This window comes from Luteibacter jiangsuensis, from assembly GCF_011742555.1.
Lineage (GTDB): Bacteria > Pseudomonadota > Gammaproteobacteria > Xanthomonadales > Rhodanobacteraceae > Luteibacter > Luteibacter jiangsuensis.
In genome coordinates this window covers 113334-228676 of record NZ_JAAQQR010000004.1, presented here as the reverse complement: position 1 = coordinate 228676, position 115343 = coordinate 113334, and the positions used below count along the sequence as shown (strand labels likewise).

At 66.1% G+C, this 115343-nt stretch carries 104 protein-coding genes and 1 pseudogene (2 of these 105 cut by a window edge); 85 read left to right on the top strand and 20 right to left on the bottom strand.

Translation table 11 applies throughout. The annotated features are described in order from the left end of the window. The 5 genes from rpoC to tuf form a co-directional block, all read left to right on the top strand. Window positions 1-3326 carry the 3' portion of a DNA-directed RNA polymerase subunit beta' gene (gene rpoC, locus HBF26_RS10925; protein ID WP_167125934.1) on the top strand. Its footprint begins 886 nt before the window's first position, so 3326 of the gene's 4212 nt are visible here — the last part of the coding sequence; its start codon lies beyond the left edge, outside the window; its stop codon occupies window positions 3324-3326. A gap of 173 nt (window positions 3327-3499) precedes the next feature. Continuing rightward, entirely contained in the window at window positions 3500-3874 is a 375-nt protein-coding gene (gene rpsL, locus HBF26_RS10920; RefSeq protein ID WP_036115505.1) for a 30S ribosomal protein S12, read from the top strand. A gap of 16 nt (window positions 3875-3890) precedes the next feature. Then, window positions 3891-4358 (top strand): 30S ribosomal protein S7, encoded by a 468-nt coding sequence (gene rpsG / locus HBF26_RS10915; protein ID WP_036115503.1) that lies wholly within the window; start codon window positions 3891-3893, stop codon window positions 4356-4358. A gap of 26 nt (window positions 4359-4384) precedes the next feature. Then, window positions 4385-6514 (top strand): elongation factor G, encoded by a 2130-nt coding sequence (gene fusA / locus HBF26_RS10910; RefSeq protein ID WP_167125931.1) that lies wholly within the window; start codon window positions 4385-4387, stop codon window positions 6512-6514. 48 nt (window positions 6515-6562) lie between these two features. Then, window positions 6563-7753 carry an elongation factor Tu gene (gene tuf, locus HBF26_RS10905; RefSeq protein WP_167125928.1) on the top strand — a complete coding sequence of 397 codons (1191 nt, stop codon included), beginning with the start codon at window positions 6563-6565 and terminating at the stop codon, window positions 7751-7753. Window positions 7754-7849: 96 nt separating this feature from the next. Here tuf and HBF26_RS10900 read toward each other — a convergent pair whose 3' ends face one another. Both HBF26_RS10900 and HBF26_RS10895 read right to left on the bottom strand, forming a co-directional pair. Beyond that, on the bottom strand, window positions 7850-8944 hold the full coding sequence (locus tag HBF26_RS10900; protein WP_167125925.1) for a DUF6351 family protein: 1095 nt from the start codon (window positions 8942-8944) through the stop codon (window positions 7850-7852). Between the two features lie 87 nt (window positions 8945-9031). Further along, window positions 9032-10255, bottom strand: a complete 1224-nt coding sequence (locus tag HBF26_RS10895) for a M56 family metallopeptidase (protein WP_425482994.1) — start codon at window positions 10253-10255, stop codon at window positions 9032-9034. Between the two features lie 866 nt (window positions 10256-11121). Between HBF26_RS10895 and rpsJ the strand changes: the two genes are divergently transcribed. The 29 genes from rpsJ to HBF26_RS10750 all read left to right on the top strand — a co-directional run bounded on the left by rpsJ (window position 11122) and on the right by HBF26_RS10750 (window position 26912). Beyond that, entirely contained in the window at window positions 11122-11433 is a 312-nt protein-coding gene (gene rpsJ, locus HBF26_RS10890) for a 30S ribosomal protein S10 (RefSeq protein WP_014402136.1), read from the top strand. A gap of 20 nt (window positions 11434-11453) precedes the next feature. Then, window positions 11454-12095 carry a 50S ribosomal protein L3 gene (gene rplC / locus HBF26_RS10885; RefSeq protein WP_072322771.1) on the top strand — a complete coding sequence of 214 codons (642 nt, stop codon included), beginning with the start codon at window positions 11454-11456 and terminating at the stop codon, window positions 12093-12095. Between the two features lie 11 nt (window positions 12096-12106). Next, the gene (gene rplD / locus HBF26_RS10880) at window positions 12107-12709 is read left to right on the top strand and encodes a 50S ribosomal protein L4 (protein ID WP_167125919.1); all 603 of its coding nucleotides are present in this window, start codon (window positions 12107-12109) and stop codon (window positions 12707-12709) included. Beyond that, complete coding sequence (gene rplW, locus HBF26_RS10875; protein WP_167125916.1) at window positions 12706-12999, top strand: 50S ribosomal protein L23; 294 nt, start codon at window positions 12706-12708, stop codon at window positions 12997-12999. The genes rplD and rplW overlap by 4 nt, the downstream gene beginning before the upstream one ends. A gap of 18 nt (window positions 13000-13017) precedes the next feature. Continuing rightward, a complete protein-coding gene (gene rplB / locus HBF26_RS10870) occupies window positions 13018-13839 on the top strand; it encodes a 50S ribosomal protein L2 (RefSeq protein ID WP_166699378.1) in 822 nt (273 codons plus the stop codon). A gap of 12 nt (window positions 13840-13851) precedes the next feature. Further along, complete coding sequence (gene rpsS, locus HBF26_RS10865) at window positions 13852-14124, top strand: 30S ribosomal protein S19 (RefSeq protein ID WP_029213892.1); 273 nt, start codon at window positions 13852-13854, stop codon at window positions 14122-14124. After that, on the top strand, window positions 14124-14459 hold the full coding sequence (gene rplV, locus HBF26_RS10860; protein ID WP_029213891.1) for a 50S ribosomal protein L22: 336 nt from the start codon (window positions 14124-14126) through the stop codon (window positions 14457-14459). The genes rpsS and rplV overlap by 1 nt, the downstream gene beginning before the upstream one ends. A 15-nt stretch (window positions 14460-14474) precedes the next feature. Continuing rightward, window positions 14475-15209 (top strand): 30S ribosomal protein S3, encoded by a 735-nt coding sequence (gene rpsC, locus HBF26_RS10855; RefSeq protein ID WP_166699377.1) that lies wholly within the window; start codon window positions 14475-14477, stop codon window positions 15207-15209. 11 nt (window positions 15210-15220) lie between these two features. Continuing rightward, on the top strand, window positions 15221-15634 hold the full coding sequence (rplP, locus tag HBF26_RS10850; RefSeq protein ID WP_167022096.1) for a 50S ribosomal protein L16: 414 nt from the start codon (window positions 15221-15223) through the stop codon (window positions 15632-15634). Then, complete coding sequence (gene rpmC / locus HBF26_RS10845; RefSeq protein ID WP_167022098.1) at window positions 15634-15819, top strand: 50S ribosomal protein L29; 186 nt, start codon at window positions 15634-15636, stop codon at window positions 15817-15819. The genes rplP and rpmC overlap by 1 nt, the downstream gene beginning before the upstream one ends. A gap of 12 nt (window positions 15820-15831) precedes the next feature. Continuing rightward, window positions 15832-16092: a 30S ribosomal protein S17 gene (gene rpsQ / locus HBF26_RS10840; RefSeq protein ID WP_166699374.1), complete on the top strand. Its 261-nt coding sequence runs from the start codon at window positions 15832-15834 to the stop codon at window positions 16090-16092. Window positions 16093-16103: 11 nt separating this feature from the next. After that, the gene (rplN, locus tag HBF26_RS10835) at window positions 16104-16472 is read left to right on the top strand and encodes a 50S ribosomal protein L14 (RefSeq protein ID WP_072322777.1); all 369 of its coding nucleotides are present in this window, start codon (window positions 16104-16106) and stop codon (window positions 16470-16472) included. A gap of 14 nt (window positions 16473-16486) precedes the next feature. Then, window positions 16487-16798 (top strand): 50S ribosomal protein L24, encoded by a 312-nt coding sequence (gene rplX, locus HBF26_RS10830; RefSeq protein WP_072322778.1) that lies wholly within the window; start codon window positions 16487-16489, stop codon window positions 16796-16798. Between the two features lie 12 nt (window positions 16799-16810). After that, window positions 16811-17350: a 50S ribosomal protein L5 gene (rplE, locus tag HBF26_RS10825; protein ID WP_167022100.1), complete on the top strand. Its 540-nt coding sequence runs from the start codon at window positions 16811-16813 to the stop codon at window positions 17348-17350. Between the two features lie 10 nt (window positions 17351-17360). After that, complete coding sequence (gene rpsN, locus HBF26_RS10820) at window positions 17361-17666, top strand: 30S ribosomal protein S14 (RefSeq protein WP_167125913.1); 306 nt, start codon at window positions 17361-17363, stop codon at window positions 17664-17666. Between the two features lie 127 nt (window positions 17667-17793). Next, complete coding sequence (gene rpsH, locus HBF26_RS10815) at window positions 17794-18189, top strand: 30S ribosomal protein S8 (protein ID WP_167125910.1); 396 nt, start codon at window positions 17794-17796, stop codon at window positions 18187-18189. Window positions 18190-18200: 11 nt separating this feature from the next. Then, window positions 18201-18728 carry a 50S ribosomal protein L6 gene (rplF, locus tag HBF26_RS10810; protein ID WP_167125907.1) on the top strand — a complete coding sequence of 176 codons (528 nt, stop codon included), beginning with the start codon at window positions 18201-18203 and terminating at the stop codon, window positions 18726-18728. A 30-nt stretch (window positions 18729-18758) separates the two neighbouring features. Then, on the top strand, window positions 18759-19109 hold the full coding sequence (gene rplR / locus HBF26_RS10805; protein WP_167125904.1) for a 50S ribosomal protein L18: 351 nt from the start codon (window positions 18759-18761) through the stop codon (window positions 19107-19109). A gap of 121 nt (window positions 19110-19230) precedes the next feature. Beyond that, entirely contained in the window at window positions 19231-19740 is a 510-nt protein-coding gene (gene rpsE / locus HBF26_RS10800; protein WP_072322784.1) for a 30S ribosomal protein S5, read from the top strand. Next, a complete protein-coding gene (rpmD, locus tag HBF26_RS10795; protein ID WP_166699368.1) occupies window positions 19733-19936 on the top strand; it encodes a 50S ribosomal protein L30 in 204 nt (67 codons plus the stop codon). The genes rpsE and rpmD overlap by 8 nt, the downstream gene beginning before the upstream one ends. Window positions 19937-19941: 5 nt before the next feature. Further along, a complete protein-coding gene (gene rplO / locus HBF26_RS10790; protein ID WP_166699367.1) occupies window positions 19942-20373 on the top strand; it encodes a 50S ribosomal protein L15 in 432 nt (143 codons plus the stop codon). 4 nt (window positions 20374-20377) lie between these two features. Then, window positions 20378-21700 carry a preprotein translocase subunit SecY gene (gene secY / locus HBF26_RS10785; RefSeq protein ID WP_167022113.1) on the top strand — a complete coding sequence of 441 codons (1323 nt, stop codon included), beginning with the start codon at window positions 20378-20380 and terminating at the stop codon, window positions 21698-21700. 125 nt (window positions 21701-21825) lie between these two features. Next, a complete protein-coding gene (gene rpsM / locus HBF26_RS10780; protein ID WP_166699365.1) occupies window positions 21826-22182 on the top strand; it encodes a 30S ribosomal protein S13 in 357 nt (118 codons plus the stop codon). A gap of 12 nt (window positions 22183-22194) precedes the next feature. Beyond that, window positions 22195-22581, top strand: a complete 387-nt coding sequence (gene rpsK / locus HBF26_RS10775; protein ID WP_007513384.1) for a 30S ribosomal protein S11 — start codon at window positions 22195-22197, stop codon at window positions 22579-22581. An 11-nt stretch (window positions 22582-22592) separates the two neighbouring features. Then, window positions 22593-23219, top strand: coding sequence for a 30S ribosomal protein S4 (rpsD, locus tag HBF26_RS10770; protein ID WP_029213873.1), 627 nt, complete (start codon window positions 22593-22595; stop codon window positions 23217-23219). A gap of 16 nt (window positions 23220-23235) precedes the next feature. Beyond that, on the top strand, window positions 23236-24234 hold the full coding sequence (locus HBF26_RS10765) for a DNA-directed RNA polymerase subunit alpha (protein ID WP_167022115.1): 999 nt from the start codon (window positions 23236-23238) through the stop codon (window positions 24232-24234). Between the two features lie 210 nt (window positions 24235-24444). After that, on the top strand, window positions 24445-24828 hold the full coding sequence (gene rplQ, locus HBF26_RS10760; protein WP_167125901.1) for a 50S ribosomal protein L17: 384 nt from the start codon (window positions 24445-24447) through the stop codon (window positions 24826-24828). A gap of 167 nt (window positions 24829-24995) precedes the next feature. Beyond that, window positions 24996-25496 (top strand): disulfide bond formation protein B, encoded by a 501-nt coding sequence (locus HBF26_RS10755; protein ID WP_167125898.1) that lies wholly within the window; start codon window positions 24996-24998, stop codon window positions 25494-25496. A gap of 42 nt (window positions 25497-25538) precedes the next feature. Beyond that, window positions 25539-26912 carry a class II 3-deoxy-7-phosphoheptulonate synthase gene (locus HBF26_RS10750; protein WP_167125895.1) on the top strand — a complete coding sequence of 458 codons (1374 nt, stop codon included), beginning with the start codon at window positions 25539-25541 and terminating at the stop codon, window positions 26910-26912. Window positions 26913-26986: 74 nt separating this feature from the next. Here the strand turns inward: HBF26_RS10750 and queG are convergent, their stop codons facing one another. After that, a complete protein-coding gene (gene queG / locus HBF26_RS10745) occupies window positions 26987-28057 on the bottom strand; it encodes a tRNA epoxyqueuosine(34) reductase QueG (RefSeq protein ID WP_167125892.1) in 1071 nt (356 codons plus the stop codon). Between the two features lie 34 nt (window positions 28058-28091). Between queG and HBF26_RS10740 the strand changes: the two genes are divergently transcribed. From HBF26_RS10740 to HBF26_RS10720, 5 genes are all read left to right on the top strand, one after another. Then, the gene (locus HBF26_RS10740) at window positions 28092-29564 is read left to right on the top strand and encodes an NAD(P)H-hydrate dehydratase (RefSeq protein WP_167126529.1); all 1473 of its coding nucleotides are present in this window, start codon (window positions 28092-28094) and stop codon (window positions 29562-29564) included. Beyond that, complete coding sequence (gene tsaE, locus HBF26_RS10735; protein ID WP_167125888.1) at window positions 29561-30013, top strand: tRNA (adenosine(37)-N6)-threonylcarbamoyltransferase complex ATPase subunit type 1 TsaE; 453 nt, start codon at window positions 29561-29563, stop codon at window positions 30011-30013. The genes HBF26_RS10740 and tsaE overlap by 4 nt, the downstream gene beginning before the upstream one ends. 162 nt (window positions 30014-30175) lie before the next feature. Further along, a complete protein-coding gene (locus HBF26_RS10730; protein WP_167125885.1) occupies window positions 30176-31765 on the top strand; it encodes an N-acetylmuramoyl-L-alanine amidase in 1590 nt (529 codons plus the stop codon). Between the two features lie 71 nt (window positions 31766-31836). Further along, window positions 31837-33675 carry a DNA mismatch repair endonuclease MutL gene (gene mutL, locus HBF26_RS10725; RefSeq protein WP_167125882.1) on the top strand — a complete coding sequence of 613 codons (1839 nt, stop codon included), beginning with the start codon at window positions 31837-31839 and terminating at the stop codon, window positions 33673-33675. 111 nt (window positions 33676-33786) lie between these two features. Further along, on the top strand, window positions 33787-34611 hold the full coding sequence (locus HBF26_RS10720; protein WP_240151298.1) for a DUF1684 domain-containing protein: 825 nt from the start codon (window positions 33787-33789) through the stop codon (window positions 34609-34611). A gap of 291 nt (window positions 34612-34902) precedes the next feature. On the opposite strand, the gene HBF26_RS10715 is transcribed toward HBF26_RS10720, so the two are convergent. Then, window positions 34903-35685 (bottom strand): enoyl-CoA hydratase/isomerase family protein, encoded by a 783-nt coding sequence (locus HBF26_RS10715; RefSeq protein ID WP_167125877.1) that lies wholly within the window; start codon window positions 35683-35685, stop codon window positions 34903-34905. A gap of 163 nt (window positions 35686-35848) precedes the next feature. Here HBF26_RS10715 and bamJ point away from each other — a divergent pair, with 163 nt between their 5' ends. From bamJ to HBF26_RS10695, 3 genes and pseudogenes are all read left to right on the top strand, one after another. After that, on the top strand, window positions 35849-36565 hold the full coding sequence (gene bamJ, locus HBF26_RS10710) for a BamJ family beta-barrel-assembly machinery protein (protein WP_167125874.1): 717 nt from the start codon (window positions 35849-35851) through the stop codon (window positions 36563-36565). Between the two features lie 119 nt (window positions 36566-36684). Further along, a pseudogene (locus HBF26_RS10700) lies at window positions 36685-37484 on the top strand (CoA pyrophosphatase). Continuing rightward, window positions 37478-38347 (top strand): sulfurtransferase, encoded by an 870-nt coding sequence (locus tag HBF26_RS10695; protein WP_167125866.1) that lies wholly within the window; start codon window positions 37478-37480, stop codon window positions 38345-38347. Before HBF26_RS10700 ends, HBF26_RS10695 begins: the two are co-directional and overlap by 7 nt. Before the next feature lie 118 nt (window positions 38348-38465). On the opposite strand, the gene HBF26_RS10690 is transcribed toward HBF26_RS10695, so the two are convergent. Then, window positions 38466-39497: an oxidoreductase gene (locus HBF26_RS10690; RefSeq protein ID WP_167125863.1), complete on the bottom strand. Its 1032-nt coding sequence runs from the start codon at window positions 39495-39497 to the stop codon at window positions 38466-38468. A gap of 95 nt (window positions 39498-39592) precedes the next feature. On the opposite strand from HBF26_RS10690, the gene HBF26_RS10685 reads away from it, so the two are divergent. Further along, entirely contained in the window at window positions 39593-41152 is a 1560-nt protein-coding gene (locus tag HBF26_RS10685; protein WP_167125860.1) for a POT-type proton-dependent oligopeptide transporter, read from the top strand. 57 nt (window positions 41153-41209) lie between these two features. Continuing rightward, on the top strand, window positions 41210-42016 hold the full coding sequence (locus HBF26_RS10680; protein ID WP_167125857.1) for an SDR family oxidoreductase: 807 nt from the start codon (window positions 41210-41212) through the stop codon (window positions 42014-42016). Window positions 42017-42145: 129 nt separating this feature from the next. Here HBF26_RS10680 and HBF26_RS10675 read toward each other — a convergent pair whose 3' ends face one another. The 5 genes from HBF26_RS10675 to HBF26_RS10655 form a co-directional block, all read right to left on the bottom strand. Then, window positions 42146-43459, bottom strand: a complete 1314-nt coding sequence (locus tag HBF26_RS10675; RefSeq protein WP_167125854.1) for a PQQ-dependent sugar dehydrogenase — start codon at window positions 43457-43459, stop codon at window positions 42146-42148. Beyond that, complete coding sequence (locus HBF26_RS10670; RefSeq protein ID WP_167125852.1) at window positions 43452-43889, bottom strand: DUF2231 domain-containing protein; 438 nt, start codon at window positions 43887-43889, stop codon at window positions 43452-43454. The genes HBF26_RS10675 and HBF26_RS10670 overlap by 8 nt, the downstream gene beginning before the upstream one ends. 80 nt (window positions 43890-43969) lie before the next feature. Beyond that, window positions 43970-44767, bottom strand: coding sequence for a metallophosphoesterase family protein (locus HBF26_RS10665; RefSeq protein ID WP_167125849.1), 798 nt, complete (start codon window positions 44765-44767; stop codon window positions 43970-43972). Continuing rightward, window positions 44764-45720, bottom strand: coding sequence for a diacylglycerol/lipid kinase family protein (locus HBF26_RS10660; RefSeq protein WP_167125847.1), 957 nt, complete (start codon window positions 45718-45720; stop codon window positions 44764-44766). Before HBF26_RS10660 ends, HBF26_RS10665 begins: the two co-directional genes overlap by 4 nt. A 40-nt stretch (window positions 45721-45760) precedes the next feature. Next, window positions 45761-46540 (bottom strand): phosphatase PAP2 family protein, encoded by a 780-nt coding sequence (locus HBF26_RS10655; RefSeq protein ID WP_167125844.1) that lies wholly within the window; start codon window positions 46538-46540, stop codon window positions 45761-45763. Between the two features lie 78 nt (window positions 46541-46618). Here HBF26_RS10655 and HBF26_RS10650 point away from each other — a divergent pair, with 78 nt between their 5' ends. From HBF26_RS10650 to prpC, 10 genes are all read left to right on the top strand, one after another. Beyond that, window positions 46619-48205 (top strand): alpha/beta hydrolase, encoded by a 1587-nt coding sequence (locus tag HBF26_RS10650; RefSeq protein WP_167125841.1) that lies wholly within the window; start codon window positions 46619-46621, stop codon window positions 48203-48205. A gap of 84 nt (window positions 48206-48289) precedes the next feature. Then, window positions 48290-50197, top strand: a complete 1908-nt coding sequence (prpE, locus tag HBF26_RS10645) for a propionate--CoA ligase (RefSeq protein ID WP_167125839.1) — start codon at window positions 48290-48292, stop codon at window positions 50195-50197. Between the two features lie 119 nt (window positions 50198-50316). Beyond that, entirely contained in the window at window positions 50317-52488 is a 2172-nt protein-coding gene (locus tag HBF26_RS10640) for a TonB-dependent siderophore receptor (RefSeq protein ID WP_167125836.1), read from the top strand. Between the two features lie 141 nt (window positions 52489-52629). Beyond that, complete coding sequence (locus HBF26_RS10635; protein ID WP_167125833.1) at window positions 52630-52851, top strand: hypothetical protein; 222 nt, start codon at window positions 52630-52632, stop codon at window positions 52849-52851. Between the two features lie 192 nt (window positions 52852-53043). After that, a complete protein-coding gene (locus HBF26_RS10630; RefSeq protein WP_167125830.1) occupies window positions 53044-55851 on the top strand; it encodes a TonB-dependent receptor in 2808 nt (935 codons plus the stop codon). Window positions 55852-55865: 14 nt separating this feature from the next. Continuing rightward, the gene (locus tag HBF26_RS10625; protein ID WP_167125827.1) at window positions 55866-57233 is read left to right on the top strand and encodes an APC family permease; all 1368 of its coding nucleotides are present in this window, start codon (window positions 55866-55868) and stop codon (window positions 57231-57233) included. Next, on the top strand, window positions 57215-58159 hold the full coding sequence (locus HBF26_RS10620) for a carbohydrate kinase family protein (protein ID WP_338039666.1): 945 nt from the start codon (window positions 57215-57217) through the stop codon (window positions 58157-58159). Before HBF26_RS10625 ends, HBF26_RS10620 begins: the two co-directional genes overlap by 19 nt. After that, complete coding sequence (locus HBF26_RS10615; RefSeq protein ID WP_167125824.1) at window positions 58137-59546, top strand: family 4 glycosyl hydrolase; 1410 nt, start codon at window positions 58137-58139, stop codon at window positions 59544-59546. Before HBF26_RS10620 ends, HBF26_RS10615 begins: the two co-directional genes overlap by 23 nt. A 103-nt stretch (window positions 59547-59649) precedes the next feature. Next, window positions 59650-60537 (top strand): methylisocitrate lyase, encoded by an 888-nt coding sequence (prpB, locus tag HBF26_RS10610; RefSeq protein WP_167125821.1) that lies wholly within the window; start codon window positions 59650-59652, stop codon window positions 60535-60537. 11 nt (window positions 60538-60548) lie between these two features. Further along, window positions 60549-61703 carry a bifunctional 2-methylcitrate synthase/citrate synthase gene (gene prpC / locus HBF26_RS10605; RefSeq protein WP_167125818.1) on the top strand — a complete coding sequence of 385 codons (1155 nt, stop codon included), beginning with the start codon at window positions 60549-60551 and terminating at the stop codon, window positions 61701-61703. A gap of 238 nt (window positions 61704-61941) precedes the next feature. On the opposite strand, the gene HBF26_RS10600 is transcribed toward prpC, so the two are convergent. Next, complete coding sequence (locus HBF26_RS10600; protein ID WP_167125815.1) at window positions 61942-63960, bottom strand: FAD-dependent oxidoreductase; 2019 nt, start codon at window positions 63958-63960, stop codon at window positions 61942-61944. A gap of 300 nt (window positions 63961-64260) precedes the next feature. On the opposite strand from HBF26_RS10600, the gene HBF26_RS10595 reads away from it, so the two are divergent. From HBF26_RS10595 to HBF26_RS10570, 6 genes are all read left to right on the top strand, one after another. After that, window positions 64261-65169, top strand: coding sequence for a hypothetical protein (locus tag HBF26_RS10595; RefSeq protein WP_167125812.1), 909 nt, complete (start codon window positions 64261-64263; stop codon window positions 65167-65169). 89 nt (window positions 65170-65258) lie between these two features. Continuing rightward, window positions 65259-65624: a hypothetical protein gene (locus HBF26_RS19560; RefSeq protein WP_167125809.1), complete on the top strand. Its 366-nt coding sequence runs from the start codon at window positions 65259-65261 to the stop codon at window positions 65622-65624. Continuing rightward, complete coding sequence (locus HBF26_RS10585) at window positions 65621-66310, top strand: C39 family peptidase (protein WP_338039665.1); 690 nt, start codon at window positions 65621-65623, stop codon at window positions 66308-66310. The genes HBF26_RS19560 and HBF26_RS10585 overlap by 4 nt, the downstream gene beginning before the upstream one ends. Beyond that, window positions 66307-66933, top strand: a complete 627-nt coding sequence (locus tag HBF26_RS10580) for a hypothetical protein (RefSeq protein WP_167125806.1) — start codon at window positions 66307-66309, stop codon at window positions 66931-66933. Before HBF26_RS10585 ends, HBF26_RS10580 begins: the two co-directional genes overlap by 4 nt. Before the next feature lie 3 nt (window positions 66934-66936). Next, the gene (locus HBF26_RS10575; protein ID WP_205287622.1) at window positions 66937-68328 is read left to right on the top strand and encodes an acetate kinase; all 1392 of its coding nucleotides are present in this window, start codon (window positions 66937-66939) and stop codon (window positions 68326-68328) included. A 143-nt stretch (window positions 68329-68471) separates the two neighbouring features. Beyond that, window positions 68472-69326 carry an outer membrane protein gene (locus tag HBF26_RS10570; protein WP_167125803.1) on the top strand — a complete coding sequence of 285 codons (855 nt, stop codon included), beginning with the start codon at window positions 68472-68474 and terminating at the stop codon, window positions 69324-69326. Between the two features lie 155 nt (window positions 69327-69481). Here the strand turns inward: HBF26_RS10570 and HBF26_RS10565 are convergent, their stop codons facing one another. After that, the gene (locus HBF26_RS10565) at window positions 69482-70162 is read right to left on the bottom strand and encodes a TerC family protein (protein WP_167125800.1); all 681 of its coding nucleotides are present in this window, start codon (window positions 70160-70162) and stop codon (window positions 69482-69484) included. Between the two features lie 284 nt (window positions 70163-70446). On the opposite strand from HBF26_RS10565, the gene HBF26_RS10560 reads away from it, so the two are divergent. From HBF26_RS10560 to HBF26_RS10535, 6 genes are all read left to right on the top strand, one after another. Further along, a complete protein-coding gene (locus tag HBF26_RS10560) occupies window positions 70447-71898 on the top strand; it encodes a bifunctional 2-methylcitrate dehydratase/aconitate hydratase (RefSeq protein WP_167125798.1) in 1452 nt (483 codons plus the stop codon). A gap of 196 nt (window positions 71899-72094) precedes the next feature. After that, window positions 72095-73192 (top strand): OmpA family protein, encoded by a 1098-nt coding sequence (locus HBF26_RS10555; RefSeq protein WP_167022194.1) that lies wholly within the window; start codon window positions 72095-72097, stop codon window positions 73190-73192. A 1024-nt stretch (window positions 73193-74216) separates the two neighbouring features. After that, window positions 74217-74660, top strand: a complete 444-nt coding sequence (locus HBF26_RS10550) for a DUF3574 domain-containing protein (RefSeq protein WP_167125796.1) — start codon at window positions 74217-74219, stop codon at window positions 74658-74660. Beyond that, window positions 74660-76264, top strand: a complete 1605-nt coding sequence (locus HBF26_RS10545; RefSeq protein ID WP_167125794.1) for a SulP family inorganic anion transporter — start codon at window positions 74660-74662, stop codon at window positions 76262-76264. The genes HBF26_RS10550 and HBF26_RS10545 overlap by 1 nt, the downstream gene beginning before the upstream one ends. Before the next feature lie 55 nt (window positions 76265-76319). After that, a complete protein-coding gene (locus HBF26_RS10540; protein WP_167126516.1) occupies window positions 76320-76970 on the top strand; it encodes a rhomboid family intramembrane serine protease in 651 nt (216 codons plus the stop codon). 191 nt (window positions 76971-77161) lie between these two features. Beyond that, window positions 77162-81469: a dermonecrotic toxin domain-containing protein gene (locus HBF26_RS10535; RefSeq protein ID WP_167125792.1), complete on the top strand. Its 4308-nt coding sequence runs from the start codon at window positions 77162-77164 to the stop codon at window positions 81467-81469. 16 nt (window positions 81470-81485) lie between these two features. On the opposite strand, the gene rapA is transcribed toward HBF26_RS10535, so the two are convergent. The 5 genes from rapA to HBF26_RS10510 form a co-directional block, all read right to left on the bottom strand. Continuing rightward, the gene (rapA, locus tag HBF26_RS10530) at window positions 81486-84317 is read right to left on the bottom strand and encodes an RNA polymerase-associated protein RapA (RefSeq protein WP_167125790.1); all 2832 of its coding nucleotides are present in this window, start codon (window positions 84315-84317) and stop codon (window positions 81486-81488) included. A gap of 64 nt (window positions 84318-84381) precedes the next feature. Then, the gene (locus HBF26_RS10525; RefSeq protein WP_167125788.1) at window positions 84382-85062 is read right to left on the bottom strand and encodes a Fe2+-dependent dioxygenase; all 681 of its coding nucleotides are present in this window, start codon (window positions 85060-85062) and stop codon (window positions 84382-84384) included. An 18-nt stretch (window positions 85063-85080) separates the two neighbouring features. Further along, window positions 85081-87399 (bottom strand): catecholate siderophore receptor Fiu, encoded by a 2319-nt coding sequence (locus tag HBF26_RS10520; protein ID WP_167125786.1) that lies wholly within the window; start codon window positions 87397-87399, stop codon window positions 85081-85083. A 202-nt stretch (window positions 87400-87601) separates the two neighbouring features. Then, complete coding sequence (locus HBF26_RS10515; RefSeq protein WP_167125784.1) at window positions 87602-89173, bottom strand: ArnT family glycosyltransferase; 1572 nt, start codon at window positions 89171-89173, stop codon at window positions 87602-87604. Window positions 89174-89337: 164 nt separating this feature from the next. Next, complete coding sequence (locus HBF26_RS10510; protein WP_167125782.1) at window positions 89338-91479, bottom strand: M13 family metallopeptidase; 2142 nt, start codon at window positions 91477-91479, stop codon at window positions 89338-89340. 237 nt (window positions 91480-91716) lie between these two features. Here HBF26_RS10510 and HBF26_RS10505 point away from each other — a divergent pair, with 237 nt between their 5' ends. Both HBF26_RS10505 and HBF26_RS10500 read left to right on the top strand, forming a co-directional pair. After that, the gene (locus HBF26_RS10505) at window positions 91717-93417 is read left to right on the top strand and encodes a phospholipase C (protein ID WP_167125780.1); all 1701 of its coding nucleotides are present in this window, start codon (window positions 91717-91719) and stop codon (window positions 93415-93417) included. Continuing rightward, the gene (locus HBF26_RS10500; protein ID WP_167125775.1) at window positions 93410-95029 is read left to right on the top strand and encodes a multicopper oxidase family protein; all 1620 of its coding nucleotides are present in this window, start codon (window positions 93410-93412) and stop codon (window positions 95027-95029) included. Before HBF26_RS10505 ends, HBF26_RS10500 begins: the two co-directional genes overlap by 8 nt. Here the strand turns inward: HBF26_RS10500 and HBF26_RS10495 are convergent. After that, entirely contained in the window at window positions 95026-96837 is a 1812-nt protein-coding gene (locus HBF26_RS10495) for a M14 family metallopeptidase (RefSeq protein ID WP_167125772.1), read from the bottom strand. The two genes, HBF26_RS10500 and HBF26_RS10495, sit on opposite strands and share 4 nt — an antisense overlap. 152 nt (window positions 96838-96989) lie before the next feature. Here HBF26_RS10495 and HBF26_RS10490 point away from each other — a divergent pair, with 152 nt between their 5' ends. From HBF26_RS10490 to HBF26_RS10480, 3 genes are all read left to right on the top strand, one after another. Next, window positions 96990-97655, top strand: a complete 666-nt coding sequence (locus HBF26_RS10490) for a response regulator (RefSeq protein ID WP_167125770.1) — start codon at window positions 96990-96992, stop codon at window positions 97653-97655. Continuing rightward, window positions 97652-99040: a sensor histidine kinase gene (locus tag HBF26_RS10485; RefSeq protein WP_167125768.1), complete on the top strand. Its 1389-nt coding sequence runs from the start codon at window positions 97652-97654 to the stop codon at window positions 99038-99040. Before HBF26_RS10490 ends, HBF26_RS10485 begins: the two co-directional genes overlap by 4 nt. 81 nt (window positions 99041-99121) lie before the next feature. After that, window positions 99122-99643 (top strand): Dps family protein, encoded by a 522-nt coding sequence (locus tag HBF26_RS10480; protein ID WP_167022210.1) that lies wholly within the window; start codon window positions 99122-99124, stop codon window positions 99641-99643. A gap of 3 nt (window positions 99644-99646) precedes the next feature. Here the strand turns inward: HBF26_RS10480 and HBF26_RS10475 are convergent, their stop codons facing one another. Beyond that, complete coding sequence (locus HBF26_RS10475) at window positions 99647-101527, bottom strand: M61 family metallopeptidase (protein WP_167125766.1); 1881 nt, start codon at window positions 101525-101527, stop codon at window positions 99647-99649. A 143-nt stretch (window positions 101528-101670) separates the two neighbouring features. Between HBF26_RS10475 and HBF26_RS10470 the strand changes: the two genes are divergently transcribed. Beyond that, window positions 101671-102120 (top strand): DUF4442 domain-containing protein, encoded by a 450-nt coding sequence (locus tag HBF26_RS10470; protein WP_167125764.1) that lies wholly within the window; start codon window positions 101671-101673, stop codon window positions 102118-102120. A gap of 81 nt (window positions 102121-102201) precedes the next feature. On the opposite strand, the gene trxA is transcribed toward HBF26_RS10470, so the two are convergent. Next, window positions 102202-103077 carry a thioredoxin gene (gene trxA / locus HBF26_RS10465; protein ID WP_167125762.1) on the bottom strand — a complete coding sequence of 292 codons (876 nt, stop codon included), beginning with the start codon at window positions 103075-103077 and terminating at the stop codon, window positions 102202-102204. A 169-nt stretch (window positions 103078-103246) separates the two neighbouring features. On the opposite strand from trxA, the gene HBF26_RS10460 reads away from it, so the two are divergent. From HBF26_RS10460 to HBF26_RS10400, 13 genes are all read left to right on the top strand, one after another. Continuing rightward, entirely contained in the window at window positions 103247-103858 is a 612-nt protein-coding gene (locus tag HBF26_RS10460; protein ID WP_167125760.1) for a paraquat-inducible protein A, read from the top strand. Next, entirely contained in the window at window positions 103855-104475 is a 621-nt protein-coding gene (locus HBF26_RS10455; RefSeq protein ID WP_167125759.1) for a paraquat-inducible protein A, read from the top strand. Before HBF26_RS10460 ends, HBF26_RS10455 begins: the two co-directional genes overlap by 4 nt. After that, window positions 104472-106148 carry a PqiB family protein gene (locus tag HBF26_RS10450; RefSeq protein ID WP_167125757.1) on the top strand — a complete coding sequence of 559 codons (1677 nt, stop codon included), beginning with the start codon at window positions 104472-104474 and terminating at the stop codon, window positions 106146-106148. Before HBF26_RS10455 ends, HBF26_RS10450 begins: the two co-directional genes overlap by 4 nt. Continuing rightward, on the top strand, window positions 106145-106744 hold the full coding sequence (locus HBF26_RS10445; protein ID WP_167125755.1) for a PqiC family protein: 600 nt from the start codon (window positions 106145-106147) through the stop codon (window positions 106742-106744). Before HBF26_RS10450 ends, HBF26_RS10445 begins: the two co-directional genes overlap by 4 nt. Window positions 106745-106963: 219 nt before the next feature. Continuing rightward, the gene (gene leuS / locus HBF26_RS10440) at window positions 106964-109705 is read left to right on the top strand and encodes a leucine--tRNA ligase (RefSeq protein ID WP_167125753.1); all 2742 of its coding nucleotides are present in this window, start codon (window positions 106964-106966) and stop codon (window positions 109703-109705) included. Window positions 109706-109707: 2 nt separating this feature from the next. Continuing rightward, a complete protein-coding gene (locus HBF26_RS10435; protein ID WP_167125751.1) occupies window positions 109708-110259 on the top strand; it encodes an LPS-assembly lipoprotein LptE in 552 nt (183 codons plus the stop codon). Between the two features lie 28 nt (window positions 110260-110287). Continuing rightward, window positions 110288-111283, top strand: coding sequence for a DNA polymerase III subunit delta (holA, locus tag HBF26_RS10430; protein WP_193569879.1), 996 nt, complete (start codon window positions 110288-110290; stop codon window positions 111281-111283). Window positions 111284-111288: 5 nt separating this feature from the next. Then, entirely contained in the window at window positions 111289-111930 is a 642-nt protein-coding gene (gene nadD / locus HBF26_RS10425) for a nicotinate-nucleotide adenylyltransferase (RefSeq protein WP_167126513.1), read from the top strand. 235 nt (window positions 111931-112165) lie between these two features. Beyond that, window positions 112166-112552 carry a ribosome silencing factor gene (gene rsfS / locus HBF26_RS10420; protein ID WP_167125747.1) on the top strand — a complete coding sequence of 129 codons (387 nt, stop codon included), beginning with the start codon at window positions 112166-112168 and terminating at the stop codon, window positions 112550-112552. A gap of 7 nt (window positions 112553-112559) precedes the next feature. Beyond that, window positions 112560-113030, top strand: a complete 471-nt coding sequence (rlmH, locus tag HBF26_RS10415; protein ID WP_167125745.1) for a 23S rRNA (pseudouridine(1915)-N(3))-methyltransferase RlmH — start codon at window positions 112560-112562, stop codon at window positions 113028-113030. A 21-nt stretch (window positions 113031-113051) separates the two neighbouring features. After that, a complete protein-coding gene (locus HBF26_RS10410) occupies window positions 113052-113609 on the top strand; it encodes a Maf family nucleotide pyrophosphatase (protein WP_167125743.1) in 558 nt (185 codons plus the stop codon). 55 nt (window positions 113610-113664) lie between these two features. After that, window positions 113665-115152 (top strand): ribonuclease G, encoded by a 1488-nt coding sequence (gene rng, locus HBF26_RS10405; RefSeq protein WP_167126510.1) that lies wholly within the window; start codon window positions 113665-113667, stop codon window positions 115150-115152. Between the two features lie 12 nt (window positions 115153-115164). Beyond that, window positions 115165-115343: the beginning of a YhdP family protein gene (locus HBF26_RS10400; protein ID WP_167125741.1), read on the top strand. The gene runs 3703 nt beyond the window's last position; the window shows 179 of its 3882 coding nt (coding positions 1-179); it begins with the start codon at window positions 115165-115167; its stop codon lies beyond the right edge, outside the window.

Genomic DNA, 115343 nt, shown 5'->3' with positions numbered 1-115343 from the left:
AGCGCATGCTGCAGGAGTCGGTCGACGCGCTGCTCGACAACGGCCGTCGCGGCCGTGCCATCACCGGCACGAACAAGCGCGCGCTGAAGTCGCTCGCGGACATGATCAAGGGCAAGCAGGGCCGCTTCCGCCAGAACCTGCTCGGCAAGCGCGTCGACTACTCAGGCCGTTCGGTCATCGTGGTCGGCCCGACGCTGCGCCTGCACCAGTGCGGCCTGCCGAAGAAGATGGCGCTCGAGCTGTTCAAGCCCTTCATCTTCGCCAAGCTGCAGGCCCGTGGCGAAGCCACGACCATCAAGGCCGCGAAGAAGCTCGTCGAGCGCGAGGAAGCGCAGGTCTGGGACATCCTCGAGGACGTGATCCGCGAGCACCCGGTCATGCTCAACCGTGCGCCGACGCTGCACCGTCTGGGCATCCAGGCTTTCGAGCCGGTGCTGATCGAAGGCAAGGCGATCCAGCTGCATCCGCTCGTGTGTACGGCGTTCAACGCCGACTTCGACGGTGACCAGATGGCCGTGCACGTGCCGCTGTCGATCGAGGCGCAGCTCGAAGCCCGCGCCCTGATGATGTCGTCGAACAACATCCTGTCGCCGGCGAACGGCGAGCCGATCATCGTGCCGTCGCAGGACGTCGTGCTCGGTCTGTACTACATGACCCGCGAGCTGATCAACGCGAAGGGCGCCGGCATGGTGTTCGCGAACATCGGCGAAGTGCGTCGTGCGTACGACAACCGTGCCGTCGAACTGCACGCCAAGGTGAAGGTGCGCGTGCGCAGCGTGGAGATGGTGGACGGCGAGCGCGTGGAGCGCCAGCCGCTCGTCGACACCACGGTGGGTCGCGCCCTGCTGGCCGAGATCATTCCGGAAGGCCTGCCGTTCGCGCTGGTCAACACGGAACTGACCAAGAAGAACATCTCGCGCCTGATCAACCAGAGCTATCGTCTGCTCGGCCTGAAGGAATCGGTCGTGTTCGCCGACAAGCTGATGTACACCGGCTTCCGTTTCGCGACGCGCGCCGGTATCTCCATCGGCATCGACGACATGAAGATCCCGGCGGAGAAGAAGGGCATCCTGGAAGAGGCCGAGAAGGAAGTCGTCGAGATCCAGGAGCAGTACCAGTCGGGTCTGGTCACCGCCGGCGAGCGCTACAACAAGGTGGTCGACATCTGGTCGCGCACCAACGAACTGGTCGCGAAGGCGATGATCGACGGCATCGGTACCGAAAAGGTCACCGACGCCGACGGCAACGTGGTCAACCAGAAGTCGATGAACTCGCTGTACATCATGGCCGACTCCGGCGCCCGCGGTAGCGCGGCCCAGATTCGCCAGTTGGCGGGTATGCGCGGCCTGATGGCCCGTCCGGACGGCTCGATCATCGAGACGCCCATCAAGGCGAACTTCCGCGAAGGCCTGAACGTCCTGCAGTACTTCAACTCCACCCACGGTGCCCGTAAGGGTCTGGCGGATACGGCGCTGAAGACGGCGAACTCCGGCTACCTGACCCGTCGTCTCGTCGACGTGGCGCAGGACGTCGTCATCACCGAGCACGATTGCGGCACGGAAGACGGCGTGCTGATGTCTCCGATCGTGGAAGGCGGCGACGTGGTCGAGCCGCTGCGCGAGCGTGTGCTCGGTCGCGTGGTGGTGGAAGACGTCTACGCCCCGGGCGACGACGACCAGCCGATCGTCACGCGCGACACGCTGCTCGACGAATACCTGGTCGACAAGCTCGACAAGGCCGGCGTGCAGCTGATCAAGGTGCGTTCGCCGATCACCTGCCGTGCCAGCCACGGTGTGTGCGCCCTCTGCTACGGCCGCGATCTGGCCCGTGGCCACCTCGTCAACATGGGCGAGGCCGTGGGCGTGGTGGCGGCTCAGTCGATCGGCGAGCCGGGTACCCAGCTGACGATGCGTACGTTCCACATCGGCGGCGCGGCATCCCGTGCGGCCGCCGTGGACAACGTCACGGTTCGTACCACCGGTGCGCTGAAGTTCAACAACCTGAAGTCGGTCGAGCACGCGCAGGGTCACCTGGTGGCGGTCTCGCGTTCGGGTGAAGTGAGCGTCATCGACGCCAACGGTCGCGAGCGCGAGCGTTACAAGGTGCCTTACGGTGCGACCATCACGGTGAAGGACGGCGACCCGGTGAAGGCCGGCCAGACCGTCGCGAACTGGGATCCGCATACCCACCCGATCGTTACCGAAGTGGCGGGCGTGGTGCGCTTCATCGACTTCATCGATGGCGTGACCGTGCAGTCGCAGACGGACGAGCTCACCGGCCTCGAGTCGGCGGTGGTCACCGATCCGAAGCGTCGCGGCACCCAGGCCAAGGACCTGCGCCCGATCGTCCGCCTGGAAGACAGCAAGGGCCGTGAGCTCAAGCTGCCGGGTACCGACATCGCGGCCCAGTACTTCCTTCCGGCCGGCGCCATCGTGTCGATCCAGAACGGGGCCGAAGTGGGCGTGGGCGACGTGGTTGCCCGTATCCCGCAGGAAACCTCGAAGACCCGCGACATCACCGGTGGTCTGCCGCGCGTGGCCGACCTGTTCGAAGCCCGCAAGCCGAAGGAACCGGCGATCCTCGCGGAGCGTTCGGGCATCGTCAGCTTCGGCAAGGACACCAAGGGCAAGCAGCGCCTGATCATCAAGGACGCGGACGGCAACGAGCACGAGGAGCTGATTCCGAAGTGGCGTCAGGTCATCGTGTTCGAGGGCGAGCACGTGGAGAAGGGCGAAACCGTCGTCGACGGCGAGCCGAATCCGCACGACATCCTGCGCCTGCTGGGTGTCGAGCCGCTGGCCTCGTACCTGGTGAAGGAAATCCAGGACGTGTACCGCCTGCAGGGCGTGAAGATCAACGACAAGCACATCGAGGCGATCATTCGCCAGATGCTTCGCAAGGTCGAGATCACCGAGCCCGGCGACAGCACCTACCTCCGGGGCGAGCAGGTCGAGCGCGTCCGGATCAACGAGGAGAACGATCGCGCCGAGGCCCGGGGCGAGCGTCGCGCCGAGTTCGAGTCGGTCCTGCTGGGCATCACCAAGGCGTCGCTGGCCACGGAGTCGTTCATCTCGGCGGCCTCGTTCCAGGAGACCACCCGCGTCCTTACCGAGGCGGCGGTCAGGGGCACCCGCGACACGTTGCGGGGCCTGAAGGAAAATGTTATTGTTGGGCGGCTAATCCCTGCGGGTACGGGCCTGGCATACCACGCTTCGCGTCGTAGCCAGGGCGGCCTGACGGCCTCGGAGCTCGAAACCCTCTCGGGTTCGGCGCCGGCCGTCACGTTCGAAGAGGCTCCCGCCGGGTCCAACGATAGCGCCGAGTAAGGCCCGTACGCGGGTTTTGCTCGTACATACGAAATGAGGCGCAGGGAAGCGCCTCGTGTTCGGATTCAGGGACGATGGGCGCAGCCCGCTTTCGCGGGCCACGCACGTCAACAACGCTTCTCTGGCGGGCCGATCTATCGGTCTGCCTTTATGTTTCTCAGGAATAGCTTCGCATGACGACAGTCAACCAGTTGGTGCGCAAATCCCGCAGCCCGAAGGCGTACAAGAGCGCCTCGCCGGCCCTGCAGAGCAGCCCGCAGCGCCGCGGGGTGTGCACGCGCGTTTATACGACCACCCCGAAGAAGCCGAACTCGGCCCTGCGTAAGGTTGCCAAGGTGCGCCTGACCAACGGTTTCGAAGTCATCAGCTACATCGGTGGCGAAGGTCACAATCTTCAGGAGCACTCGGTGGTCCTGATCCGCGGCGGTCGCGTCAAGGATCTCCCGGGTGTGCGTTACCACACGGTTCGCGGCAGTCTCGACTGCGCCGGCGTGACCAAGCGTCGCAAGTCGCGCTCGAAGTACGGCGCCAAGCGCCCGAAGAGCTGAGTAAAGGACAAGAATTATGTCGCGTAAAGGTTCCCATCCCGCCCGTGTCGTCCTCCCGGACCCGAAGCACGGAAGCCAGCTGATCGCCCGCTTCATCAACATGGTGATGAAGTCCGGCAAGAAGTCCGTCGCCGAGTCGATCGTCTACGGCGCCCTGCAGCACATCGGCGAAAAGCACGCCGAGCCGGTGCAGCTCGTCGAGAAGGCTCTGGGCAATATCGCTCCGGCCGTCGAGGTGAAGTCCCGCCGCGTCGGCGGTGCCACGTACCAGGTGCCGGTCGAAGTTCGTCCGGGTCGCCGCATGGCCCTCGCCATGCGCTGGGTGATCGACGCAGCGCGCAAGCGCGGCGAGACGTCCATGCCGCGCAAGCTGGCCGCCGAACTCCTGGAAGCCTCGGAATCCCGTGGCGGCGCCGTCAAGAAGCGCGAAGAAACGCACCGCATGGCAGAGGCCAACAAGGCCTTCTCGCATTACCGCTGGTAAAAACAGCTTCAGATTGAGGAAAGACCGTGGCACGCACCACTCCCATCGAGCGCTACCGCAACTTCGGCATCATGGCTCACATCGATGCCGGCAAGACCACGACCACGGAGCGCATCCTGTTCTACACCGGCGTCAGTCATAAGATTGGCGAGGTGCACGACGGTGCGGCGACGATGGACTGGATGGAGCAGGAGCAGGAGCGCGGCATCACCATCACTTCCGCCGCCACCACGGCGTTCTGGAAGGGCATGGACCGTTCGCTGCCCGAGCACCGCTTCAACATCATCGACACTCCGGGACACGTCGACTTCACCATCGAAGTGGAGCGCTCGCTCCGCGTGCTCGACGGTGCGGTGTTCGTGCTCTGCGCCGTGGGTGGCGTGCAGCCGCAGTCGGAAACCGTGTGGCGTCAGGCCAACCGGTACAAGGTTCCGCGTCTCGCGTTCGTCAACAAGATGGACCGCACCGGCGCGAACTTCTACAAGGTCGTCGACCAGCTGAAGGCCCGCCTCGCCGCCAACCCGGTGCCGATGCAGGTGCCGATCGGCGCCGAAGACAACTTCGAAGGCGTCGTCGACCTCCTCAAGATGAAGGCCATCAAGTGGGACATGGAGTCCCAGGGCATGAAGTTCGAATACGTCGACATCCCGGCCGACCTCCAGGCGAAGGCCGAGGAAGGTCGCACGGCCATGATCGAAGCCGCGGCGGAAGCCACGGAAGAGATGATGGACAAGTACCTGGGCGGCGAAGAGCTGACCGAAGCCGAGATCATCGAAGGCCTGCGCCTGCGCACGCTGAAGAGCGAGATCATTCCGGTCTACTGCGGCACCGCGTTCAAGAACAAGGGCGTGCAGGCCATGCTCGACGCGGTCGTGAACCTGCTCCCGTCGCCGATCGACCGTCCGCCGGTCGAGGGCGTGAACGAAGACGAGCAGCCGGATACCCGTCCGGCCAAGGACGACGCTCCGTTCTCGGCGCTTGCGTTCAAGATCATGACCGACCCCTTCGTCGGCGCGCTGACGTTCTTCCGTGTCTACTCGGGCACGCTGAACGCCGGTGACCAGGTGTACAACCCGGTCAAGTCGAAGAAGGAGCGCATCGGCCGCATCCTGCAGATGCACGCCAACGAGCGTCACGAGCTGAAGGAAGTCCGCGCCGGCGATATCGCCGCGGCGGTCGGCCTGAAGGACGTCACGACCGGTGACACGCTGTGCGCGCAGGACCACATCATCACCCTCGAGCGCATGTCGTTCCCCGAGCCGGTGATCTCGATGGCGGTCGAGCCGAAGACCAAGTCGGACCAGGAAAAGATGGGTATCGCCCTTGGCCGTCTGGCCGCGGAAGATCCGTCGTTCCGCGTTCGCACGGACGAAGAGTCGGGCCAGACGATCATCTCGGGCATGGGCGAGCTTCACCTGGACATCCTGGTGGACCGCATGAAGCGCGAGTTCAACGTCGAGGCCAACGTGGGCAAGCCGCAGGTGGCTTACCGCGAAACGATTCAGGCCTCGGACGTCAAGTCGGACTACAAGCACGCCAAGCAGTCGGGCGGTAAGGGTCAGTACGGTCACGTCGTGATCGAAATGTCCCCGATCTCCGACGCCGATCGTGCCGACGAGAAGGTGGCCGCCCAGATCAAGGACGACTTCCTCTTCATCAACGACATCACGGGCGGCGTGATTCCGAAGGAATTCATCCCGTCGGTCGAAAAGGGCCTGCGCGAGACGATCACCGCCGGTCCGCTGGCCGGGTTCCCGGTCGTGGGCGTGAAGGTCAAGCTCGTGTTCGGTTCGTACCACGACGTCGACTCGTCGGAAATGGCGTTCAAGCTGGCCGCCTCGATGGCGTTCAAGCAGGGCTTCGCGAAGGCGAACCCGGTGCTGCTCGAGCCGATCATGAAGGTCGAGGTCGTCACGCCGGAAGACTACGTCGGCGACGTCATGGGCGACATCAGCCGTCGTCGCGGCATGCTCACCGGCCAGGAAGAAACGCCGTCGGGCAAGACCGTCAACGCGATGATTCCGCTGGGCGAAATGTTCGGTTACGCGACCTCGCTGCGCTCGCAGACCCAGGGCCGCGCCACGTTCACGATGGAATTCGACCATTACGAGCCGGCACCGAAGAACATCGCCGACGAGGTCATGAAGAAGTCCTGATAAGGGCTTCTTCTTCAACACATAACGTTCTTTTAGAGGTTTAGAGTCATGGCAAAGGGTAAGTTCGAGCGTAACAAGCCGCACGTCAACGTCGGCACCATCGGTCACGTCGATCACGGCAAGACCACGCTGACGGCCGCGCTGACGAAGGTCGGTGCCGAGCGCTTCGGTGGCGAATTCAAGGACTACGGTTCGATCGACGCGGCGCCGGAAGAAAAGGCGCGCGGCATCACGATCTCCACGGCCCACGTGGAATACGAATCGGCCACCCGCCACTACGCCCACGTCGACTGCCCGGGGCACGCCGACTACGTCAAGAACATGATCACCGGTGCCGCTCAGATGGACGGCGCGATCCTGGTGTGCTCGGCCGCTGACGGTCCGATGCCGCAGACCCGCGAGCACATCCTGCTCTCGCGTCAGGTCGGCGTGCCGTACATCGTGGTGTTCCTGAACAAGGCCGACATGGTCGACGACGCCGAGCTCATGGAGCTCGTCGAGATGGAAGTCCGCGAACTGCTGTCGAAGTACGATTTCCCGGGCGACGACACCCCGATCATCAAGGGTTCGGCCCGTCTGGCGCTGGAAGGCGACCAGTCGGAGATCGGCGTGCCGGCGATCATCAACCTCGTCGACGCTCTGGACACCTACATCCCGACGCCGGAACGCGACGTGGACAAGACCTTCCTGATGCCGGTGGAAGACGTGTTCTCCATCTCGGGTCGCGGCACTGTGGTCACGGGCCGTATCGAGCGCGGCATCATCAAGGTCGGTGACGAAATCGAAGTTGTCGGCATCCGCGACACCCAGAAGACCACGGTCACGGGCGTCGAGATGTTCCGCAAGCTGCTCGACCAGGGTCAGGCGGGCGACAACGCCGGTCTGCTGCTGCGCGGTCTGAAGCGCGACGACGTCCAGCGCGGCCAGGTGCTGGCCAAGCCGGGTTCGATCAAGCCGCACACCCAGTTCGAAGCCGAGGTGTACGTGCTGTCGAAGGACGAGGGCGGCCGTCACACCCCGTTCTTCAACAACTACCGTCCGCAGTTCTACTTCCGCACCACGGACGTCACCGGCGCCGTGAAGCTGCCGGAAGGCGTCGAGATGGTGATGCCGGGCGACAACGTGAAGATGTCGGTCACGCTGATCCACCCGATCGCCATGGACGACGGCCTGCGCTTCGCCATCCGCGAAGGCGGCCGCACCGTCGGCGCCGGCGTGGTGTCGAAGGTCATCGCATAAGTAACATCTCCCTTCGGGGGAATGAAAAGGCGAGGGCGCAAGCCCTCGCCTTTTTTTATGGTTCGTTGCGGAAGTCCTTGCACTGGGCTTTGGTGCTTAGTGCTTGCCGTGCACAACTGCCTGGCGCACCAAGGTATCGAACGCCTCCGCCGTCTGCTCGTCGGTGAAGTTGCAATGGCCATCGCCGACAGGGGCGAGCACGGTAAGCCACTTCGCCGCGCCCGCCGCCCTGACCTGAGCCGGGTAGACCCCATGGAATCGCGTCGGGATGGTGGGATCGAATGCGTTCCACTGCATCACGAGCGGGATCTCGATGCGCCCCGTCAGGGTGACGTTGTTCCTGGTGTACTCCGCGGCTTTCGGCGTAGCGTCGTAGCGGCGCACACGGCGATTGAACGTCACGTCATCGCCGAACCCCTTGTAGACCTCCTTACGATTGTCGACGGGCATCCCGCCCGCGCGCGTTTCGATTTCGCGAAATGCCATGTAATACAGGGCCAATGTCGGCAGCGTTTCCGCTTTCTCCTCGAGGCGCCCAGCCAGCAGGGCGGCCTCCTTCGGATGCGCTTCCACGGCTTTGGCGATGGCGTCGGGCGAAATCGCCGGCGGGGAATCGGGTGCCGCCACATCGGGAATGACACCTGGTATCAAGGCGTCGAACGCCACGAGGGGCGTCACGACGCCACGAGCGAGGAAGTCCGGTGTGGACACCGTCAGCCCGCAGGTGATCATCGCGCCGCTGTATGCATGGGGATAGCGTTCGATGCTGGCGGCGGCGCTCAATCCGCCCATCGAAAAGCCATAGATGTAGGTGTGCGGAGGTTGCCCGTATGTGCGGACGAAGTGCTGGCGGAGCCGCTCGGTGTCGGCGATGGCGTCGCTTACCGCCCAGCCTTGGGACGCGTACTGGCTCTGGGCGACCGCGAACCCTTTCTTGAGGAACACGGGAGTCGGATCGGCGGGCGTCATCGGCGTGGTGATGGGCGCACCCACAGGCTGGTAGCCATGCATCAGCATGACGAGATCGCCGTTCCAGTGGGCAGGGACGTCGATGCGATAGAGGGCATCCTGCAACTTCCCGGTATAGGCTCCGGGCTCCGGTTTCGCGGCATGGGCGGGCCAGGCGGTGGTGCTGGCCACGGCCGCGGCGAGGCAGAGTCCGGCAACGTGGCGCAATGCTCTGAACGTCATTTCACTACTCCGGTGGTCGAAAGGGCGCAGCGCTCCCGCACGGCCATGGCGTGGCCGCCGGCGGGCGCAACGCGGTGTGGTGGAGGATCAGCTATCGGGTGGGGAGGCCAAGGGCGAGTATCGAACGGCGCTCGCCAGGGTGCCGTCTTCGTCAACGACCAACATGATCGTCTCGTCGCCGTTCTGGCGGTGCACGAGGTAGGTATCCGAACCGAATTCGTTGACGCCGGTGAACGTGTAAGACCGCACCGGGCCGATCCGGGTCAGATACCGTTCGCGTGCCGCCTTTTGCTCCCGGCGTTCACGAGCGAGTTCCGGACTCATCCCGGCACCGCTATCGGGATCGTCGAGAAGCAGGCGCAGCGCTTTCTCGCTGCCGGCAAACGGCTTCTGCGCCTTGATGCGTGTGGCGAGTGCATCGTTGACCCGCAGGGCGGTCACGTCATCGATACGGGGCCGATCGAGTACGACACGTCCGGTCTGGGTGGCGATCAGTCGCGCCGCGCGTCCCGATGCGTCCACCATAAAGCGTACGGCCAATGCATCGTTTCCTCGCACCGCGAACTGGTCGTCGCGGACGTGCACGAGTTGGAAGGGTTTGGGTGCGGCCATCTGCCCGGTGATGTGGACCGAAAGGCTGCCGTCGGCCTGCGTCACGTGGACGAGCGACATCGGGCTGATCTGGTAGAAGCCGGTATAGCGATCGAGCACTCCCTGGTCTGGCGCCGCCATGGATAGCGCGTGCAGGGGGAGGGCATCCGGCGGCGTCACCTGTGCCGCGAAGACCGCCATCCCGAGCGAAAGACATAGCAACGCCGCGGTGGATCCCCGCACCCATTTACCCGGCCTGCGCAGCATTTGGCGAATGCGCAGCTCGAGGAACGAGACCGAGTCGCTCATCGCGGGGAGCCATGGGAGGCGCTTCGATTTCTGCTGGCCCACGTGGAGCAGTGTTTCGCAGTACGCGGAAACGTCGCATCCGCTCCGAATGACCCGCGCGTCGCAATCCATCTCGATGGCGCGACGCAGTCGGCTGAACTGCCACCACAGCGCTCCGTTCCACGGCATGAGGGTCAGTACGACCAGGGCGACGGCGATGACGAGAGGGTCCCGGGCTTCCAGGTGCGAGCGTTCGTGGGCCAGTGCGTGGCTCTGTTGCGCAGGGCTCATCCCGAGCAACCACTCGGGCAAGACGATGTGCGGACGAAGGAACCCGATGACCGCCGGTCCCGTATCGCTCGCGACCCATACGCGCTCGCCGTGTACCGTCGTGCTGCGCCAGCCGCGCCGGCGTCGCGACGTGACGAGCATGCCCATGGAGAGCGTCGTCAGCATAAGTGTCGATGCCGCTATCCACAGGCCCGCAGCGGCGCCGTCGGTATTGACGGATAGTCCGTACACCGGCACGTCGTCGAGGTGGATTTGCGTAAGCGGGGTACGGATCGACGTTGCCTCGCGCAGCACCAGCGACGGCCCCGGTCCGGTCCGCGCGAGACCGCCGGGGAGCTGTATCGATGCGCCGGCCATGAGGACCGGTAGCGCCAACGAGCCGAGCATGGACACGAGCCATGCCCATCTCGTTCGTGCGCCGCGGCCCTTGGCAGCCCGTTCGGCCATGAACGCCGCGGCAGCCAGCGCAAGCGCCACCAGCAGGGCGTAGAGCATCCAGGCAATCACGCGACGTCCGCTTTTCGATCGATCTGTGAGATTCCCATGTCCGGCCCCTGCAACTAAGGGCATAGTAGTTACCCGCCTGGCGGGGATAAGTCAACTATGTAAATAGTAGATGCATCTGTTTGCCCGGAGCCTTCCATTCTCCCGCCGTCGCCGCTATACTCCGCTGGCTAAGACTCCCGGGTGCCGCGAAAAACGCCCCGGACCACGCGAAATGAGGCGCAAGGAATGTGCTTCGAGTTCGCAGGCAAGGATGCCGAATAGGGTACCGACGGGCCACGGGGCGCAAGCTCTGTTGACCCATGTTGTTGCGTATTCTATACTTTTCTGTCTAGGCAGGCCGTCTTGCGGCCTGCCTGACTTTTTCGGGTCGTTCCGGGCGGTGTCTTGCCGTTCCAGGGCGGCCCGTTGCAGTACCCGTAGTTAGCAATCTGGGTTGTGCGGAGTGGCGAGAAGCCCCTCCGAATCACAAGAACGTTCTTTCGATAACAGGACACGGTTTTATGGCGAACCAAAAGATTCGCATCCGGCTCAAGGCGTTCGATCATCGTCTGATCGACCGTTCGGCCAGCGAAATCGTCGAGACGGCCAAGCGCACCGGCGCCACGGTTCTCGGCCCGATCCCGCTGCCGACCAAGATCGAGCGCTACACCATTCTGGTGTCGCCGCACGTCGACAAAGATGCCCGCGACCAGTACGAGACCCGTACCCACAAGCGCGTTCTGGACATCGTCGACCCCAACGACAAGACCGTGGACGCGCTCATGAAGCTCGATCTCGCCGCCGGCGTCGACGTGCAGATCAAGCTCGGTTGAGCGGACTAAAGGATACGAAGATGAGTATCGGACTGGTTGGCCGCAAGTGCGGCATGAGCCGGCTCTTCACCGAAGACGGCCGCTCGATTCCGGTGACGCTGATTGAAGCGACCCCGAATCGCGTGACGCAGGTGAAGACCGAAGAAAACGACGGCTACAGCGCGGTGCAGGTCACGGCCGGCGCGAAGCGCGCCTCGCTGCTGACGGCCCCCGCGAAGGGCCACTACGCGAAGGCCAAGGTTGAGCCGGGTCGCGGTCTGTGGGAATTCCGCCTCAACGCGGACGACGCAGGCAAGTACGAAGTTGGCGCCGAGATCACCGCCGAAGCCGTGTTCACCGTCGGTCAGACGGTCGACGTCGCTGGCGTGTCGAAGGGCAAGGGCTTCCAGGGCACCATCAAGCGTCACCATTTCAAGATGGGCGACGCCACGCACGGTAACTCGCTGTCGCATCGCGCCCCTGGCTCGATCGGCCAGCGCCAGACGCCGGGCCGCGTGTTCCCTGGCAAGAAGATGGCGGGCCACATGGGTGCGGTCAATCGCACCGTGCAGGGCCTGGAAGTGGTCAAGGTCGACGCCGAGCGTCATCTGATCGCGGTCAAGGGCGCAGTCCCTGGCGCGACCGGTGGCGACGTCGTGATCCGTCCGACGACCAAGGGTTGAGGAGAGACGCCATGGAACTTAACGTTATTGGCGCCAAGTCGCTCACCGTGTCGGACGACGTGTTCGGCGGCGAGTACAAGAAGGCCCTCGTGCACCAGGTTGTCACCGCCTACCAGGCGGGCGGCCGTGCAGGCACCAAGGCGCAGCTGTCGCGCGGTGAACTGTCGGGTACCACGAAGAAGTTCAAGAAGCAGAAGGGCGGCGGCGCCCGTCACGGCGACTACCGTGCCCCGATCTTCGTGGGCGGTGGTGTGACGTTCGCAGCCAAGCCGCGCAGCTTCGAGCAGAAGGTCAACCGCAAGGCTTACCGCGTTGCGATCCGCTCGATCATCGCCGAGCTGAACCGTCAGGACCGCCTGAAGGTCGTCTCCGAGCTGTCGATCGACAAGCCCAGCACCAAGGGCATGATCGCCAAGCTGGCCGAGCTCGAAGTCAAGGGTCGTGTGCTGCTGGTGTCGGAAGACGCCACCGAGGCGCTCTACCTGTCCGCACGCAACATTCCGTACATCCACGTCGTCGACGTGCTGGCCCTGAATCCGGTCAGCCTGGTCGGCAGCGACTACGTCGTCATGACGGTGGACGCGGTCAAGAAGGTCGAGGAGTGGCTCGCATGAGCACCGAACGCACGCTCAACACGCTTCGCGCGCCGCACATCTCCGAGAAGTCGGCTCGCCTTGCTGAGAACAACCAGTACGTTTTCGTCGTGGCGCCCGAGGCGACCAAGGCCGATGTCCGCGCTGCGGTGGAACACCTCTTCGACGTCAAGGTCGTGGACGTGAACCTCGTGAACACGAAGGGCAAGGTCAAGTCGTTCCGCTTCCGCACTGGCAGCCGCCAGGGCAAGCGTAAGGCCTACGTGCGCCTCGCCGACGGTCACACGATCGACGTGTCGGCCAAGGCCTGAGCCAGGAGTTGAATTGAGATGGCACTGATCACTCACAAGCCGACCTCCCCGGGCCGCCGCGACGCAGTCAGCGTGCGGACCGAAGGTCTGCACAAGGGCGCACCGTACGCGCCCCTGACCGAATCGCAGGCGAAGACCGGCGGCCGTAACCACTTCGGTCGCATCACCACGCGTCATCGCGGCGGCGGTCACAAGCAGGCTTACCGCATCATCGATTTCAAGCGTGACAAGGAAGGCATCGCCGCCGTTGTCGAGCGTCTGGAATACGATCCGAACCGCACCGCGCACATCGCGCTGCTGTGCTACGCCGACGGCGAGCGCCGCTACATCATCGCGCCGAAGGGCGTGGCGGTGGGCGACCGTCTCGTGTCGGGTTCCGACTCCCCGATCAAGCCGGGCAACTGCCTGCCGCTTCGTTCGATCCCGGTCGGTTCCACCATTCACTGCATCGAGATGAAGCCGGGCAAGGGTGCGCAGATCGCGCGTTCCGCCGGTGCCTCGGTCCAGCTGGTGGCGCGCGAGCAGGGCTACGCCACGCTCCGTCTCCGCTCCGGCGAAATGCGCCGCGTGCCGGTCGAGTGCCGCGCCACCATCGGTGAAGTGGGCAACTCCGAGCACAGCCTGCGCAAGCTCGGCAAGGCCGGCGCCAAGCGTTGGAAGGGCATTCGCCCGACCGTCCGCGGCGTGGTCATGAACCCGGTCGACCATCCGCACGGCGGTGGTGAAGGCCGTACCTCCGGCGGCCGTCACCCGGTCAGCCCGTGGGGCACGCCGACCAAGGGTTACAAGACGCGCAACAACAAGCGCACCCAGCAGTTCATCGTGCGTCGTCGCAAGTAATAGGAAACGATCATGCCGCGCTCTCTAAAGAAAGGTCCGTTCGTTGACCTGCACCTCGTAAAGAAGGTGGAAGCCGCCGTTTCCGCCAACAACAAGCGTCCGATCAAGACCTGGTCGCGTCGCTCGATGATCCTGCCGGAGATGGTCGGTCTGACCATCGCCATCCACAACGGCCGCCAGCACGTGCCTGTGTTGATCAACGAGAACATGGTCGGGCACAAGCTCGGCGAGTTCGCGGTGACCCGCACGTACAAGGGCCACGCCGGCGACAAGAAGGGCAAGTGATGAGCACTGAAGCCAAAGCGATCCTGCGCAGCGCCCGCATCTCGGCGCAGAAGGCACGCCTGGTGGCTGACCTGGTCCGCGGCATGCCCGTGGGCCGAGCCAGCGACGTGCTCGCCTTTACCAACAAGAAGGCCGCCCACCTTGTTCGCAAGGTGCTGCTCTCCGCCGTCGCCAATGCCGAGAACAACCTCGGTGCCGACGTCGACGAGCTCAAGGTGGCCCGCATCTTCGTCGACGAAGGTCCGGCGATGAAGCGCATGTACGCCCGCGCCAAAGGTCGCGGTTCGCGCATCCTGAAGCGCACCAGCCACATCACTGTGGTTGTCGGCAACTGACTGGGGTAAGAAACGATGGGTCATAAAGTTCATCCCACCGGTATCCGCCTCGGCATTGCCAAGGACTGGAACTCGAAGTGGTACGCCAACAAGGGTGAGTACGCCCAGTACCTCGCTGCCGACCTCAAGGTCCGCGAGATGCTGCGCAAGAAGCTCGCCGCCGCCGGTATCTCGAAGATCCAGATCGAGCGCCCGGCCAAGACCGCCCGCGTCACGATTCACACCGCCCGTCCGGGCGTGGTGATCGGCAAGAAGGGTGAGGACATCGAGAAGCTGCGCAAGGAAGTCACCGACATGATGGGCGTTCCGACGCACATCAACGTCAGCGAAGTCCGCAAGCCGGAGCTCGACGCCCAGCTCGTCGCCGAATCGATCGCCCAGCAGCTCGAGCGTCGCATCATGTTCCGCCGCGCCATGAAGCGCTCGGTCGGTAACGCAATGCGCCTCGGTGCCCTCGGCATCAAGATCAACGTCTCCGGCCGTCTGAACGGTGCCGAGATCGCGCGCTCCGAGTGGGCTCGCGAAGGTCGCGTTCCGCTGCACACCCTGCGTGCGGACATCGACTACGGCACCGCCGAGGCCAAGACCCAGTACGGCATCATCGGTGTCAAGGTGTGGGTCTACAAGGGCGAGATCTTCGATCTGGCGGCCGCCACGGCCGAGTCGAAGGAAGAACAGCAGCCTCAGCAGTCGTCGCGTCGCGAAGGTGGTGAAAACCGCCGTGAGCGCGGCGAGCGCTCTGCCAAGTAAGGAGCGTTGCCATGTTGCAACCGAAGCGTACCAAGTTCCGCAAGATGCATAAGGGCCGCAACGACGGCCTGGCATTCAACTCCAATCTCGTGAGCTTTGGCGAGTACGGCCTCAAGGCGACGACGCACGGTCAGCTGACCGCGCGTCAGATCGAAGCGGCCCGTCGTTGCATCACGCGCTACGTGAAGCGTGGCGGCAAGCTCTGGATCCGCGTGTTCCCGGACAAGCCGATCACCCGCAAGCCCATCGAGGTCCGCATGGGTGCCGGTAAGGGTGGCGTGGAGTTCTGGGTGGCTCTGATCCAGCCGGGCCGCATGCTTTATGAAATCGAAGGCGTCGACGAAGCGACCGCACGCGAGGCCATGCGCCTGGCCGCGGCCAAGCTCTCGGTCCAGACCCAGTTCGTGTCCAGGGCGGTGATGTAATGGCCATCAAAGAAATCAAAGACAAGTCGGCGGAAGAGCTGAATCAGCATCTGCTGGACCTTCGCAAGGAGCAGTTCAATCTGCGCATGCAGAAGGGCTCCGGCCAGCTCACCCAGCCGCACCAGCTGCGCCGCGTTCGGCGCGACATCGCCCGCACGAAGTTCGTGCTCGGCGCGAAGAAGTAAGGGACGGCTGATATGAGCGATAACCAGAAAACGGCGCGTACCCTCGAAGGCCGCGTCATCAGCAACAAGATGGCCAACACGGTCACGGTGCTGATCGAGCGTCAGGTGCAGCACCCGCTGCTCGGCAAGATCATCCGCCGCTCCACGAAGCTCCACGCGCACGACGAAACCGGTGCGAACGAGGGCGACGTGGTCCGCATCGCGGAGTGCCGCCCGCTGTCGAAGACCAAGCATCACCGCGTGGTCGAAATCGTCACGCGCGCTGAAGTTTAAGGAGAGCTGCGATGATTCAGATGCAAAGCACGCTTTCCGCGGCGGACAACAGCGGCGCGAAGGAACTGATGTGCATCAAGGTGCTGGGCGGCTCGAAGCGCCGTTATGCCAGCGTCGGTGATGTCATCAAGGTGACCGTCAAGGACGCCATTCCCCGCGGCAAGGTCAAGAAGGGTGAGGTGTACAACGCCGTGGTGGTTCGTACCGCCAAGGGTGTGCGCCGCGCCGACGGTTCGCTGATCCGTTTCGACGGTAACGCGGCCGTGCTCCTCAACAACAAGCTCGAGCCGATCGGCACCCGTATCTTCGGGCCGGTTACCCGCGAGCTGCGCAGCGAGAAGTTCATGAAGATCGTCTCGCTCGCGCCCGAAGTGCTCTGAGCGGAGGCCAGACCATGAACCGTATCCGCAAGGGTGATAACGTCGTCGTCATCACCGGCAAGAACAAGGGTCAGCGCGGCGACGTGCTGCGCGTCGACGGCGACCGCGTGGTCGTCTCGAACGTGAACCTGGTCAAGCGTCACACCAAGCCGAACCCCCAGGCCAACCAGCCGGGTGGGATCGTCGAGCGTGAGGCCTCGATCCATATCTCCAATGTCCAGCTCTTCAACTCCGCCTCGAACAAGGGCGAGCGCGTGGGCACCAAGACGCTCGAGGACGGGCGCAAGGTGCGCGTGTTCCGTTCGGGCGAAGTGGTCGACGCGTAAGGAACCGAAGTCATGACCCGCCTTGAAACGTTTTACAAAGAGTCGGTAATGAAGAAGCTCACCGAGCGCTTCGGTTACCAGAACGTCATGGAAGTTCCGCGCATCACGAAGATCACGCTCAACATGGGCGTCGGCGAAGCCGCCGGTAACAAGAAGATCCTCGAGAACGCGGTCGCCGACATGACCAAGATCGCCGGCCAGAAGCCGATCACGACCAAGGCCCGCGTGTCGGTCGCCTCGTTCAAGATCCGCGACGGTTGGCCGATCGGTTGCAAGGTCACGCTTCGTCGTGCCCAGATGTGGGAATTCCTGGACCGCCTGATCAACATCTCGCTGCCGCGTACGCGCGACTTCCGTGGTGTCTCGGGCCGTGCCTTCGATGGCCGCGGTAACTACAACTTCGGCATCAAGGAACAGATCATCTTCCCGGAAATCGACTTCGATCAGGTCGACGCGCTGCGTGGCATGGATATCTCCATCACCACCACCGCCAAGACCGACGAAGAAGCCAAGGCGCTGCTGGAAGCCTTCAGCTTCCCGTTCCGCAACTGATAGGTAGAACATGGCCAAGACCTCGATGATCGAGCGCGACCTCAAGCGCTCCAAGCTCGTCAAGAAGTACGCCGCCAAGCGCGCCGAACTGAAGGCGATCGTCCTGAGCGCCACCGCCTCGTACGACGAGAAGATGGAAGCTCAGGCCAAGCTGCAGAAGCTTCCGCGCGATGCCAGCCCGGCCCGTCAGCGTAACCGCTGCGCCCTGACTGGCCGCCCGCGTGGCGTCTACAGCAAGTTCGGCCTGGGCCGCAACAAGCTCCGCGAAGCCACCATGCGTGGCGACGTGCCGGGCCTGCGCAAGGCTAGCTGGTAAAAAACTCGCCAACGGCGGGTCAAGCTGTTATAGTCGTCGGTCTGCGCAACGCAGACCGACGATTGTCGGCTTTACAATTCAAGATTTCCGGTAATTCGGATATCGGTGCACTCTCAAGGGTTTTCTTATGAGCATGACTGATCCCATCGCCGATCTGTTTACGCGCATCCGCAATGGCCAGGCGTCTGGCAAGCCGGTTGTCCGTATGCCGTCGTCGAAGATGAAGCTGGCGGTTGCCAAGCTTCTGCAGAACGAAGGCTATATCCTCGACGCCCGTACCGCTGACGAAGCGGGCAAGCCGGTCCTCGAGATCAAGCTGAAGTATTTCGAAGGCCGTCCGGCCATCGAGTCCATTTCCCGTGTCAGCCGTTCCGGTCTCCGCGTCTACCGCGGCAAGGACGAGCTGCCGAAGGTCCTCGGCGGCCTGGGTATCTCGATCATCTCGACTTCCGCCGGTCTCCTGACCGACGCGCAGGCCCGTGCCAAGGGTCTGGGCGGCGAAGTCATCGGCCAGGTGGCGTAAGGAGTCCCGACATGTCACGTGTAGCCAAGAAGCCCATCACCCTCCCGAAGGGCGTCGAACTCTCGGTCGCCAACGGCACCGTCACCGTCAAGGGCCCGAAGGGCACCCTGACCACCCATGAACTGCCGGGCGTTTCGTTCCAGCAGGAAAACGGTGTGGCGAACATCGTCCTGGCCGACGGCGCCGACGACAAGTTCGGCGGTACCGCTCGCGCCATCGTCGCCAACATGGTCCACGGCGTCGCCAACGGCTTCGAGAAGAAGCTCGAGCTCGTCGGCGTGGGTTACCGCGCCCAGCTCACCGGCAAGTCCGTCAACCTGTCGCTGGGTTATTCGCACCCGGTCGTGTTCGACGCGCCGGAAGGCATCACCATCGAAGTTCCGACGCAGACGGAAGTCCTGATCAAGGGCGCCGACAAGCAGCTCGTGGGCCAGGTGGCAGCGAAGATCCGCGCGTTCCGTTCGCCGGAGCCCTACAAGGGCAAGGGTGTCCGCTACGCCGGCGAGACGATCATCCTGAAGGAAGCCAAGAAGGCCTAATCGGCCTATCCGCTTCCTGGAGACGAGACGATGAACAAGAACCAATCCCGCCTGCGCCGCGCCAAGTCGACCCGCGCCCACATCCGTGAGCTCGCCGTCGCCCGCCTGAGCGTGCATCGCACCGGTCAGCACATCTACGCCCAGGTCTTCGCGCCGAACGGTACCGTCGTGGCTGCTGCCTCGACCGTGCAGAAGTCGGTGGCCGAAGGCCTCAAGAGCAAGAAGAACGTCGAGGCCGCCACCACGGTGGGCCGTATCGTTGCCGAGCGCGCCAAGGCCGCCGGTATCGAGGCCGTCGCGTTCGATCGCTCGGGTTTCCGTTATCACGGTCGCATCAAGGCTCTTGCCGAAGCGGCGCGTGAGGCCGGCCTCAAGTTCTAAGAGGCGTCAGGCCACGGTATCGGCCCCCCGGGGCCGGTGCCGCCCGATGTAACTACAACTCCAAGCGGCGACCGAGCCGTAAACAGAAGTCCCGGATCATCCGGGCCGACAGAGAAAAGAGATGTCCTCGACAGATCGCGAAAATTCGGACGGCATGCTTGAAAAGCTCATTGCCGTCAACCGCGTGGCCAAGACCGTCAAGGGTGGCCGCCAGATGAGCTTCACCGCGCTGACCGTGGTCGGCGACGGCGAGGGTCGCGTCGGTTTCGGTTATGGCAAGGCCCGTGAAGTGCCGGTCGCCATTTCCAAGGCCATGGAACGCGCCCGTCGTAACATGGTGAGCATCGAACTGAACAACGGCACGCTGTGGTACGCCATCAAGGCCAACCACGGTGCGGCCCGCGTCTTCATGCAGCCCGCTTCCGAGGGTACCGGCGTGATCGCCGGCGGTGCCATGCGCGCCGTGCTCGAAGTGGTCGGCGTGAAGAACGTGCTTGCGAAGGCCGTCGGCTCGCGCAACCCGATCAACCTCGTCCGCGCGACGATCAAGGGTCTGCAGGCCGTCGCCTCGCCGAAGCGCATCGCCGCCAAGCGTGGCAAGACGATCGAAGAGGTGCTGGGCAATGGCTAAGAAGAACGAAACCGCTGCCGCCGGCACCGTGCGCGTGCGCCTGGTGAAGGGCCTGCGCGGCGTACAGGGTCGTCATCGCCTGAGCGTCAAGGCCCTTGGCCTGAACAAGCTCAACGATGTGCGCGAACTGAAGGATAGCCCCCAGGTCCGTGGCCTCATCAACACGGTCTACTACCTGGTCCGGGTCGAGGAGTAAGCATCATGCGTCTTAACGACATCAAGCCCGGCAAGGGCGCCCGCAAGACCCGCACCCGCGTCGCCCGCGGTATCGGCTCCGGCCTCGGCAAGACGGCCGGCCGTGGTCACAAGGGTCAGCACGCCCGTGCCGGTAACACGCACCGCGTCGGTTTCGAAGGCGGCCAGATGCCGCTGCAGCGTCGCCTGCCGAAGGTGGGCTTCCGCTCGCTGAAGAAGGCCGACACCGAGCAGGTCATGCTCTACCAGCTGGCCTCGGTCCAGGCTGACACGATCGACCTGATCGCCCTGCACGCCGCTGGCCTCGTGTCCAGCCGCGCCAAGAAGGTCAAGGTGGTGCTGAAGGGCGAGATCAACCGCGCCGTGAAGCTCCAGGGCGTGCTTGCGACGGCCGGCGCCAAGGCGGCTATCGAAGCCGCCGGCGGCAGCGTGGAGTAATCAGGTGGCTGCAGCGCAGGGCACAACGCTCGGCTCGCTGGGCAAACTGACGGAACTGCGTCAGCGCATCTTTTTCCTTATCGGTGCGCTGATCGTCTTCCGCCTCGGTTCGTTCATTCCCGTTCCGGGCGTGAATCCCGAGGCGATGACGAGCCTGGTCGAGGGTGGCGGCGGTCTGCTGAACATGGTCAACATGTTCTCGGGCGGCTCGCTGTCCCGCTTCTCGGTATTCGCTCTCGGTGTGGTGCCGTACATTTCGGCGTCGATCGTGGTGCAGATGATGGGCTCGGTCATTCCGTCGCTCCAGGCTCTGCGCAAGGAAGGCGAGGCGGGTCGTCGCAAGATGACCACGTACACGCGCTTCGGCACGGTCGGGCTCGCGGCATTCCAGGCTTTCGGCATCGCCGTGGCCCTGCAGAAGCAGGTTGCCGCGGGCGGTGCGCCGGTGGTCTACATGCCGGGTGCCGGCTTCGTCCTGGCATCGGTCGTCGGCCTCACCGCCGGCACCATGTTCCTGATGTGGCTGGGCGAGCAGATCACCGAGCGCGGTATCGGCAACGGTATCTCGATGCTGATCTTTGCGGGTATCGTCGCAGGCCTGCCGGCCGCCATCGTTCACACGCTGAGCATGGCGAACAACGGTGAGCTGTCGGTCCTGAAGCTGCTGATGGTGCTGGTGGTGATCCTGGCGGTGACGGCGTTCGTGGTGTTCATGGAGCGCGCCCAGCGGCGCATTACCGTGAACTATGCGAAGCAGGGCAGCCAGCGTCAGTTCCAGCGTCAGACCTCGCACCTGCCGCTGAAGATCAACATGGCGGGCGTCATTCCGCCGATCTTCGCGACCAGCCTGCTGCTCTTCCCCGCAACCGCGGCGACCTGGTTCGGCTCCGCCCACCAGTCCCGCTGGCTGCAATGGCTGACCACGGCGCTGAGTCCGGGTGAGCCGGTCCACGACATCGTGTTCGCGGTGCTGGTGATCGGGTTCGCCTTCTTCTATACGGCGATCGTGTTCAACTCGCAGGAAACGGCCGATAACCTCAAGCGTTCGGGCGCGCTGATTCCGGGCATCCGCCCGGGTCGGGCCACGGCGGACTACATCGATGGCGTCATGACCCGGCTTACCGGTGTCGGCGCGATTTACATCGTCCTGGTCTGCCTGGTGCCCACGTTCATGCAGAACGCCTGGCACGTCCCGTTCTATTTCGGCGGCACTTCGCTGCTGATCGTGGTGGTGGTGGTGATGGACTTCACGGCTCAGGTCCAGGCCCATCTCGTCAGCCACCAGTACGAGAGTCTGCTCAAGAAGTCGAATCTCCGTCGCAGTTGAGACGCGATGGGGACCCCAAAGTAGGGGAGGCCGCGGCGCCTGGCGCCGCAGGACTTCCCGTTTAGGTTAATAACGGTTAGAATTGCGCGTTTACCGCGCACGAAACGCATCGGAGACAGTACATCATGGCGCGCATCGCGGGTGTCAATTTGCCGGTCCAGAAGCATGTCTGGGTTGGTTTGCAGAGCATTTACGGAATCGGCCGGTCGCGGGCCAAGAAGGTCTGCGTCGACGCGGGCGTGGTCGCAACCACCCCGATCAAGTCGCTGAGCGAAGGCGAGGTCGAGAAGATCCGCGCCGAAGTCGCCAAGTACACGGTCGAAGGCGACCTCCGCCGCGAAATCGGCATGGCGGTCAAGCGTCTCATGGACCTCGGTTGCTACCGTGGCCTGCGCCATCGTCGCGGCCTGCCGGTGCGCGGCCAGCGCACGCGTACCAACGCCCGTACCCGCAAGGGTCCGCGTCGTCCGATCAAGAAGTAACGGATACCGATTATGGCTAAGCCGGTTAAAACCAAGAAGAAGATCAAGCGCGTCGTCACGGATGCCGTGGCCCACGTGCAGGCTTCTTTCAACAACACCATCGTCACGATCACCGACCGCCAGGGTAATGCCCTGTCGTGGGCGACGGCTGGCGGCGCGGGTTTCCGCGGTTCCCGCAAGTCCACCCCGTTCGCTGCCCAGGTTGCCGCCGAAAAGGCTGGCCGCGCTGCCGGCGACTACGGTGTGAAGACCGTGGAAGTGCGCATCAAGGGCCCCGGCCCGGGCCGCGAGTCGGCCGTGCGCTCTCTGAACGCGTTGGGCTACAAGGTGCTCAACATTATCGACGTCACGCCGATTCCGCATAACGGCTGCCGTCCCCCCAAGAAGCGTCGCGTCTAAGGAGCATAACCATGGCCCGTTATCGTGGAGCTACCTGCAAGCTGGCGCGTCGTGAAGGTGCCGACCTCGGTCTGAAGAGCCCGGCTCGCGCGCTTGATTCCAAGTGCAAGCTCGAAAACAAGCCCGGTCAGCATGGCGCCAACAAGCGCGCCCGTCTGTCGGACTACGCCGTTCAGCTGCGTGAGAAGCAGAAGGTCAAGCGCATCTACGGCGTGCTTGAGCGTCAGTTCAGCAACTACTACACCAAGGCTTCGACCCAGAAGGGCAACACGGGTGAAAACCTGCTGCGCCTGCTGGAAAGCCGTCTCGACAATGTTGTCTACCGCATGGGTTTCGCGGTCACCCGCGCCCAGGCTCGCCAGCTCGTGGCCCACAAGTCCGTCACGGTCAACGGTAAGAAGGTCAACGTGCCTTCCTATCACGTCCGTCCGGGCGACGAGGTCTCGCTGACCGAGAAGGCCCGCACGCAGCTGCGCGTGCAGGAAGCGGCGACCATCTACGACACGATGGACCTTCGTCCGTCGTGGGTCGAGGTCGACAGCAAGAAGTTCGCGGGTACGTTCAAGGCCGTCCCGGATCGTGGCGATCTCCCGGCCGATATCAACGAAGCCCTGATCGTCGAGCTTTACTCGAAGTAATCCATCGGAGCCTTGCATGGCAGTTTCGTCAACTAGTGTGCTGCGGCCTCGTGGCCTCAGCGTCGAGCAGCTTGGAGCGAACCGCGCGAAGGTGGTAGTCGAGCCGCTCGAGCGTGGCTTTGGCCACACCCTGGGCAACGCGCTGCGCCGCGTGCTGCTCTCTTCGATCCCGGGCAGCGCCATCGTCGAGGTCGAAATCGACGGCGTGCTGCACGAGTACACCACTCTCGAAGGTCTGCAGGAGGACGTGATCGAAGTCCTGCTGAACCTGAAAGACGTCGCCATCCGCCAGCACACCGGTGACGAAGTCACCCTGACGCTGTCGAAGAAGGGCAAGGGCGTGGTCACCGCCGGCGACATCGCGGTCGACCACTCCGTCGAAATCGTCAATCCGGAACATGTGATCTGCCACCTCACCAAGGACGTGGCCCTGAACATGCGCCTGAAGGTGCGTCGCGGCGTCGGCTACCAGCCGGCCAGCGCGCGCCAGCATCCGGACGACGAGACCCGGCCGATCGGCCGTCTGCAGCTCGACGCCTCGTTCGCGCCGGTCCTGCGCGTGGCTTACGAAGTGGACGCGGCTCGTGTCGAGCAGCGCACCAACCTCGACAAGCTCGTGCTGGACATCGAGACGAACGGCACCATCGGTGCTGAAGACGCGGTCCGCAAGGCCGCCGAGATCATCAACGACCAGCTGTCGGTCTTCGGTGACTTCTCGCGTCGCGAGAGCGATTCGACCAAGGCGGAGAAGGGCGGTTTCGATCCGCTGCTGCTCCGTCCGATCGACGACCTCGAGCTGACGGTCCGTTCGGCGAACTGCCTCAAGGCGGAAAGCATCTACTACATCGGCGACCTGGTCCAGAAGACCGAGGTCGAGCTGCTGAAGACGCCGAACCTGGGCAAGAAGTCGCTCACGGAGATCAAGGACGTTCTCGGCGGGCGCGGTCTCGCGCTCGGCATGAAGCTCGAAAACTGGCCGCCGCCGGGCCTGTCCCACGGCATGCAGTTGGGCTGATGTTTCACGGGGCGATCGTTCTTCGATCGCCCCGCTCCTTTGCTTCAACCGGCGGATACCTTGTGTACTTCCCCCGGTGTTCCAGAACGGTCCGCAGAGGCCGTGCTCTTATAACGGGGCGTTTTGACAGCCTCGAAAAGCGGGTAACCGCGGAAAGCCGGACCATCCTGGCCGGTTTTTCATAACAACAGACCTTAGAGAGTAAACGCCATGCGCCACCAGAAATCCGGTCGCAAGCTCAACCGCACGAGCAGCCACCGCGAAGCGATGTTCAAGAACATGGCTTCGTCGCTGATCAAGCACGAGCTGATTCGCACCACCCTTCCCAAGGCGAAGGAACTCCGTCGCGTCGCCGAGCCGCTCATCACGCTCGCCAAGACCGACGGCGTCGCCAACCGCCGCCTCGCTTTCTCGCGCCTGCGCGACAAGGAAGCCGTGGGCAAGCTGTTCGAGCTCGGCTCGCGTTACCGTGAGCGTCCCGGCGGCTACCTGCGCATCCTGAAGTGCGGCTTCCGCCCGGGCGACAACGCTCCGATGGCGTACGTCGAGCTGGTCGACCGTCCGGCCAAGAGCGAAGCCGTCGACGCCGAGTAAGCGTCGGTCATTCGATCGAAAGAGAACCCGGCAGGGCGACCTGCCGGGTTTTTTCGTTTGAACAGCCAGAAGTCCTTGTCTTGGTTGCAAAAGAAACTTCAGGCCAGGACTTACAACTCCCTCGACAAAGCGTTAACGTGGGTGTCCCGCATCGCAGCATCGTTCGCATGAGCCTTCGCAACTGGTCGTTCCGTACGCGTTATCTCGCCGGCTTCGTCGTCTGCGTGGGCCTCATGGCGTTCGCGCTTTACTCGCAGTACGTCATGCACCTCGACCCGTGCCCGCTTTGCATCTTCCAGCGCATCGCCGTGTGCATCATGGGCCTGTTCTTCCTCATCGGCGGGCTGCACGCGCCGCGGCGCACGGGCACCCGTGTGGTCTACGCCGCGCTCGTGGCGCTCGGTGGACTCTGGGGCATCGCCACGGCGGGCCGCCACCTGTGGCTCCAGTCGCTTCCGGCCGATCAGGTGCCGGCATGCGGCCCGGGCCTCGGATACCTCTTCGACGCCTTCCCGTTCATGAAGATGCTGAAGCTCGCATTCACCGGCTCCGGCGAGTGCGCGAAGGTCGAGCCGATCCTCGGCGTACCCATGCCCGGCTGGACCTTGCTCTGGTTCGTCGTGCTCATCGTCTGGGCGTTCCTTGCCGTTCGCCGTTCCGTTCGTTAAATTCCCGCGCCGCGCAGGCGCATCCACGCAGGCAGTACCGACATGCAACACTCCCTCAAAGCCGTAACTCCGCCGTCGCTCGACTGGACGCCGGGATCGTGGCGGTCGAGGACCGCCCTGCAGCAGCCCACGTACGAGGACGCCGCGGAGCTCGCCCGCTCCCTTGAACAGCTGGGCGAGTTGCCGCCGCTGGTCACCTCCTGGGAGATCCTGGCGCTGAAGCAGCGTATTGCCGAGGCCCAGGAGGGCGAACGGTTCCTGCTTCAGGGCGGCGATTGCGCCGAGAGCTTCGCCGACTGCAGCAGTCCGATCATCTCCAACCGTCTGAAGGTCCTGTTGCAGATGAGCCTGGTGCTCGTGCACGGCCTGAAGAAACCGGTGCTGCGCGTGGGGCGTTTCGCCGGTCAGTACGCCAAGCCGCGTTCGGCCGACACGGAGACGCGCGACGGCGTGACGCTGCCTGCGTTCCGCGGCGATCTGGTGAATAGCCCGGAGTTCACGGCAGAGGCGCGTCGCGCCGATCCGCAGCGCCTCATCAAGGCGCACGCCCGCTCGGCCATGACGATGAACTTCGTCCGTGCGCTGATCGATGGCGGCTTCGCCGACCTGCACCATCCCGAATACTGGGATCTTGCATGGGTGGAGCATTCGCCGCTCGCCGCGGAATACAGGCGCATGGTGGCCAGCATCGGCGATTCGCTGCGTTTCATGGAAACGCTGGCGGGCCAGTCCATCTCCAGCTACTCGCGGGTGGACTTCTACACCTCGCACGAAGCCCTGCTGCTGCATTACGAGGAGGCGCTCACCCGCCAGGTGCCGCGACAGGACGGCTGGTTCAACCTGTCTACGCATTTCCCGTGGATCGGCATGCGCACGGCGGCGCTCGACGGCGCGCACACGGAATACTTCCGCGGCATACGCAACCCGATCGCCGTGAAGGTGGGCCCGACAGTCCAGGCGGACGATCTGCTGCGCCTGATCGACGTGCTCAATCCGAACGAGGAACCGGGCCGTCTGACGCTCATCCACCGCATGGGCAACGACAAGATCGCCACGCAGTTGCAACCGCTCCTCGAAGCGGTGAAGCGGGAAGGCCGTCGTGTGCTGTGGGTGGCCGATCCGATGCACGGCAACACCGAGAGCACGAGCAACGGTTACAAGACCCGCCGCTTCGCGAACATCGCGGGCGAACTCGACCAGGCGTTCGACATCCACGCCGCCGCCGGTACGCGCCTCGGCGGCGTGCACCTGGAGCTCACGGGCGAGAACGTCACGGAATGCCTCGGCGGTGCTCGCGGACTCGTGGAACAGGACCTCGATCGCGCCTACAAGTCGATGGTCGATCCCCGCCTCAACTACGAGCAGTCGCTGGAACTGGCGATGCTGATCGTACGGAAGTCGGGCGGCATGGTCTGACCTGGAGAGCCCGCCGTCGAGGCGGGCTCGGCAGGCGCCATCGCGTTGACCGCGCCGGACGTGGCGACGACGAGTCAGCGCAGAGCTCCGTGCCGCGCGAGCGCCCACAAAACATGCTCCCTCACCATCGCCGACGGATGATCCACCCGCTCCCGCAGCGCGGCGACCACTTCATCGCTCGCCGGCGCATTGCCGAGCCCGACGGCGAGATTGCGTAACCACCCTTCGTAGCCCGTACGCCGGATGGCCATGCCCTCGGTGCGGGAGAGGAACTCTTCTTCGCTCCATGCGAACAGTTCGACGAGCTTCGGACCGTCGAGGCTGTGGCGCGGAGCGAAGTCGGGCTCCGTCGCGTCCTGCGCGAACTTGTTCCACGGACAGATCAGCTGGCAGTCGTCGCAGCCGAACACGCGGTTGCCCATGGGCTCGCGCAGTTCCACCGGGATGCTGCCCTTGAGTTCGATGGTGAGGTAAGAGATGCAGCGGCGCGCGTCGAGGCGATAGGGCGCGACGATGGCCTGGGTCGGGCAGATGTCGATGCAGCGGCGGCAACTGCCGCAATGGGCGCTTGCGGGCGCGTCGACGGGCAGGGGGAGGTCGGTGTACAGCTCGCCGAGGAAGAAGTACGAACCTGCGCGCTTGTTGATGAGCACGGTGTGCTTGCCGATCCAGCCGAGTCCGGCATTGCGCGCGATGGCTTTCTCGAGCACGGGAGCGGAATCGACGTAGGCGCGATAGCTGAAGTCGCCGATGCGCTCCTGGATGCGCGCCGCGAGTTTCTGCAGACGGTTGCGCATGACCTTGTGGTAGTCGCGGCCCAGTGCGTAGCGCGCCACGTACGCTTTTTCGCCATCGTTGATGACGTCCCATGCGTTCGGCATGCCGGGTGGCACATAGTCCATGCGCACGGAGATGACGCGGAGCGTGCCGGGTTCGAGTTCGGCCGGGCGGCTGCGGCGGGTGCCGTGGCGCGCCATGTAGTCCATCTCGCCGTGATGGCCCTCCGCGAGCCAGCTTTCCAGGTAGCGCTCGTCGTCGCCGAGGTCGGTGCCGGCGATGCCGGCGTCGGCGAAGCCGAGTTCGCGCGCCCAGCGTTTGATGTCGACGGCGAGGGCGGCGTAGTCGATGGCGGTGGAAACGGGCATGCCGCCATTCTACCGGGCCTCCTATAATCGGCCGATGACCGCCTTCGATCTGGATATCGCCCTCTTCACATCCGCCCAGGCGCGCGCGATCGACCGGCGCGCCATCGACGGGCTCGGTATTCCGGGCTTCGAGTTGATGACGCGCGCCGCCGCGGCGGCCTTCGCCATGCTGCGGCGGCGCTGGCCTGCGGCACGCCGGCTGCGCGTCGTATGCGGTACGGGAAACAATGGCGGCGACGGCTACCTCGTGGCTCGCGATGCCCTGGCCAACGGCCTGGCAGTGGACCTGGTGGCGCTCGGCCCGCCGCGCGGCGCGGACGCCATCAGCGCACGTGCCGCCTTCGAAGCGCTGGGCGGCACGGTGCATCCGTTGTCGGCCTGGCCGGCACTGCCGCCGGCTGACGTGGTGGTCGACGGGCTCTTCGGTACCGGCTTCGATCGCGTCCCCGAGGGGGACGCGCGGGAGGCCATCGAGGCGATCAACGCCAGCGGCATTCCCGTTTTCGCTCTCGACGTGCCTTCCGGCCTGTCCGCCGACACGGGCGCCTGTCCCGGCGTGGCGGTGCGCGCGGCAGCCACCGCCACCTTCATCGTGCACAAGCGTGGCCTGCATACCCATCGTGCCGAACTGGCGGGAGAGGTGGAACTGCAGCCGCTGGACCTTCCGCAAGACGTGCTGGAAGCGCCGGATGCATGGCTGATGGTGGTCTCCAGCTTGCCGCCGCGGCCGAGGGATTCGCACAAGGGGTCGAACGGCCACGTGCTCGCCATCGGCGGCGACCACGGCACGGGCGGCGCCATACGCATGGCGGCGGAAGCGGCGCTTCGTTCGGGCGCGGGCCTCGTCAGCGTGGCCACGCACGAGGCAAACGTGCTGGCCCTGAATGCAGCGCGCCCCGAATTGATGGCGCACGCCGTGAACGGCCCGCAGGCGCTGCAACCGATGCTGGACAAGGCCTCTGTCGTCGCGCTCGGGCCGGGTCTCGGGCAAGGTGCCTGGGGTCATGCATTGTGGACGACGGCGCTGGACATGGACCTGCCGACGGTTCTCGACGCCGACGGCCTCAACCTCTTGCATGCGGAACCCCGGCGCCTTCCGGCGAGGGCGGTGCTCACGCCGCACCCAGGGGAGGCAGGCCGGCTCCTCGGAATCGAAACCGCCGCGGTGCAGTCCGACCGTTTCGCAGCGGCACGCGAGCTGGCGCGCCGCTATCGCGCGGTGGTGGTGTTGAAGGGCAACGGCAGCCTCGTGGCGTCGCCCGATGGCGAGGTCTCCGTCTGTCCCTGGGGAAATCCGGGCATGGCCAGTGGCGGCATGGGTGACACCCTCACGGGTGTCATTGCCGGCTTGCTGGGGCAGGGATGCGATCCCTATCGCGCGGCTTGCCTGGGTGTTGCCCTCCACGCCCGCGCGGCCGACGTCGCGGCGCGAGCGGGCGAACGCGGTTTGCTCGCGGGCGATCTGCTCGATCCGTTGCGGCGGCTCGTGAACGGGCTGGACGCATGAACCGCGAGCAGATCCTTCCCGACGAAGCGGCCACGATCGCACTGGGGCAGCGACTCGCCGAGCGACTGCAAGGCGGCCTGGTGGTCTACCTCCACGGTGATCTGGGCGCCGGCAAGACGACCTTCGCGCGCGCCTTCCTGCGCGCCCTCGGCGTCGGCGAGCGGGTGAAGAGTCCCACCTACAGCCTGATCGAGGGCTACGAGCTCGAAGGCCGGCGGGCCTATCACCTCGACCTCTACCGCATCGCCGATCCGGGCGAGCTGGAATGGCTGGGGCTGGACAGCCTGGCCGAGCCCGGCGCCATCGTGCTGGTGGAGTGGCCGGAGCGCGGAACGGGAGCCTTGCCCCCGGTCGACCTGGAAATCCGCTTCCGGCACGACGGAAGCGGCCGGGTCGTAAGCTTCGAGCCGCGTTCTCCGGCGGGCGAGCTCCTCATCGACTCCTTGTAGGGACAGGCGGATACGGGGGCGGATCTGGCCTACGGCATCGCCGACACTTCTGACGATTTGCAGGCGATTCCTGTACGGTTGTTGACGAAGTGTTCGCAGGTTATGGATTAACAAGGCAAATATCTTGCATTCAGCGAGCACTTGCAGTTCAATCCGGGCCGTATGAGGGGAATCACTATCAAATTCTGCCTTCTTGCGTGCGTGACCGCCGTCGCGACGCTGGCGTCTGGCCGCTCGACGGCCGCCGACGTCAATGCGGCCCGCGTCTGGGCGGGGCCCGAGTACACGCGCGTGGTGTTCGATCTTTCCGGGCCCGCCAAGTACAAGATGTCGGCTGGCGACACCCCGGGCAGCGTGGTGCTGGATATCGCTGGCAGTGCTGTCGCCGGCAATTTCTCGGCACCGGGCGGCCAGGGCCTCTATAAATCGCTGACGACCGCGAAGCAGGGCTCGACGGCGCGCGTGGTGGCGAAGGTCGACCCTGCCGCCAAGCCGAAAAGCTTCCTCCTGAAGCCGGCCGGCGATTACGGCTACCGCCTCGTGCTGGACCTCTACCCGGGCGGGCAGAGCGACCCGGGCGACAACCCGGTCATCGACGACACGCCCAGCGTCGTCAAGGTGGCCGCAGCCGCGGCGCGGGACACCCGGGCGGCGAAGACGGTTCCCCCTGGCAAGCCCCCCATGCTCGCCACCGAGCGCAAGGTGGTGGTGGCGATCGATGCCGGCCACGGCGGCGAAGATCCGGGGGCGCGCGGTGCGACCGGCCTGCGCGAAAAGGACGTCACCCTGCAGGTGGCGCGCGAGCTGGCGGACCAGATCAACCGGCAGCCCGGCATGCAGGCCGTGCTCACCCGCAACGGCGACTACTTCATTCCGCTGAAGCGCCGCTACCAGATCGCCCGCGAGCACAACGCTGACATGTTCGTGTCCATCCACGCGGATGCGTTCAAGAACAGCGATGCCAAGGGGTCGTCGGTCTGGGTGCTTTCGCCGCGCGGCAAGACGTCGGAGGCCGCGCGCTGGCTGGCCGATCGGGAAAACCGTGCCGACCTTGTCGGCGGTGTGTCGCTCGACGACAAGGACGACACGCTGGCGGCCGTACTACTCGACCTCCAGCAGGGCTACGCCATGCAGGCCAGCGAGTCCATCGCAGGCAACGTGCTGAAGGCGCTGGGCCGTCTTGGTCCCACGCACCGCGGCTACGTGGAGCGGGCCAACTTCGTCGTGCTGCGGTCGCCGGATGTGCCGTCGATCCTGGTGGAGACGGCCTTCATCACGAATCCTCTGGAAGAAAAGCGGCTCCGCGACGAAGGCCATCGCCGCCAGCTCGCCACGGCGGTGCTCGGCGGCGTGCGCAACTATTTTGAGTCGATGCCGCCGCCGGGAACCTGGTTCGCCGCGCAGGCAGCCCGCCGCAACGGTACGCTCGTGGCGGCCGCGCGCTCGTCCGACGACGACGGCGATACCGCGCCGTCGAAGCCGTCCGGCAATACCGCCACGCCTGCGAAGGCGGCTGCCTCGAAGCCCGCCGCCCCCGTGGTCGTCGCCAAGGCGGACGTGCCCGCTGCTGGCAGGAAAGCCGGGGGCCGTGCCGACGACAACGTTCGCGACGTGCACCGCGTCAACCGTGGCGAAACCCTCACCGGCATCGCACAGCAGTACGGCGTGTCGGTCGGCGCACTGAAACTCGCCAACAAGATGACCGACAACACCGTGCGTGTCGGCACGGTCATGCTCATTCCTTCCGGCTGACGCCCCCTGGGGCGGCGTCCGCCGCCATCGGCTATCCTTCAGGGCTTGCAAGCCCGTCAGGTCAAGCCGTCATGCCCATTCGTCCCCTGCCGCCGGAACTGATCAACCAGATCGCCGCCGGCGAAGTCATCGAGCGGCCCGCCTCGGTGGTGAAGGAACTGGTCGAGAACAGCATCGACGCCGGTGCGCGCCGCATCGAGGTCGACATCGAGCAGGGCGGCGTCCGGCTCATCCGCGTGCGCGACGACGGGGGCGGCATTCCCCGCGACGAGCTTCCGCTGGCGGTGGCCTCGCATGCCACCAGCAAGATCGGCAGCTTCGACGACCTCGAGCGTGTATCGAGCATGGGCTTTCGCGGCGAGGCGCTCGCCTCCGTGTCCTCCGTGGCGCGCTTCTCGCTCACGTCGCGCCAGGCGGGCGACGATTCCGCCTGGCGCATCGAGGTGGACGGCGGCCGCATGCAGGACGTGCGGCCCGCCCAGCATCCACAGGGAACCACGATCGAGGTTCGCGACCTTTTCTACAACGTGCCTGCGCGGCGCAAGTTCCTGCGCGCGGAGCGCACGGAGTTCGCGCACATCGACGACCTGCTGAAGTCGCTGGCGCTGGCACGCGAGGGCGTGGACATCCGCCTCAGTCACAATGGCAAGCCCGTGCGTCTGCTCAAGCCCGCGCGCGACGAGAACGCCGCGCTGGCCCGCGTCGCGGAAGTGCTCGGCCCCGAATTTCCCGGACAGGCACTGCGCGTGGAGCACGAGGCGGCCGGCATGCGTCTCTCCGGTTGGGTCGGTTTGCCCACCGCGTCGCGTTCGCAGGCCGATCAGCAGTATTTCTACGTCAACGGTCGCCTGGTGCGCGATCGCATCGTCGCCCATGCCGTGCGCCAGGCTTACGCGGACGTGCTGTTCCACGGCCGGCATCCGGTATTCGTCCTGTTCCTGGAACTCGATCCGGCGGGGGTGGACGTCAATGTGCACCCGGCGAAGAACGAGGTGCGCTTCCGCGAGCAGCGCCTGATCCACGATTTCCTCTTCCGCACCCTGCACGAGGCGCTGGCGCAGACGCGCGCGGGCGCTGCCTTGCCATCGGCCGAGATCGACGTGCCGGTGAGCGCCGGCGCGGTGGGGGCCTTCATCGATCACCGTCCGCTCGCATCGCCGTCGTCTTCGTCGTCGGCGATGCCCGCGTGGCCGCAGCAGGCCAGTCAGTCGCGGCTGAACCTCGGCGTGCGCGACCAGCCGCTGGCCGACTACGCCACGCTGTTCGGTGCGTCGACGGCTTCGCGCCCGGCGCCCTTGCCGGCGGGCAACGAGGCGAACGACGACGTGCCGCCGCTCGGCTACGCCATCGCGCAGCTGAAGAACATCTACGTGCTGGCGGAGAACGCGCACGGTCTCGTGTTGGTCGACATGCACGCCGCGCACGAGCGCATCACGTACGAAAAGCTGAAGAACGGGCGCGTCACCGCCAATCTGCGCTCGCAGATGCTGCTGGTGCCGTTGTCCATCGCCGTGAGCACGAAGGAGGCCGCCGCGGCCGAAGAGCATGCCGACGCCCTGGGCGAGTGGGGTCTCGAACTTTCCCGCAGCGGGCCCGGTGCCGTGGTGGTGCGTCGCATTCCCTCGTTGCTCGAGGGCGCCGATGTGGCGCAACTCACGCGCGACGTACTCGGCGAACTGGCGCAGCACGGAAGTTCCCGCCGGCTCGAGGAACTGGAAAACGAACTCCTTTCGACGATGGCGTGTCACGGGTCCGTGCGAGCCGGCCGGCGCCTGGGCATTCCCGAGATGAACGCGCTGCTGCGCGAGATGGAAGCGACGGAACGTTCCGGGCAATGCAACCATGGCCGACCGACGTGGGTGCAGCTGTCGCTGGGCGAACTCGACAAGCTCTTCCTGCGCGGGCGTTGATGCGTGCGAAGTCGGCCTACGTTCCGGTAATGGTTTTCGTTCGATGTGTTGTCGCGGGTCACCTCGCCGCCATGGCGGCTCCTACAGCATCGATTACTTTGAGAGATGGCGATGAATTCTCATGAACACGACGTCGCGGCCGCGCGTGCGCGGCGTCTGGAACTGCTCACGGCGCCGGGCGGCTGGCTCAGCCTGATCGGGTTCGAATGGTTGCAGGAAGGAGCGAACCGCATCGGTGGCGCGAGCGACAACGACATCGTGCTGCAAACCGGGCCGGCTCACCTCGGCACGATCGTGCTCGCGGCGGACGGTACGAGCACGATCGAATTGGTTCCCGGCAGCGGAGCTGTCGTCGACGGCCAGGCGGTCGAGCGCGCGTCGTTGCGCGACGACGCGAGAGGGAGCACGCCGAGCGAAGTCCGCTTCGGTTCCGCGATCCTCTTCGTCATCGAACGCGACGGCCGCAAGGCGGTGCGCGTGAAAGACGAGCAAGCCGAAACGCGCGTCGGTTTCGAGGGGCTGGCGTACTTTCCGATCGATCCCACGTGGCGCGTGGTCGCGGACTGGGTGCCGTTCGATCCGCCGTACGAACTGGAACTCGGCACCGTCATCGGTACCATCGAGAAGGAGAACGTGCCGGGCAAGGCCGTGTTCACGCGCGACGGGCGGGTGTTCGAGCTGTACCCGATCCAGGAGGTGCCCGAGGCGCTCTTCTTCGTCTTCGGCGACCTTACGTCCGGCAAGGAAACGTATGGCGCGGGGCGTTTCCTCGATACCGGTCTTCCGGTGGACGGCAAGCTTGTCATCGACTTCAACGAAGCGCGCAACCCGCCGTGCGCGTTCACCCCGTACGCCACCTGCCAGCTCGCGCCGCCGGAAAACCGGCTGGACGTGCGGGTGGAGGCGGGCGAACTGAAATACCGCGGCGGGCACTGACTCGAGGCAAGCCTGCCCGCTGCCGCAGGATCGCCGGCGTAGCCGGCTCCCACAAGAAACGGATTTGTGGGGAGTCCCACAAGTCAGGCGAGCCCTCTGTGGGAACCGCTTCAGCGGCGATGGGTGCTTGCGGCAAGCTTGCCCGCTGCCGCGGGATCGCCGGCGCAGCCGGCTCCCCCAGAAGGCGCCCCCACGCATTGGCGAGCGTGCTCTGTGTGGGAGCCGCTTCAGCGGCGATGGGTGCTTGCCTCTGGCTTGCTCCCACACTTCCACCGAGCGTCTCTGCCGTGTTCAGACGCCCTTGAAGCTCGCCTTGCGTCGTTCGAGGAACGCACCCGTGCCTTCGCGCATGTCTTCGGTCGAGAACGCGATGGCGAAGCCTTGCGTCTCGAAGGCCAGACCCTGGTCGATGGCGCATTCGCCGCCCTCGATCACGGCGTCCAGAATGCCCTTCAACGCCAGCGGCGCGGCGGCGGCAAGCTGGTCGGCCATCGCGTCCACGGTGGCCTCGAGTTCGTCGGGGGCCACGACACGCGTGACCAGGCCGAGCCGTTCGGCGCGCGCCGCGTCCACCTGCTGCCCGAGCAGGCACAGTTCGAGCGCGGCGCCGCGGCCGGTGAGGCGGGTGAGGCGCTGCGTGCCGCCGAAGCCGGGGATCAGGCCCAGGCCGATTTCCGGCTGGCCGAAGCGGGCCTTCTCGCTGGCCACACGAAGGTGGCACGCCATCGCCAGTTCCATTCCGCCGCCCAGCGCATAGCCCTGGATCTTCGCGATCACCGGCTTCCCCAGGCGTTCGATGGTGAGCATGAGGTCCTGCCCCGCGCGCGAGGCAGACTGGGCCTGCACGGGCGACCACGCAGTCATCTCGGAGATGTCCGCGCCCGCCACGAAGGCCTTTTCGCCCGCGCCCGCCAGCACCACCACGCGCACGGCGTCGTCCTGGGCCGCCTGCCGGAACGCCAGGGTCAGTTCGCCGATCGTTTCCCGGTTCAGTGCGTTGAGCTTGTCGGGACGGTTGACGGTGATCGTGCGAACGGCGCCGCGATCGGCGGTGGCGAGGGTGCGAAAGGCCATGACGGCTCCTGGTCGGTGGGGCGGACGTGCCGAAAAACGGGATGGTAGCGCAGGGAAGGGAACCTTTACCCCCGTTGCGGCGTCTCAGGAAGCAATGGGCGGGCCGAGCGCCGATGGACTATCCTCCATGCACGCCAACGGTTCCGGATTCACGGAGAACGGGATGTCACCCTTGCGTTTCCTGGTCGTGTTCGTCGCGCTGGCGCTAGTGAACGGTGTCGCGAGTGCGCAGTCGGCGCCCACGCTGCCCGCTTCGGGTGCGCCGGCCATCGACAAGACCAAGCTTTCCTATGCCATCGGCTACCAGATCGGCACGCAGTTCGCGAACAGCGCGCAGCCCGACGTGGACATCGCCGTGCTCGTGAAGGCCTTGCAGGACGGCTACGCGAAGCGCGCCCCCGGAGTGCCCATCGACGTGATGCAGCAGCAGCTCGTGAATTTCGATGCCAAGGTGCAGCGGGACTCCATGGTGACGTTCCGGCGTGTCGCCGCGGCCAACGCGAAACGCAGCGCCGACTTCCTCGCCAGCAACAAGACGCGTCCCGGCGTCATCACGCTTCCCTCGGGCATCCAGTACGCGGTGCTCGCGAAGGGCAATGGCCCGCAGGCGAAGGTCACGAGCACGGTGGTGGTCAACTATCGCGGGGCGCTCATCGACGGCACCGAATTCGACAGCTCCTACGCGCACGGCAAGCCGGTCACGTTCACGGTGAACCGGGTGATCGCCGGCTGGCAGGACGTGATCCCGCGCATGCATGTCGGCGACCGCTGGAAGGTGGTGATCCCCCCCGCGCTGGCCTACGGCGAACGCGGCGAATTGCCGCGCATCGGTCCGAACGAGGCGTTGGTGTTCGAAATCGAGCTGATGGACGTGCGGTAGGAGCGCGCCCTGCGCGCGACATGTTTTGGGGCCGTGCCCCGGAGCTGGCGCGCCAGCTTGTAGACCGGGGGCGAGAAACTGTCGCGCGCAGGGCGCGCTCCTACACCCATCCCGCTACAATGGGAGGCGGTATGAGCATCGCTTCCTCCACGCTACCCCTCAGTCCCTGCACGGGCGTGTGTCGCCTCGATACGCGCGGTTTCTGCATGGGATGCCTGCGCACGGGCGACGAGATCGCCCGCTGGACGAGGATGAGCGACGCCGAAAAGATCCGGCTCATGGACCACGTGCTTCCCCTTCGGGACGCTAGCTGATGGACGACATGCTCGCCCGGCTGCGCGGTGCGCTGCTTCCCCTTGAAGCGCCTCCGGGGCCGCGCGGCTGGAATCACGGCGACATGGCCGAACTGATCGGTACCGGGCCGCGCCGCCCGGCCGCCGTGCTCATCGGCATTCGCGACGACCGCGAGCAGAACCTGCTGCTCACATTGCGCACGGACACCCTGCAACAGCACGCGGGGCAGGTGGCTTTCCCTGGCGGAAGGGTGGAACCCACCGACGCCGATGTCGTGGCCGCGGCACTGCGCGAAAGCCATGAAGAGATCGGGCTCGACGCAGGCATGGTCACGCCGCTCGGCTTCCTGGAGACGTTCGAGACGATCAGCGGTTACTCGGTCACGCCCGTGGTCGCACGCGTCGCGGCCGATGCCATGCTGAAGCCGGATCCGGGCGAGGTCGCGGAAGTGTTCGAGGTGCCCTTCGGTTTCTTCCTCGATCCCGCGAACCTTCGCCGCTACACCATGGATTTCCGGGGACACCGGCGGGAGATGGTCGAGTTCCTCCATGCGGGCTACCGCATCTGGGGCGTCACGGCCGCCATCCTGCTCAACCTGCTCAAGCGGATGGGACACCCATGCTGATCTCGCGCACGCTCATCGATGCGGCCACGGCCGCCCAGCTGCCGGCGAACGACGTGCTGTTCGTCGACGCCCGGTTCGACCTCAACCAGCCGGGCGGCCGCGATCCCGGCAAGGGCGACCAGGACTACGCGCTGTCGCACGTCGTCGGCGCGGTGCGCGCCGACCTCGACCGTGACCTGGCCGACATGGGCTCTCCTTCGAACGGTCGGGGGCGGCATCCGCTGCCTTCGGCGGAGCGATTCTCGGCGTGGCTCTCGGCCGCCGGCTGGCGGCCGGACCTCCAGGTGGTCGTCTACGACGCTGCGGGCGGCTCGTTGGCGGCGGCGCGCTTCTGGTGGCTTGCGCGGCTGGCGGGCATCGATAACGTCGCGGTCCTCGACGGCGGATGGCCGGCGTGGGTGAAGGCGGGGCTACCCGTGGACAACGTGCTGCCGGTGCGCGAGCCCACGGCCGTCCGCGTGAATTTCCATGCCACCGTCGGCGCGGACGAACTGACCGAAGGCCTTGCCAGCGGACGGCTGCTGTTGCTGGACGCGCGCGCCGCGCCGCGGTTTCGCGGCGACGTCGAGCCGCTGGACCCGGTGGCGGGGCACGTCCCCGGTGCGCGCAACCGGCCCTTCGCCGACAATCTCGACGCGGAGGGGTACTTCCGCACGCCCGAGGAACTTCGCCTCGCCTTCGCAGCGATCGTCGGGCCGCATCCGCCGGAAGACGTCGTGCACATGTGCGGCTCGGGCGTCACGGCGTGCCACAACCTCCTGGCCATGGAGTACGCCGGCCTGTGCGGTTCGCGCCTCTACGCGCCGTCGTGGAGTGGGTGGGTGAGCGACTCGTCGCGCGGTGTCGCCACCGGCGACCATTGACCAACCCACGGCATACGCATTCTGTGGGAGCCGCTTTAGCGGCGATGGGTGCTCGCCGTAATCTGGCCCGCTGCCGCGGGATCGCCGCTGAAGCGGCTCCCACAATGGATCGAAACATTTACAGAAGGATCGTGCGCCGCTCGCGCGCGCTGATCTGCGCCGCCTCGATCACGCGAATGACGTCGCGCGCCTCACGCGCTTCGACCGGCAGCGGCGCGTCGTCGCGGATCGATGCGGCGATACCGTCGTAGTAGGCCGTGTAACGGCCCGGCAGCGAATCGATCGTTGCGGCCGTGCCGTCGGCGTCGGTGAAGCGCCCGAACAGGGCCGGGTCGTCCTCTCCCCAGCCTTCGCCGCCCGGACGGCGGCCTTCGCGTAACGCGGCTTCCTGACTGTCGATGCCGTATTTCACGAAGCTGCCCCCGTCGCCGTGCACCAGATAGCGCGGCCCCGGATCGCGCACGAGCACCGAGGCATGTAGCACGGCACGGCGTCGGCCGTAATCGAGCACCACATGGAAATAGTCGTCGGCCCTGGCGGCGGCGCGCTGCCGGGCTACGTCGGCGGTAACGGCGTGAGGCAGGCCGAACAGGACCAGGGCCTGGTCGATGAGGTGAGCCCCCAGGTCGTAGAGCAGCCCGGCACCCGGCGCCTCCGTTTCCCGCCATCCCTGCTTGATCTCCGGCCGGAATCGGTCGAAATGCGCCTCGTAGTAGGCGATCCCGCCCAGCCGGCCGTCGTCGACGAGACGCCGTACCGTCAGGAAGTCGCTGTCCCACCGGCGATTCTGGAATACCGAGAGCTTCCTTCCTGCGGCATCGGCCAGCGCGATCAGCGCCTCGGCTTCGCCGGCATCGAGCGTGAACGGCTTGTCCACCACCACGTGCTTGCCCGCTTCCAGCGCGGCGCGGGCGAGGGCGGCATGGGTCTCGTTGGGCGTGGCGATCACGACGAGTTCGATGTCCGGATCGTCGATGAGGGATTGAGGATTTTCGTAAGCCTTGGCTTCCGGAAAGTCGCGGGCGATCTCTTCCGCGCGACGGCTGGCGATGGCGGTAAGGCGCAATCCGGACGCTGCCGCGATGAGCGGCGCATGGAAGACCGCGCCTGCTGTGCCATAGCCGATGAGGCCGGTGCGAATGGGCTGCATGGTGGCTCCGGGGCAGGGGAATGGGGCAAGCGTAGCGCGGCTCCCCTGAGCGTTTCGTTTAGGATCCTGCGGTTGTTCACTCCAACGGGACCGCCATGACCGCCCTCGACGTCGACACCGCGCGTAACGCGCGCCTGCCGCGGCAGATCCCCTACATCGTGGGCAACGAGGGCTGCGAGCGCTTCAGCTTCTATGGCATGCGGAACATCCTCACGCCGTTTCTTGTCACGTCGCTGCTGATGTACCTGCCCGAAGCGGAGCGGCCGGGCGCGGCGAAGGACGTGTTCCACACCTTCGTCATCGGCGTGTATTTCTTCCCGCTGCTGGGTGGCTGGCTGGCCGACCGGTGGTTCGGCAAATACCGCACCGTGTTGTGGCTGAGCCTCCTGTATTGCGTGGGCCACCTCTGCCTGGCCCTGTTCGAGCACAGCGTGCCCGGGTTCTACACGGGACTGGCGTTGATCGCGCTCGGTGCGGGCGGCATCAAGCCCTGTGTGGCCGCCTTCGTCGGCGACCAGTTCGACGAGAGCAACCGGCGGCTCGCAAAGGTGGTGTTCGATGCCTTCTACTGGATGATCAACGTGGGCTCGTTCCTGGCCTCGCTGACGATGCCGTATTTCCTCCGCCATTACGGGGCGGCCGTGGCGTTCGGCATTCCTGGCGCCTTGATGTTCATCGCGACGGTGGTGTTCTGGAGCGGGCGCAAGCACTACGTGATGTTGCCTCCGACCGGCAGCGATCCGCATGGCTTCGCGCGGGTCGTGCGCACCGCCTTGCTCGCGCATGCGCCGGGAGAAGGGCGGCCGGGCCTTGTCGTGACCGTCGCGGCCTTCGCCATGGCGGCCGGTTCGCTCGCCCTCATGCCCGTGCTGGGCATCGTGGCGGCGCTGTGCCTCGCCTTCGTGCTGGCCCTCGGCGGTATCGGCCTCGGCACGCGGCTGCAACTCGAGCGGGCCCGCGGAAAGCACCCCGACGAGGCGGTGGACGCCGTGGCGGCGGTGCTGCGCGTGCTGCTGGTGTTCGCACTGGTCACGCCGTTCTGGTCGCTGTTCGACCAGAAAGCCTCCACCTGGGTGTTGCAGGCGAATGCCATGAGCATGCCGGACTGGCTGCATCCCGCGCAGATGCAGGCGGTGAACCCCGCCCTGGTGCTGTTGCTGATTCCGTTCAACAACCTCGTGCTGTTTCCGTTCCTGCGCCGGCTGGGTATCGAGCCGACGGCACTGCGCCGCATGACCGCGGGCATCGCGTTCTCCGCGGTCGCCTGGGTGATCGTGGGCTTCATTCAGCTCGCGATCGATGGCGGCGACGCCGTCTCCATCGCGTGGCAGTTGTTGCCGTACATGTTCCTCACCATGGGCGAGGTACTGGTCTCGGCGACCGGGCTGGAGTTCGCCTATAGCCAGGCACCGCCGTCGATGAAGGGCACGCTGATGAGCTTCTGGACGCTCAGTGTCACCGTGGGCAACCTTTGGGTGCTGCTTGCGAACGCGGGCGTGCGCAACGACGCCGTGCTGGCGGGCATCGCGGGCACCGGCATCGGCGCGACCGCGTTCCAGATGTTTTTTTTCGCGGCGTTCGCCGCCGTGGCGGCGCTGGCCTTTGGCCTGTATGCCCGCAGGTATCGCGAAATGGACTACTACCGCCACGCATGACGTTTCCTCCACGGCGCGGCGCGGACGATCCCGCTGTTGCCCTAAGGGAGCGAAGCCATGCCAACACCGAAACACGCATCTCCATCGCCGGTCCCTGCTGCCACCGAGTGGCCGGACAAGGTCGTGCTCGTGACCGGCGGTGCACAGGGCATAGGCAAAGGCATCGCACAGGCGGTGCTGGAGGCGGGCGGCAGCGTGCTCATCGGCGACGTCGACGCCGAGGCCGGCAGGGCCTGTCTGGACGAATGGGACGTGGGCGGCCGTGCGGCTTTCCTCGTGCTCGATGTCGCGAAGGAAGCCAGCGTCAAGCGTTTCATCGCCGGCGCGCTGCATCGCTTTGGCAGGATCGACGGCTTGGTGAACAACGCAGGCATCGCCGATCCCGAATCGGGGCCGCTGGAACGGCTCGAATGGAGCGAGTGGAAACGTCGCATCGACACGAACCTCGGCGGCACCTTCCTCTGCAGCAAGCATGCGCTTCCCGCGTTGAAGAAAAGCAACGGCGCCATCGTGAACATCGCCTCGTCGCGCGCCCATCAGTCGGAGCCGGACACCGAAGCCTATGCCGCAAGCAAGGGCGGCATCGTGGCCTTCACGCACGCACTGGCGATCAGCGCCGGACCGGTGCGGGTGAATGCGATCGACCCGGGCTGGATCGTCGTGGACGAATGGAAGAAACCCTCCGCGCGCCGCAAGGCGAAGCTCTCCGCCGCGGACCACGCACAACATCCGGTCGGCCGCGCGGGCCTGCCGCCGGACATCGGTGCGCTGGCCGTGTTCCTGCTGTCGTCGCAGGCAGGCTTCATCACCGGTGAGAACTTCACGGTGGACGGCGGGATGAGCCGGAAGATGCAGTATGTATGAATGCTCTGTGTGGGAGCCGCTTCAGCGGCGATGGGTGCTCGCGGCGAGCTTGCCCGCTACCGCGGGATCGCCGGCACAGCCGGCTCCCACAAGGTTCACTCACTGCTATGGCGGCTCCCGCAGTTTTAGCTAGGGCGTCGCGGCCGAGACTCGCCATACCGTGTTGCCCACGTCGTCGGCGATGAGCAGCGCGCCGTCCTTGTCGAACACCACGCCTACCGGCGCACCATAGAGTTCCTTCTCGTCCTTGGAATGGAAGCCGCTCACCAGGGTTTCTGGCTTGCCGACGGGCCGTCCGTTCTGGAACGGGACGAAGACCACGGCATAGCCGCTCAGCGGGGATCGATCCCAACTGCCGTGCTCGCTGACGAACGCGCCGTTCTGGTACTGCGCCGGCAACGCGTTCCGCTGGCTCAGGAGGAAGCCGAGGGCGGCCACGTGCGAGCCGAGTGCGTAATCGGGGCTGATCGCCTTCTGCACCATGTCGGGCCGCTGCGGTTTCACGCGCGTGTCCACATGCTGGCCGTAATAGCTGTACGGCCAGCCGTAGAAGGCACCTTCCTTCACCGACGTCATGTAGTCGGGTACCAGATCGTTGCCGATCTCGTCGCGCTCGTTCGCGATGGCCCAAAGTGTGTTCGTCGTCGGATCCCATTGCAGGCCGGTTGGATTGCGGATGCCCGAGGCATAGATGCGGCTGCCGCGGCTGGCGACATCCACTTCCAGCACGTTGGCCCGGCGATACTCCACCTCCATGCCGTTCTCGGTGATGTTGCTGTTCGAACCCACGCCCACGTAGAGCTTGCTGCCGTCGCCGTTCGCCTGCAGGGCCTTCGTCCAATGGTGGTTCACTGTCGACGGAAGGTCGGTGAATTCCGTGCCGGGAGCGTCGACGCGGGTGGCTCCCTCCGTGTAAGGGAAGGTGACGATCGCATCGGTATTGGCGACGTACAGCGTGCTGCCGATCAGCTGCACGCCGAATGGCGAATGCAGGTGCTCGATGTAAGTGTGCTTTTCCCACTGACCGGTGCCCGTCTTGCGCAGCAGCGTGATGCGATCGCCGCCTTTCGCACCCTTTCCCGAGGTGTTCTTGACCATGCCGGCAATCAGTTGCTTCGGCGTCGTCACGGCTTCCTCGCCGGGTCCGTTGGCCTCGACGACGAGCACGTCGCCGTTGGGAAGCGTCAGCAGTTGCCGCGGGTGCTTCAGGTCGCCGGCGATCTTTTCGATCTTCAGCCCCGGCGCGACGGTCGGTGTGGCGCCCTCTTTCCAGCCGGTGAAGCGCGGTACTTCCATGGGTGGAAGAAGGAAGTTACGGGCCTTCGGCAGCGACGGATCGCCGCCCACCTGATCGGCCGCGTTCTGTTCGCTCTTGCCTGCGCAGCCGGCCAGCGTCAGCACGCAGGCGAGGGCTAGTACGGCGGGCTTTAATGCCTTAGTCATGGGCGATCTCCCGAACCGTCGAATAATGCACCGCGATCACCACATGGCCGATGGCGATCAGCAGCACGGTGACGATGGAAAGCCACAGCCCGGCTGGCATGATCCCGTAGGCGTCGCGCGTGTGGACGAAGGCGTTGAGTATCGCGGCGACGATGGCGACCACATTGAGCCAGAAGTCGACATGGTCCGCGGAACTGCCGAATCGGCGCGAGGTGATCCAGACCTGGGTGAGGTTCACCAGGCGAGGCACGATGGCAAGCAGCAGGCCGAGGGTGATCAACCATGCCGCGCCCTTCGCCCAGAGTATGGTGCCCGTTTTCGCATAGACGCCATCGAAGATGAGGGCGGCAACGAAGAACCCGAACGGAATCGGGTTCAGGAGCGCATAGATGGCATTGGCCACGGCGGAGCGGCGCGGTGGGTAGCTCATGACGGGTCCCCTTGGATGGACTGCCCGATAGTAGACCCGCTACACGTCGACGCGATGTATGGACAGGCCCAGGGTGGTCCCTAGTAGCGCAGCGGGATGGAGGTGCGCTTGCCGGGGCCGAAGCGCCTTGCGGCCTCGTCATAATCCCATTGCTCCACCACGCATTCGTCACCCCGCTCGCGCCGGATGACATGGAACGAGTTGCTCATGCCCTCGCGAATGCGCTTGGATACGGCCGTACCCGCCTGCACCGACCAGAGCGGGCGCGCACGATCTTGTCCCTCGACGCCCAGCGGCCGAACGTAGGGCAAGTGGATGTGGCCGCCCAGCACGAGGTCGGCGCCGGCCTCGGCCCACGCGGCGACGGCGCGCTCGTGGTTGATCAGCAGGTTCGCGATGTCCTTCTCGCGTATGACGTGCACCGGCTGGTGCGTGACCACGATGCGAAGCGGGTTGCCGCCAGCGCTACGCAAGCGCGTGCAGACCCGCTCTATCTGCGCATCCGACACCTCGCCGTTCTTGTGCCGGCCGGGGCGCACCGTGTTGACCCCGATGGCCAGCACGTCGTCGTCTTCGAATACCGGCTCCAGATCGCGTCCGAACGCGCGCCGGTAATTTCCGAACGGGTTCAACGTGCGCGCGACGAGGTTGAAAAGCGGCACATCGTGGTTTCCCGGTATCACGAGGGTCGGACGCGCATAAGCGTCGACGAACCGCCGGGCCGCGGCAAACTGCGAGCGGCGGGCGCGCTGTGTGAGGTCCCCGGACAGGATGACCAGGCGCGGCGAGAGCGACACGATCGCCTCGTGCAGGGCCGCCACCACGTCGGGGCGCTCGGTGCCGAAATGCGGGTCGGAGATCTGAACGATCAGGCTCAACCCGGGTCCTCCCCCGGCTGGCGCTCGCCATCGGTCAGCAGGCGCAAGGGCCGCGGGGCGGCGCGGAAGACGATGGGTGGCTTCAGCCAGACAATTTCCCCGTCGACGGCCACCTTGATGGCGTGCCGATGGTGTTTCGGCACGACCGTGATCTCCCGGAAGGGGAAACTTACGGCCTGCTCCGCTTCGCCTAGCTTGCCGAGGGCGCCCCTGAGCATGATGCCGAGCATGGTCAGCTTGCCGATCGGTTTGAGGACGAGCCCCGCGAGCGTGCCGTCGTTGCGCCGCACGTCCGCCGCTTCGGGCAGGCCGATCTTTTCCAGCTGTAGGGCATTGTTGCCCACGAACAAGGTGGGCGTCCGCAGCGTGCGTGTCTGGGTGCCGTCGCTCACCTCGATGCGCAGCGGCCGGTACCCGCGCATCATCGTCGCGAGCCCGGACCACAGGGCCACAATGCGATGCCGGCCGAAGCGCTGTTTCCAGGCTTCGCGGTCTTCGAGCACCTGCGGATAGAGGCCCAGGCTGCCGTTGACCAGGAAGATGCGGTCGTTGACCATGCCGATCTGCACGTCTCGCGGCGTGGCGCGCAGCAATTTCTCGGTGGCTTCCGTTGTATCCGCGGAAATGCCGTGGGTCCGGCCCACGAAGTTGAAGGTGCCCTGGGGAAGCACCCCCATCACGAGGTCTTCGGTCCACGCGGTGCCCGCCACGCAGTTGATGGTGCCGTCGCCGCCTGCCGCCACGATCGCGCCGCCGCTGGACTTCGCATAGTCGGCGGCCTCCCGCACCACCTCCTTGATGTCGCGCTCGCCGTCGATCGGAAAGAATCGGTGGGGCCTGCCTGCGGCATCCAGGATGCGCGCGATCTCTTCACGGGCGGCACCGGCCTCTCCGTGGCCGGAACCGGTGTTCATCACGATGGCAAAGGACGGAGCGTGGGCTGGGGTAGGCATGGACACAAGGAAGCATCCGTGCCGTCACGACCGCATGAAATCACGAGGCCGCCCTTCGGCCCTCGCGCAGGCGCACGTATTCCGCGCTGCCGGCACACAGGGTCACCCAGGCCAGGCCGGTCGCGTAGCCCGCGAGCACGTCGCTGAAGTAGTGCACCTGGAGGAGGATGCGGCTGATGCCTACGAGGGTGATCATCGCGACGGCTGAGACCACGATCGAGCGATGCCAGCGTGGCGGGCACAGCACGAGCAGCACGTAGGCCAGCATGCCGAAGAAGACCATCGATCCGGAGGCGTGACCGCTCGGGAAGCTGTAGCTGTGCTCCACGATGAAGCCATGGTCGTGCAGCGGCCGCTCGCGCCGGAACCATCCCTTCAACGCCGCGTTGATCAGCGCCGTGCCGAGGAGGGTCGTGATCCATGCCCCGGCGAGGCGTCGATGCCGTCGCCACAGGAGCCCGAGGAAAATGGCGGCGGCGGCTACGCCGAGCACGACCGCATCGCCGGCGTGGGTGAGCAGGGCGATCACGCGTAATGCCGCCTCCGGCATGTTCGCGCGCAACTGGCCGGCCAGCGCGGTATCGAACGCCGCCAGGCCGGCGGCGTCGCGAATCTCGACGGCGATTGCAGCGGCGATCGTCAGCATGGCAACGACCACGGCGACGGTGGTGGCCGGCCGCAGGAGGGCGCGCGCCGCGGCATCCTGGCCCTCGCGCCGGCGCACGGCCCGCCGCCAGGCCAGATCGGCGCCACCCAGGGCGATCGCGAGGAGCACGGCCCAGATCGACAGGGCATGGCGGCTGATCCACTCCGCGTCCATTCCGTTTGCTCCTCGTGTCGTGGCAGGATCGGCCATGTTGCCACGCCGCGCCTCCGCGGCCAGAGGGGGTCCCCACCGATGAAGAACCTGACCCGTGCGCTTGCCGCGCTCGCGCTCCTTGCCACCACGGTCGCCGCACAGGCCGACGATGCGCCGCTCGCGCATCGCATCGTCCGCGTTTCCCTTCCCGGTACCGTCGGCGAAGGCACCTCTGGCCGACTCATCGTGTTCGCGGCACCGGCGTCGGGGAGCGAAAAGCCCGAGGCGGTGGACACCAATCCGTTCCAGCCGAAGTCCGTATCCGTGGCGGCGCGTGAGGTCAGCTGGATCGCGCCGGGCCAGTCGGTGGACCTGGACACCGACGGGGAGGCCTTCCCGGCCGGGTTCTCGACCCTGCCGCCGGGCGATTACTACGTCCAGGCCGTGCTCGATGTCGGCCACGATTACAACTACTCCGGCCGGCATGCCGGCGACCTCCTCAGCGAAGTCACGAAGGTGAAGTTCACTCCGGGCGGCACTCTGCCTGTCCTGGCTCTGAGCAAGACCGTGCCGCCGACCGACCCCTGGGCGCTTTCACCGAAGCTGCCGCAGGCCGTGCGCGACGCGCTGCCGGAAGCTCGCCAGCATGCCCATGCCGAAGTCATGGAAAGCCCGCTGCTCACGGCATTCGGCGGGCGGTCTCAGGTCATCCGCGCCTGGGTGCTCACGCCACCGGGATACGACCCGAAGGGCATCGCACGCTATCCCACGGTGTATCTGACGCACGGGTTCACCGGGGGCTTCGACCGTTACGCGGGCACCATCGCCGCGATATGGCTGGCCATGGCGAAGAAAGAGATGCCGCCGATGATCTGGGTGCTGCTCGACGAATCCGGCCCCACCGGTACGCACGAGTTCGCCGATTCCGTGAACAACGGCCCGTGGGGCCAGGCGCTGACCACGGAATACATTCCGTGGCTGGAAGGCCGGTACCGCATGGACGGCAAGGCGAGCGGCCGGTTCCTCAACGGCCATTCGTCCGGCGGCTGGGCCACGCTCTGGTTGCAGACGCGCTATCCGAAGATCTTCGGCGGCACCTGGTCCACCTCGCCCGATCCCAGCGACTTCCGCGACTTCACGGGCATCGACCTGTCCGCGCCGGGCGCCAACGCCTACCGCAAGCCGGACGGCAGCGAAAACCCGCTGGTGCGCGACAAGGGCAAGGTGATTGCCACCTTCGAGACATTCGCGAAACTGGAACGCGTGCTGGGCGCCTACGGCGGGCAGCTCGCCTCGTTCGAATGGGTGTTCTCGCCGCGCGGCAAGGACGGGCGGCCGCAGCCCATGTTCAATCGCGACACCGGCGCCGTGGATCCGCAGGTCGCTGCCTACTGGCGAGCCCATTACGACATCGCCGAGCGCCTGCGGACGCAGTGGCCCACGCTGAAACCCGACCTCGATGGGAAGATTCACGTCATCGTCGGTACGGCGGACACGTTCTATCTCGACGGCCCTGCGAAGCTCCTCAAGGAGACGCTCGACGGCTTGCACGCCCGCAGCGACATACGTTTCCTTCCAGGGAAGACCCACTTCGACCTCTACAAGCCGGGCGACGACGGGCAGGAGTTGCTGACGAAGATCGCGTGGGAGATGTACCGCGTGGCGCGCCCCGGCCAGGAGCGCTAGGGCCTGCTCGTGTTCGACCAACGTCCAGAGGCGCCCGCTGGGCGCCCGATCTAATCTCATAGGCCCGTTCTCCCGGATGCGAGCATGGACTACGACACCGCCTGGCGACGCTCGGTCGACGAACCCGAAGCCTTCTGGGCCGAGCAGGCGCGGCTGATCCATTGGGAGACGCCCCCGCAGCGCATACTCGATGCGGCGAACCCGCCGTTCCGGCGCTGGTTCGTCGGGGGAACGACGAACCTCTGCCATAACGCCGTCGATCGCCATCTCGACGCACGTCCCGACCAGCTGGCCATCGTCGCCGTTTCGACCGAAACGGGCGTCGTTCGCGAGATCACTTATCGCGAACTCCATCGGGAGGTGAACACGTTCGCCGCTACGCTCGTGGAGCTCGGCGTCGGCCGGGGCGACCGCGTCGTCATCTACATGCCGAACGTGGCCGAAGCCGTTTTCGCGATGCTCGCCTGCGCGCGCGTGGGAGCGATCCACTCGGTGGTCTTCGGCGGCTTCGCCGCGCACAACCTGGCGCTGCGCATCGACGACGCGGAACCGGTGCTGCTCATCTGCGCGGATGCCGGCATGCGCGGCGGCAAGGTCATCCCGTACAAGCCGCTGGTGGATGCCGCGTTGCGCGAGGCGAAGGCGGCGCCTCCGCATGTGCTCGTGGTGAGCCGCGGGCTCGACACCGACATGGCGTGGAACGAAGGGCGGGACGTCGACTACGCCACGCTGCGCGCGAAGCACGACGGGGCAGACGTGCCGGTGACCTGGCTGGAGTCGAACGAACCGAGCTACCTGCTTTACACCTCCGGTACCACCGGCAGGCCAAAGGGCGTGCAGCGCGACGTGGGCGGCTACGCGGTGGCGCTCGCCGTTTCCATGACCGCCATCTTCGATCTGCAGCCGGGTCAGACGATCCTTTGCACGTCGGACGTGGGCTGGGCTGTGGGGCATTCGTACAATGTTTACGGCCCGCTGATCGGTGGCTGCACGGCCATCCTCTACGAAGGCCTGCCCACGGGGCCGGATCCGGGCGTGTGGTGGCGCCTGTGCGAGGCCTACGGCGCACGCACCCTGTTCTCGTCGCCCACCGCGGTGCGCATGCTGAAGAAGCAGGACGCATCCTGGTTGCGAAAGTACGACCTGTCGGCCCTGAAGTGGATTTTCCTGGCGGGCGAGCCGCTCGACCGCCCCACATACGACTGGCTCACGGAAGGCACGGGCAAGACCGTGATCGACAACTACTGGCAGACCGAGACGGGCTGGCCGGCGCTGTCGCTGATGCCCGGCCTCGACCTGAAGCCGGTGAAACCGGGATCGCCCGGATTCCCCATCTTCGGCTATCGCATGCGCGTGATCGACGAGGGTACGGGCGAAGAGAAGGCCCCAGGCGAAAAAGGCGTGCTGGTCATCGAACCGCCGCTGCCGCCCGGTTGCCTCACGACCATCTGGCGCGACGACGAACGTTATCGCCGTAGCTACTTCGGGCATTTCAAGGAACTGCTGTACAGCTCGCTGGACTGGGCGGTGCGCGACGAGGAAGGCTATTTCTTCATCCTCGGACGCACCGACGACGTCATCAACGTCGCGGGGCACCGCCTGGGCACGCGCGAGGTGGAAGAATCCGTGGCCACCCTAGGGGCCGTGGCCGAGGTGGCGGTGGTCGGCATCGTCGACGAACTCAAAGGGCAGGTGCCCGCGGTGTTCGCGACACTGAAGCAGGGGGTCAGCGACGATCCGCGCGACGTCGCGCAGGCCATGGAGCGACGTGTGGTGGAACTGCTCGGCGGCCTCGCGCGGCCCGCATGCGTCTACGTGGTCGGCGCCTTGCCCAAGACGCGTTCGGGCAAGCTGCTGCGCCGATCCTTGCAGGCGCTCATGCAGGGCACCGATCCCGGCGATCTCTCCACACTCGACGATCCGAACTCCCTCGAGGAGATCCGCAAGGCCATCGCGCACGGACCGCATTGCGGGCAGCGGCCGTCCGGTTAGAGGCCCCTCCGTACCTTCAGATCGCAACCCCGCCGTGGTAAAGTCGGATGGCTAAACGATGAGCCAGCCGCTCGGCAAGCCCCAGTCGTCTCACCGACTTCTCCTCAAGGGGCTGCACCATGTCTCATCGCCATCGAGCGTTTCCGCGTCTCTCCCTGCTTTTTCTCGGCCTTTCCGTCGCCTTTTCCACAGCGCATGCCCAGGATGCCGCGCACGGGAAAGGCGATGGCGACGCGGATACGACCACACTGGATGCGGTACGGGTCCAGGGGCAGGCCGCACCGACCTATACCGCGGAGTCGTCCGCCGCCGCCACGCGCCTGCCGCTGTCGCTGCAGGACACGCCGCAATCCATCAGCGTCATCACCCGCCAGCGCATCGAGGACCAGCACCTCACCAACGTGCGTTCGGTGCTGGACAACTCCGTCGGCGTCTCCTCCAGCCAGTACGACACCGAGCGCGTCGTGTTCTGGTCGCGCGGCTTCCAGATCGAGAACGTCGCCAACGACGGCGTGCCGGTCGCTCCGGGCCTCAATGCGAGTTCCGCCGATGCCACGCTGGACACGGCGCTCTACGACCGCATCGAAGTGGTGCGCGGCGCATCGGGCCTGCTGAGCGGTGCGGGTAGCCCCGCCGCGCTGATCAACTTCGTGCGCAAGCATGCCGACAGCCGCACGCCACAGGCCGAGGCCACCGTCAGCTACGGCTCGTGGAACACAAAGCGCGCCGAGTTCGATATCGCCTCGCCACTGAACGCATCGGGCAGCATCCGCGGACGCATGGTCGGCGTGCACGAAGACGGGGACTCCTACCTCGACCGCTACAGCAATGCGAAGAACGTGTTCTACGGCGTGGTCGATGCCGACCTGGGCGACCGTACCGTGCTGAGCGTGGGCTACGATTACCAGAAGACCAAGCCGAAGGGTGTCACCTGGGGCACGTACCCGGTGTTCTACGACGACGGCGGTTTCCTCTCGTGGCCGCGCTCGTTCACCAGCGCGGCGAACTGGACCTTCTGGAACCAGAAGACCCAGACCGCCTTCGTCGATCTCAAGCACAGCTTCGACAACGGCTGGCAGTTGCACGCGATAGCCAGTCACCGGCAGACAGACGGCGACGACGCGCTGTTCTACGTCTACGGCTGGCCCAACAGGGAAACGGGCGAGGGCATCACTCCCTACGCCTACCGCAGCCGGCAGCACGGCAGGCAGAACATGCTGGACGTGTATGCGTCCGGCCCGTTCCAGGCGTTCGGCCGCGAGCATGAGCTGGTCGTGGGTGCCAGCGGTTCGCACTACTCGAACGACGCCTATGAATACCCGCACGGCGACCTGCCGGACCCCGGCAACTTCCTCGACTGGACGGGACAGTACCCCTATCCGGATTTCGCTGCGACCGCGAACCGCGCTTCGCTCATCAGCACCAGGCAGAAGGGCCTCTACGCCGCTGCGCGCCTCTCGCTGGCCGATCCGCTGAAGCTCATCGTGGGCGCGCGCCGCACTCGTTGGACGAACGACACGAACGACGCCTCGGCGGGCGTGTATCACCAGAAGCAGGACAAGACCATTCCCTACGCGGGTCTGATCTACGACATCACCCCGGTCTATTCGGCGTTCGCGAGCTACACGCAGATCTTCGATCCGCAGGACAACCGCCGTGTAGACGGTAGCTTCCTCGATCCGATGGTCGGCAGCAGTCGCGAAGTCGGTATCAAGGGTCGCCACTTCGGTGGGGCGTTGAACACGTCGCTCACGTTCTTCGATACCCGCCTGTCCAGCGTCGCCGAGGCCGACGTCGGCAAGCTTCTTCCCGATGGCATCACGCAGGCGTATTACAGCGTCGACGGCACGCGCTCGCGTGGCTACGAATTCGAAGCGTCGGGTGCGTTCTCCGATGCATGGAACGGCACGGTGGGCTGGTCGCACTTCAACGTGAAAGGCCCCGGCCACACCGGCGAATTGCGCCCGGCCCTGCCGCGCACGCTCGTGCGCACGTTCACCACGTATCGGCTGCCTGGCCAGCTCGCCGGCCTGACTCTCGGCGGCGGCGTCAACTGGCAGGGCCCGAGCCACACCTTGGTGGACGGCCCTAACGGACCGCAACGCGTCGATCAGTCGTCGGTATTCCTGGTAACGGCGATGGCACGCTACGCGTTCGACGATCGCGCCTCGCTGCAGATCAATGGCGAGAACCTGCTTAACCGGAAGTACTTCGTGCTCGATAACTACAGCAACCTGTATTACGCACCCGGCGCGACGTATACGGTTTCGTTCAATTACAAGTTTTTCTGAGCTGCAATGACCTTGTGGGAGCCGGCTACGCCGGCGATCCCGCGGCAACAGGCGCTCCCGCGAGCACCCATCGCCGCTGAAGCGGCTCCCACAGGCAACGACAGAAGGCTTATTGACGCCGTTTTTACGGTGCGCTATACCTTGCCGAAGCGCCGCATCGCCATCGCGTGCGGTGTCTACCTCGGGGGTGTCATGCCGCACCGCAGCCACAATCCAGCACATCCGGGTTGCGCCATGGCGGAGCCGTCGTTCCCCTTCGTGCAGGCCGACGGCCAGCGCATACTCTCCCGCGCCAAGCTCAGTGCCCTGCGCTCGCGTGGCAAATCCCTCGCCGGCTATTCGCCGCCGCGCCATACCCGCTGATCCGTTTCTCCTGATCGGCCTCCCTTCCTGATGAGCCCGCGTCGCAAGCGGGCATGACATGACGTTCGCCTGATCGCGTCTCGCGCGCGTACAGGCAGCGTGTGCATGTCGAAGGTCGCTGGTCGACATATCCGCAGCATGGGCGGAGGGCTTCGTGCTGCCTGCAGCGACACTTTCGGGGTGGGGTGACATATGCGTAACAGTCATGATCTGACGAAGAAGACACTTGTGCTGGCCATCTGTATGGCCTGCGGTTTCCTGGGTGCACCGGTGCACGCGCAACAGGCCGCCGGCGAGGATGCGCCGGTGACGGCCGCCGGGGAGAAGACGGAAAAAGGAAAGAACGAGAAGGACAAGGCCGTACAGCTGAAGGCGCTGAGCGTCGTGGCCAACCGCTACGAGGCGACGAACATCCGCATGGATTCGGTCAATACGGTGGACGTGCTCTCGGCGAACGACCTGCAGCACACCGCCGTGCACAACGTGGCCGAAGCGCTCGGCCTGATGTCCGGTGTGAACGTGACCACGACGGGTACCGGTTATTTCGGGGGCGTCGACGGCGCAGCGCGCGGCGAGGGCATGTTCGCTTCCGTGCGCGGGCTGCCTTCGGAGTACAACGTGAACCTGGTGAACGGCAGCAACGTCGCCCAGGGCATGCCTTACAGCCGCAGCGTGCAGCTCAGCCTGTTGCCGCCGTCGGGCTTGCAGACCATTGTGCTCAACAAGACCTCCACGGCCGACATGGACGGCGACGCCATCGGCGGCACCATCGATTTCCGCACGCCGAGCGCGTTCGATTTCAAGAAGGATTTCAGCGGCAGCGTCACCGCGAGCGGCCGCAGCGAAAGCCGAGCACGCGATTACGGCGGCAGCGGCCTGGGTGGCGGACTGGCCGGTGAGTTGCAGAGCAAGTTCGGTGAAGAAAAACAGTTCGGCGTCTACGTCAGTGCGTACTACGACTACCGCAATATCGCCAACAGCGAGGTCGGCGCGGCCGAAAGCGCCAGCAATGACGGATCGTGGGCTTTCCTGCATGCCACCGCCGAAGGCGACAACGCGCCGGGTTACGACCCGCAGCACAACCTCACCAGCATCGGCACCAACGTCGGTATCGCCTCGGGTTTCGAGCGCCGCTACGGCGGCAACATGTCGTTCGACTGGAACATCGATCCCACCTTCCACGCCTACGCCAAGATGTCTTACGCGTATGCGCTTACCGAACAGAACACCACGTACAACCAGTTGCTGCCGCAGGACGTGACTTACGTGCCCACGGCAACGCCGGGCGTGTACACGCCGAACATCGGCCGCATCGCCAATCGCTTCTGGTTCGAAACCAACCCGGAGCGCGCCGATCTCGGCACCATCCAGTTCGGTGCGGACAAGACGGCGGGGGGCTGGACGATCTCGCCGAACGTGTTCTGGAGTATCGGCCGCAACGATCGCCCGGAGCATGTCGAGATCGACGGGCGCGAGGACAAGTACTCGCAGGACAACTTCGCCTATGACAGGAGCTCGCTGCTCTCCTACGGCGGCAATCACTTCCCGTATCCGGTATTGACACCGGCGCTCCTGGGTTCGGTGAACAACATCCAGAACATGTGGGCGAACGATTACGGCGAAGTCACCCGTATTCGTTCCGGCCAGAAACGGGGCGGCGCGAAACTCGACCTGCGCTACGACTTCGAGGACGGCCCGGTGCAGTCGGTGAAGTTCGGCGTGAAGTACAGCGACAGCTCGCGCACCTTCACCAACCGCGACTGGAGCACCGGCGGTATCAACGACGGCACCACCACGCTGGACGACCTGGGCATCTTCAAGGGGTATTACAACCAGATCTTTCCCGGCAAGTATCCGTGGAGGACGCCGGACGTGAGTCGCGCCGCGGTCGCGGCCCTGATCGATGCGCATGTCCAGCCCTCCGATCTGGACACGTGCAGCCAGCTCGACTTCAACAACTTCAACTGCGACACCATGCGCGGTACCGAGGCAGTTTCCGCCGCCTACGCCATGGCGACCATCGAGCAAGGGCCGCTGGAGATCATTCCTGGCGTGCGCTTCGAGCACACCTCCATCCACAACACATTCTGGACGACGCCGCAGGACCCCGACGGCAACGAGTTGCCGGGCTACTTCTCCAACAATCGCACCATCTACAACGAACCGCTCGGCAGCCTGTTCATCAACTACCGCCCCGGTGGCAATGTGGTGTTCCGTGGCTCGATCTGGCAGAGCTATACGCGGCCGGCGTTCGTCCAGCTTGGCGGCGGCGAGCAGATCAGCGTGTCCAATGGCGTGACCACGATCACCCGCGGCAACCCCGATCTGGACCCGATCAAGGCCACCAACGTCGACCTGGGCGCCGAATGGACCACCGCCAGCGGCGGGTTCTTCTCGCTCACCGGCTATTACAAGAAGCTGAGCGATTACATCTACGACAGCGGTGGCGGCCAGGCCAACCCGAACACCTCGGGTGTGGGCACGGTGCTGACAAAGACGCCGACGAACGGTGGCGATGGTCGCGTGTACGGCATCGAAGCCACGGTGCGGCAGAAGTTCGAGAACCTGCCGGGGGCCTGGAACGGCCTCGGCTTCAGTGTCAACGCTACCAAGCAGAACTCGCGCGTGGATCTGGGCCGGGACGGCTTCGAGCACGAGCGTCTCCAGCAGGCCCCGCGCACGATGGCCAACGCGGAAGTGTTCTACGAGAAATACGGTTTCTCGCTGAATCTGAGCTACCACTACACGGGTTCGTACATCTCCACGTACGACTTCCTGAACCAGGGTGCCCCGTGGGACGACCTCTGGCTCCGGCCGATCCGGCGCGTCGACCTGCACGCCGGTTACGCGCTGGCCAACGGCCTGCAATTCGACCTGCAGATCAGCAACCTGACCAGGCAATACCAGTATTGGTCGCACATTGGCCGTTACAGTCTGGCCAATTCGGATATCGTCGATGCGGGCCGCACAGCCCTGGTCACCGTGAAGTACTCGTTCTGAGTGGGAGCGGACGCATGACGGGATGGCGCGAAGGCGACACGCGGGTGTTGGCGAATGCCGTGCCGCCGCGGGCGATCGGGTTCTGGGGCGGCCTCTCGGCCAACGTGCTGAACATGATCGGCATCGGGCCGTTCGTCACCATCCCGCTGGCGCTTTCCGCGCTGGCGGGTCCGGCAGTGCTGCTGGGCTGGATCGCCGGCGCCTTTCTCTGCCTGTGCGACGGACTGGTGTGGGCCGAGCTGGGTTCCACGATCCCCGAATCCGGCGGGCCCTATCACTACTTGCGCGAGGCCTATGGCCGGGAACGGGCAGGGCGGCTCTTCGGTTTCCTCTACCTCTGGCAGACGCTGCTGACGGCGCCGCTGTCGATCGGCTCCGCAGCGGTGGGCTTTGCGCAATACGCGGGGTACCTCGTGCCTTCCCTGGGCGAGGGCGGTCGCGTCGTCGTCGCCGCCACGCTCTGTTTGCTGAACACGGCGATCCTTTACCGCAAGGTGGGCGATATCCAGAAGCTGTCGCTGGTGGTCACCGTGGCTGTGGTGGCCGCCGCGCTATGGATTGTCCTCACCGGCATCATGCACTTCGACATGGCGACGGCGCGGCATTTCATGGATGCGCCGATGGCCTCCGGCAAGGGTTTCTGGCTGGGGCTCGGTGCGGTGTCGCTGATCGCCGTGTACGACTACGGCGGCTACAACAACGTTTGCATGCTCGGCGGTGAGGTGAAGCAGCCGCGGCGCACCATTCCGATGGCCGTGCTGGTGTCGATTCCGGTGGTGGCCGTCCTCTACCTTGGTCTCAACGTCAGCATCCTCGGCGTGTTGCCCTGGGAACAGGCAGCGCACTCCACCGCGGTGGTGGCCGACATGATGCAGGCGGTGCACGGCGCGTGGGGCGGCACGCTGGCCGTTGTGCTGATCCTCGTCGCCAGTTGGGGGTCGGCGCTGGTCGTGTTGCTCGGCTATTCGCGCGTGCCCTATGCCGCCGCCGCGGCCGGCCAGTTCTTCCGTGCCTTCGCACGGCTGCATCCGCGCGACGGCTTCCCCACGGTGTCGCTGCTGTTCGTCGGGATCACCTCCGCGCTTGCGTGCTTCCTTTCGCTGGAGAGGCTGATCGGCCTGCTGATGGTGGTGCAGATCCTGTTCCAGTACATCGCGCAGTGTTTCGCGGTGGTGGCCCTGCGACGGCGCCCGCGTGTCGAGGGAGCATTCCACATGCCGCTGTATCCACTGCCGATTGCGGTCAGCGTTGCCGGCTGGCTTTACCTCGTCGCCACCAGCGGCGTTCCGACCATGCTGACCGCCTTCGTCGCCATCGCGGCGGGCAGCCTCCTTTTCCTCTGGCAAGCACGGAGAACCCGCACGTGGCCATTCCCCCGTTGAAGCTCCGGGATGTCGCTGTCGTCGGGGAGATCTTCGCCGACCACGTCTTCACCGGCTTTTCCCATTGGCCGCGCCCCGGCGAGGAGGTGATCGCCAGGAGCTACGTGCGCGAACTGGGTGGCGGCAGCGTGAACACGGCGTGTGGGCTTTCGCGCCTCGGCCGCCGCGTGCGACTCGTCGGGCTGATCGGCGATGCCGACTTCGACTGGTTCGAGCGCCGTCTGGCTGAGTTCGACGTCGGCATGGACGGCATACGCCTGGAGCAGGAGGTTACCGGCACCACCGTCAGTGTTTCCATGCGTGACGACCGCACGTTCTTTACCTACCCCGGCGCCAACCGGGGCCTGCCGGATCTGCTGGCGGTGCCATCCGTCATCGCCGACCTCGCTGCGGCGCGGCACGTGCATTTCGCGATGCCACTGTCGCGTGAGCTGGCTTCGTCCATGTTGCCGCCGCTGCGTGCGGCCGGCTGCACGCTGTCGCTGGATGTCGGCCATTCGCCCGACTGGCTGCGCGACCCCGCGAACGTCGCGACGTGTCGCGAGGTGGACCTGTTCCTGCCCAACGCCACCGAGGCCGAAATGCTCTGCGGCCAGGCGGGCGCCGAGGCTTATATGGCATGGGCGCTGGAGAACGGCCTGCCCCGAACCGTCCTGAAACGCGGCGAACAGGGCGCCGTCGCCGTGGCCGGCGGCGTATCCCACCATGTGGCACCGCCGGTGATCGAGGTGGTGGACACCACCGGTGCCGGCGATGCGTTCAACGCCGGCCTGATCGACGCGTGGCTCGACGACGAAGCCCCTGGCCCTGCGCTGGAGCGCGCCTGCATCTGCGGCGCCCTGTGCAGCACGGCCGCCGGCGCCCTCGCGGCGCTACCCCATTCCCCCCAATTGAGGACCCTTCGTGAACAGACGTACCGATCGTAAGATCGCCCTCGTGGGAGGCGGCAGTGTCCGCTCGCCCCTGGTCGTGTTTGGCGTGAACGAGGCCGCCGAAGCCCTCGGTGCCGCCGAGATGGTGCTTTACGATCCGGACCCGGAACGCCTGCGGGTCATGGTGGACCTGGGCAAGGCGATCGTCCGGCGCGGGGGCGGCCAACTTCGCCTGCGCGCTGCCACCTCCATCGAGGACACCATCGAGGGCGCGGATTTCGTCCTCAACAGCATCCGCATCGGCGGCATCGCCGGCCGTGCCGCCGACGAACGCGTCGCGATCGAGCACGGTTATTCCGGCCAGGAAACCACGGGCCCCGCCGGTGTGGCGATGGGCCTGCGCACCATCCCCGTCGCGATCGAACAGGCCCGGCTGGTCGAGCGCCTCTCGCCGGATGCGTGGCTGGTGAACTTCACCAACCCCGCGGGCCTGATCACCCAGGCGGTGAGCGATCACAGCAAGGCGCGCATCGTCGGCATCTGCGATACACCCACGGAGCTCTTCCACAACATCGCCCGTGCGCTCGGCGAGCCGTTCGAATCCGTGGAATGCGACTACGTCGGCCTCAACCATCTGGGCTGGGTACGCAGCGTGCGCGTGCGCGGCGAAGAGAAGATCGACACGCTGATCGACAGCGACGAGCTGTTGCGCAGCCTGTACCTCGCGCCGCTGTTCGATACCGACATGATCCGTACGCTACGGCTCATCCCCACGGAGTACCTGTTCTTCTACTACGAACGCCAGCGCGCGCTGGCCAACCAGCGCCGCCAGGGCGGCAGCCGTGGCGCCGAGATCGCGACACTGAACGACGAACTGATCGCTGCGTTGAGTTCGCGTCTGGCGGCCGGGCAGGGCGACGAGGCGGTGGACATCTATGCCGCCTATCTCAACCAGCGCTCCGGTTCGTACATGAAACTCGAGGCGGAAGGCGGCTCGGCGTTCGACGACGGTGTGAGCCTGGACGTCGATCCGTTCCGCGTCGCGACCGGCTATCACCGCATCGCTATCGATGTGATGAGCGCACTGACCGGCGCGAAGCCCGCGCCTATCGTCGTCAACACGCGCAACCGCGGGGCGGTGCCGGACCTGCCCGATGCCGATGTGGTGGAGACCCTGTGCGATATCTCGCTCGATCGCATCGAACCGCGCAGGGTCGCGCCGCTGCCCGATGCCGTGGCGGGTCTGGTGCGCTCGGTGAAGGCTTATGAGCGCGCGGCCATTGCCTCGGTGCTGGAAGGTAGCCGCCTGGTGGCCCGCAAGGCCATGCTGATCCACCCGGCGATAGGCGAGTGGACACCCACCGCCAGCCTGCTCGACGCATTGCTGGGGCACGCGAACGAAGACGGCGAATGCCTCTGCCACGGGCCGATGCACCGGTAGCAAGGCGGGCCATCCGCGTGGAAGCGCCGCGGCTACGCCGCGGCGCAGCAAGGCCTTTGGGCGCCCCGTGCGCTAAAATGCCTCCCTTTACGCGGAGAGTTCCATGGCACAGCAACCCTCGCCCGGCGCCCGCTTCCGGGCCGCGCTCGCAGCCGAACAGCCGCTGCAGGTGATCGGGGCGATCAATGCCAACCACGCCCTGCTGGCCAGGCGGGCGGGGTTCCGTGCCATCTACCTGTCCGGCGGCGGCGTGGCCGCGGGCTCCCTGGGGCTCCCCGATCTCGGCATCAACACGCTCGACGACGTGCTTACCGACGTGCGCCGCATCACCGACGTGTGCGACCTGCCGCTCATGGTGGATATCGACACGGGCTTCGGCCCCAGTGCGTTCAATATCGCGCGTACGGTGAAAAGCCTCATCAAGTTCGGCGCAGCGGCCTGTCATATCGAGGACCAGGTGGGCGCCAAGCGCTGCGGCCACCGTCCCGGCAAGGAGATCGTCAGCGCGGGCGAGATGGCCGATCGCGTCAAGGCCGCGGCCGACGCGAAGACCGACGCCGACTTCTTCCTCATCGCGCGCACCGACGCCATCGCGGTAGACGGTGTGGACGCCGCCATCGAGCGCGCCATCGCCTGCGTCGAGGCAGGTGCCGATGCGATCTTCGCCGAAGCGGCGTACGACCTGCCGACCTACAAGCGCTTCGTCGATGCCGTGAAGGTGCCCATCCTCGCCAACATCACCGAGTTCGGCCAGACGCCGCTGTTCAGCACCCAGGAGCTGGGCAGCGTGGGCGTCGGCATCGTGCTCTATCCGCTTTCCGCCTTCCGGGCCATGAACAAGGCTGCGGAGAACGTCTACACCTCGATCCGCCGCGACGGCCACCAGCGCAACGTGATCGACACGATGCAGACGCGCGAAGAACTCTACGACCGTATCGGTTACCACGCCTACGAACGTCACCTCGACGAACTGTTCTCCAAGAAAGGTTAAGGAGTCACGCAATGAGCGACACCCCAACCACCACGGCGCCGAAGGCGAAGAAGTCCGTCGCCCTGTCCGGCGTCGCCGCCGGCAACACCGCGCTTTGCACGGTCGGCCGCAGCGGCAACGACCTGCATTACCGCGGCTACGACATTCACGACCTCGCCGCCAAAGGCTCGTTCGAGGAAGTGGCCTATCTCCTCGTGCACGGCGTGCTTCCGAACTGGATGGAGCTGAACGCCTACCGTGCCAAGCTGAAACGCATGCGCGGCCTGCCGGCTCCGGTGAAGAGCGCGCTCGAGTTGCTGCCCGCAGCCACGCACCCCATGGACGTGATGCGCACCGGCGCTTCGGTGCTCGGCACCGTGCTGCCGGAAAAGGACGACCACAACCTCACCGGCGCACGGGACATTGCCGACCGCCTCATGGCGAGCTTCGGTTCCATGCTGCTGTACTGGTACCACTTCAGCCACAACGGCAAGCGCATCGAAACGGAGACGGACGACGAGTCCATCGCCGGGCATTTCCTGCACCTGCTGCACGGGCGCAAACCCAGCGAACTGCACTCGCACGCGCTGGACCGCTCGCTGGTGCTGTACGCCGAGCACGAATTCAACGCCAGCACCTTCACGGCCCGCGTCATCGCCGGCACGGGGTCCGACATGTATTCGGCCATCACCGGTGCCATCGGTGCGCTTCGCGGGCCGAAGCACGGCGGAGCGAACGAGGTGGCGATGGAGATCATCGCCCGCTACCGCGACGCGGCCGAGGCGGAAGCCGACATTCGCGCGCGCGTCGATCGCAAGGAGATCATCATCGGCTTCGGCCATCCGGTGTACACGGTGTCCGATCCCCGCAACGAGATCATCAAGGAAATCTCGCGCAAGCTCTGCACCGAGGGCGGCAATCCGCGCCTGTTCGAGGTGTCGGAGAAGATCGAGAAGCTGATGTGGGAACTGAAGAAGATGTTCCCGAACCTCGACTGGTACTCGGCCTCGGCCTATCACATGATGGGCGTGCCCACTGCCATGTTCACGCCGCTCTTCGTCATCGCCCGCACCTCGGGCTGGAGCGCCCACGTGATCGAACAGCGCCAGGACGGCAAGATCATCCGCCCGAGCGCAAACTACACCGGCCCGGAAGACCAGGCTTACACGCCGATCGAGAAGCGCTGAATTGCGCGCGGCTCCCGCGGGGTGGATGTCCCTGTGGGAGCCGCTTCAGCGGCGATGGGTGCTCGCGACAAGCGGGCCCGCTGCCGCGGGATCGCCGGCATAGCCGGCTCCCACAGAAGGCAGCCGAGCTTTGTGTGGGAGCCGCTTCAGCGGCGATGGGTGCTCGCGACAAGCGGGCCCGCTGCCGCGGGATCGCCGGCATAGCCGGCTCCCACAGGGGCGCTGTACATGGCGTCGATCAGAGTGCAGCCGCCAGGCGCGTCGCCTGATCGATAGCCCGCTTCGCGTCCAGCTCCGCGGCGACATCGGCGCCGCCGATCAGGCGCACATCCACGCCACGCGCCAGCAACGCATCGTGCAGTTCGCGGTTCGGTTCCTGGCCCGCACAGACCACAACGTGATCGACATCCAGGACCTGCGCCTTGCCGTCGACGACGACGTGCAACCCCGCATCGTCGATCTTTTCGTACGCCACACCGCCGATCATCTGCACGCGCTTGTTCTTCAGCGTGGCGCGGTGCACCCAGCCGGACGTCTTGTTGAGGCGGCCACCCGGCCGCCCCGAGGTCCGCTGTAGCAGCCAGACCTGACGCTCGGGCTTTTCCGGCTGCGCGGTCGTAAGGCCGCCGGGTGTGGTCATGGCCATGTCCACACCCCATTCCTTCGTCCAGCGAGCGATGTCGGTGGTGGGGGAGGGCGTGGCTTCGGTGAGGAACTCCGCGACATCGAAGCCGATGCCGCCGGCCCCGACGATGGCGACCTTGTGTCCGACGGCGGCGTCGTTCTGCAACACGTCGAGGTAGCTCAGCACTTTCGGGTGATCCGCGCCGGGTATGTCCAGCATCCGCGGGCGCACGCCGGTGGCGAGCACTACGGTGTCGAAGCTTCCGGAGGCGAGCGCGTCAGGTGTGGCGTCGGTGCCGAGTCGGCGCTGCACGCCGGTCGCTTCGAGGCGATGGTCGAAATAGCGCAGCGCCTCGTGGAATTCTTCCTTACCCGGAATGCGCTTTGCCATGTTGAACTGGCCGCCGATGACCGGCGCGCGATCGAACAGGGTGACGGCATGGCCGCGTTCGGCAAGCGTGGTCGCCGCTGCAAGACCGGCCGGGCCGGCGCCCACGACGGCGACGCGTTTCCGGGCCGACGCTGGCGCGACGATCAGTTCGGTCTCATGGCAGGCGCGGGGGTTCACGAGACACGAGGCGCGCCGGTTCGCGAACACGTGGTCGAGGCAGGCCTGGTTGCACGCGATGCACGTGTTGATGGCCTCGGGCTGTGCCTTGCGCGCCTTGTTCACCCACTCCGGGTCGGCGAGGAAAGGACGCGCCATGGACACCATGTCGGCATCGCCCCGGGCGAGGATGGCCTCGGCCACATCGGGCATGTTGATGCGGTTGGTGGTGACCAGCGGTATGGACACTTCGCCCTTCATCCGCCGTGTGACCCAGGTAAAGGCGCCACGCGGCACACTGGTGACGATGGTGGGGATGCGCGCCTCGTGCCAGCCGATGCCCGTGTTGATGATGGTGGCGCCCGCGGCCTCGATGCCTTTGGCGAGCGTGACGATGTCCGTCCACGATTGGGCCTCGTCCACGAGGTCGAGCATCGACAGGCGGTACACGATGATGAAATCGCGCCCGACCGCCTCGCGCATGCGTCGCACGATCTCGATGGGGAAGCGCATGCGGTTCTCGGCCGAACCGCCCCAGCGGTCGGTACGACGATTCGTGCGCGCCGTGAGGAACTGGTTGATCAGGTAGCCTTCCGAGCCCATGACCTCCACGCCGTCGTAACCGGCGTCGCGGGCCAGTCGCGCGCTGCGCACGAAGGCGTCGATGCTGCGTTCCACGCCACGCGCCGACAGGGCGCGCGGAGTGAACGGTGTGATCGGGGATTTGATCCGCGAAGGGGCGACGGAGAACGGCTGGTAGCCGTATCGCCCGGCATGGAGGATCTGCATGCAGATCTTGCCGCCTTCCGCGTGCACGGCCCGGGTGACCTTGCGGTGCCGGCCCACGTGCCAGGGCATCGACATCGTTCCGGACATCGGCTTCAGCCAGCCCTGGATGTTCGGCGCCATGCCGCCCGTGACGATGAGCCCCACGCCGCCCCTGGCCCGCTCGGCGTAGAAGGCCGCGAGTTTGTCGAAGTCGGAAGCCTTGTCCTCGAGGCCAACGTGCATCGAGCCCATCAGCACGCGGTTGGGCAGGCTCGTGAATCCGAGATCGAGCGGGGAAAGCAGATGCGGGTAGGCCACGGACGGCTCCGTTCAAACGATCGTTCGAATAATGGTCGGAACCGCCGCGTACGGCAAGTGGCCCGGTGCGCCTTCACGAATTCATCCGCAGCAGCCGCGTTACGGCGTGTATCGGCGCCTTTACAACGCAGCCCGCCCGAAGGCGGGCGGTGGCGTCGCAAATCCGCATGGAATCACGTCTCGCCGCGCACGCGACGGAAGGCACGCAATTTGCTCCTTTGCTGGAACCCGGTGCGTTGGCAGGACGTCCGGCCATCCCGAAAAAACAGGGGTTTCGCGTCGTTCACAGGAGACTCTCCCATGCGTAAGACTCTTATTGCCACGGCGATCTGCCTCGCCACCGGATTGGCACTGCCGGCCATGGCCGACGACACCCAGACCGGAGGTGCGGGCCCCAGCGCGCAGCGCCGGTCGATGGCCATCCAGTATTCCGACAGCTCCACCACCAACAACACGGCAACCAGTTCGTTCAACACCATCTCGACCACCGCGGTGGCCGAAAGCACCCTCAACGGCACCGTGACGGGGAATAACGTCCTGAGCCTCGGCAACGTCGCCATGAACCTCGGCAACGCCAATGGCGCGCGCGGCGGATCCGGCGGCGACGGCTATGGCGCGACCGGCCGTGGCGGCTCCGGCGGAGACGGCGGAGCCAGCGGCAACGCGCGCGCGCGCGGTGCGGTCGGCGGTGATGCCAGCACCAGCAGCGGCGGAGCCTGGGGCGCGAGCATGGCCTACGGCGGCGACACCAGCGGGGACGGCGGCAACTCCAACGGCGACGGCGGCAAGGCGAATGGCCGCGGTGCAGGCGACGATACGGCGACCGGCGGATCCACGGCCGGCACGGGCGGCGCGTCGGCGAGCACGGGCGCGACCTCAACGTCAGGCGATTCCTCGCCCACCTCCACGGGCGGAAGCTCGACGGGTGGTGCGGGCGGTACCGCGACGGCGATGTCGGGCGACGGCGGCGCAGGCGCGGCCGGCGGCTCGGGTTCCGGCGGCTCCGGCACCGGCGGCAGCGGTGGTTCCGGCGGGAACGGCGGTTCCAACTCCGTGGGAACCGGCAGCTACAGCATGGCCAACAACATGGGTAGCGCGGGCTCCACGCTGGCCGGCATCGGCAGCTTCGCGGCCAACTCGGGCGCGTCGTCGCTGATCCAGCAGAGCGTCAACGTCCAGGCCAACCTGAGCGTCGGCGGCGCCCCGTAACACGCGGCAACGGTAGCGAGAAGGGAGCCACGGGGCGCGCCCGCGCCCCGTGGCATCCGAAGGGGATCCCCAGCTCCAGGAGAACACTCATGCCGATGTTCCGACCCCACACCGCGTTCGTGGCGCTTGCCTTGCTGGCCGCCCCGTGCGTGGCCGGCGCGCAGTTGGCGCCACCCGGCGAAGCACCTCCATCGTCGTTCGGTGCGCCCGCGTCGGCCGCCCAGTTGCAGGGCATGACCGGCGGTACCGACACCCATGTCACCAACAACCTCAATACGCAGGAATCGAATGGCACCGTGAGCGAAAACACCGCGAAGGGTACTTACAGCGGCGCGAACTTCGTCGGCGATTCCGCCTTCGGGAATTCGGCGGGCCTGCCCACCGTCATCCAGAATTCGGGCAACAACGTGCTCATCCAGAACAACACCATCGTCAACCTGCGGATGAACCCGTGAAAGCACGCCTCGCCCTCGCCATCGGGTTGCTCGCGACGCTGTCGAGCCCCTTCGCTGCCGCGGGCAGGGCAGAGATACAGACGAGCCCGGGTACGTCGTATCCGATGAAGATGACGAGCCTGAAGGAGGCACGTTTCCGCAATACGGTACGGCAGCGGTACGACTTCAGCTGCGGCTCGGCGGCCGTGGCGACGTTGCTCACCTACCAGTATGGCTATCCCGTGGACGAACAGTCGGCGTTCGACGTCATGTACACCCATGGCGATCGCGCGAAGATCGGGAAAGAGGGATTCTCCCTGCTCGACATCAAGCGCTTCCTCGCTTCGCGCGGCTTCCAGGCCGACGGCTTCGAGGTGCCGCTGGAGCGGCTGGACGCGGAAGGCATTCCGGCCATCGTCCTCATCAACGAACGTGGCTACCACCACTTCGTGGTGGTGAAGGGCTACAAGAACGGCCGCGTGCTCGTCGGCGATCCGGCCCGTGGCACGCGCGCGATGTCGAAGCGACGCTTCGACGCCATGTGGACCAATCGCGTCGTGTTCGTCATTCACAACCGGCGCGACAGCGCCATCTTCAACAGTCCGCGGGACTGGGCGGTCGCTCCGGCGGCTCCCATTGGCGAAGGCATCGAGCGAAACGGTCTCGGTCCCCTCGTCATGCCGAAACGCGGACCGGGGGACATATGAAAACCCGAATCCTTTTCGCCGCCGCGCTGCTCGGAAGTGGCCTTTGCGCTACCGCCGGCGCCGCGGAACTGCCGGCGGATCGCGCGCTCTCCGACGCGCGCCTGGACCGCATCCGCGGCGGCTTCGACTTCGGCGACGATCTGCGCGCGTCCTTCGCGTTGCAACGCACCGTGCTGATCAACGGCATGGAGGCGATGCGCACCACCATCAGCGTTCCGGACATCGCCAAGATAACCACGGAACAGGCGGCGGCTCTGCGCGATGCCCTGCGCACCACCGTGATCACGAACGGTGCGGGCGGCGTGGCCGATGCGGTGTCTTCCATGCCGACGGTGACACAGGCGGCTCCGACGGGCGCGGCGGTTCCGTCGGTCGCCTCCGCCACGCCGCCAGCCTCCACGGCGGCGGTGACGCCCGCGCCGATGCAGGCGTTGCCGGCAGCAGTCACGGCCACGCTGCCCTCGTCCGGATTGCCGGGACTCGTTGTGCAGAACTCGCTCGACAACCAGGCCATCTCGGCCACCACCACGATCGATGCTTCGGTGAACACCGCGAACGCGCTGCAAGGCATGCGGCTTGCCGAATCGCTCCATGACGCGGTGATCCAATTCCGGGGGAATTGACGCATGTATCGCAATGGCAGGGTGATGCAGGCAAGGACATGCGCGGGCGCACTGGCGCTCGCCACGCTTCCGCTATGGGTGGGCGCATGCCTCGCGCAGGAATCGCAGGTCGATCCGGCGTTGCGGGAGAAGATCGAGGCACAGGGGAAACGCATCGACGCCATGCGCAGCCGCATGGCCGAGCAGCTCGCGGAACTGGAACAGATGAAACGCGAGCTGGCCGCGCAGGAGGTGCAGTACAACGACCTTCGCCGCGCCATCGGACTCAATGCGCTTGAAGAAGCGCGGGGCGGTTCCGCCGCGCTTGCCGATCCCCGTGCCCAGGCGGCCACGGGCCAGGAGCAGCCGGCCGCGCCGCCGCCGGGAGCGCCAGCGGCGCCGGGCTCGGCGCCCGTGGTGGCCACCCAGCCCGTGGGGCGGCGTCCGGAGCAGGACGAACGCCCGCCGGAAGTCGCGCCCATCTTCGATCAACCCGGCGTACTCACCCCGCGCGGGAAGCTGATACTCGAGCCGTCGTACCAGTACGGCTATTCATCCAGCGATCGTGTCGCGCTCGTGGGCTATACCGTGATTCCCGCGATCCTCATCGGCCTCGTGGACGTGCGTCAGGTGAAAACCACCACGCAGACCGGTGCGGTGGCGTTCCGCTACGGTCTGACCAATCGCATGGAACTCGAAGTGCGCGTTCCCTACGTGGACACGCACACCGACACCATCAGCCGCGAGATCTTCACGGGCACTGCCCAGGACCGCCTCTTCACCACGAGCGGCAAGGGCATCGGCGACGTCGAGGCGACGTTGCGCTATCAGCTCAATGACGGCGGCGCGGACAAGCCGTATTACATCGGTTGGTTCCGCGCCAAGTCGCGCACGGGTCGCGACCCGTTCGAAGTCACCAGCGACTGCGTCACGCGTTGCGTGGAAAACTTCACCGGCACAGGCCTGCCGTTGCGCAGCCCGACCGGCACAGGGTTCTATTCCGCGCAACTCGGCGTGACCTGGCTGTATCCGTCCGACCCCGTCGTGTTCTTCGGCAATCTGAGCTACCTGCACAATTTCGAGCGAAAGAACGTCAGCCGCAATGTGCTCGGGGCGGGCAAGCAGTTCCTCGGTGACGTGAAGGCGGGCGACATCGCGGACATCAGCATTGGCATGGGCCTGTCCCTGAACGAGAAGGCGTCCATCAGCATCGGCTACGATCAGGCCTTCGTGGGGCGCACCACGCAAAACGGCCACCCGCTACCCGGTTCCGCACGAGCCACGCTTGGTTCGCTGCTGATCGGTGGCTCGTATCGCTTCAACGACAAGGAGACGCTGAACGTGACGCTGGGGGTCGGCATCACGCGCGACACGCCTGACACGACGGTCACGGTGCGCGTGCCGATCACGCTCTGACGCGATTTCACATGCGCTTCACCAAGTGTTGCCTGAACGCGTTTCGAACACGCGAAGGTTCCCGTGCACGGAATGCACACGCAAGGGCTCGTTAATCTTTCGTCCGGGGGTTACGAACAAAAACCTTGCAGGGAGTTTTCAGAATGCACACACGTCCACCTCGTCACGCCAAGCTCGCCGCGGGCCTTGCCATCGCTTCGCTCGCCGCCTTCGGCGCGGCCGCGCACGCACAGGACAGCAACAAGAAGTCGCAGTCGCGCGCGCTGGACAACATCAGCCTCTGGGTTGGTGGCTACTACACGAATAACGACACGACGATCGGCGCGAAGACAGGCGTCCTCAACACCAGTGGCGACGTGAACCTCGAAGACGACCTCGACTTCAAGAAGAAAAAGGTCGAACCGCGTGTTCGTCTCGACTTCCTGATCGGCGAGCACCAGGGCTTCACCTTCGATTACTACCAGGTGGACCGCTCGCATTCGAAGAACCTATCCGAGCAGATCAACTTCCTCGGTCAGCCCATCGATGCGACGGCGCGGGTGAAGGGCGACCTGAAGTTCACCTTCGGCAGCGCCGCCTACAAGTGGTGGTTCGGCACCGGCGACGACGTGTTCGGCCTGGGCCTCGGCGCGGCGTACTACAAGGTCGACGCCAGCATCTTCGGTACCGCCAATGTCAACGGCGAGACGTTCAGCGAAGGCTCCAGCACCGATGCCAACGCGTGGGCCCCGAACCTGCAGCTGGGCTGGCGCCACGCCTTCAACGACGAGTGGCGCATGTACGTGAATGCCAACGGCGTGAAGAAGAACGGCGGCAAGCTCAACGGCCACATCTGGGATGCTGCCGTCGGCGTGGAATGGTTCCCGTGGCAGAACGTGGGCTTTGGCGCCGAGTACGCCTACACCCGCATCAAGCTGAACCAGGACAAGCGCAACTACGACCTCAACCTCGACATGAAGGTGCACGGTCCGACGGCCTACGTCCGCTTCCGTTTCTGATCCACCGCGTTCCGGGGGATCCAGGGGCCGCCGCAAGGCGGCCTTTTTTTGCTCGCTCTGGGGGTTCCGGCTGTTCTGCCGAAAACCACAAGAACCTCGCACTGAGGCCCCAGTCCTTGGAAGCGCGTGACGCCCCGGGGGCCGGGGCCGCTCGTTTACGCCAGCGCCTTGTGCCGTGCCCGGCGTGCCCACAGCCAGCCGCCGCCGCAGATGCCGAGGACCAGTAGCGCGTCGAGCAGCCAGGGTGCCCAGGGGCGCGCATCGAACCACGCGGCGACGAGATGGTCGTGCGCGATCATCCGTGCGGCGGTCCAGGCGATGGCGCCCGCGCCGATGTAGATGATGATGGGGAAGCGGTGGATCAGCTTCAGGATCAGGGTGGAGCCCCAGACCACCAACGGCACGCTGATGGCGAGGCCGAGCACGACCAGCACCATGTGCCCCTTGGCCGCGCCCGCGATCGCCAACACGTTGTCCAGGCCCATGAGCGCGTCCGCGACGACGATGGTGCGCAGGGCAGACCAGAAGCCGGAGGCGGCGGCCACGTTGGGGTCGTGTTCGCCCGGCTTGAGCAGCTTCCATGCGATCGGGAGCAGCAGGAGACCGCCCGCCAGCATGAGTCCGGGCAGCTTCAGCAGCCAGATAACCACGAAGGTGAGGGCGACGCGCACGGCAACGGCGCCGAAGGTTCCCCAGAACACGGCTTTCTTCTGGAGGTGTCGGGGCAGGTTCCGTGCCGCCAGCGCGATGACGATGGCGTTGTCGCCCGCAAGCACCAGGTCGAGCAGGACGATGGCGGCGAGGCCGGAAAAGAACTCGGGGGTGAGGAAATCCATGGATGGGAGACCTTGCGCGCGGGTGGACCCATGCGGCGGCGACGGGTACGCGCGCCCGTCGTCGCCACAAAAGTCTCGTTCCCGGCGCGAGCCGCCGCTACGACCGGGACGCTGTGGCGTCCGTACTGACGATCGTGGCGCGCGGGCCGGGACGGCCCGCGGAACTACTCCCCTTCGGGCGGTAGTGGCGCCATTGTGGCCGCTGGGGTGCAGCGCGGCAAGACATCCCCCCGCGGTCACCGGTTAAAATCGCCGGCTTTCCCAACCCCTCGCGAGTGAAGTCCATGAGCGCACACGACATCCGTTCCGCCACGCGTCCCGATCCGGACCAGCCGCTGGTGGACATCGCCAATTACGTGGCCGATTACACCATCGACTCGCAGGAGGCCTATGACACCGCGCGCTACATGCTGCTGGATTCGCTGGCCTGCTCGGCGCTGGCCATGAAGTTCCCGGACTGCGTGAAGCACCTCGGCCCCGTGGTTCCGGGTGCCACGCTCGCCGGCGGCTCCCGCGTGCCGTTCACCTCCCACGAACTCGATCCGGTGCAGGCCGCCTTCGCCATCGGCACGCAGATCCGCTACCTCGACTTCAACGACACCTGGCTCGCGGCCGAATGGGGCCATCCCTCCGACAACCTCGGTGCCATCCTCTCGGTGGCCGACTACCTTTCCCGCAAGGCGGTGAAGGAGGGCGGCAAGCCGCTGACGGTGCGCGACGTCCTTGGTTATGCCATCAAGGCCCATGAGATCCAGGGTTGCTACGCCCTCAAGAACAGCTTCAACCGCGTGGGCCAGGACCACGTGATCCTCGTTCGTCTCGCCTCCACGGCCGTCACCACGGCCATGCTGGGCGGCGACAAGGAGCAGATCACCACGGCCGTCTCGCACAGCTGGATCGACAACGGCGCGCTGCGCACCTACCGTCATGCCCCGAACACGGGTCCGCGCAAGAGCTGGGCCGCCGGCGACGCCTGCCGCCGCGCCGTCACCCACGCGATCAACGCCGTCTACCGCAACGTGGTGGGTTACCCGTCGGCCCTGTCGGCGAAGACCTGGGGCTATTACGACGTGGCCTTCAAGGGCAACGCCTTCGAGTTCGAGCGCCCCTTCGGCAGCTACGTCATGGAAAACGTGCTGTTCAAGATCAGCTTCCCGGCCGAATTCCACGCCCAGACGGCGGTGGAATGCGCCATGGCGCTGCACGCGCAGGTGGGCAACCGCCTCGACGACGTGGAAAAGGTGGTGATCGAGACGCAGGAAGCGGGTTGCCGCATCATCGACAAGACGGGCCCGCTGGCCAACTATGCCGATCGCGATCACTGCATCCAGTACATGGTGGCCGTGCCGCTGATTTTCGGCCGTCTTACCGCCGACGATTACAACGACTCGGTGGCTGCCGATCCGCGTATCGACGCGCTGCGCGACAAAATGACGGTGGTGGAGAATCCGCAATTCACCAAGGACTATTTCGACCCCGAAAAGCGCTATATCGGCAATTCGGTCCAGGTGTTCTTCAAGGACGGTACGTCCACGGAGAAAGTGTCCATCGACTTCCCCATCGGCCACCGCAAGCGCCGCGCCGAAGGTATCCCGGTGCTGCTGAAGAAGTTCGAATCGGCGCTGCGTGCCGAGTGGCCCGCCGACCGCGTCGAGAAGGTGCTGGCCGTTACCTCGTCGCCCGAGAAACTGGACGCCATGCCCATTCACGAGTTCATGACGCTCTTCACGGCTTGATAATGGCCGTGACTCAAGTATGAACGGCGGTTTTTGGCATGTGCTCAATTGTTTGATTTTTGCTAAACTGCCGCCGCCCGTTGAAGGGGTATCAAAGCGAGGGACGGCTGAAGTCCCCGGATTCGACAAGAGTTCTACGCGCGATTTCCGTCTGGGGTGGAGCGCGGACGCGAATACCAATAATGAGGAGACACCGATGAAACGTAAGGGCTTGTTTTTGCTGATCGGCTTGGCCCTGGGCGGCGTGGGTGCCGTTCACGCGCAGGAATCCGCCGACACCGCGGGTAACGGCTATGACGGCCGCTGGTACATCGCCCCGACGGTTGGCGGTTACTACAACGACACCGACCGCAACACCAACAGCCGCCAGGTTTACTACGGCCTGGGCTTCGGCAAGTTCATCTCCAACAACGCGTCGATCGACATCTTTGCCGACCGCACCAAGCGCGACAACGATGGCGTTGGCCACTGGTCGAACAACAGCTACGGCGTTGCCGCCCGCTTCTACGCTGGTGCGTGGGACAGCTGGCGTCCGTACCTGCTCGCCGGTGTGATGGGTTCGTACCACCACAACCCGTCGGACAACGGCTGGTCCCCGGCCGCCGAGCTCGGCGTCGGCGTGTCCAAGACCATCACCGACAGCTCCGACTTCCGCGTGGAAGCCGGCTACCGCTACGACTGGGACGACAAGACCAACGATAGCGAGAACGGCTACGGCGACTGGTTCCTCGGCTTCTCGATCGTGTCGCGCTTCGGCGAGCCGCCGGCTGCTCCGGCTCCGGCCGCTGCTCCGGCCCCGGCTGCTCCGGACTGCTCCACGCTCGACACCGACGGCGACGGCGTGAACGATTGCGACGACAAGTGCCCGGCCACCCCGGCTGGCACGATCGTCGGCCCGGATGGTTGCCCGCAGAAGGTCGTCATCGACCTGCGCGGCGTCAACTTCAAGTTCGACCGTCCGAAGAAGGGCGAGACGAACATCGGCCCGACCCTGCAGGAGCCGACCAGCGAGTCGCTGGGCGTCCTCGACCAGGCTGTCGACACCCTGCAGCGTTACCCGCAGGTCAAGGTCACGGTTGCCGGTTACACGGATAGCGTGGGTAAGGACGCTTACAACCAGGGCCTGTCCGAGCGTCGCGCGAAGATCGTGTACGACTACCTGACCTCGCACGGCATCGGTGCTGATCGTCTGGAAGGCCCGATCGGCCACGGCGAGAACAACCCGATCGACACGAACGACACGGCCGAAGGCCGCGCTCGCAACCGTCGTACCGAGCTCCAGGTTCAGCAGTAATCTGCCCCGAACCGCTCGCAAGATCGGTAGCAACAAGAAGGAGCCCGGCGAAAGCCGGGCTCTTTTTTTGGTTCTTCGCGTGTTTCCGGGGATTGCGGATTCCTGCTTTGCGCTTGCTGCTTGGGCTTCGTAGGGTGGGCTCGCCTGTTCGGCCTCGCGCTCGGCGCTCGTACGTGGTCGGGAAGCCGGCAGCCGTCGCCCTCGCCGCGAAGACTTCCGTCGTTCCTTGCGAAAGGAGAGCCGCTGCGCGGCTCGTGTCTGATGGCTTACGCCGCGGCGGACCCGGGTGTCCGGGCGGGGGTCTTCGACTCGGCCTCCTGCCTCGGCGAAGACGGCGGGCCGTCCTGGCCCGCCCCCTGACGGGCCTTTTCCGCCCGCACGCCCTCGACTCCAGACATCGCGGCGAGGGCGACGGCTGCCGGCATCGGACGGTGCGGTGGTGTGTTGTGTAGTGCGTGGCGCGGCGTCGTTCTATCAGTCTGTGGCGACCGTTCGCGCTCAAGTCGCTGGGTGCCTGCTTTCGCAGGCACGACGGTAGTTGGGAGTCTCTCGCGTGTCGTAGGAGCGCGTCCCCATCGCGCGCGAGACGATTCGCGACGCTCTCTGTGGGAGCCGGCTGCGCCGGCGATCCCGCGGCAGCGGGCACGCTTGCCGCGAGCAGCCATCGCCGCTGAAGCGGCTCCCACACAAAGCGAAGCGGCTCGCACGAGAGCGCGACGCGACGGTCTCGCTGCGTCCCCACCGACCGTCGTGCCTGCGAAAGCAGGCACCCAGCGCCTTGGTCAGCGACGATGCGAGAGCACACCATCGGCTCGTGCTCCGGCTCTCTCCACAACAACCCGCACCGTCGGTTGCCAGTACCCGTTCCCCTCGCCGCGAAGACTTCCGTCGTTCCTTGCGAAAGGAGGTCGCACCACGCACCCCGGAATTACGCGAAGCACCTCCCTTTTTTTGTCTTCGCGGAAGTCGGGGAAGTGCTGCTACCCTTCGGACGCATAGCCGTACGGACGTCCACAGGGGACCCATGAAACTTGCGCCAGCCCTTCTGCTATCGATCTCGCTCGCCTGCGCGGGCTGTGCAACGCGTCCCCTGGCTCCCGCGCCGGTGCTTGCCGGGGATGCGGCGCATCCCGCCGCGGCGACAGGGTGGGTGCGCACCGAGCTGTATTTCGGGCTGGGAGCGGCCGATGGAAAGAGCGGGGTGGACGAGGCCGGATGGCGCGCCTTCCTCGATCGGGAGGTGACGCCTCGCTTTCCGAGCGGGCTGACCGTGGTCGATGCCTATGGGCAGTGGCAGGGCAAGGGGCAATCCGTGCCGGAGCGGTTGCGTTCGAAGATCGTGGTGCTGCTGCATCCGGACACACCGGCCCAGCGGATGGCGATAGACGAGATCCGCGCGGCATGGAAGGCCAGGACCGGCGACCAGTCCGTGCTTCGCGTGAGCCAGCCGGCGGAGGTGTCCTTCTGATGGCCATCGATTCCGTTCCACGCCGCCGTTTCGGGGGTGGCGATCTCAACGGCGTGCTCGGGCTCGTCGTGGACAATCTTTCGCTGCTGGCTTTCATGGCGAGCGCACTGGTAGGCATCTTCGGCATGCCCGCCGATCTGGTCTTCCGCAGGATGTTCCCCGGTACCGCGCTTGGCGTCCTGCTGGGGAACCTCGCCTACACCTGGATGGCCCGCCGGCTCGCCGCGCGCACGGGACGGTCGGACGTTACCGCGATGCCGCTGGGGATCGATGCGCCCACAAGCATCGGCATGGCGTTGCTGGTGCTGGGGCCAGCCTTCGCTGCGTATCGCCACGCGGGTATGGACGACATCACCGCCGGCGAGGCCACGTGGCACCTTGGCATGGCGTCACTGGTGGTCATGGGTGTGCTGAAGTTCGTGCTTTCCTTCTTCGGTGCCTGGGTGCAGCGCTCGGTGCCGCGCGCGGGCCTGCTCGGATCGATTGCGGGCATCGCGCTGGTGCTGATGGGTTTCCTGCCACTGGTGGAGATCATGCGCGTGCCTGTCGTGGGCTTCGCGGGACTCGGCATCGTGCTGTACTGCCTGGTGGCGAAGCGGCGTTTGCCCTTCGGGGTTCCCGGCGTGCTCGGTGCCTTCCTCGTGGGCGTGCTGCTCTACTACGGCCTGGGACCGATAGGCCTGCTGGGCACGGGATACCACCCGCCCGGCACATGGCAATGGCGACTCGGCTTTCCCTGGCCCAATCTCGGGTTCCTGCAGGGCCTGCCTGCCACCGTGCCCTACCTTCCCCTCATCCTGCCGTTCGGCCTGCTCATGGTGGTGGGTGGCATCAACGTGACCGAAAGCGCTCGCGCCGCGGGCGACGACTACTCCACCCGCGACATCCTGCTCGTGGAGGCGCTTGCGACCCTGGTGGCAGGGTTCTGCGGCGGCGTAGCCCAGACCACACCCTACATTGGGCAACCGGCCTACAAGGCGATGGGCGCACGCACGGGCTACACACTCGTGACCGGCCTCGTGATCGGCCTGGGCGGCGTGCTGGGCTATCTGTCGAACCTGGTGGAACTGCTGCCGGTAGCGGTGCTGGCACCTATCCTCGTGTTCGTCTCGATAGGCATCACCACGCAAGCGTTCGAAGCCACCCCGCTGCGTTACGCGGGAGCGGTGGTCTTCAGCTTCTTCCCGGCGATCGCGCGGATGCTGGCGATCAAGCTGGGCGACCCGACCATTGTCGATCCGACTCGCTTTGCCGCGCTGTATGCCGACACCAGCCACGGTGTTCCGGTCATGGCCGTGATCGTGATTCTCGGCAATGGCTTCATCATCACCTCCATGGTGTGGGCCAGCTTCGTAGTGGCCATGATCGACGGGCACGTGCGCAAGGCTGCCGGCATCGTGGCGCTGGGCGCCGTGCTGACGGCGTTCGGCCTGATCCATTCGGTGGAGCCGATAGGCGCGGTGTACCTGCCATGGACCCTGGACGCCGCGGCCCAGGCCATGGTCTGGCCGTTCGTGGCGGCGTATGGCGCGTTGGCCGTCGTCCTGCTGCTTCTATCGCTGGGCGGCGGGGGAGCCTCGGAACGGGCGCTGCCCAAGGGTTGATTTGCACCGACCGCGCGACCACCCTTGGGCATTGCCCAGCCGGATAACCATGACGATGCCGACGAACCTGCCGCCGGTCACCCGCAATCTGCTGATTGCCAACATTCTGGTGTTCGCGCTGCAGTACCTCTTGCGCGACCAGGACACGCTGGCGCTGACGCGCTGGTTCGCCCTCTGGCCGTACGGGCACGACATCGCCGTGGACCTCGGTGGCGGCGATGTGGCGGGCATCGGATTCCGCGTCTGGCAGCTGGTGACCTACGGCTTCATGCATGGCGGCTTCATGCACATCGTCTTGAACATGTACGCCCTGTACATGTTCGGCGGCCTCATCGAACGCGTGATGGGCGCGCGCCGTTTCACCATCTACTACTTCACCTGCCTGGTCGCGGCGGCGGTGGCGCAGCTGGCCGTCATCTACCTGTTCGAATCGGATCGCATGTATCCGACGGTGGGCGCCTCCGGCGCGGTGTTCGGTCTGCTCGGTGCGTTCGCCATGCTGTTCCCGCGCGAAAAGCTGATGCTGATCCCCATTCCCATCGGCATTCCCGCGTGGTTGTTTGTCATTCTGTACGGCACGGCTGAGCTCGTCTTCGGTGTCACGGGTACGCTCGCAGGCATTGCGCATTTTGCCCACCTTGGTGGTCTGGTGGCCGGCCTGTGCCTGCTCTGGGCGTGGGGCGTCAGACCGGGGCGGGCCATGTAGCGCCCGTGGGTCCGCGCCTCCTTTCCCGACGGGCCTTCGGGTGTTTGCCCGCCGGTTCGTGGCGAACTATCCGTCGGTGTCCGACGTCCCGCGAAGGCCTACGCTGACCCGCTTTTCGCCCCGCGGTGGCAGTTCCACGCAGATGTGAGTCCTACAGTCGTCCACCCCTGATTCCACACAAGAGGTCGACGATGACAATGCCCCCCGCACCTGCACGCTTGCGGGTGTTGAGTACCTTGCTGGCTTCCGCGACGATGTCGTACCTGGCCGGCATGCCCTTCGCCGCGGCGCAACCGATGGGCGCATCCGGCAGCGCAAGCCAGCCGGTCGAACAAGCGGGGTCCGCCGCTGCGTCGCCGGCGCGCAAGGTCTGGCTGGCATCCCTCACGTTCTCCACCACGGCCGATGCCAGGGCCTTCGAGGACATCTCCGCCCGGGTTGCCGCAGTGTTGCCGCCGGATCCGCGCGAGGTGGCGCGCGCCTTCATCCGCGAGCACCTGAAGATCGAGGGCGACGATTACGTGGTCGCGCATTTCCGCGGTCCCGGTGGACGACGTCGCGGCAAGCCCGACCACACCGTTCCGCTCGTGGATGCGGTCATGGAGGCGTTCCCGGAGCAGGCTGGCTACAGCACGTTCGCCGTGGCCGCGGATACCGTTGGCGGATTGGGCAGCGGCGGACACAGCCCGGGCATCGTCGAACTCGGAGAGCACCTGATCCACGCGAGCAGCGTAAAGGGTGTGTTCGGCGATCTGTGGCAGTTCCTCTGGAGCCGTACGGGCCCCGGTTACCTCTACAACACCTTTTTCGCCAAGGGCAACGTCATCGAGACGGCGAAGGAGGAATCGCGCGACGTGGACGAGGCGTTCGGCATCTTCCGGAAAGGAGGTTTCTCCGCGGAGTATGAGAGCCCGCATCGCCTGTCGGACGTCCTCGAACATGCCAAGGCGCCCAGCGCGTTCGCCGAACTGCCCTACATCCTCCGCCTGAAAGGCGAGCTGGACACGTACTGGCGCGAGCACCGGGCAAACTGGGCCGTCGTCGCCCGTTACCAGTTCGTGCTCCGGGCACGTGCCGCGCATGCTTCCGGCCTGCTGGACGACAAGCAGTTCGAACTCGTGATGCGCGGCGGCGCCCCGCACGTTCCGCTTTCCGGCCCCATCACCCTCGACCACCTGCGCACGTCGTCGCGGGACGCCTCGGTGCAGATCCGTCCCTTCGACATCAACGGCTACACGGCGAGCAACCTTGTCCGCTTCGTCGCCGGCGACGGGAGCGAGGTGATGTACGTGCCCGGCTTCGATCCGTCGTTCGTGGTGGCCGGCAGCGAGCAGGCACTTCGACAGTGGGTGTATGGACAGGCGCAGGATCCGCATGCGCTGGACGCCCTGCTTTCGCATTTTTCCATCCAGGACAGCCAGGACGGCGTGTTCTGGACCGGGGTCAGGCACGGTCTGGAAAAAATCGGCAACGGCCAGTGGCAGCATGACGGGCGCGCGATCGATCACGCGAACGCCGCCATCGCGGGCGATGTCTTCGACGACATGCGGGACGCGACGGAGCGCCGGACTCGCGCCGATGCCCTCGTGCAAACCCGCAACGCGTGGGAGACATGGCGGGTCACCGTCAACCGCACGGCAGCGTTGCTGTCTCCCCTCGGATTCGTTCGACCCCTCGTCATCCCCGTGCAGGTGGCGCTCGCCGTCGTCGGCACGGGTACGGGTATCGAACAGGGAGTGGACGGCAAAACCCTGGAAGAAAGGAAACGGGGATTCGAGCAGGCCGGCATGACACTGGTGTCGACGGCGCTCACCGGGGCGGGACTTGGCGGCAAGCGCCCCGCCGAGCCCGGTGCCGCCGCAGAGCCGGTGACCGGACGCCAGCCGACGTTCAAGCCGCCGCAGCGGATCAATGGCCGGGTCGGCTATCTCGCCAGCCCCGCGCGGGCACCGAGGTTTCCCGGTCTAGGCAGCCGCATCTACCTCAGCTCGGAAGGCCGTCTCGTGCGCTGGTCCGCCGAGGACTACGTCGCGCAGACATGGAAGCATTTGCCCCAGGGTGCCACGGAAGTGTCGCCCGGTGTCTTCCGTGCCGGAGACAGGCTCATGGTGAAACTGGAAAACGGAAGGGCGGTGCAGATCGTCCTCGACGGTACCGGTTACCGCACCCTGCTACGCAATCGCACGCCAGGCCCCCGAATCGCGCCGAAACGGGGTGCCGTGTGGGAGTTCGACTTCACCGACGCCAACCACATGCCCGGTAGTTACCTCTCGAACGTCGTGGCGAACGACTATTCCGCGGACCCGCACGCACTCAACCGGGCAGCCCAGGTGCTGCACCAGTTCGGCTCGTCGGAAGCGAGTGTGCGCGATGCCGAAGCGCGCGAGCCCGGTCCGCTGGCGCGCCTGTCGCTCGCGCACGGCATTCTCGAAACGCTCGCCGGGAGGTTGCGCGATCGTCATGCGGTCGGCTGGACACCCAGGGAAGTGGAATTGCTGCTTCCGTCCATCACGGAGCAGGTGAATCACCCCATCGCTCTCTTCGAGGGAGACGACTTCCAGTTCGGAAGGCGGCCGGACGGCACCGAATTCGATGCGCAAAGCATTCCGGACGACACCATTCGCCTTCGCCATGCCGATGGCCATTACACCCTTGTCGGCGACCCCCTGGCGGCGCCGTCAGCGTGGAATTCCGTCTTCAAGCTGGTGGGCAGGGCGCTCGGCGACCTCGCCCATAGCGGATGGGAAGAGCAATTCCGCAAGACGCTGGCCGAGAACCTCGAGGCGCGGTCGACCCTTCCGGAACTCCAGATCATCCACCGCCGGTGGATCGATCCGCTGGACCTTCCCAAGGGCAGGAAGCAGGCACTGAAGGCGCTGTCCAGCCTGCGCCAGGCACTCGTCGATCCGCACACCTGGGTATCCACGGACAAGGTGGCGAAGCTTCGTGCGGCGGACCAGGCGCGGCGTTCGGAACTGTTTCCGGGTGAACGCGATCCATGGCCCGTGCTTGACGAGGTGCTGGCGAGGAAGCACGACCCGCGACGACCACACGATGGCACGGGCGCGCCATTCCTGATGCAGCTCCTCACGAGGATCGCGGAAGAACAGGACGGGCTGCTGCCGCACGGCCTCGATCATCTGGTCGTGAAGACACCTTCGGTCCTTTCCGCGCCGGGTGCCGCAACGGCCGATCAGTGGAGCGTCGCCGGGCGCCATTACGTGCGGCTGCGTCATCTGGACGGCCGTACGCAAGTGGTCGAGACGGAGGCGCCCGAGGCGGGCGGTTACCTTCAGATCCTGGCTCCGGGCGACGGTCCGGGCCGTGGCACCGGCCGCTACGTCGTCGATCTCAATGGCGAATGGTTTCCGGAAGAAGGCGTGCGCAACGGTCTCAATCTTATGCCCCCCGTGACCGACCTGCAGGCGTTCGTGAATGTCGACGTGCGGCCGCCGCCGGCGGAGGACAACGATTTCACCGTTATCGAACGCATGGTCAACAGCATTCCGCAGCCGATGCTTCGTCTCGTGGGAACATCGTTGCCGGAGGCAGGCACCACGCCGCAAGGCGCAGTGGAGTTCACCATCCGCCATCCGGTGACCGGTGTGGCTGTGAGCTTTCCCACGCACCTCGACCTGGCAGGCAAGCCGGCCCCCCGTCCGTGGCATGCCGCGTTGCCGCCGGACACACTGGCAACCTCGCCGCTGGATCGTCAGCTTGTGATGCCCGTGCCGGATAACGGCGCGTCCCGCGCCGGCACACCCGATGCGGCCGCGTACCTGGCGATGCTCAGGGACGAACGGCCGATCAGCGCCTTCGTCGAAGCCGGTTTCGGCGATCGCCACATCAAGGTGCTGGTCCAGACGAGGCGTTTGCGAGGCCTTCTGCGGGAAGACGGGCACGTCGCCGTCGTCGGCGCGACGCCGGAGCACGCCTTTACCCTGGTCATGCCGGCCGACGCGGACGCGCTTGGCTTCGTATCGACGGGCGCGGCGGGTAGCCGTGCCTTCGCGAACCTGCCGCCCGGCACCCGTATTGTGGATCCGATGTATGGCGTCAGCACGACCGCGCGGGATTATCCCGCTGCCATACGGGCGGTGGCCCGCGGCTGGGAGGCCGACGGCGTGTCGATGAAGCGGATCGAACGGAACGGCAGCGAGACCCGGGAATCGCCCGTCGCGTTTACCGAACGGCTCCTGGCATCGCCGGTGAAGGCCAACCTCTGGAACCCGGAGGGCGATCCCATCTCGGAAACCGGATACGTCCGCTACATGCGCCGCCTCTATGAAAGGTACGGCACGCTGCGCCATGCCGGACTCGACTGGCTGGGTAGCCGCGCCGCGAGACGCGACTACATGAGCTACTTCGCCAAGCCCTACGACGTGATGCCGACATGGGACGCGCCGCCGGGCACCGAGGCGGCGGCGAAAACCCTGCACGAGCTCGCGCGCACGGCGGTGCAGGTTCTCGCGCCGCTCGGCTCGCCACCCGTGATGTAAGTCCTGCCGCCCGGGGTCAGCGCAAGGCGAGGAAGTCCGGGCTCACCACGAAGCGCACGGCGTCCAGGCGCAGTCGCGCTTCGGGGATGGCGGCAAGCAGCGCGTCCCTCTCGGCGGCGATCGCGTCCACTTCTTCGTCGGTGATCGACGGATTGACCGAGTGCAGCGCGACCAGCCGCGCGTGCTCGGCGTCCAGTTCCGTGCGTGCCGCCGCCATGGCCTCGGCCTTTAACGCGTCGGCACGTGCGGCGGCGATGTCCTGCGCACGCTCCAGCATCGGCGGCACGAGCTTGGAAAGGAACTTGCGATAGCGCGGCACCTCGATATTGCGATCCGCCGCACGGCGGATCGCCACGTCACTGGGCCGGAACTGCGGACGCTCGCTCAGCTTCGTGTCCACCGTGAGCATGAGCGGCGTGGCCGGCAGGAAGCGACCCGCATCGAGCGCGCGGTCGGCCACCACTTCCAGCACGAACACGGCCTGCAGCAGCGCCGTGCGCACGGGCAGGGCATCGTCCACGAGGAAAGCGGCATTGCCATCCTCGCCGGAAACGAGCAGGTCGACTGCCGCGGCGACCATCGGATGGTCGAGGCGAAGCAGGGGCAGGTCTTCGCGGGACAGCGCGACATGGCGCGAGAACGTGACCGAAACAGGGCCGTCGGCGAAACCCGGCAGGCCATCGGTGGACAGGTATTGCGGATCGAGCAACACGATGCCGGGGGCCAGTTCTTCCGCGTGCACACCGTAGGTTTCGAACAACCGCTGTACGAAGAGATCGCGCAGCGCGTCGTCGTCTTCCGCGGCGAAACTGCCTGCCAGGTCGTCGGCATGCGGATCGCGGCTGGCCGCCAGTTCGAGCAGGTGGTCGCGCCCGGCATGGATCAGCGCCGACAGCTCCTCGTGCGCGCCGCGCGTTTCGGCGATGAGCGCGTCGAGTTCCTGGTCGCGGTCGTCGTCCTCGCGTGCGTGTGCGTCGGCAAGCGTGGAAAGCAGGTTGCCGAAACGGCGCAGCAGTTCGCGCCCGTCCGCGGGGCTCGTGCGGAACGCGTCCAGGCCTTCGTCGTACCAGCGTGCCAGCACGTGCTGCGCGCTCTGTCGCAGCACCGGTACGTGGACGACGATGTCGTGCTTCTGTCCGATGCGGTCGAGGCGCCCGATGCGCTGTTCGAGCAGGTCGGGGTCCAGCGGCAGGTCCCACATCACCAGGCGATGGGCGAACTGGAAGTTGCGCCCCTCGGAACCGATCTCCGAGCACAGCAGCAGGCGTGCGCCATCGGGCTGCGCGAAGAAGGCCGCATTGCGGTCGCGCTGCACGATGCCCAGGCCCTCGTGAAAGCGGGCCACGCCGACGCCGCTGCGGGTGCGCAGGGCGTCTTCGATCGCCATCACCTTGGCCTGGCTGCGGCAGATGAGGAGGAACTTGTCGTTGGGATGCGCGTCCAGGAGGCCGATCAGCGCAGCGAGGCGCGGATCGTTCGCGTAGTCGAACTCGAGTGCGGCGGGCGGTTGCTGGATGTCCGAACGGAATTCGGCGAGCAGCGCCTCGCGGCGCCCGGCATCGAGCGTGGACGGATCGATCGCCAGGATGTCCGGCGTGCGTCGCGGAAAGCCGCCGATGCCGGCGCGGCGATTGCGGAACATGGCACGCCCCGTGCCGTGCCGGTCGATGAGCGCCGCCAGCAGTTCGTCGCTGGCCTCGTCGCGCGAGAGCAGCGCCGCCAACTCGCGGTCGCCCTTGAAGCGGTCGGCCAGCATGCCGCGTTGCGCGGTGTCCAGCGGGCTGCCTGCCGCCAGTGTGCTGGCGATGTCCGAGAGTTCGGTGTAACCCGCCGACTCGGCAAGATAGGTGTCCAGATCGGCGTACCGCTGCGGATCGAGCAGGCGCAGGCGCGCGAAGTGGCCCGCGCGGCCCAGCTGTTCCGGTGTGGCGGTGAGCAGGATCACGCCCGGGGTGGCCGAGGCCAGCTCCTCCACGAGCCGGTAGCGGGGGCTGGCGCCTTCCGGCGTCCATTCGAGGTGATGCGCCTCGTCGACCACGATCAGGTCCCAGCCGGCTTCGACGAGCTGCGCGGCTCGCTTCGGCGAGCTTTCCAGGAACGCGAAATCGGCAATGACGAGCTGTTCGTCCTCGAAGGGATTGCGGCCGTCGTTCGCCTGCTCGATGGCCTCGCAGCGTTCCTCGTCGAAGATCGAGAAGGAAAGGTTGAACCGGCGCAGCAATTCCACGAACCACTGGTAGACCAGGGTTTCCGGCAGCAGCACGAGCACGCGGCCGGCGCGTCCCGTGGCCAGTTGCCGGGCGAGGATCATGCCGGCCTCGATGGTCTTGCCCAGGCCCACTTCGTCGGCGAGCAGCACGCGGGGCGGCCGGCGCGCGGCGGCGATGCTCGCTACCCGCAACTGGTGCGGCACGAGGCCGATGCGTGCGGATTCGAGGCCCCAGGCGGCGGAACGGCGCGCGTCGGCTCGGCGGCGCAGGGCCTCGAAGCGAAGGTCGAAGCGGTCGTTCGGATCGGTGCGGCCGCCGATCAGGCGGTCGTCGGCTTGCGAAAGCGCCTGCTCATCGTCGAGCTGGCCTTCCTCCAGTTCCCGGCCCTCGCCGCGGTACACGAACAGGCCGTCGCGTTCCTCGATGCGTTCCACCAGGAAGGCGATGCCTTTGCCCGACACGCGCTGGCCGGCGCGGAACTCCGCGCGGATCAGCGGCGCGCTGTCGGCGGCATAGGGGCGAAGAACGCCGGATTTGGCGAACAGCACCTGTACGCTGCGTCCTTCCACGCGAAGAATGGTGCCGAGACCGAGCTCGGGCTCGGCGGTGGAAATCCAGCGTTGACCGGGTTGAAACATGCTTGGGGAGCCGGGACATCAAGGGGGCGCCAATTATCCGCTCCCGAGGCCCGGTCCCGCTACCTCAGGTTTCCGCCCAGCGCCGCAGCAGGTTGTGGTAAACGCCGGTCAATTGCAGGATCGAAGCCTGATCGGCGCCGCTGGCGGAGAGCGTGCGTATCGCGGTGTCCAGTTCCAGCAGCAGGCGACGGGCGCCATCGTCGCGCACCATGCTCTGTATCCAGAAGAACGAAGCGATACGGGCGCCCCGCGTGACCGGGGTAACCCGGTGCAGGCTGGACGACGGATAGACGATGGCATCGCCTGCGGGCAGCTTCACTTCGTGCTCGCCATAGGTGTCGCTGACGATGAGTTCGCCGCCGTCGTATTCCTCCGGTTCGCTGAGAAAGAGCGTGCACGAGATATCGCTGCGAACGTGGGTGTCGGCGTCGCCGGTGGCCATCACCGCGCCATCGATGTGGAAGCCGTACTCGCCGCCGCCTTCGTAGCGGTTGAAGCGCGGCGACAGCGTACGCAGCGGCAGCACCGCCGCGTGGTAGAGCGGATGGCGGGCGAGGGCGGCGACCACCATCGCACCCAGTTCGCGGCGCAGCGTGGACGCCTCGGGCAGCTGCAGGTTGCGCTTCACCCGTGCGCCTTGCGGACCGACGGTCTGGCGACCGTCGGTCCACTCGGCACCCTCCATGGCGGCACGCACCCCGGCAACCTGTTCCTTGCTCAGGACTTCCGGGATGTGCATCAGCATGGCGGTTTCCTCGGGCGATCAGAAACGGATGTTCGCGGTGAGCATGGCCGAACGCGGCGTGCCCGGAGTGTAGCGGTAGCCGCTCTTGTTGATGGCGGCGACGTAGCGCTTGTCGAACAGGTTGTACACGTTCAGCTGGAGGTCCACATGCCGGTTGATCGGGTAGCTGGCCATCGCGTCGAACACCCAGTAAGCCTCGGTATACGCCGGCGTGCCCACGGCGCCATCGGTGCCGCGCTGCAGTTCGCCCGAGTAACGCGCGCCGCCGCCGACGGTGAGATCGAAGGGCAGGCGATACGTGGTCCAGGCTGTGAACGCCCGCTTCGGCGTGTAGGCGAGATCGTCGGAACCGTTGGCCGTGACGCCCGCGCCCTTTTCCACCGTGGCGTCCATCGTCGTGAAGCCGGCGCTCACCGCCCAGTTGTCGGTGAGCTTGCCGAGAGCCGAGATTTCCACGCCCTGCACGCGCTTCTTGCCGATCTGGTAGTACAGCAGGTCGGTCGGGTCCTGCACGAGTTCGTTGGTCACCGTGGTGCGATAGAGCGCCGCGGTGAGCAGGAGCTTTTCACCGAGGAGGTCCCACTTCGTGCCGATCTCGGCGGTGCGCGCCTTCTGCGGATCGAAGTTGGGGTTGTCGGCGCTGTTCGCCGAGGCCGACAGGGTAAGGGTGTTGCCGCCCGGCGGCTCCTGCGACTGCGCGAAGTTCACGTAGATGCTGCCGTTCGATACCGGCTTGTAGAGCACGCCCACCTTGTAATTGACGAGGTTGTCGCTCTTCTTCGCGTCCACGCCGGGAACGATGCTGCCCGCGGGCAGGGGGCCGCAGACCGGAGCGCCGCGACCGCCGCACACCACCGTGCTGTTGAAGTCGGTTTTGTAGTGGTCGAAACGTACGCCGGCGTTCACCTGCCAGTGCTCGCCGAACTTCACGGTGTCGAAGATATAAGCCGCCGCGGTGTTCGTCTTGCCTTGGCTTGCGGCGCCCGTCTCGTGATAACGCAGCCCGCCAACGTCGGAGTAAGGCCGGTACAGGTTTGCCGCGGGCCAGGTGCTGCCGCTCGACGTGGCCATGCCGATCGTGCGGGCACGTTCCTGGGTGAGTTCGACACCGGTGCTGATGTCCTGCGTCACGGCGCCCGTGACGATCGAGGCCGTGAGGTTGGTCTGGTTGGTGGCGATGCGGTTGGACTGGTGCTTGAAGGTTGGAAGGCTGCGCGCGATCGTCCAAGTGGAGGGGTCGGTGGGATCCGGCGTCAGCAGGTTGGCCGTCGAGCCCATGAACGCGGTGAGCAGGTAGTCCTGCGCGGTGCGCCCGAAGCGGGTCGTGTTGTGCAGGGCCACCTTCTCGCTGAAGTCGTGCTCCACGATCACCGTGAACATGTCCTGGGTGACGTGGTCGTGGTCCTGGCTGGTGCCGTAGAAGTTGTCAGGATCGACCTTGCGCGCATCGGCGAGGAAGGCGCGCTTGTCCGGGCTGCTGTAACCCGGCAGCCCGATGGTGGGCACGCCGCCGTCGGGCACGTTGTTCTGCTTGATGTGGAGGTAATCGAGGTAGACGCGCGTGGGCGTACCGAGGCCGAACGCAAGCGAGGGTGCAATGCCCCAGCGGTTCGTTTCGACCTGGTCGCGGCCGTAGACGCCGCTTTCCTGGCCCAGCACATTGAGGCGGAACGCCGCGTCGTTGCCCATCTGCTGGTTCCAGTCGGCCGTGCCGCGGCGGCGTTGTCCGCTGCCCACCTGCACGGAGCCCGAAAGGCCGTTACCGAGCACCGGTTGCTTGGTTACCAGGTTCACGGCCCCCGTGGGCGCGGTGCGGCCGTATTCGGTGCCGTCAGGACCCTTGGTGACCTCCACCTGTTCGATATTGAACACGTCGCGCGATACCGTGCCGAGGTCGCGCGCCCCGTCCACGAAGATGCTGCCGGAGGTGTCGAATCCGCGCATGTAGATGGAGTCGCCGGTGTTCGTCGAACCGTTCTCGCCCACGTAGAACGTGCCCACGCCAGGGCTGTTGCGCAGGGCCTCGGTAAGGGTGGTGGCGCCTTGCTGCTGGATCAGTTCCTTGCCGATCACCTGGATGGTCTGCGTCGTGTCGAGCAGGGACTGGGTGAATTTCGGCGACGAGACCTTGTCCACGCGGTAATCGCTGGAGCGGTCGGCTTCCACCTTCATCCCGGGCAGCGCCTGCGCATCATTGACCTTGGCCTGCTGCGGCGGCACGGCGACATCGGCGGGAACGTCGGCAGCGGCGGCACCGTGGGCGAGCGTGAGGAGAACGGCGGCACCGACGGTGCGCGCGACGGGGGCGGCGTGCTTGCGGCTCGTAATAAAGGCCATTGGATCGATCCTTGTGCGAATGAAGGGAACGGCCTTCGTTCGCGCATACGCCACCGCTCGCGCGTCACTGGGGGCGCGCGAATGCAAGGCTCCTGTTGTCCCTGGGTCAGGCGTGCGCGGGTACGGGACCCGTCTTGCCGGCTATCGTAATTTTAATGAGAACGATTTGCAATCGTATCGCAAGCCGGTGCGCGACCGGCCCCTAATAGTCGCCGCGGCGCACTATCGGCGCAGGCACCAGGCCTTCCCAGCCATCCGCCAACTTCACGACCAGAAGTGCTCCGGCGGGTGGCTGGCTCTTTCCGCCGTGGATCAGGGCGATGCCCTCGGGGTTCTCGGTCGCCCACCGGGCGGCATCGGCCGCATCGACGACAGGCAGGGGCTCCGGCAGCCGAGCGAGGAATCCGACCATGCCGGGCTCGTCGTCCAGCGCGACCAAGGGCACGCCGCGCTGACGAAGGTCGCGAACGTATCCGGCGAGGTCGTCGACGTTGGGCGATCGCCGGAGCACCGCGCCGAGTTGCAGCAACAGGGCAACCACGATGCACAGCGAAGCCACCGAGGTCGTCTCGATCCCACGGTAGCGGCGTGCCGAGACGAACATCGCAAGGGCCAGCAAGGCGAAAGCCGCGACCGCCGTGGGTAGCCATCCGGCGTGCTCATTCCTTCCCGACCAGGCGAGGGCGACGGGCCATGCGCATGCCACAGTAGCGAGAAGGATCGCGTACGCGGGGCGACGATGGTCGATCGTCTCCGGTTGCGCGTTCACGATGGCGGCGAGGATCAGCGAGGCTCCGGGCAGCAACGGGAGCAGGTAATGCAGCTGCTTGCCGCTGATCAGGGAGAACAGCAGCAGCGCAACGGCCGACGAGGCGACGCCGAAACGCATGCGAGGATCCCGACCGGCGGCGCGCGCGCCGTGTGCGAAGGGCCGCCAGCGAATCCACAGGATCCAGGGCAGGAAGAGCGGGGGCAGCAACAGCAGGTACCAGTACGGGCCGCGGCGATGCGCGAAACTATCGGTCACCCGACCGAATGCCTGGTGGCGCAACGTCTCGAAGACTGGCACATGGTCGACTTCCGCCGCGGCGCTCGCGGCCCACCAGGTCAGCGGAAGGCAGGACAGCAGGAGTGCGGCGACGGCCAGTCCGATGCGCCAGGGTCTCGGTGGGTGAGGAGCGTTCCACCAGGGGCTCAGCAAGATTGGACCGATCAAATGTACCGCGACGACCGGGCCTTTCATCAGCATGCCCAGCGCCGCGCAGGCGAACAGCAACACGAAGGCGACGGCATGCCCGTCGCGAAGCCAGTGGATCAGGGCAAGCAGGCTGCCTGCGACGAAGAAGCACAACGGTACGTCGAACATGACGCTGCCCGAGAACGCATCGAAAAGCACGAAGGGAAGCAGAATCCAGGGGGCGAGCGGTCGGTGGTGGCCGCCGTCGATCAGCCGGCGCTCGATCGCGCCCAGCAGCGCTATGGTTCCCGCCGCCGCCGCGAGCGAAACCATACGCGCGGCCCAGATCGAGTGGCCGCATACATGCCACGCCAGTCCGATCAGCCAGAAAAGGAGCGGCGGCTTGTCGAGGTAGGGGCGACCGTTCAAGGTCAGCAGCGCGAACCCGTCGTTATGCTGGAGCTCCCATGCGACGGTGAGATACCGCGTCTCGTCGATGGGGACCGCCGGAAGAAGGGCCGCCACGAGCGCGACAAGACCGACCCATGGCCACGGACGGCGTAGCGGTCCATCGAAATGGCTGAGCATGCGCGGCATGTGCGGATGGTAGGAACCGGTGCTTAGCGTGTCCTTAGAACCGAAGCACGGTTTTGCGAGAAAGGCGCACTATGCCTTTTGGAGGAGGGCCTGAGGCATGAAAAAAGGCGCCGCACTCGCGTGCGGCGCCTTCGAGCCATCGCTTCAGCGATGGCGTGTCGCGCTTACCAGATCTTCACCTGCTTGTCGGCGGCGCGGACCATCTTCGCGTCCGGTTTGCACTGGAACGCCGAGGCGAACGCTTCCATGTTCGACGGTGCGCCGATGGCGCGCAGCGAGGCCGGGGCGTGCGGGTCGACGTTGAGGTACAGCATGGCCTGCTTCTCGCGCACGCTGCCGCGCCACACGCGGGCCCAGTTGAGGAAGAAGCGCTGGTCCTGGGTGTAACCGTCGATCTTCTCCTGCGCTTCCTGCGGGTTCTTCTTCAGCGCTTCCTGCAGTGCGTCGTAAGCCACGTTGAGGCCGCCCAGGTCGGCGATGTTCTCGCCCAGGGTGAGCTTGCCGTTTACGTGCAGGTCCGGGTGATCCTTGATGGGCGCGTATTCGTTGAACTGCGCCACCAGCTTGCCGGCGCGTTCGTCGAACTTGGCGCGGTCGTCCTTGGTCCACCAGTTCTTGTTGTTGCCGTCGCCGTCGAACTGGCTGCCCTCGTCGTCGAAGCCGTGGCTGGCCTCGTGGCCGATCACCGCACCAATGCCGCCATAGTTGATGGCGTCGTCGCCATTGGCGTCGAAGAACGGCGGCTGGAGGATGGCGGCCGGGAAGTTGATTGTGTTGTCGGTCGGGTTGTAATAGGCATTGACCGTCTGCGGCGTCATGCCCCACTCGAGGCGGTCGGTCGGCTTGCCGATCTTCGCGATGTCGTAGTGGTAATTGAACTTGCTGGCGGCCTCGACGTTGCCGAAGTAGTTCTCGCCGTTTACATCAAGGCCCGACCAGTCGCGCCACTTGTCCGGGTAGCCGATCTTCGGCAGGAAGGTGTTCCATTTCTGAATGGCCTTCTGCTTGGTCTCGTCGCTCATCCAGTCGAGCTTCTCGATGCGCGCCTTGAGGGCGTTGCGCACGTTGTCGACCAGTTCGTTCGCACGCTGCTTGGCTTCCGGCTTGAACACCTTGGCCACGTAGAGCTGGCCGAGTGCCTCGCCCATGGAGCTGTTCACCGTGCCGAGCACGCGCTTCCAGCGCGGCTTCTGCTGCGGCTGGCCGGCGAGCGTCTTGCCGTAGAAGTCGAACTTGTTGTCCTGGAACGCCTTGGACAGGTAAGGCGAAGCACTGTCGATCGCATGGAAGCGCAGGTAGGCCTGCCAGGTGGACACCGGCGTGGACGCCAGCATCTTGTCGAATTCCTTGAAGAACTTCGGCTGCGACAGGGAGAAACCCTTCTCCACGGTCACGCCCTGGGCGGCGAAGAACTTTTCCCAGTTGAAGTGCGGCGTGACCTTGTCGGCTTCGGCCACGGACACGAAGTGATACTGGTTTTCAGGCGAACGCAGTTCCACCGGCGCGAGGGATGCGGCGGCAAGCTGGGTTTCGAACTTCATCACCTCGTCGGCCTGCTTCTTCGCGTCGGCTTCGGGCACGCCGGCGAGGGTCAAGGTCTTGGCGATATAGGCGAGGTAGGCCTTGCGGTTGTCGGCCTGCTTCGGGTCGGTGTAGTAGTCCCTGGTCGGAAGGCCCAGGCCGTCCTGCTGCGCGTAGCCGATCTGGATCTTGGCGTTCTGGAAATCGGCACCGGAGCCGAACCCGAACACATAACCGTTACCTTCATTGAAGCTGCTGTCGAGGAAGTCGACGATGTCCTGCGAGGTCTTCAGCGCGTCGATCTTGGCCAGTTCCGGCTTCAGGGGCTCGACGCCCGCCTTCTCGATGGCGTCTTCGTTCATGCCCGAACGGTAGAGCAGGCCGATCTTCTGCTCGATGGAACCCGCCTTCGCATTCGCCGCGCCCTTGTCCATCGCATCGACGATGTCGTGCTGCGTGTTCAGGCTGTTCTCGGCGAGCTGGTCGAAGGCGCCCCAACGGGTGCGGTCTTCGGGGATCGGGTTGGCGGCCACCCACTTGGCGTTCACGAAGCCGTTGAAGTCGTTGCAGGCATCGATGCCGGTATCGAGATCGGCGATGTTGAACGACGGGCCGGCATGCGCGGCGGCGGTGCTGCCGCTGGGAGCCGGGGCCGCGGTGGACGCCGGCGACGGCTGGTTGCCGCCCGGTACCGCGGTGTCGGCGTCGTTGTGCTTGCTGCACGCCGTGCCGGCCAGCGCAACGCCGAGTGCGAGCGCGAGCGGCTTCAGATACTGCTTGGTCATGGGTGTCCCTCGTTCTGGTGACTGAACGGCGCCCCCGGCGCCGCAGGGGTCCGAGCATAGCGGCTGCGGCCGCCGCGCAGGGCGGAGTGTGACGAAAGTCATGGTTGGCGACATTTCGCAATAACTCGCGAGCGATGTCCCGGCGCTGTCATGTGGGCTTCGTACGCTGAAACGACCGCATGACAGGGGGTGCGGCCCCGGACAAGCCATCGATCCCACCACGAGGAGCATTCCGTCATGCGCAAGCTACTGGCCGCGGGCATCGCCTGTGTGCTGACCTTATCCGCCGCGTCCATCGTGGGCGCGCACCAGGCCGTCCCGGACGCCGCGGTCGAGGCGTTCGGCGCCGGTCACCCCGGGCATGGACACGGCGATCCGCGCACCGCCACGCCCATCAAGCACCTGGTGGTGATCTTCCAGGAAAACGTGTCGTTCGATCATTACTTCGGCACCTATCCCTACGCCGCGAACCCAAAGGGCGAGCCGGCGTTCTACGCGCGGCCCTTCACGCCGCCGGTGAACGGCCTCTCGCGCCGTCTGCTTACGAAGAATCCGAACGCCGGCAATGCGGACAATGGCGACGGGGCGATCAATCCGTTCCGGCTTACCCGCGCCCAGGCGGCCACGGCGGACCAGGACCACGGCTACACGTCCGAGCAGCGGGCGTTCAACGGCGGAAAGATGGACCTTTTCCCGCTGTACACCGGCCGGGGCGAAAGCTTGCCCGGCGGCGATCCGGCCGAGGAGGGCAAGGGCCAGGTCATGGGCTACTACGACGGCAACACCGTCACCGCGCTCTGGAACTATGCGCAGAGCTTCGCCATGAGCGACAACAGCTACGGCACCACCTTCGGCCCGTCGTCGCCGGGTGCCTTGAACCTCATCGCCGGCCAGACCGCCGGCGTCTCCGCGACCTTGAACGGTACCGGCGCCACGACCGACGACGGCAACGGCGGGCTGACGATGATCGGTGACCCGGACCCCATCGGCGATGTCTGCTCGTCGCCCACGGCCAGCCAGGTGACCATGGGCGGCCGGAATATCGGCGATCTGCTCAACGAGCGCGGCGTCACCTGGGGCTGGTTCCAGGGCGGCTTTGACCTCACCCGGACGAATCCGGACGGCAGCACGGGATGTTCGCGGCGCACGCTGTCGAAGGTGACGAACGCCACCTCGAACGACTACAGCCCGCACCACGCGCCGTTCCAGTACTACCCGTCCACGGCCAATCCCACGCACGCGCGCCCGGCATCGGTCGCGGCCATCGGACACAGCGGGGACCCGGCTAACCACCAGTACGACATTCAGGACTTCTACGATGCCCTGGACGCGGGCAACCTCCCGGCCGTGAGCTTCCTGAAGGCGCCGGCGTACCAGGACGGCCATGCAGGGTATTCGGATCCGCTCGACGAGCAGGCGTTCATCGTGCACGTGATCAACACGCTGCAGCAGAGCGACGAGTGGCGGAGCACCGCGGTGGTCATCGCCTATGACGATTCCGATGGCTGGTACGACCACCAGGAACCGCCGCATGTAAATGCTTCGCGTGGCAGCACCGACGCGCTCGACGGCGACGGCGTCTGCAAGGGCCACGGTACGCTGCCCGGCCTCGACGGCAAGACCCCGGCGCAGGGCCGTTGCGGCTTCGGTCCTCGCCTTCCGCTCGTGGTCGTTTCGCCCTGGGCTCGCGAGAACATGGTCGATCATTCGGTGACCGACCAGAGTTCCATCACGCGCTTCATCGAAGACAACTGGCTGGACGGCACGCGTATCGGCGGCGGATCGAGCGACGCGCAGGCGGGGCGTCTGGATCGCATGTTCGATTTCTTCCTGCCGCGTCTGTTCGAGCGCAAGTTGATCCTCGACGAATCGACGGGCCAACCGAAACAGGGCGGCGGGTGGCCCTTCTGGCCACTTGGGAACGCAGGGCATGGTTGATCGCCGCCGCTTCCTGGCGACGGTAGGCTGGACGGCTGCGGCGGGATGGATCCCGTCGCGGCTGTTCGCGCATGACATGCATGCCATGAAGGCAGCACCTGCGGGGCAGGTGGGCAATGCGCTCTGCATGCACCCGATGGGCGACGTGTCGCACCTGCCGGGCCTCGTCGACCCCGCCAAACTCGCGCCGTTCGTGGACAGCCTGCCGCTGCCGCCGGTACTGCAGGCGAGACAGGGAAAGCCGCTGCACGTGCGCATGGCGGAAAGTGCGCAGAAGCTGCATCGCGATCTGCCGCCGACCACGCTGTGGACCTATGGCGGGCATTGTCCGGGCCCCACCATCGAGGCGCGCAGCGGCGAGCCCGTCGAGGTCGTGTGGGAAAACGCGCTGCCGTCGAAGCACTTCCTTCCGGTCGACCACGCCATCTGCGGTGCCGAGGCCGACAAGCCCGAGGTGCGTGCGATCGTGCACCTGCACGGCGCGAAGGTGCCCCGCAAGGACGACGGATTTCCCGAAGACTGGTATGTGCCCGGGAAGTCGCGCCGGCATCGCTATCCGAACGCGCAGGACCCCGCGACGCTCTGGTACCACGACCATGCGATGGGCATTAACCGCCTCAACATGTACGCGGGTCTGATGGGGCTCTACCTGCTTCGAGACGAGTACGAGCTGTCGCTTGGTCTGCCTTCGGGAGAGCAGGAGCTGCCGCTGGTGCTGGCCGACCGCCTTCTGCGCGAGGACGGCCGTCTGTACTACCCGGACTCGGGCGATGCGAAGGCACCCTGGGTGCCGGAGGTATTCGGCAACGTCACGCTGGTCAACGGCGCCATCCTGCCGCGCGCCGACGTACAAGCGCGGCGATACCGCCTGCGCGTGCTCAACGCGGCCAACGGCCGCTTCTACCACCTTCGTTTCCGTGATGGCCGGGCATTTCAGGTCATCAGCTCAGACCAGGGCCTTCTTGCGTCACCGGTATCCATGACGTCGCTTTTTCTCGCGCCGGGCGAGCGCGCCGACGTGGTGGTCGATTTTGCAGACCTGCGCGGCGGCCAGGCCGAGCTGATGAACGATGCCTTGCCGCTCATGCGTTTCGCGGTGGGCAATGGCATGGTTCGGGACGAAAGCCGCGTTCCGCCGGTGCTGCGCGACGTGCCCCGAATGACGGAAAGCAGTGCGTCGTCCACGCGCGAACTCACCCTGGACGAATACAGCGACTGCATCGCCACGCCCATGCTGATGCTGTTGAACGGAAAGCGCTGGCACGATCCGGTGACGGAGAAGGTGAAGCTGGGCAGTACGGAAACGTGGAGCCTCGTGAACCTCACGGAGGACACGCATCCCATCCACCTGCACCTCGTCCGCTTCCAGATCCTCGACCGCCGCCCTTACGACGTCGACGAGTACATGGCGAAGAGAACGCTCCGCTACCTCGGTCCGGCCCAGCAACCGCCACCGCACGAGAGGGGCTGGAAAGACGTGGTCCAGGCCTATCCCGGCATGGTCACCCGCATTGTCGCCACGTTCGACGGCTACGTCGGGCGGTACGCGTGGCACTGCCACCTGGCGGAGCACGAGGCGAACGAGATGATGCGCCCCTTCGAGGTCTACTAGGGGGCGTGCTCCTGCAACGGCAGGCTGCGCAGTGCGGCGGCGTCCAGCCTCATCACCGGATAGGCGCCGACCTTCTGCGCCGTGTACCAGGGGCTGCGTTCGAAGAAGAACATCAGCCTCGCCCGGGCGTTCCCCGCGAAGGCGGGGTCGTCTTTCAGCCGGCGCTCGAACTCGGCCTTCAATGCGGGGTCCTTCGCCATCATCGTGCGCGCCAGGGCTTCGAGCACGCGGGGTTCGCCATATTCCTTCGCTTCGAATATCGCGTCGAGGTAACCCCAGCGCAGCAGGGAATCCGGCGCCCGGGCGTCGAGCAGGTTCAGCGCGAGCACGGCGTCGACATTGTCGGTGCGCACGATCACCGTTCCCGCCGGGAGTTCCACCGCTTCCTGCGTGGGTGCGATGGCCACGTCCTTGAGCATGTGGTGGCCTTCGAACGGTTTGTCGGCCCACTTCGGCTGTGTGAGTTCGTCGCGTGTGACCGTCACCCGGCGCGCGGCGGCGAGGCGTGTGTAGGGAATGCCGTGAGCGTCCAGGCGATCGATCAGCGGCGTCCATTGCGACGGGATCGCCCAGGCTGCCGGAAGAGGGGCGGAGACGTCCGGGAGAAGATCGTTCCAGCTCTGGATCTCGTAGGTCTTCTTCTTCGAGGTGTCGTAGCGCACCCAGATGTCGTTCGAAACGTCGCTATGGGTCTGCGTGAACGCATAGCCCTTCAACGTGAACGGCTTCGGGGTGGGATCCTGCTTGAAGGTCACGGGCAGCGTCGCCCCCCGCGTCGCGGAGAGGGATGCGGCCCAGGCATCCGCCTTGCGGGAGGCGTCCAGTAGCGCCGAGGGGTCGCGATTCACGACCTCGAGCACGCTGCGCACCACGTCGTAACTGGCCCGTACGCGTACTTCGTAGGACTTCAGCATGTGCGTTTCGATCAGCAGGCCGGCCCGGTTCCGGATGGCGGCGTATCCGGTCGAGAAGCGCGGCCCGGAACCGAAGTTCTCGATGCCCTTGGTAATGTCGCGGCCGTCGCGAAATTCCAGGTAAGGCGATGCGATGTGCCCCAGCTTCTCGAACCGCGGCATGGCTTCGCGCGCGTACGCCTGCTCCTGCCATGCGGCGATCGATGGCGGCAACTTGTGCGGGTCCTCGGCGTACCAGGTGAGATCGGGCTGGTAGTCCGCGCCGTCGGTCGTGTGGATGTCCATGAGCAGGTCGGGGTGCCATGTGTTCCACAGCTTCAGCCACGCACGGGTTTCCGGAGCTTCGGCCTTGACGTAGTCGCGGTTGAGGTTGAGGTACTGCGACTGGCCACGGAAGCCCATTGTTTCGGGCCCGTTCTGGTTGATGCGGAAATACGGGCCCGAGTTCTCGTGACCGTCCACGCTGTACACGGGGATGTACACGAGCACGACATGGTCGAGCAGGTGCGGCAACGTTCCGGTGACGGCGATATCGCGCAGGAGCATCAAGCCCGCGTCCTTGCCCTCGATTTCGCCGGGGTGGATGCCCGCCTGCACGAGGACGATCGGCTTGCCCGCCGCGCGGGCGCGCTCGGGCGTGAGGTCGCCGTCCTTCGCCGCGATCATCACCGTCATCGGACGTCCCTCCGGCGTGCTGCCGAAAGTGGCCATGCGCAAGATGTCCGGCGCAGCCTCGACCAGCCGGCGCAGATAAGCCTGTGTTTCCGCATACGAAGGCGTGGTGCGAAAGGCCGAAGCCTCGGCTGGCGTGATCCAGGCGTCCCTGGCGTGGATCGCCAGCGGTGCCGCGGCGGCGAGGGCGAACAGGATGCGTGTGGCAAGAAACCGGGGCATGGCGGGTTCCATAAAACATCCATTGTAGGCAGCTGACTGAACATTCAGCCAATTGGCGCCCGAGGCCCGTCCCCGTTCGCGATCACCCCGGTATAAGGAGGCGCTAAGCTGCGCGAAAGGATAATGGCAGCCTGACGACCGAGGGCGCGGCCTTGCACATCATTCTCGTTGAAGACGACGTCCAGCTCGGCGAGGCCATACGCCGGGCACTGGAGCGGCTTGCCTATACGATCAGCTGGTTCCGCAACGGCAACGAAGCGCTGCTGGCCCTGCGCGACCACGATGCCGACCTGGTCCTGCTCGATCTTGGCCTGCCCGGGAAGGACGGTCTGGACGTGCTGACGGAGGCCCGGCGCCTGCGGGTAGCCACCCCGGTGATCGTGATGTCGGCGCGGGACGCCGTGGATTCGCGCATCAGCGTGCTCGACGCGGGCGCCGACGACTACCTGGTCAAACCTTTCCACCTGGACGAACTCGCGGCGCGCATTCGCTCGTTGGCGCGCCGGGTACGCGGGGTGGCGGTGAATCGCCTCGAAGCGGGCGCCTTGAGCCTCGACCTCGGCACCTTCGAAGTCACGTGGCATGGGCAGCGGGTGGACCTGACGCGTCGCGAGTTCGCCTTGCTGCAAGCGCTGATGGAGCGCGCCGGGCGCATCGTGCGGCGCGAATCGCTGGAAACGTCGCTTTACGGCCCGGACAATGTCGTGAGCACCAGTGCGCTGGAAGTGCTGGTGCACTCGTTGCGGCGCAAGCTGAGCCACGGCGCGATCCAGACGGTGCGCGGCTTCGGATACATGCTGCCGCGTGAGCCGCAATGAAGCTCGCCAGCCTTCGATCGCGCCTGCTCGCGCTGATCGTGATGGTGCTGGTGATCGTCCTGATTCCGCTCGGTTTCCTCAGTGCGAAGCACACCCTGGAGGAAGTGGACGAACTGTCCGACGCCCGCCTCGCCCAGGCGGCCCGCACCCTGGAAGTCCTGGTCGATCGCATCGGCGTCGAGCACCTGCGCGAACACCGGTCCGCGCGCCTGCTGGTGCCGAGCGTCTCCAACCATCCGCACGAGCTGACGGTGCAGGGGCGCACCTTCGAATCGGAGGTCGGCTTCCAGGTGTTCGACAGCGACGGCAGCCTGTTGCTCGCGACGGAAAACCTTGCGGGGATGCCGCACACGGAGGCGGTGGACGGCGCCTTCGAGGACACGCACAAGGGCAAGTACCGGTGGCGCGTATTCACCCTCGTGAAGGAAGACGAGAACATCACGATCCGCGCCGGCGAGCGCTACGACAGCCGCAACGAGATCACGCGCGCGCTATGGATCGAACATACGCTGCCACTACTCCTGGGCCTGCCGCTGATGGCCTTCCTCGTGGGGTGGGCGATACGCCGCGGCCTCATGCCGCTGGACCAGCTGGCCGGGGCGCTTGCGCGGCGCAAGCCGGGGAGCCGCGCGCCCGTGCACCTTTCCGACGAGCCGGTGGAACTGCGGCCTGTGCTGGGTGCGCTGAACGGCCAGATCGAACGTCTCGAGGAAGCGCTCGAACGCGAGCGCCGGTTCAGCGCCGACGTCGCGCATGAACTGCGTACGCCGTTGGCCTCCACGATGATCAATCTCGAGAACGCCATGGCCTCGGCCCAGCCGGACGAGGCGCAGACCGCATTGGAGGCCGCGCGCGAATGCCTCGTGTCGCTGGCGCGCCGAACCGAGCAGCTGCTGTCGCTGGCACGCCTGGAGGCAGGCGCCGCTGCGGGCCCCCGCGGCACGGTGGACCTGGCGGCGCTGGCCCTCGATGTGGTGGACGAGTTGTCTCCGCTGATCGAGGCCGGCGGCGTCGAACTGGGCGTGAACCTGCCCGACAGCCTCGCCGTTCAGGGCTACACGGCGGCCCTTCGCTCGCTCCTGCGTAACCTGCTCGACAACGCCTTTCGCCACGTTCCTCACGGCGGTCACGTCGATCTCTCCATCCGGCGAGAGGGGAATCAGGCGCTCATCGAGGTCGTCGACGACGGCCCCGGCATCCCGCCCGAACGCCGCGACGCCATGTTCACCCGTTTCCAGCGGGGCCTGGACACCCAGGGGAGCGGCTATGGCCTCGGCCTCTCGATCGTGCAACGCGCGGTCGAACTGCACGGCGCGAGCATCCGGCTGCTGGACGGGGAGCGCGGCCCGGGCCTGCGGGTGGTGGTGACCCTTCCGCTCGCCTGATGGGCGAGCGTGTTTCGTCCAATCCCCTGTCACACCGGTGGCGCATCCTCGGGGGCTCAAACACCCAAGGAGCGCAGCGCAATGAAGAACCCCCAAGCCACGAAGAACCTGCGCAAGGCCGCGCTGAAGACGCCGACGGGCCTCGGCGCGGATGCCACCCGCGATATCTCCGGTGCCCTGACCGTGCTTCTCGCGGACACCTTCGCGCTGTACCTGAAGACGAAGAACTTCCACTGGCACATGTCCGGTCCGCGCTTCCGCGACCTGCACCTGCTGCTCGACGAGCAGGCGACGGAACTCTTCGCCATCACCGACGACATCGCGGAGCGGGCCCGCAAGGTCGGCGGCACCACGCTTCGTTCGCTCGGCCACGCTGCGCGTTCGCAGCGCCTGTCCGACAACGATGCCGATTTCGTCACACCGCAGGACATGCTTGCCGAACTGCGCGACGACAACGAGCGCTTCGTCGGCTTCCTGCGTGAAGTGCACGGTGTCTGCGACGAGTACGGCGACGTCGCGACGGCGAGCCTGGTCGAAAACTGGATCGACCAGGCCGAACGCCGCGTATGGTTCCTGTTCGAGAGCGCGCGCGAGAATCCGTAAGGATTATTTCCTCGGCGTGGCGATGGCGCCGATCAGGTCCTTGCCGTCGCCACGCACGAGGTGCGGATACTTCAGGCCGCCGTGGTAATCCACCTTGACCGTCGCGTATTCCTCGATGTCCTTGATGAGGAACTCGATCGGCGTGCTGGTCGATTTCGCGGCTGCCACCGCATCCTTCAGCACCTGCGCCGAATAGTCCTTGCCGTTCACGGCGACGATGGTCGCGCCCGGCACGAGGCCCGCCTTCGCGGCAACGCCGTCCCATTGCGAATCGGTGACTTCGCCCTTGTCCGAGACCTGGATGCCGAGCGAGTAGGCGAGGTTGACCGTCTTGCGCACCTTCTCGGCGGTCTTCGCGAAGGGGGTGGGTTTATCGTCGTACACCAGCTTCCAGCCGCCGCCTTCGATACCGTGCTCGGGCAGCGTGTCGCCGGTGTAATCGAGCCGCTGGCGCAGGAACGTGGCCCAGTCATAGGGCTGTATGCCGTTCAGCGTGGAAATCACGTCCTCGAACGTATAGGTCTTCGGCGTGTAGCTGCCGTTGTCCATGCCGTAGAAGGCACGCGCGAATTCGTCGAGCGTATGTTTGCCGCCGGAAAGGTCGCGGATCTTCGTGTCGACGTCGAGCCAGAGCAACTGGCCCTCGGGGTAGTAATCCGAACTGCGGCGCAGGTTCGTCCAGCCGCGAGCGCGGCCTGCCGATAGCGGGATGCCGTCCGCGGTGTCCTGGAGCGAACGCCACGAACGCCCGGTGCGCGCCGACATGTCGGCGGCGATGCCGGCCAGCGAATCGCGCCATTGCGCCGTGGTCCAGATGCCGGACCGCGCGGTGAGCACGCCGGCCCAGTAGTCCGTGAGGCCTTCGTACACCCACAACAGGTCGTCCTGCATGGGTTCGGTGAACGTAGGTGTCCACAGATCGGCGGGGCGGCGGAACTTGCCGTTCCACGAATGGATGTACTCGTGCGGGAGGAGGGTGCCCGCGGCGACGTTCACGTCCGGATCGGTGAAGAAGTTCGCGTAGAGGCGGTCGTCGCTGGACTGGTGGTGCTCCAGGCCGAAGTGGCCCGTATGGTCGGACACCACCAGCAGGAAATCGTAGTGCCCGTAATGGTGCGCACCGAAAAGCTTGTTGGCCTGAACCACGAGCGCGCGCTGTTTGGCGATCTGCTCGTCGGTGGGCTTCACGCCGGCGGGCGTGTCCCCCGTGATGTCGAGGTGTACCGCGGTGTCCTGGCCCGGCGCGAGGTCGATGCGATTGAAGTACTTGCCCGTCATCAGGGGCGAATCGACCAGGTTCTCGAAGCTCACTGGCTTGAAGCGCACTTCGTTGCCCGACTGCGAGGCGGTTTCGAGGGCGGAGGCGTACTTCCAGCCCGCCGGCAGCGTGACGCTCGGTTCGATCGTGATGCGGCTGGTGTAGTGGCCCGCCGGATAGAAAGCCACCTCATTGAACGACAGGGGCACGTAGTTCGGCGTGGCCGGCGCAAGGTACTCGAAGGCGAGATCGAGTTTGTCCACGCCGTCGGGGACGTCCACGTGGAAGGCATACATCTCTTTCAGGTCGCGGCGCCAGGGAATGCGCTTGCCGTTCGCGGTGACGACGAAGCCGGCCACATTGGCCAGTGGTCCCGAGGGCGCGTGCACGCCGGGAATCCACTTGGGGTAGTAGAGGACCGCGTGCCCCGCGCTGACCGGAATGGTTTCGCGCACGTGGTAGAGGTGTTTCGACGCATCCGACAGGTCCACGTGCAGCGCAAGCGTGCCGGGGTAGGGCTGGTCGGCGGCGACCGGAAGCTCGGCGGCCGCGGCGTGGACGGTGGAAAAGGCCATCGCGGAAGCGACGGCGGCGGCGAGGGTGGCGCGGCGAAGCGGACGGCGCATGGCTCGGTTCCCTGACGATGGTCGACCCCCGATAGTCGGCGCCGGTCGGCGGCGGGAACCTGTGCCATAGGTCATGCACCGATAAGTTGCGTTTGAAACGGGGTACTTCCGCCCTTATCCGGCGCGTCGCTAGCATGGCGGCCATGAAAGCTCGCACGATGCGCCGCATCCTCAACGCCTGGCCGCCCTTCCTGTTCACCGGCATCCGCGTGGTCGCCCTCGACGACTATCGCTATGCGAAGGTCCGGCTGAAGCTCACCTGGTACAACCGCAACTACGTGCGCACGCACTTCGGCGGCAGCCTTTTCGCCATGACCGATCCGTTCTGGATGATCATGACGTTGAAGAGCCTGGGCAACGAATACATCGTGTGGGACCAGGCCGGCGAGATCCGCTTCGTGGCGCCGGGCAGGGAAGACGTCTACGCGGAATTCCGCATCGAGGAATCCGTGCTCGACGAACTGCGCGCGGCGACTGCCAACGGCGAAAAATGCCTGCGCTGGTTCGACACCGACATTCGTACCGCTTCCGGCGAACTCGTCGCGACGGTACGCAAGCAGCTCTACGTGCGCCGGAAGAAGCCGAAGCCCTAGCCGAGTCGGCCAAGCTGTGGGAGCCGCTTCAGCGGCGATAAGCCAACAAAGCGATGAAGCCGAGCGGCTCCCTCCGAGCCATCAGAACAGCAGCGACGCCATCTTGCGGCGGTACGTTCCGACGAGCTGCGCGTCGTCGATCGTGGCGAACGCGGCGAGCAGGCGCTTCTTTGCCTGGCCGTCCTGCCAGTCGCGCTGTCGCTTCAGGATGTCGATGAACTGATCCAGGCCGGCGGCGGCCTCGCCCTCGATGAGCAGGCGCACGCCGAGCAGGTCCCGCGCCTCCCAGTCGGCCTCGTCGGCCTGCACGCGCGAGCGCAGTGCTTCCAGCGACGGCGCACCGGCGAGGGCGCGCGCAAGCTCGAGCTGGCTGCGCAGCCGGACGGCCCGGGCATCCGTGGCGAGGTTGGCGGGAAGGGCGTCGAGTTCGGCCTGGGCGGGCTCCACCTGGCCTGCGCGCATGAGGGCAAGGGCCAGATCCAGTTTCAGTTCCGCGCGATCAGGATCGGCGGCGATGGCCTGCTGGAGGCGGTTGATGGCTTCCTCCGGCGTTTCGGCCGGTTTCGCTTCGGCTTCGGCTGCGGGTTCGGCGCCGTCCGCGGGCTGGATGCCGTGGCGGGTGAGGAACTCGCGGATCTGTCCTTCGGGAAGCGCCCCCGCGAATCCGTCGACGACCTGGCCGCCGCTGATGAGGACGACCGTGGGAATGCTGCGCACGCCGAACATGGCCGCCAGCTGCTGCTCAGCGTCGACGTCGATCTTTGCCAGGCGGAACGCACCGCTGTATTCGCCGGCAAGCTTTTCCAGGATGGGGCCGAGCGACTTGCAGGGGCCGCACCATTCGGCCCACAGGTCGACCAGGATCGGGGTCTGGAGGGAGGCCTCGATGACGTCCTTCTCGAACGCCTCGGTGGTCGCGTCGAAGACGTGTTCGCTACGGGTCTGGGCGCCGGTCACAGCATGCTCCTGGTACAAAGTTCGATGCCCCGAAAGTCGGGGAAGGCGGGCAGGATATCAAGCCCCGGCCGCCTGTTCGGCGGACATGCGCCCCTTCCGTCATGCGACGTTTACGCCGATTTGCGATCATAGGGAACGGCCCGTTGCGGCCTTCGACCGCTTGGACGGCATGCAAAGGACCCAAAACCTCATCGTCTGCGAACACTGCGACTCCGTTTATCGGAGGCGCAGTCTCGCCCGCGGCGAGGTGGCCGATTGCGTGGTCTGCGGCGCCGTGCTCGATCGACACCAGTGGCTCGGGGTGGACGCCCAGTTCGCCCTGATCTTCGCCGCCCTCATCGTCTTCGTCATCGCCAACGTGTCGCCCATCGTTACCCTCGGCCTGTCCGGGATGAAAGCGGCCACCACGCTGTGGGGGGCCGTGATCGCCATGTGGAACGACGGGGCGCAGATCGTCGCCTTCCTCAGCGCCATGACCCTGTTCTTCTTTCCGCTGGGCCAGATCCTCATCTTCGGCTGGGTGCTCTGGTTCGCCCGCAAGGGCATTCGTGCGCCGGGTTTCCCGCTGGCCATGTCCGCTCTCGTCAGGGTGAAGCCCTGGAGCATGATCGAGGTGTTCATGCTCGGTACGCTCGTGGCGGTGGTGAAGGCGCATACGTACTTCGACGTGGTGCCCGGCGCGGGCATATGGGCTTTCGGATTCCTGACCTTGCTGGTCACGGTGTTCTCCAGCCTCGACCCCAGGGAACTGTGGGATCTGACTGCGGAAGCGGAGGCATGAGCACGCCGCCGCGCGCGATCGATCTGGGCATGATGGCTTGCCACGTGTGCCGGCAGGTCACGGCGTACACGGAAGACCGTCACGCGCGTTGCCCGCGCTGCGGAAACACCTTGCACGCCCGCAAGCACGCCAGCGTGTCGCGCGCCTGGGCACTGCTGGTCGCCGCCGCGATCTTCTACATCCCGGCCAACGTGTTTCCCATCATGCGCACGCAGAGCATCTCGTCCAGGGACGACAACACGATCCTGAGCGGCATCATGGAACTCTGGCGGGCCGGCTCGCCGGGGCTGGCCGTCATCGTCTTCACGGCGAGCATCATCGTGCCCGTGCTGAAGTTCCTCATCATGGGCTTCCTGCTGGTGACGGTGCAGCGATCGAGCGGCATGGTCGCGCGGCAGCGGGCCCGGCTTTACCGCTTCGTGGAGCTGGTGGGGTACTGGTCGATGCTCGACGTGTTCGTCGTGGCGATCCTTTCCGCGCTGGTCCACTTCAAGATATTGAGCCGCGTCGAGCCGTTGCCCGGCGTGGTCTATTTCGGCATCGTCGTGGTGCTCACGATGCTGTCGGCCATGAGTTTCGATCCCAGGCTGATCTGGGACAACAGGAAATCGCAATGAGCGACACCAACGTAGGAAGCACGCCACCCGACGACGACTTGCCGCAGCCGGTCGTGCGCAAGTCGAAACTGGGGTTCTCGCTGATCTGGCTGGTGCCGATCGTGGCGGCCCTGGTGGGCATCTCGCTCCTGGTCAGCCACTTCATGTCGGCGGGCCCCCAGATCACGGTGTCCTTCCTGACCGCGGAAGGCATCGAGGCGGGCAAGACCCAGGTGAAATACAAGAACGTGGTGATCGGCAAGGTCACCACGATGCGCCTGTCCAAGGACCGCACCCATATCTCGGTCATGATCGACCTCGACAAGGACGCGCGTGCCTTCGCCACGAAGGGCACGCGCTATTGGGTGGTGCGGCCGCGCATCGGTGCCAGCGGCGTTTCCGGCATCGACACGCTGCTTTCCGGCGCCTTCATCGGTGCCGACGCCGGCGACTCCGACCAGGAGCAGAACGAGTTCACCGGCCTGGAAACGCCGCCAGCCGTCACCCACGGTGCCCCGGGCAGGCGCTTCGTGCTCCATGCCGGCGACCTCGGCTCGCTGGATATCGGCTCGCCGGTGTACTACCGTCGCATCCAGGTCGGCCGCATCGTGTCCTACGAACTGGACAAGGACGGGAAGGGCGTGTCCCTGCAGTTGTTCATCGACGGTCCGAACGACCGCTTCGTGTCGAAGGACTCGCGCTTCTGGAACGCCAGCGGCGTGGACGTGTCGCTCGGTGCAGACGGTCTGAAGATGAACACCCAATCGCTCGCCACGGTGATCGCCGGCGGCGTGGCGTTCCAGGACCCGCCGGGGCCGCACCAGGCCGAGGTGGCACCGGAAATGTCCGAGTACACGTTGTTCAACGACGAGGCCACGGCGCTCGCCCCGCCAGACGGCAAGCCGCGCTACATCCGCATGCGCTTCGAACATTCGCTGCGCGGGCTGGCCGTGGACGCGCCGGTCGAATTCCTGGGCGTGAAGGTAGGCAGGGTCGTATCGGTCAACCTCGACTATGACCCCGCGACGCATTCCTTCCCCGTCGTGGTGGGGGCGCTGGTGTATCCGCAACGGCTCGGCCAGGCGCACGAAAAACTGGCCAAGGCGGTCGGCGGCGACGACGACACGCTGTTCCCGCGCATCATGGCCGGGCTGGTGGCGCACGGCATGCGCGCGCAGGCCCGCAGCGGCAACCTGCTCACCGGGCAGCTCTATATCGCGCTCGACTTCGATCCGAAGGCTAAGAAGGTGGCGTTCGACCCGCGGGCGAAACCGGTGGAGATCCCCACCACGCCGGGCGACTTCGATCATCTGCAGGAGCAGATTTCCAGCATCGTGGACAAGGTGGAGAAGATCCCCTTCGATTCGATCGGCCGCAACCTGGACGGCAGCCTGAAGGAACTGCACGGCACGTTGAAGCAGGTGAACGGCGACCTCCTGCCCGAGGCGAAGAAGACGCTGCAAGGCGTGAACCGCACGGTGGGTACGGCCAACGACGCGCTTTCCGAGAACTCGCCGTTGCAGCAGAACATCGCCAACACGCTGGAGGAACTGCAGCGAACGGTGCGCTCGGTGCGCGCGTTCACCGATTACCTGGGCCGCCATCCGGAAGCGCTGTTGCGCGGTCGTGGCGCCGACGCGCCGCCGAAGATCGTTACCCCGTCCGCCAAGCAGGGCAAGGAAGAACAGCCATGATCCATTCCCTCCGCCTCGCCGGCGTCGTGCTCCTCGTGGCCGGTCTGGGTGCCTGTGCCTCGGCGCCCACGCACTTCCACACGCTGGTGCCCCCGTCGGCACCCCTGCCGGCGGCGACCGCATCTTTCGCCATCGACGTGCTGCCCGTGGCCGTGCCGCCGCAGGTCGATCAGCCAGCCCTCGTGCTTCGGCAGGGTGCCACCGGCATCGCCGTGCTGGACGGAGAGCGCTGGGCCTCGCCGCTGGGCGACGAGATCCGCGGCGCGCTCTCTGCCGACCTTGCCGCCCGCCTGGGTACCCACGACATGCACGGCCTGCCGCGCGGCAAGGATGCGAAGGTGGTGCGCGTGCAACTCGACGTGCGCCGCTTCGATTCGGAGGTGGGTGGGAGCGCCACGCTGGAAGCCTCCTGGTCCGTGCGTGGCGCGGACGGCGTTTCGGCGAATTGCGCCTCGCGCGTGTCGGAACCGGCGGGTTCGAGCTACGACAGCCTCGTGGAGGCCCACCAGCGCGTGCTGGGCACTGTGGCCGACCAGGTGGCGACCGCGGTGCGCTCGGTGGCCGCCGGCCAGCCGGCGACCTGCGCCGCGATCTAGGTGTGCTCTCTGTGGGAGCCGGCTTCGCCGGCGATCCCGCGGCAGCGGGCAGGCTCGGCGCAAGCACTCATCGCCGCTGAAGCGGCTCCCACATAACGCTTGTATGGCCCACTGCAGCCCTCAAGGCTTGGCCTTCCTGCCCCCGTGGGATAGTCTCCCGCGACTGACCGCCGCGTTTTCCTCGCGGCCACCCGAGCATCCCCACCGGTACCGAACACCATGCAGGACACCCACGATCAGGGCACGCGCGAGCAGGGCGGTTACGCCCCGGACGTCGTCGAGGCCGCCGCCCAGCGCTTCTGGAACGAGACGCGCGCCTTCGAAGTGAGCGAAGACACGGGCAAGCCGAAGTACTACTGCCTCTCGATGCTTCCGTATCCCTCGGGTGCCCTGCACATGGGCCATGTGCGGAACTACACCATCGGCGACGTGATCAGCCGCTTCCAGCGCCAGCAGGGCCGCAACGTCCTCCAGCCCATGGGCTGGGACGCCTTCGGCCTGCCTGCCGAAAACGCCGCGATCAAGAACCGCACCGCGCCCGCCAAGTGGACGTACAAGAACATCGAACACATGCGCGAGCAGTTGAAGCGCATGGGCTTCGCGTACGACTGGACCCGCGAGGTCACCACCTGCAAGCCGGAGTACTACCGCTGGGAACAGCTGATGTTCACGCGGCTGATGAAGAAGGGGCTGGTGTACCGCAAGAACAGCGTCGTGAACTGGGACCCTGTCGACCAGACCGTGCTGGCGAACGAGCAGGTGATCGACGGGCGCGGCTGGCGCTCCGGTGCGCTGGTGGAAAAGCGTGAGATTCCGCAGTGGTTCCTCAAGATCACCGCGTACGCCCAGGAACTGCTCGACGGTCTGGACACGCTGCCCGGCTGGCCGGATGCGGTGAAGACCATGCAGCGCAACTGGCTGGGCCGTTCCGAGGGCCTGGAGATTTCCTTCGACGTGGACGGCTGGAGCGAACCGCTCACCGTGTTCACGACGCGTCCCGATACCTTGATGGGGGCGTCCTATCTCGCCGTGGCCGCCGAGCATCCGATCGCCACGCATGCCGCCGAAGGCAACCAGGGCCTTGCCGAGTTCATTGAAAGCTGCAAGGCCGGTGGCGTGTCCGAAGCCGAGCTCGAGACGCAAGAAAAGCGCGGCTATTACACGGGCGTGGACGCCACCCACCCGATCACGGGCGAGAAGCTGCCCATCTGGGTCGCGAACTTCGTGCTCATGGGCTACGGCACGGGCGCCGTGATGGCCGTACCGGCCCACGACCAGCGTGACTGGGAATTCGCGCAGAAGTATTCGCTGCCGATCAGGATGGTGGTGGTCGACCGCGGGGTCGTCGACGCCGTGGCCGAACTGAAGCGCGACCTCGCCGCCCAGGGCACCGACACCGTCCAGAACGCCCTCGATGGTGGCGCTTCCGACGCTTACCAGTCGTCCGCCGCGGTGGAAACCGTGAAGGCGTTCGAGGCCCGCATCCAGACGGTCGAGGCCTATACGGAGTACGGCACCCTCATCCATTCCGGCGAGTTCGACGGTCTGGAATTCAAGGAAGCCTTCGAGGCCATCGCGGCGAAGCTCGCGGCGCTCGGCCGCGGCGAGCGCCGGGTGAACTGGCGCATTCGCGACTGGGGCGTGAGCCGGCAGCGCTATTGGGGCTGCCCGATTCCGGCGATCTACTGCCCCACCTGCGACGTGGTGCCGGTGCCCGAAGACCAGCTGCCCGTGGTGCTGCCCGAAGACGTCGAGTTCTCCGGCGTGCAGTCGCCGATCAAGGCGGACCCCGAATGGCGCAAGACCACCTGCCCGAACTGCGGTGGCCCGGCAGAGCGCGAAACCGACACCTTCGACACCTTCATGGAGTCCAGCTGGTACTACGCGCGCTACACCAGCCCCGGTGCGAACGCGATGGTGGATGAGCGCGCGAACTACTGGGCCCCGGTCGACCAGTACATCGGCGGCATCGAGCACGCGATCCTGCACCTGCTGTATTTCCGCTTCTATCACAAGCTCATGCGTGACGAGGGCATGGTGCACGGCGACGAGCCGGCCACGAACCTGTTGTGCCAGGGCATGGTGATCGCCGAAACCTACTTCCGGAAAGCAGCCGACGGCTCCGCCACGTGGTTCAACCCCGCCGACGTGGACGTGCAGCGCGACGAGCGCGCGCGCATCGTGGGTGCCGTGCTGCGCGCGGACGGCAAGCCCGTGGAGATCGGCGGCGTGGAAAAGATGTCCAAGTCGAAGAACAACGGCGTGGACCCCCAGTCGATGGTCGAGAAGTACGGCGCCGATACCGTGCGCCTGTTCTCGATGTTCGCCGCGCCGCCGGATCAGTCCCTGGAATGGAACGAAGCGGGCGTGGAAGGCATGGCGCGCTTCCTGCGTCGGCTGTGGCGCGACGTGTCGGCACATGCCGAATCGGTCCCCGCGGCCGGAGTCCCCGGCGACGAGCGTGCCCGCAAGGCGCTGCGCCGCCAGTTGCACGAGACGATCCAGAAGGTCGGCGACGACATCGGCCGCCGGCAGTCGTTCAACACGGCGATCGCGGCTCTCATGGAACTGCTGAACGCGCTGGGCAAGTTCGACGACGCCAGCGCCGAGGGCGCTGCGCTGCGCCAGGAGGCGTTCACCGCCATGGTGCAGCTCATCAACCCCTTCACGCCGCACGTGGCGCATGCCCTGTGGCAGGTGCTGGGCCATGGGGAAACCCTGGTCGAGGACGCCGGCTGGCCCCAGGTGGACGCGGCGGCCCTGGTTCGCGACTCCCTGACCTACGCGGTGCAGGTGAACGGCAAGCTTCGCGCTACCATCGAGGTGCCGGCATCGGCCTCGAAGGACGAGGCGGAAGCCATGGCGCGGGCCGAGCCGAACGTGGCCCGCCTGCTCGAAGGCCAGACCGTGCGCAAGGTGATCGTCGTGCCCGGCAAGATCGTCAACATCGTCGCAGGATAACCATGAGCCCGAACCTCCTCCGTTCGTTCAGCATCGCAGCGCTCCTGTCGGTCGCGGCCCTGCTCGCCGGCTGCGGCTTCCACCTCCGGCAGACCGCCTCGCTGCCGCCGGGCATGAAGAAGATTCACCTCACGGTGTCCGGTGGCGGCAAGCTCGACCGCGACCTCCGGCGCGCGCTGGAGAACTCGGACGCTACCGTCGTCGACGAACCGGCGCCGGACGCGGCGGAGCTGACGATTACCTCGAATAACTTCCGTACCGATTCGCTCACCGTGAGCGGCACGGCACGCGTCACCGAATACGCGGTGCGCTACCACGTCGACTTCAACGCCAAGGCAGCCGACGGTACGGTCATCATTCCCTCGCAGGGCGTCGATATGTCGCGCGAGTTCAGCTACGACGCGACCAATACCATCGGCACCGCCAGCCAGACCGAGGAGCTGCAACGCAGCCTCATCGGCGACATGGTCCAGGCGATCCTGTTCCGCCTGCAGGCCGCCGCGGACCATCCCGCCCTGGCAGCGCCTCCGCAGGCGTCGGCGCCGTCCCACTAAGCAGGCGACGCTCGTGCCCTTGAATGCTATGCAGTGGCAGAAGCACCTCGCGGGCGACCGCATGGCGCCGGTGTACCTGCTGGCGGGCGAGGAACTGCTGGTGCTCGAGGCTGCGGACGCTGTCCGTGCGATGGCGCGGCGGCTGGGTTACAGCGAGCGCGACGTACTCGAAGCGGACAGCCGGTTCGACTGGGACGACCTCGCGCGTGCCTCGGCGGGCTTGTCGCTGTTCGCCACGCAACGCCTGCTCGATCTGCGTCTGGCCGGCGGTCGCGCAGGCAAGGACGGCGGCGCGGCGATCACGGCCTTCGCGAGCGATCCGCCGCCCGACACCACGCTGCTGATCACCGCCACGGAGTGGAGCAGCAAGCATGAGGGGGCCTGGACGAAGGCCGTCGATCAAGCCGGCGTGCAAGTGGTCTTCAATGCGCCGCGCCCGCACGAGTGGACACAGTGGATTGGCGCGCGCCTCGCGTCGCGCGGGCTGAAGGCCACGCCCGATGCGGTCGCCATGCTCGCCGAGCGGGTGGAGGGCAACCTCCTGGCCGCCGCCCAGGAAGTCGACAAGCTCGTCGTGCTCGCGGGCGACCGTCCGCTCGACGCTGCCACACTGGAAAGCCTGGTCGCCGACAGCGCCCGCTTCGATGCCTTCAAGCTCACCGATGCCGCATTCGCGGGGGAGGGTGGCCGCGCGCTTCGCATCCTTGCCGGCCTTCGTGCGGAGGGCGATGAGCTCATCGCCCTCATGGGCTGGCTGGTGAACCAGTTGCAGCTCGCCATGCGCCTCGCGAACGCGCGGGATTTCGGCGCACAGGCAAAGGCCGAACGGCTGTGGCCGGCCCGGGAGCAGCTTTTCCGCAAGGCCCTGCGCCGCGCGCCGCGCGAACACTGGATGGCCTGCCTGGCCCGGGCCGCGCGCATCGACCGCATGGCCAAGGGACGCGAGCAGGGCGATCCGTGGCTGGAGGCGGAGCGCCTCATCGCGGCGATCGCCGAGCCCAGGGCCGCGGCTGCCTTCGCATGACCGCCATGCGACCGCTCGCGATCCTCGGCGGCACCTTCGATCCCGTTCATCACGGGCACCTACGTGCCGCCTGGGAGGCGGCCGAGGCCTTGGACGCCGAGGTGCGCCTCGTACCGGCGCGGACACCGCCGCACCGACCGCCTCCCGTGGCCGATGCGGCCGGGCGCGTGGCCCTGCTGCGCGCGGCATTGGCCGGCCAGAACCGCTTGACCCTCGACACCCGGGAGTTGGACCGCGACGGGCCGTCCTACACGGTGGATACGCTGGCGTCCCTGCGCGCCGACATCGGCCCCGACCGGCCGCTGGTGCTGCTGGTCGGGGCCGATGCCTTCGCTGGCCTGGCCTCCTGGCATCTGTGGCAGGACCTCTTCACGTTCGCGCACGTGGGCGTGCTGACCCGTCCCGGCGGCGGCAGTCACGAGCCGACGGGCCCGCTGGCGAACTTCGTCGCAGGGCGCCGCGCGGAGCGTGTGCGCGGCCCGGCCGGGGCGGTGGTGCACATCGCCATCACCCCCCTGGATATCGCCGCCACGGCGATCCGGGAATCCTTCGCGGCAGGCGGCGAGCCACGCTTCCTGCTGCCGACGGCATGTTTCGAGGACGAGGCGCTGCTGGCGCCTTACCGGGCGCTGGGGCAGCCCTCGTAGTACCCGCTTCTTGTGGGAGCCGCTTCAGCGGCGATGGGTGCTCGCGGCGAGCTTGCCCGCTGCCGCGGGATCGCCGGCACAGCCGGCTCCCACAGTGGCATACCCGGCCATGCCGGCTCCTGGGGGGCATACCCTGTTCGTCCACATTACCTGCCGGGGCATTTGACGCGGCCGGAACGCTCGGGCGTTATACTGCGCCCAACCCCGGCATCCCGCCGTACGAGGTTCCCGCATCTTGAGTTCGACCGCATCCCGCAAGGCCAAATCCGCCGCCAGCAACGAGCACCTCCGCCAGCGCGTGGTCGCCGCCCTCGAAGACCTCAAGGCCAAGGACGTTCGGGAAATCGATGTCCGCGGCAAAACCTCCATCGCAGACATCCTGTTCATCGCGTCGGGCACCTCCGCCCGGCACGTGAAATCGATCGCCGACGAAGTCATCAAGTTCGCCAAGGAAGCGGGCGTGATGCCGCTGGGCGTCGAAGGCCAGACCGAGGCCGAATGGGTGCTGGTCGACCTGGGTGACATCATCGTGCACGTGATGATGCCGCGCATCCGCGAGTTCTACGGCCTGGAACGCCTGTGGACCGTGGGCGACGACGGCGCCGAAGCCGCGAACGACTGAGCCCGCCGTGCGGGCTCGCCTCATCGCCGTCGGCGAACGCATGCCGGCCTGGGTGGCCGAAGGCTTCGCCGAGTACCGCAAGCGGCTGTCGCACGAACTTCCGCTCGAGCTGATCGAGATCAAACCCGGCGTGCGCGGCAAGGGCCGCGACGATGCCCGGGCCATGCTGGACGAAGGCGCCGCCATCCTCGCCGCCTTGCCGCGCGATATCCACGTCGTGGCGCTGGACGGGCGCGGCAAGCCCTGGAGCAGCGAAGACCTGGGCCAGCAGCTTCAGCAATGGCGCATGGGCGGCCGCGACCTCGCCTTCCTCATCGGCGGCCCGGACGGCCATGCGCCGGACGTGCTGGCCCGCGCCGACCAGCGCTGGTCCCTGGGGCCGCTGACCTTGCCGCACATGCTGGTGCGGCTGGTGCTCGCGGAGCAGCTCTACCGCGCCACGACGCTCGTGGCCGGACACCCTTACCACCGCGCCTGACGAAGACCCCAAGGAACCGCCGTGCTGTACCTGGCCTCGCAATCGCCGCGCCGCCGCGACCTCCTCGACCAGCTGGGCGAGCCGCATCGCACGCTCCATGTGGACGTGGAGGAAACGCGCGGGACAGGCGAATCGCCCGACGACTATGTGGCGCGCGTGGCGCTGGACAAGGCACGCGCCGGGTTCGCGCTGGTGGCGGGGGAGCCCGACGCCCGGGTGCTCGGCGCGGACACCGAGGTGGTGCTCGGCGACGAGGTGTTCGGCAAGCCGCGCGATGCGGCCGATGCCTCCGCCATGCTGCGCCGGCTCGCGGGGCGCGAGCATCGGGTGATTTCCGCCGTGTGGCTGGTGCACGCCGGTGGCGAACGCCGCGCACGGTCGGTTTCCACCGTGCGTTTCGCCCCGCTCTCGGACGCCGATATCGCCGCCTACGTGGCCACGGGCGAATGCCTGGGCAAGGCCGGCGCCTATGCCATCCAGGGCCGCGCCGCGGCCTTCATCGAACACCTTTCCGGCAGTTATTCAGGTGTCATGGGCCTGCCGCTCCACGAAACCTCCCGCCTGCTGCGCGGTCAGTGACAGGCCCTCGCAGGGCGGGCTATAAAGCATGACGACGGAAGGAAAAGGCAGCGCGGTGAGTGAGGAAATCCTGATCAATGTCACACCGCGTGAGACGCGTGTGGCCATCGTCGAAAACGGCATGCTCCAGGAAGTGCACGTGGAACGCGCCCAGAAGCGCGGTTACGTGGGCAACGTCTACAAGGGGCGTGTGCAGCGCGTCATGCCCGGCATGCAGGCCGTCTTCGTCGAGATCGGTCTGGAGCGGGCCGCGTTCCTGCACGCGTCCGACATCGTGCGTCCGTCGCTGCCGCCCACGGATGCGCCGGTCGAGGGCAAGGGCAACGGGCATGGCCCGGTGCCGCCCATCTCCGAACTGGTGCACGAGGGCCAGGAAATCGTGGTGCAGGTGGTAAAGGATCCCATCGGCAGCAAGGGAGCCCGCCTGTCCACACATCTGTCGATCCCTTCCCGCTACCTCGTCCTGCTGCCGCATTCGCGCACGTTGGGCGTGTCGGTTCGCATCGAAGACGAAGCCGAGCGGCAACGCCTGAAGGACATCATCCTTCCGCTGATCGGCGAGAACCATCTCGGCTACATCGTGCGCACGAACGCGGAAGGCCAGTCGGAAGAATCCCTGGCCTTCGACGTGACCTACCTCGGCAAGGTGTGGCGCGTGGTGCAGGAGAACATCCAGAAAGCGAAGGTGGGCGAACGCGTCTACGAGGAGCTGTCGCTCCCGCTGCGTTCATTGCGCGATTCGCTCAACGACGGCATCGAGAAGGTGCGCGTGGACTCGCGCGAAACCTACGAAAAAACCGTGAAGTTCGTGCACAAGTTCATGCCGGTGCTCTCCGACCGCATCGAGCATTACGCGGGCGAACGGCCGATCTTCGACCTCTACGGCGTGGAAGACGAGATCCAGCGCGCATTGCGGAAGGAAGTGCCGCTGAAGTCGGGTGGCTACCTCATCGTCGATCAGACCGAGGCGATGACCACCATCGACGTGAACACCGGCGGCTACCTCGGCAGTCGCAATCTCGAGGAAACCGTGTACCGCACGAACCTCGAAGCCGCGCAGGCGGCGGCGCGCCAGCTTCGCCTGCGCAACCTCGGCGGCATCGTCATCATCGATTTCATCGACATGACCGACGACGAGCACAAGCGACAGGTGCTGCGCATGCTGGAGAAAGGTCTGGCAAAAGACCACGCGAAGACCACCGTCTATCCCATGTCGGCGCTCGGCCTCGTGGAAATGACACGCAAGCGCACCACGGAAAGTCTGGAGCGGCAGCTGTGCGAGCCGTGCCCCGCGTGCAGCGGCAGGGGCACGCTGAAGACGGCCGAAACCGTCATCTACGAGATATTCCGCGAGATCACCCGCGCGGTGCGTCAGTTCAACGCGCAGAAACTCCTGGTGATGGCCAGCCCCAAGGTGGTCGGCCGCATCCTGGAGGAGGAATCGGCAGCCGTCGCCGAACTCGAGGAATTCATCGCCAAGAGCATCCGCTTCCAGGCGGAAGAGCATTACTCGCAGGAACAGTTCGATGTCGTCCTGCTGTAAGAAGCCCTGCCTGTGAGTGCCATCTGGCGCCATCGCGCACGACGCCTGCGATTCGTCTTGCTGGGATTGATCGGAAGCGTGTTGATCGCGTTGGCGATCCTGATGGCGCTCGGCCAATTGTTGCTTCCCCTGGCGGCGCGTTATCCGGAGCGCGTGGCGGCCATGCTCAGCGAGCAGTTGCATCGGCCCGT

Excerpts from the sequence above, each read along its gene's own strand:
- rpsL (WP_036115505.1), top strand. The coding sequence starts at position 3,500 with ATGACGACAGTCAACCAGTTGGTGCGCAAATCCCGCAGCCCGAAGGCG.
- rpsG (WP_036115503.1), top strand. The coding sequence starts at position 3,891 with ATGTCGCGTAAAGGTTCCCATCCCGCCCGTGTCGTCCTCCCGGACCCG.
- tuf (WP_167125928.1), top strand. The coding sequence starts at position 6,563 with ATGGCAAAGGGTAAGTTCGAGCGTAACAAGCCGCACGTCAACGTCGGC.
- HBF26_RS10900 (WP_167125925.1), bottom strand. The coding sequence starts at position 8,944 with ATGACGTTCAGAGCATTGCGCCACGTTGCCGGACTCTGCCTCGCCGCG.
- HBF26_RS10895 (WP_425482994.1), bottom strand. The coding sequence starts at position 10,255 with ATGCTCGTCACGTCGCGACGCCGGCGCGGCTGGCGCAGCACGACGGTA.
- rpsJ (WP_014402136.1), top strand. The coding sequence starts at position 11,122 with ATGGCGAACCAAAAGATTCGCATCCGGCTCAAGGCGTTCGATCATCGT.
- rplC (WP_072322771.1), top strand. The coding sequence starts at position 11,454 with ATGAGTATCGGACTGGTTGGCCGCAAGTGCGGCATGAGCCGGCTCTTC.
- rplD (WP_167125919.1), top strand. The coding sequence starts at position 12,107 with ATGGAACTTAACGTTATTGGCGCCAAGTCGCTCACCGTGTCGGACGAC.
- rplW (WP_167125916.1), top strand. The coding sequence starts at position 12,706 with ATGAGCACCGAACGCACGCTCAACACGCTTCGCGCGCCGCACATCTCC.
- rplB (WP_166699378.1), top strand. The coding sequence starts at position 13,018 with ATGGCACTGATCACTCACAAGCCGACCTCCCCGGGCCGCCGCGACGCA.
- rpsS (WP_029213892.1), top strand. The coding sequence starts at position 13,852 with ATGCCGCGCTCTCTAAAGAAAGGTCCGTTCGTTGACCTGCACCTCGTA.
- rplV (WP_029213891.1), top strand. The coding sequence starts at position 14,124 with ATGAGCACTGAAGCCAAAGCGATCCTGCGCAGCGCCCGCATCTCGGCG.
- rpsC (WP_166699377.1), top strand. The coding sequence starts at position 14,475 with ATGGGTCATAAAGTTCATCCCACCGGTATCCGCCTCGGCATTGCCAAG.
- rplP (WP_167022096.1), top strand. The coding sequence starts at position 15,221 with ATGTTGCAACCGAAGCGTACCAAGTTCCGCAAGATGCATAAGGGCCGC.
- rpmC (WP_167022098.1), top strand. The coding sequence starts at position 15,634 with ATGGCCATCAAAGAAATCAAAGACAAGTCGGCGGAAGAGCTGAATCAG.
- rpsQ (WP_166699374.1), top strand. The coding sequence starts at position 15,832 with ATGAGCGATAACCAGAAAACGGCGCGTACCCTCGAAGGCCGCGTCATC.
- rplN (WP_072322777.1), top strand. The coding sequence starts at position 16,104 with ATGATTCAGATGCAAAGCACGCTTTCCGCGGCGGACAACAGCGGCGCG.
- rplX (WP_072322778.1), top strand. The coding sequence starts at position 16,487 with ATGAACCGTATCCGCAAGGGTGATAACGTCGTCGTCATCACCGGCAAG.
- rplE (WP_167022100.1), top strand. The coding sequence starts at position 16,811 with ATGACCCGCCTTGAAACGTTTTACAAAGAGTCGGTAATGAAGAAGCTC.
- rpsN (WP_167125913.1), top strand. The coding sequence starts at position 17,361 with ATGGCCAAGACCTCGATGATCGAGCGCGACCTCAAGCGCTCCAAGCTC.
- rpsH (WP_167125910.1), top strand. The coding sequence starts at position 17,794 with ATGAGCATGACTGATCCCATCGCCGATCTGTTTACGCGCATCCGCAAT.
- rplF (WP_167125907.1), top strand. The coding sequence starts at position 18,201 with ATGTCACGTGTAGCCAAGAAGCCCATCACCCTCCCGAAGGGCGTCGAA.
- rplR (WP_167125904.1), top strand. The coding sequence starts at position 18,759 with ATGAACAAGAACCAATCCCGCCTGCGCCGCGCCAAGTCGACCCGCGCC.
- rpsE (WP_072322784.1), top strand. The coding sequence starts at position 19,231 with ATGTCCTCGACAGATCGCGAAAATTCGGACGGCATGCTTGAAAAGCTC.
- rpmD (WP_166699368.1), top strand. The coding sequence starts at position 19,733 with ATGGCTAAGAAGAACGAAACCGCTGCCGCCGGCACCGTGCGCGTGCGC.
- rplO (WP_166699367.1), top strand. The coding sequence starts at position 19,942 with ATGCGTCTTAACGACATCAAGCCCGGCAAGGGCGCCCGCAAGACCCGC.
- rpsM (WP_166699365.1), top strand. The coding sequence starts at position 21,826 with ATGGCGCGCATCGCGGGTGTCAATTTGCCGGTCCAGAAGCATGTCTGG.
- rpsK (WP_007513384.1), top strand. The coding sequence starts at position 22,195 with ATGGCTAAGCCGGTTAAAACCAAGAAGAAGATCAAGCGCGTCGTCACG.
- rpsD (WP_029213873.1), top strand. The coding sequence starts at position 22,593 with ATGGCCCGTTATCGTGGAGCTACCTGCAAGCTGGCGCGTCGTGAAGGT.
- HBF26_RS10765 (WP_167022115.1), top strand. The coding sequence starts at position 23,236 with ATGGCAGTTTCGTCAACTAGTGTGCTGCGGCCTCGTGGCCTCAGCGTC.
- rplQ (WP_167125901.1), top strand. The coding sequence starts at position 24,445 with ATGCGCCACCAGAAATCCGGTCGCAAGCTCAACCGCACGAGCAGCCAC.
- HBF26_RS10755 (WP_167125898.1), top strand. The coding sequence starts at position 24,996 with ATGAGCCTTCGCAACTGGTCGTTCCGTACGCGTTATCTCGCCGGCTTC.
- HBF26_RS10750 (WP_167125895.1), top strand. The coding sequence starts at position 25,539 with ATGCAACACTCCCTCAAAGCCGTAACTCCGCCGTCGCTCGACTGGACG.
- queG (WP_167125892.1), bottom strand. The coding sequence starts at position 28,057 with ATGCCCGTTTCCACCGCCATCGACTACGCCGCCCTCGCCGTCGACATC.
- HBF26_RS10740 (WP_167126529.1), top strand. The coding sequence starts at position 28,092 with ATGACCGCCTTCGATCTGGATATCGCCCTCTTCACATCCGCCCAGGCG.
- tsaE (WP_167125888.1), top strand. The coding sequence starts at position 29,561 with ATGAACCGCGAGCAGATCCTTCCCGACGAAGCGGCCACGATCGCACTG.
- HBF26_RS10730 (WP_167125885.1), top strand. The coding sequence starts at position 30,176 with ATGAGGGGAATCACTATCAAATTCTGCCTTCTTGCGTGCGTGACCGCC.
- mutL (WP_167125882.1), top strand. The coding sequence starts at position 31,837 with ATGCCCATTCGTCCCCTGCCGCCGGAACTGATCAACCAGATCGCCGCC.
- HBF26_RS10720 (WP_240151298.1), top strand. The coding sequence starts at position 33,787 with ATGAATTCTCATGAACACGACGTCGCGGCCGCGCGTGCGCGGCGTCTG.
- HBF26_RS10715 (WP_167125877.1), bottom strand. The coding sequence starts at position 35,685 with ATGGCCTTTCGCACCCTCGCCACCGCCGATCGCGGCGCCGTTCGCACG.
- bamJ (WP_167125874.1), top strand. The coding sequence starts at position 35,849 with ATGTCACCCTTGCGTTTCCTGGTCGTGTTCGTCGCGCTGGCGCTAGTG.
- HBF26_RS10695 (WP_167125866.1), top strand. The coding sequence starts at position 37,478 with ATGCTGATCTCGCGCACGCTCATCGATGCGGCCACGGCCGCCCAGCTG.
- HBF26_RS10690 (WP_167125863.1), bottom strand. The coding sequence starts at position 39,497 with ATGCAGCCCATTCGCACCGGCCTCATCGGCTATGGCACAGCAGGCGCG.
- HBF26_RS10685 (WP_167125860.1), top strand. The coding sequence starts at position 39,593 with ATGACCGCCCTCGACGTCGACACCGCGCGTAACGCGCGCCTGCCGCGG.
- HBF26_RS10680 (WP_167125857.1), top strand. The coding sequence starts at position 41,210 with ATGCCAACACCGAAACACGCATCTCCATCGCCGGTCCCTGCTGCCACC.
- HBF26_RS10675 (WP_167125854.1), bottom strand. The coding sequence starts at position 43,459 with ATGACTAAGGCATTAAAGCCCGCCGTACTAGCCCTCGCCTGCGTGCTG.
- HBF26_RS10670 (WP_167125852.1), bottom strand. The coding sequence starts at position 43,889 with ATGAGCTACCCACCGCGCCGCTCCGCCGTGGCCAATGCCATCTATGCG.
- HBF26_RS10660 (WP_167125847.1), bottom strand. The coding sequence starts at position 45,720 with ATGCCTACCCCAGCCCACGCTCCGTCCTTTGCCATCGTGATGAACACC.
- HBF26_RS10655 (WP_167125844.1), bottom strand. The coding sequence starts at position 46,540 with ATGGACGCGGAGTGGATCAGCCGCCATGCCCTGTCGATCTGGGCCGTG.
- HBF26_RS10650 (WP_167125841.1), top strand. The coding sequence starts at position 46,619 with ATGAAGAACCTGACCCGTGCGCTTGCCGCGCTCGCGCTCCTTGCCACC.
- prpE (WP_167125839.1), top strand. The coding sequence starts at position 48,290 with ATGGACTACGACACCGCCTGGCGACGCTCGGTCGACGAACCCGAAGCC.
- HBF26_RS10640 (WP_167125836.1), top strand. The coding sequence starts at position 50,317 with ATGTCTCATCGCCATCGAGCGTTTCCGCGTCTCTCCCTGCTTTTTCTC.
- HBF26_RS10630 (WP_167125830.1), top strand. The coding sequence starts at position 53,044 with ATGCGTAACAGTCATGATCTGACGAAGAAGACACTTGTGCTGGCCATC.
- HBF26_RS10625 (WP_167125827.1), top strand. The coding sequence starts at position 55,866 with ATGACGGGATGGCGCGAAGGCGACACGCGGGTGTTGGCGAATGCCGTG.
- prpB (WP_167125821.1), top strand. The coding sequence starts at position 59,650 with ATGGCACAGCAACCCTCGCCCGGCGCCCGCTTCCGGGCCGCGCTCGCA.
- prpC (WP_167125818.1), top strand. The coding sequence starts at position 60,549 with ATGAGCGACACCCCAACCACCACGGCGCCGAAGGCGAAGAAGTCCGTC.
- HBF26_RS10595 (WP_167125812.1), top strand. The coding sequence starts at position 64,261 with ATGCGTAAGACTCTTATTGCCACGGCGATCTGCCTCGCCACCGGATTG.
- HBF26_RS19560 (WP_167125809.1), top strand. The coding sequence starts at position 65,259 with ATGCCGATGTTCCGACCCCACACCGCGTTCGTGGCGCTTGCCTTGCTG.
- HBF26_RS10580 (WP_167125806.1), top strand. The coding sequence starts at position 66,307 with ATGAAAACCCGAATCCTTTTCGCCGCCGCGCTGCTCGGAAGTGGCCTT.
- HBF26_RS10575 (WP_205287622.1), top strand. The coding sequence starts at position 66,937 with ATGTATCGCAATGGCAGGGTGATGCAGGCAAGGACATGCGCGGGCGCA.
- HBF26_RS10570 (WP_167125803.1), top strand. The coding sequence starts at position 68,472 with ATGCACACACGTCCACCTCGTCACGCCAAGCTCGCCGCGGGCCTTGCC.
- HBF26_RS10565 (WP_167125800.1), bottom strand. The coding sequence starts at position 70,162 with ATGGATTTCCTCACCCCCGAGTTCTTTTCCGGCCTCGCCGCCATCGTC.
- HBF26_RS10560 (WP_167125798.1), top strand. The coding sequence starts at position 70,447 with ATGAGCGCACACGACATCCGTTCCGCCACGCGTCCCGATCCGGACCAG.
- HBF26_RS10555 (WP_167022194.1), top strand. The coding sequence starts at position 72,095 with ATGAAACGTAAGGGCTTGTTTTTGCTGATCGGCTTGGCCCTGGGCGGC.
- HBF26_RS10550 (WP_167125796.1), top strand. The coding sequence starts at position 74,217 with ATGAAACTTGCGCCAGCCCTTCTGCTATCGATCTCGCTCGCCTGCGCG.
- HBF26_RS10545 (WP_167125794.1), top strand. The coding sequence starts at position 74,660 with ATGGCCATCGATTCCGTTCCACGCCGCCGTTTCGGGGGTGGCGATCTC.
- HBF26_RS10540 (WP_167126516.1), top strand. The coding sequence starts at position 76,320 with ATGCCGACGAACCTGCCGCCGGTCACCCGCAATCTGCTGATTGCCAAC.
- HBF26_RS10535 (WP_167125792.1), top strand. The coding sequence starts at position 77,162 with ATGACAATGCCCCCCGCACCTGCACGCTTGCGGGTGTTGAGTACCTTG.
- rapA (WP_167125790.1), bottom strand. The coding sequence starts at position 84,317 with ATGTTTCAACCCGGTCAACGCTGGATTTCCACCGCCGAGCCCGAGCTC.
- HBF26_RS10525 (WP_167125788.1), bottom strand. The coding sequence starts at position 85,062 with ATGCTGATGCACATCCCGGAAGTCCTGAGCAAGGAACAGGTTGCCGGG.
- HBF26_RS10520 (WP_167125786.1), bottom strand. The coding sequence starts at position 87,399 with ATGGCCTTTATTACGAGCCGCAAGCACGCCGCCCCCGTCGCGCGCACC.
- HBF26_RS10515 (WP_167125784.1), bottom strand. The coding sequence starts at position 89,173 with ATGCCGCGCATGCTCAGCCATTTCGATGGACCGCTACGCCGTCCGTGG.
- HBF26_RS10510 (WP_167125782.1), bottom strand. The coding sequence starts at position 91,479 with ATGACCAAGCAGTATCTGAAGCCGCTCGCGCTCGCACTCGGCGTTGCG.
- HBF26_RS10505 (WP_167125780.1), top strand. The coding sequence starts at position 91,717 with ATGCGCAAGCTACTGGCCGCGGGCATCGCCTGTGTGCTGACCTTATCC.
- HBF26_RS10500 (WP_167125775.1), top strand. The coding sequence starts at position 93,410 with ATGGTTGATCGCCGCCGCTTCCTGGCGACGGTAGGCTGGACGGCTGCG.
- HBF26_RS10495 (WP_167125772.1), bottom strand. The coding sequence starts at position 96,837 with ATGCCCCGGTTTCTTGCCACACGCATCCTGTTCGCCCTCGCCGCCGCG.
- HBF26_RS10485 (WP_167125768.1), top strand. The coding sequence starts at position 97,652 with ATGAAGCTCGCCAGCCTTCGATCGCGCCTGCTCGCGCTGATCGTGATG.
- HBF26_RS10480 (WP_167022210.1), top strand. The coding sequence starts at position 99,122 with ATGAAGAACCCCCAAGCCACGAAGAACCTGCGCAAGGCCGCGCTGAAG.
- HBF26_RS10475 (WP_167125766.1), bottom strand. The coding sequence starts at position 101,527 with ATGCGCCGTCCGCTTCGCCGCGCCACCCTCGCCGCCGCCGTCGCTTCC.
- HBF26_RS10470 (WP_167125764.1), top strand. The coding sequence starts at position 101,671 with ATGAAAGCTCGCACGATGCGCCGCATCCTCAACGCCTGGCCGCCCTTC.
- HBF26_RS10460 (WP_167125760.1), top strand. The coding sequence starts at position 103,247 with ATGCAAAGGACCCAAAACCTCATCGTCTGCGAACACTGCGACTCCGTT.
- HBF26_RS10455 (WP_167125759.1), top strand. The coding sequence starts at position 103,855 with ATGAGCACGCCGCCGCGCGCGATCGATCTGGGCATGATGGCTTGCCAC.
- HBF26_RS10450 (WP_167125757.1), top strand. The coding sequence starts at position 104,472 with ATGAGCGACACCAACGTAGGAAGCACGCCACCCGACGACGACTTGCCG.
- HBF26_RS10445 (WP_167125755.1), top strand. The coding sequence starts at position 106,145 with ATGATCCATTCCCTCCGCCTCGCCGGCGTCGTGCTCCTCGTGGCCGGT.
- leuS (WP_167125753.1), top strand. The coding sequence starts at position 106,964 with ATGCAGGACACCCACGATCAGGGCACGCGCGAGCAGGGCGGTTACGCC.
- HBF26_RS10435 (WP_167125751.1), top strand. The coding sequence starts at position 109,708 with ATGAGCCCGAACCTCCTCCGTTCGTTCAGCATCGCAGCGCTCCTGTCG.
- holA (WP_193569879.1), top strand. The coding sequence starts at position 110,288 with ATGCAGTGGCAGAAGCACCTCGCGGGCGACCGCATGGCGCCGGTGTAC.
- nadD (WP_167126513.1), top strand. The coding sequence starts at position 111,289 with ATGCGACCGCTCGCGATCCTCGGCGGCACCTTCGATCCCGTTCATCAC.